This is a genomic window from Xenorhabdus cabanillasii, from assembly GCF_003386665.1.
GTDB lineage: Bacteria > Pseudomonadota > Gammaproteobacteria > Enterobacterales > Enterobacteriaceae > Xenorhabdus > Xenorhabdus cabanillasii.
The window spans coordinates 2,535,236-2,650,578 of sequence record NZ_QTUB01000001.1; the positions used below are offsets into that span (position 1 = coordinate 2,535,236).

The window sequence follows — 115,343 nt, forward strand, 5'->3', positions numbered from 1 at the left end:
GAAATGAACATCTGGATCTGTTCTGCAAATTTGGCGCATTACTGGTTGGGCATCACAATGAGGCTTACAACAGTTCGTTGATCGAATACATGAATAAAGTGACTTCCGTTGACACCTGTGATTTGGAAGTCGATGTTTGTGAAACGATGGTCAAACACATCCCTTGTGCTGAAATGGTCCGTTTTTGTCTGAGCGGAACAGAAGCGGTACAAAATGCGCTGCGTCTTGCCCGTGCTTTTACTGGCAAAAACCGTTTTATTCGTTTCCACGGTCACTATCATGGCAATGCTGACAACATTATGGGCTGGCGCAAGAAGCAGGATCTGACTTACCCGGTGCCAGAGCAGTTCAAAGGTGACTTGTTAGATACACTGGGACGCGATCCTAAAGTTATTACCGATCAGTCTTTCATGCTGCCGTGGAATGACATCGATATATTAACTGCCACGGTAGAGCGCTACCACAATGAAATTGCCGCTGTTCTGATGGAGCCGCTTTGCATTAACGGCGGGGGTATTTTCCCTGTTGAAGGCTATCTGGAGAAAACCAAAGCACTGTGTGAGAAATATAATATTGTGCTGATTTTCGACGAAATCATCACCGGTGTTCGTTTGGGGTTGGGAGGCGCACAGAAAATACTGGGTGTAACCCCTCATCTGGCAACTTTCGGTAAGGCATTGGGCGGCGGTGCTATGCCAATCTCCGCTATTGCCGGTCGCCGTGACATTATGAATCTGTACACCCGTGGGAAAGTTATCCACGCAGGGACGTTCAATGGTTATCCGCTTGGGCTGGCTGCTGTCCAGACAACGTTCAGGTTGATTGAGGAAGATCCCGGCTGTTATGAGCGTATGGGTGACGTTATGCGCCAGATTTCCAATGTCTTTGTGAAAGCCGCAGAAGCTGTTGACCTGCCACTGGTTGTACAGGGAATGCCGACCGCCTTGGTTTATCACTCTCAGAACACTCCTGTCACCTCTTCTGAAGGTTACAGCGATAAGGTTAAATTCTGCGACATCATTATTCGTGAAATATCCAAACGCTATGGTATCCAGTTCTCTCCGTTGTCCCGCATGTACCCTAACCTGTTGATGTCACAGGATGATGTACGTTTCTTCGAGGAGCGGATCTTTGATGCAATGGAAAATGCCCGCAAAGTGATTGATATCACATTTAAAGAAGGGTTGGCTGGATGAGTCGGCAAATTGCTGTTGTAACCGGTGCGGCAGGGGGATTCGGCACCACGATCACTAAGACACTGTTGGATATTGGTTATCTGGTGGCTGCAACGGATATCAGCATACAAAAACTGGCGCTCCTGAAGGAGCGCCTCGGGCACCCTGAATCCCTGACAGTCTTTGAAATGGATGTGACTGATATCGCCTCCGTCGAACAGGCGGAGCAACGGATTACGGAAACATTAGGTAAGACGATCACTGTTCTGGTGAACAATGCAGGCATTATCCACCGGGCTTTTTGCCTGTCGGGCAGAGGATTGCCGGAGGCCGCCAAAGTGATCGATGTCAATCTGGTCGGTGCTTTTAACTGTACAACGATTTTTGTCCGCCATATGGCGCAGCAGAAATATGGGCGCATCATCAATATCGCTTCCGTTGCTGGCATTTGGGGAGCGGCGGGAAGTGCTGCTTATGGCGCATCAAAAGCGGGATTAATTTCTGCTACAGAATCCTGGGGCCGTGAACTGGGACCGTTGAATATCAGTGTCACCGCTATTGCTCCGGGGATTTGTAAAACTGACATGCTGGAGCAGTTCGTCAGTTCTGGCCCGATGGAATCTGCGGCAGAAGATAAGATTGTACGTTCGATTGTGCCTGTCGGGCGTTGGGGAACGTCAGATGATGTGGCTGAAGTTGTGGGATTTTTGGCAAGTTGTAAAACCAATTATCTCAATACCGCAGTGATCGCACTGGATGGTGGAATGCGTGTTGGCACCATATAAAAGCGTATTCCGATAGGTCTCAGGGGGCAGCCAGTAAAGCTGCTACCTGAAGATGACAGGTATGAAAAAACAGCAAGTAACACATTTAATCACTAGGTGCAGGGGATAAACATGCTCAACCATACCAAAAAAGATACCAAAAACATCTTAATTACCGGCGCAACAGGTGTCATGGGGGGCAGGGTCTTACTTGAAATACTAACTACAACTGATGCCAGTGTATATTGCCTGATAAGAGCTGAAAATAATTCACAGGCACTGGCGCGTTTGGAAGATTTTTTATTCACCTACGATCAGGAAAAACGGAGCCGAGACCAGCTTCACCGTATTATTCCTGTATTGGGTGATATTACGAAAACAGATCTTGGGCTGACAGCAGAGCTTTACTCAGCATTAACCGGCAAAATTGACAGGGTGATCCATTGTGCGGCCTGGACCAGTCTGGTGGCATCTTATGGCCGGCTTGCGCCTGTTAATGTGTCGGGAACACAAAATATCATTGAATTCTGCCTGCAGGGCAATATACCGCTGCTTTATACCTCCAGCTTTAGTGTGGTGGGAGAACATTTATATCATGACGGTTTCGTTCTGCATGAAACGGATCTTGATGTGGGGCAGAGATTTGATGACATGGATTATGAACGTACCAAATTTGAATCGGAACAGGCTGTCCATCGTGCGGGGGAAAAAGGCCTTAAGTGGGTGATTGTACGTCCCGGCAATATTTGGGGTGATAGTACCGATGGCAGCTACCCATTGCGGCAAACTAAAGTCAAAGGCATTTATTATGAAATGATCAGGGCGTTGGTGGAGACGGGACTCACTTTCAATTCACAGGAAGATTTTGATATTTCTCCGGTGGATTATGTCGCGAAAGCATCATTGTATGCCATTTTAGATATCGAAAAATTTAATGGAAAAACCCTTCACCTGACGGCTCCCGATCCGATCACTTTCAACGATATTGTTTTCTTCCTGAGAGAATTCGGTTATCGCATTGAGACTGTTAACAACGATGACTACATGGAAGCGTTGGCACAAAATTGTATGTATCTCAACGGGAAACCTTACCGTTCAGTTTTTACTGACATATTGGCACTCGCTCATAGCGGCATAGAAATGAATGAAAAAGCCAAATATGCCACAGAGATGACAATGGATTTACTCAGTGGCAGCGGCATTCACTGTCCACCATCAGATAAGACACTGCTTTTCCGTTACTTCAACTACTTGATTGGATCCGATTTCATTCCGCCTCCTCAACAGCAGGGAGAAAAGGGCGAAATCCGCAAAATGTCGGCACAGAGTGGTTATATGGAACACCTGTTTGATGCTGACCTGTAATGAATGTTGATAAAAAATAAATAACAAAACATATATTGAAACGGAGTTTGCAATGATTGCTCAGAATCTTAAAGTCACGATGATTCAAACCGATTTGGTTTGGGAAAATGCAACAAAAAACCGTGAATATATCGAACGCCACATCGCGCAATTAACTGATAGTGATCTGATCATTTTGCCGGAGATGTTCACTACAGGGTTCAGTATGAAGCCACAAGCTATTGCTGAAACGATGGATGGCCCCAGTATTCAGTGGATGAAAAAGCAGGCGGCCGCGAAGGGGTGTACGATTGTCGGCAGCATGATTATCACTGAAAACCAGCATTTCTATAACCGTCTGTTGTGGGTCAATGCAGACGGCTCCATTGCCCACTATGACAAAAAACACCTCTTCTCTTTCGCCCAGGAAGATCATGAATACACAGCAGGTAATGCCCCGCTGATAGTGGACTTCAAAGGCTGGAAGATCGCCACTTTTATCTGTTATGACCTGCGTTTCCCGATTTGGTCACGCAATATCAATGGCCACTACGATGCAGCGCTTTATATCGCCAGCTGGCCTGCCAAACGCTCCCTGCACTGGTGCACTCTGTTGCAGGCACGTGCAATTGAAAACCAGAGCTATGTCATCGGGGTCAATCGTGTGGGGCAGGATGGTAATCAGCTCGACTATGCCGGTGATACCATGTTGATCGATCCGTTGGGTGAAATCTTACTGCACGAGCGGGATAACGAGGCAGTAAACACCATGACCATCTCTCTTGCTCATGTACGGGATGTCAGAGAACGCTTTCCTTTCCTGAAAGATGCAGATCCTTTTGTTTTAAAAGAGAGCATTTTGAGAGAGTAACGCTCTGAATTGAGATTTCGCAGGAAATTGCAGAAATAAGTGTTGAAAGAATGGATTTGGGGGATATGCCTTTTCTGGCATGACGCCCGGGGCTGTTTTGTCACGTATCAAAGCTATTTTGTCATGTAATCGTGTTTTATTGAAGGAAGATGGCTAATGGTGATTTCAACCAAATTTGAGCAAATCGTTGTACGTTTCCCGGAAAATATCGCGGTGACACAGGGAAACGAAAGCTTAACCTATCGTACCTTGTCAGAGCGCGTTACTGGACTTAGTCATATGCTGCATCATCAGGCTGAGAGTCAGTACGTCATGACGTTGATGGAAGAGAGTATATCTCTGATAACGGCAGCATTAGCCATCATGAAAGCCGGCAAAGTGTTTGTTCCATTATCCCCTAAGTTACCGGAACAACGCCTTGCCACATTATTGGCACAATTCCGTGGTGCAACTATTATCACTTGCCGTCAATGGTTGCCCCTGCTGGAGCATCTGTCAGAAGATTATTCGCTGGTGCTGGCTGATGAAGTGCAGAAAAACCATTCAATTCCTTCGTTATTCGTGGGAGAGCCGGAGAGTTCACTGCCTGTCAGTAACACTGCCAGTACACATAACAACAGTGACATCCATCATAACAAACCGGCATATGTCTACTTTACATCGGGTTCTACCGGGCAACCTAAAGCCATATTAGGGCGCGAAGACAGCTTATTGCATTTTATCCACTGGGAAAGTCGTGAACTGAATCTGACACCCGCTGACAAAGTCAGCCAATTGATCAACCAGATGTTCGATCCTTTCCTGCGTGATATGTTGCTGCCTTTGCTCAACGGCGCAACACTGTGCATTCCTCCTGCCCACGATATCCGTTATTCGCCGCAGGAATTGCTGAGCTGGATACGTGAACAACAGATCAGTATTACTCACCTTATTCCTTCTTTGTTTCAGGTTCTGCTGGAGTGTCCGCAATCCAGTGATGACCTGCAATCTTTGAGGTATGCCGTTCTGTCGGGCGAAATGCTCAAAGGGTCACTGGTAGAGTTGTTTTACCAGCGTCAGTTGCAACAAACCCAATTAATTAATCTGTATGGGACAACTGAAACCACACTGGCGAGAGTCTACTATCGTGTCACAGAGAAAGATATTCAGCGTGCGCTGATCCCTGCCGGTAAACCCATAGACGATACCACCATTGTTGTCGTTGATGAGCAGGGTGAAACAGTTCCGGCGGGTGCCGAAGGGGAAGTGTGGATCAGTACTCCCTTTATGAGTGCGGGTTACCTGTCAGCCGGGTCTGAAAATAACTTACGTTTTATCACCCCGGAAAAAGGGGAACTGGCTGGTCAGCCGGTTTACCGGACAGGTGATTTGGGACGTATTGATGAGCAGGGAGATCTGATCCTGCTTGGCCGTAATGATTTTCAGATCAAAATCAATGGTCAGCGCCTTGAAACGGCAGAGATAGAAAGTCTGCTTGAACAGCATCCTGCGGTACAACAAGCGATTGTACAGGCGTTTGAACAGTCGCATCAACCGTCACAAAGTGTGCGGCTGGTGGCATTTATCCGTCTGGCACCGGAAATGACAGTCACGGCAGAAACGTTAGATACCTATCTGGCCTCCAATCTGGCAGCTGCTATGCGCCCGGCTGATTATCAGTTCTTGTCACTGTTCCCGCTGTTATCCAATGGCAAAATTGACCGCAGAGCACTGCAAGCTCCGGCTATCCGCCAGACATACCAAAACAGACAGGATATTGTTATCCCACAGGGAGAACGGGAGACAAAACTGGCAGCTATCTGGCAATCGCTGTTGCATATCAGACAAATCGGGCGTGACGATAGTTTTTTTTGCACTGGGAGGGGATTCCTTACAGGCAATTCGTATGATTGCACAAGTGCGGGAAAAAATGGGGCTGAGTTTGCGTTTTGGTGAACTGTTCCAGCACCCCACGCTTGCCCAGTGTGCAGCGATATTGAGTGTTGATGAGTTGTCAGAGGGGATAGCGGAGGAAACAACGGTAATCCCGCATACTGCCAGCTATGAACAGCAGGGTATTTACCTGATCCAGCAAACCGTTTCTTCCAGCCCGATTTACAACATGGCCTATGTTGTCCAGTGGCAGGGAGCACTGGATCATCAGCGGTTACAGCAATCCCTTGACGCTTTGATCGCCCGTTATGATGTACTGAGAACCGGTTTTCTGATGCAAAAAGGGGATATCATTGCGCAGGTAGCAGAACATCTTTCTGCCAACCCGGTTACTGCGAAGGTAATCTGGCAGGATCTGAGCCAGTATGGCCCACAGGCTCAGGCGCAGGCAGAAAACATTATCAGCCAATTTGCGACTTTGCCATTTGAATTAACCGAACCGCCATTGCTACGCATGGCAGAGCTGACACTCCGGCCACATAGCCATCTGATTGTACTGGCCTTCCACCACTTAATTGTGGATGACGAGTCAGTGAAACGGCTGTGGGATGAGTTGCTGGAAAATTACAGCCTGCTGCAAGCAGGGAAAACACTTGAGAGCCGGCACGCTCGTTATGGTCAACGGGAACATGCACGCCTCCAGCATCAGAGAATCAATGGGGCTGCGGGCGTAGCAGCCCGTCAATACTGGCAGCGTCAGTTGGCAGGAACACTACCGCTGATCCAATTACCTTATGACTTTCCGACACCTGCCGTACGCAGTTATCAGGGAGGGCGTTTGCCATTCAGCCTGCCCACTGCATTCCATGAACAGATTGATACATTAGCCTATCAGTATGGTGTCACCCCTTATCTGATCTTACAGGCCGGATTTATTGCATTTCTGGCGCGCTATTCACGCCAGAACGACATTCTGTTGGGAACACCCGTTTCCAACCGTCATTACAGTGAGGAGCAACAGCCGGTTGGCCTGTTATTCAACGTATTGGTGATGCGCAATCAGGTTGATACCAGCCAGTCATTCGAACAACTGCTGGCCCAGGTTAAATCCACTTTTATTGATGCCGTTGCGCATCAGGATATGCCGTTTAGCCAATTACTACCTTTACTAAAAGGCAATTTATTACAAAACAATGGGGAAGATAATCATCATCCGGGGCTTTCTCCGCTGTTTCAGACTCTGTTTACCTACCAGAATATACCGGTCACCGCTAAACGGATGGGGGCTGTGCGGCTTTCTCCATTACGCCAGTGGGATATGCAAATCGCCAAATATGAGCTGACACTGGAGATGTGGCGTGAAGAAGGGGAATTGCAGGGAATATTTGAGTATGCCAGTGATCGTTTTCTGCCGGAGACGATTGCCCGCATGGTGGAAAACTTCTGTCATTTTCTGCCGCAATTGATCGAACAACCGCAACAGGCCATCGGACGGGTTTCTCTGCTCAGTCCTGCACAGCAACAGCAATTGGTTCAGTGGAACCGGACTGAACAACCATTCAGCGATAATATCGGCATTCACCAGCTTATCGAGCGTCAGGTACAGCACGTACCAGAAACCATTGCGGTTGAATTCGGTCAGCAATCGCTGACTTATGCTGAATTGGATCAGCGTGCCAACCAACTGGCTTATTTTCTGATCCAACAAGGGGTAGGGCCAGAAGTTTGTGTCGGATTAAGTGTCGAACGCTCACTGGAACTGGTGATCTGTTTTCTGGCTATCCTGAAAGCGGGTGGAGTTTATGTCCCGGTTGATCCTGATTATCCGCTGGATCGCAGTCGTTATGTGATTGGAGATGCCGGCTTGCATCTGCTGGTGACACAAGATCAATTTATGGCACGTTATCAGGATTGCAACCTTCCTTTATTCTCCCTTGAAACCCTGATGCCTCAACTGTCAGCATTCAGTGTTGAAAATCCACGGGTAGATGTCCGGGCAGAAAATACTGCCTATATCATCTATACCTCAGGCTCCAGCGGCAAACCGAAAGGTGTGCCTATCCGCCACCGCAGTGTGTGCAATCTGGCAGAAACAGAAGTTGAGTTTCTGGCTGTACCACCGAACAGCCGGATCCTCCAGTTCGCCTCTTTCAGTTTTGATACCTCCATCTGGGAAATCCTGATGGCGTTTTGTACCGGCAGCACATTATTAATGGCTCCTCGTCTTGCCATCATGCCTGGCCCGGATCTGCTGGAACAGCTTATTACGCGACGTGTTACCCATGTCACATTGCCTGCATCGGCACTGGCCGCACTGCCTGAAGCTGAGTTACCTGATTTGCAGGTATTGTTAGTCGCCGGGGAAGCCTGTGGCGTGGATCTGCTGCATAAGTGGGGCAAAAACCGCCGTTTTATTAACTCCTATGGCCCGACAGAAGCAACAGTAGGTACAACCAGTGCTGAGCTGACGATAGACGATGACCATATTCACATTGGCCGTCCGATCCCCAACTCTCAGGTCTGGATTTTGGATGAATATGGCGCACCATTACCGATTGGAGTCGCGGGGGAACTTTGCATTGGCGGTGTTGGCGTCGCTACAGGCTATCTGCACCGACCAGAATTGACCGAACGCAGTTTTATCCCCGATCCGTTCAGCTCCCGGCCTGATGCCCGCCTTTATCGTACCGGCGATCTGGCCCGTTATCAGGCAGACGGTAATATTGACTATCTGGGACGTATTGACCAACAAATAAAAATCCGGGGTTATCGTGTAGAACTGGGAGAAATCGAAAGCGCTCTGCGTCAGCATCCGGCTATTTCTGATGCGGTGGCGATGGTGCGGGAAGATTACCTGAATGCCAGTGCTATAGTTGCCTATATACTCACCCAATCTGATACCACGCTTGATCAGTCACAGATTGAGTCACATTTGGGGGGATCTCTGCCGGAATTTATGCGTCCTTCCTGCTACGTCTTTCTGAACGAATTCCCGCGATTGCCGAATAACAAAGTAGACAGAAAACGCTTTCCCACACCGATGCGGCAGACCGGCGAAACCATTGCTGAACCAGCCCGGAATGAAACAGAACGGGCGATTATTCAGGTCTGGCAGACATTATTGGGGCATCAGGCGATTGGCCGGAATACCTCATTTTTTGCAGCGGGTGGACACTCTCTATTAGCCGCCAAAATGGTAGCAATACTTGCCAGTCAGTTCCGGTTACATTTCAAAGTCAGCGATGTTTTTATCTGCCGAACTCCAATGCGGTTGGCTGAGAGAGTGGATTTAACAGCCAGTGTGGGTTCATTAAATCTGTCTGTGATCCACGATGCACCATTGAGCTTTGCTCAACAACGGATGTGGTTCCTTGATCAACTGTATCCTGATAGCTGTCGTTACCACATAACCAGTATCAAAACCTTTGTCAGTATAAAAACGCTTGCCGGCAAGGAGAATGACGGCAATGTGGCTGAAAATAATGCGGAGGCTGAACGGATACAGAAAAGCGTAGAGTTGTTGTTCCGCCGCTATCCATCACTCAATCTGCGTCTGCGGATGGAGGGAACCACGCCCCGGCAATATTACAGTGAGCAGTCACCGGACTGTCCGCATGAAATTATCGAAGTACAAAATGAACAGGAATGGCAGCAGCAGTTACAGCAGCGAGCTGCCGACATAATGCGGACACCGTTCCAGCTGATTGGCCGACCCTTATACCGACTGTTGCTGGTAACGGATGCACGGCAGGGAAGTGCCCTGATTTTCTGTCTGCATCATATTTTGGTAGATGAACAGGCATTGGCACAGCTTGATGCTGAATTGCTGTCGCTATACCAGTCAGAAGCGGATGGTCTTCCAGAAGAAAATAATCTGTCAGAAGAGAATATCCCGCCGGTATCCGTTCCTGATTACCTGCAATTCGCTGCATGGGAGCGCAGTCCTGAAGCGCAACAAGTCTGGCATAGCCAATTAGCGTATTGGCGTCAGGTATATCAGCAATTACCGCCAGTGGTGACATTACCTCAGCAATATCATGCACCTGTTGAAGAATCGAAAGCAGCTTACCATCGCCTGCCGCTGTCTATTGAGCAGACCAAAGCACTGCGTCGGTTGGCACAACAGCAGGATACGACACTGTTTACCCTGTTATTGGCGGCTTTCCAGATCTTGTTGCAGCGTTACAGCAGTGAAGGTGACACCGCGGGAGATATCGTTATCGGTATTCCTGTTTCTCTGCGTGACAGGCCAGAACTGCAATCGGTTATCGGGCTTCTGTTGAACACCTTAGCGGTACGTCAGAATGTCGATATCAATCGTCCGTTTACTGAATTTCTGCTTGATAGTGCACAGACACTGAATCAGGCAATGGCTAACAAAGACGTTCCGTTTGAACAGGTGGTGGATGCTGTTCTGCCGGCAGAGAAACGTTCGCTTGCTCCTCTGTTCCGGATCATGTTTGTGTTTAATGCGCACCAGCCACAGGCCAATGAACAACTTCGTACTGATGCCCGTACTTACGCTATAGACAGTCAGCCAATAGACAATCCGGAAGCCAAATTCGATTTAACCCTGTTTGTACAGGAAACAGCGGATAATCTGCTATTGTCGGTCGAATACCGTGAGGCGTGTTTTGCAGCCGAAATTGTGGCGCAACTAGTGACACATTATGCCCGTTTGCTGGATAGCCTGTGTCGTACGGCAGACCAGCCTGTCTATCAGCTGGCAATGTTGTCACCACAGGAACGGCAGCAGCAGTTGAGTGATCTCAATGCCACAGTACAACCCCTGTTGCACCCGGTAGTGCATCAATGGTTCGAACAACAGGTATGCAGAACGCCACAGGCGATTGCCCTGTGTGAGCAATATGAAACAGAGTTAGCATTGAGTTATGACCAGCTTAACCAACACGCTAATCGGCTGGCGAATGATTTACTGGCTCAGGGGATTGGTACGGGTTCACAGGTCGGGATCTGCCTGCCACGTTCAGCCATGCTCGTCGTGGCGATTCTGGCGGTATTGAAAACTGGTGCTGCATATGTACCGGTTGATAGTACCTATCCGGCAGAACGTGCCCGTTTTATGCTGGAAGATGCCCAGGTGGCACAGGTGATTACAACTGACGAACAGGCCACCAGATTAGCGTTGCCATCGCATCATATTGTACGGTTGACGCCGGAGCAATTTACCCCAGAGTCAGTGGCCTCAGAACCCGTAACAGATAATCAGGCTGCTATCCCCAATCCTGATATTACGATTTCACCGGAACAGCCTGCTTATATTCTCTATACCTCTGGTTCTACCGGCAGGCCAAAAGGGGTCATCATTCCACACCGGGGATTGGGCAACTATCTGCAACATGCCTGTGAACATTATGGTGATCTGACTAAACGAGGAAATACTCTGCATGCCTCTATTTCCTTTGATGCGACAATTACCAGCCTGTTCCTGCCGTTATTACAGGGGCAAACCCTGTTTATCCTGCCTGTAGAGGAGGATATTCCGGCACTGGTACAGGCATGGCAACAATTGCCGGATCTGGCAATGGCGAAAATCACTCCTGCTCACCTGGAGCTCTTAAGCCAGCAATTATTACCGGAACACGCAGGCCGGATACCGCTGCTGGTGATTGGCGGAGAGAGTCTTTCTGCCAGCGCATTGCGTTTCTGGCGGCAACATGCACCGCAGGTCAGGATCATCAATGAATACGGCCCGACAGAAGCCACCGTGGGCTGCTGTATTTACGACATACCGGCCGGAGACATAAAAGGGGATGGTGCACTGCCGATTGGCCGTCCGATAGCCAATACCCGGCTTTATCTGTTAGATGAGTGTCAGCAACTGGTGCCGTTCGGTTCAGTCGGTGAACTGTACATTGGTGGAGCTGGAGTAGGTCTGGGCTATTTCAATCGCCCTGATCTGACTGAAAGCCGATTTATTACCGATCCTTTCTCCTCGTCATCACAGGAAAAACTCTATCGGACAGGAGACCTGGCGCGTTACCTGCCAGACGGAAATTTACTGTTCCTCGGCCGCAAAGACCAGCAAGTTAAACTGCATGGCTACCGGATTGAACTGGAAGAGATAGAAGCTCAGCTTGCGGCTTGTCAGGGCGTTATTCAGGCAGCAGCGGGTATGCGGGACATTTATGGACGCCAGCATCTGGTGGCCTATCTGGTGATGAACCCATCTGTGGCAGATCTGGAAAATATACGGCAAGAACTGAGTCAACGACTGCCGGCACATATGTGTCCTACCCAGTGGATCTTGCAGGAAACATTACCACTCACTGCTAACGGCAAAATTGATCGTAAGGCTCTGGCACAAATCCCTTTAACTGAGCAACCCCATCACACTATTCGCCGGATGCCGGTGACGGCACTGGAAAAACAACTGACAGAAATCTGGCAACAAGTGTTGGATCAGGAAAATCTGGGGATTGATGATGATTTCTTTGTTCTGGGAGGCGATTCCATTCTCAGCCTGCAAATAGTGTTCAGGGCACGGGAGAACGGTCTGCGGATCACGCCAAAAATGCTGTTTGATTATCCTACTATTGCAGGATTAGCCGCTGTGGTGACACAGGTAAATAATATTGATGGCAACGCTGACGACAACACTCAACCCGTGCAGGGAGAATATGCTTTGCTGCCAGTTCAGCATTGGTTCTTTGCACATCATCATGCTAATCCGCACCACTATAACCAGTCTTATCTGTATGCACTGGAGGAAGGAACAGACATACCGCTTTTAGCGCGGGCATTGGCTCTGGTGGTTAATCAACATGATGGCTTGCGCTCTCGTTTCGCACTGGCAGGCGGTTATGGGCCGGATTATGGGCAGATAGGAGAACCTGTTACAGACTGGCAGATAGAACAATGTCAGATCACAGAAACCCCGGCAAGGGAAGCTCTGATACAGGCCGTTGCCGAACGTCAGGCACAATTGAATATTGAACATGGCCCGTTATTGACCGCGACCCATTTTATTACCGCAGAAGGGAATTATCTGCTGCTGGCAGTTCATCATCTGGTGATAGATGGCGTTTCATGGCGCATTTTTACGGAAGATTTAAGTTATTACTATCAGTCAATTCTTTCAGGACAGACATTACTGACAGGGGAAAACCTGCGTCTGATGGCAAAAAGTGCCTCTCTGATTGAATGGTCATCCCACCTTGCGGATTATGCTCAATCTGAACAATCACAGGATGAATATCATTTCTGGCAGCAAAAACTGAATCAAACTGTACCTCCGTTGCCCTGTGACCAGGGAGAAAAACCGTTCCCCGGTTTAGTCAAAGAGTCAGCTAAATACCGGTTAGCACTGGATCTCACCGCCACCACAAATCTGGTTCAGCACACCGGACACGCCTACCGTACCCATGTTGGTGACTTGTTACTGGCAGCGCTGGCGATAACACTGCGACGCTGGAGTGGTTCTGAATTACTGCATGTGGATATGGAAGGACATGGACGGGAAAGCCTGCATAAAAATGTGGATGTCAGCCGGACAATCGGCTGGTTTACGGCCATTTATCCTCTGTTGCTGTCACTGCCTGCATCTTGTCCGCCTGATCAACTGCTCCAGCTGGTTAAAGAAGCAGTGCGTCAGGTGCCTTATAGCGGAACAGGTTATGGCGCACTGCGCTATTCCCGCTATACCCAGACATCCACCAATAATCAGCTGCCCGTTATTCCTGCGGCAGATATCTGCTTCAACTATCTCGGACAATTTACCCGTGCTTTCCATCAGGCACCATTACAGGGCGTTGTGGATATCGGACTGGCGCATCGTCATGCGGCGGATAACGCAAGGTCATATGCACTGGAAGTGGATTGCTACATTGATGAAGGACAATTACAGATAGAGTGGACGTATAACCACCAATGTTATCAGCATGAAACCATTGATAGGTTGGCAATGGCGATGAAAGAGCAGATTATCCGGCTGACTGAACATTGTATGGCACAGACTCAGACCACTTACACACCATCTGATTTCCCGCTTGCCCGTTTGAATGCCGGAACACTGCGCCAGTTGCAGCAACGGTATGGCGTGATGGAAGATATCTACCCGCTGACTTATACCCAGGAGGGAATGCTGTTCCACTCTATGGCCGGACAAGGCAGCGGGCTGTATCACGAACAGTTGTGTTTTAGTTTATGTCATAAGAACCGGCTGGATAGTGTGGATCTTGCCCGTCTACAGCAGGCATGGCAGCAGGCGGTGGCTTACTATCCTATCCTGCGCAGTCATTTTGAAATGAGCCTTGCCGGTGAGCCATTACAAATCGTGATGCCTCAGCTGGAGCTGGATTGGCGGCAGCATGATCTGCGGCTGTATAACCCGGCTGATGCGGAACAGCATCGCCGAAACTTGCTGGCGGCAGATCTGGCGGAAGAGTTTATACCGGAACATGGCGCATTATTCCGTATTACCGTACTGCAACTCCCGGATGAACAGATACAACTTCTGTTCAGCCATCATCACGCCATTCTTGATGGATGGTCAGTCAGACTGTTATTAACAACGGTTGAGTCCTTCTACTATCGTCCGGCTGATATCTTGCCACCGGCTCCGGCATTTAAATCCTTTATTCGCTGGCAACAGCATAGCCGTAAAGCGTGTCAGGATTATTGGCAGGCGCAATTAGCTGATATTAATGCAGTAACACCACTGCCTGCGGCTCATCCGGTCAGAACAGCCAGTCAGTTGAAACAGCGACATTCATTTAGTCTGTCTACAGAACTTTCTGGTCAGTTGGCAGAAACCGGACGTCGTCACCGTTTAACGATCAGCACCCTGATTCAGGGGGCATGGGCATTACTGTTACAACGTTACAGCCAGCAGGATGAATGTCTGTTTGGCATGACAGTATCCGGCCGCCAGGCAGAATTAGCCGGTATCGATAAAATGGTGGGACTGTTAATCAGTACATTGCCTGTTCATATCACCAGTCACATGAATCAACCCGTTGCCGATTGGCTGAGCGCCATTCAACAGCAGCAGCGGGAACATGAAAAATTCAGTGATATCTCGCTGGCGGATCTGAAATCCACTTGTGGTCTGCCGACATTTGATACCTTGCTGGTGTTTGAAAATTATCCGCAATCCGCTGCGCAGGAAAACCTGTTTCAATTTACACAGGCCACAGAAAGCACAAATTACCCATTGGTATTGGTCACGGCGTTCTCTGACAGCCTGCATGGCGAGCTGGTCTATGACACGGGCCTGTATGATGCCGCTATCGTGGCTCGTCTGGCAGAGCACTTTATCCGCATTCTGACCCAGTTAATGAATAATATGGCCGGTGTGTTGACAGATATTGCATTATTGGATCAGCAGGAGAAACAGCAATTGCTGACCCAATGGCAGGGACCGGTATTGCCGGTTTTTGCGGGTAATGTGTATAGTCTGTTTGCCCGTCAGGTACAACGTTCTTTCCAACAGATTGCCGTGATTGATGGACAGAAGCAGGTCAGTTATGCGGAATTGGAGCAGCAGGTTGAACAGATCAGCCTCCGCCTGCATCACAGTCAGATTCATGCGGGTGACAGAGTTGCACTCTATTTGCCACGCAGTCTGGATTATATTGCTGCCATGCTGGCAGTCAGCAGAATGGGGGCTTGTTATGTACCCATTGATATCTCTTACCCCACAGAGCGGGTCACTTATTTATTGTCTGACAGCCAAAGTTGTCTGGTGTTGACCCATCAGGCGTTGGCTGCTTCTGTTATTCCTGAAATTGCTGTACTGGTACTGGATCAGGAACCAGAGTCGGTTCCGACATATGCTTTATCGCAACAATCGTTACCCTCCGTGGCTGATGATGAAAATGCGCTGGTATATCTGATTTACACTTCCGGCTCAACAGGAATGCCGAAAGGCGTCATGATTGAACATCGTAGTCTGATTAACTACCTGACCGATACCTGCTGGCGTTATCAGGTAACTGAGAATACCCAAAGCCTGTTCCATTCATCTGTCAGTTTTGATGCCACATTAACCAGCCTCTACCTGCCTCTGTTGCATGGCGGCACCATTACCGTGATACGGGATGATGCGGATATCGCTTCAATGGCGGAGGTATTACGGCAACCATTACCACCGTACTCATTACCACAAAAGCAGGGCGGTCATCTGTTGAAAATCACGCCTGCCCATCTTGGCATTTTGGGGGAATATCTGGATGCTGCCGCGAAATCCCATGTTCATTCATTGGTCATCGGGGGAGATGCGCTGAGTTGTGAAACAGTACAGGAATGGCTGACTGATGTAGCAGATATTGGCGTGTTCAATGAATATGGCCCCACAGAGACGGTTGTCGGATGTTGTGTTCATCAAGCAGACAAACATCAGGACTTACAGGGCACGATGCCGATTGGTCTGCCAATCGCTAATACTCGCCTGTTTGTACTTAATGAAGATTTGTCTCCAACACCATTCGGCATGGCAGGAGAGTTGTATATCGGTGGATTGGGTGTGGCAAGAGGTTATTGGAATCGCCCTGAATTAACCGCAGAAAAATTCATCACGCTGTCAATTCCACAAGGGGGTATCCCACAACAAGAAATGCCACAAGAAAAAGTGCGGATTTATCGCACAGGAGATCGAGTCTGTGCCTTGCCGGATGGTGAATTGCTCTATCTCGGTCGTTGTGACCGACAAATCAAACTGCGTGGCTATCGTATTGAACCGGGAGAGATTGAGGCTCAGCTTATGCAGCATCCGCACGTTCAGCAAAGTGCGGTGCTTTCTTCTTCAGGACTGGCTGATGCCGACAAACAGGGCGAGATACAGCTAATAGCTTGTGTGTCCCTTAAATCAGCAGCGAAAGCCAGTGCTGTCTCTTCAGAGCCATTTTCAGGACAACTGCTTGATTTTCTCAGCAGACAATTGCCCGCGCATATGCTGCCGAGCGCCATTGTACTGTTGGATGAGATGCCTCAAACCACGAATGGCAAGATTGATTATCAGGCTTTGTTGGCGCGTTTGCCGGAATATTTGTCTGAGTTGCAGCAGAAAGAATTACAGCAGAAAAAACAGGAGGGCAGCGTTTTACATACCCCACAAACCCCGCTGGAAAGCCATCTCAGGGATATCTGGAGTGAGGTACTGCAACAACAACAGATAGGATGTGACCAGAATTTCTTTGCTTTGGGAGGGCACTCATTGCATGCCTTACGCATTGCTGCCCGTATTGAACAGCAACTGGCAGTCAGGATCTCTCTGGCTGAACTTTTGCAGTGCCAGACAATTAAACAGCTTGCTCATTTACTGGCGTCACGTATGACCGGGGAAGGTAGTGTTCGTCACAACACGATCTCTCATAACACAGGCCCTAAAAACACCATAAAACGTGTCGTACGGGAACGGAAATAAAGTAACGATAACAATGAAATATGCCCGACACCTGTAAAGTGAAGGGTATTTTGCCGGAGGTTTTATGCAGGAAAATACATTTCAATTTAAGGCATCCCTAGCGCAAAAACGTTTGTGGTTGCATGAACAACTCGAACAACAATCGGCTATTTATCACATCACGACTGCGCTGGTGCTTGAGGGAAAATTGGATATACCGGCACTTCAGCAGGCTGTCAGCGATATGGTGGACAGGCACGAGTCTTTCCGTACAGATTTTGTTTACCAAGATGGCACGCTTTATCAGCGTTGCCATGAATCGGTCTCTTTACCGCTGGTAACGGTCGATTTGTCCATGCTGAGTGAAGAACAGCAAAAGCAACGTTTACAGCGGGACAGCCAGCAGCCATTTAATTTACAGCAGGCTCCTTTGTTGCGTTTTACCCTGTATCGTTGTGGCGATGAACACGGACACGGAGAAGATCGCCATTATCTGGTGATGGTGCTACACCATATTATTTCTGATGGCTGGTCTGCCGGTATTATCAGTCGTGAACTGACCGCTTGTTATAACGCACGTCGGCAGGGCAATGTACCTGAACTGCCGCAGTTACCTATTCAGTACATTGATTACTCGGAATGGCAGCACCAACAGCATGAAAATACTGAATTTGATACATCGCTGGCATGGTGGAAAGAAAAACTGTCCGGTGTTGAACCCATCGCTCTGCCTTTTGATTACTCACGTCCTAATCGTTTGAGTCTGCGTGGTAAAACTCACTGCTTCACGTTATCCCCTGCATTGACTACGGCACTGGCACAACAGGCCCAACAACAGAATAAGACGTTATTTTCCACCCTGTTAAGTGCGTTTTACCTGTTACTTTATCGTTATAGTGGTCAGACTGATCTGGTTGTGGGTTCTCCGGTCTCAGGACGTGGACAACTGGAACTGGAAGGCGTTGTCGGTTTCTTTGTCAATACGCTGGTTTACCGGATTGAACTGGAGCCCCACGCCACGTTTGCCGAATTGCAGCAGCAGGTTTTTGATACTGTACTTGATGGTCTGTCGCATCAACAGGTGAGTTTTGAACAACTGGTGGAAGCGATCAATCCCAAACGTGACCTGAGCTACTCCCCGTTATTTCAGGTGATGTTCGCTTTCGATGGTTCTGACTCTGCCGGATGGCAGTTTGATGGAATGAAAGCTACGCCATTCACTTTATTAGGGGATTACGCCAAATTCGATTTGACCTTATCAATGGAAAAAGTGTCAATGGCCGATGGCGCAGAACAATTGCAGGGTGCATTTGAATATAGCAGTGATCTGTTCGAAGAAGCGACCATCAGGCAGTTTGAGGCGAATTTCCACTTCCTGTTGCAGGAAATCGCCCGCAATGCTCAAACCGCTCTGACTGATTATCAGTGTATCAATGATGCTGAAAAACACTGGCTTCTGCATGAATGGCCGCGCCAGCTGAGTCATCATCCGGTGACACAGACTCTGCATCAGGCGTTTGAACAACAGGTATTGCGTCGTCCGCAGGCTATTGCCCTGAGTGCTGATAATGGACGGATGCTGACTTATAAACAGCTTAATCAGCGTGCCAACCAACTGGCACATTATATTCTGCAAATCAGACAACAAATAGAAGCAACCACAGAGCTTACACCACTGGTTGGTCTTTGCCTGGAGCGTGATGAGGAGATGCTGGTGGCTATTCTGGCTGTACTGAAAGCCGGACTGGCCTATTTGCCGATTGACGGCAGCCACGCGCCGGAGCGGGTTCGTTTCTACGTTGAAGATGCCAGGGTTCAGTTGGTGATTGGTATCCCCCAATACCGAACACTGTTTGACCACGAAAAAGTGGATTATCTCTGCATCGATACGGAAAAAACCTTTATCCAGACCATGTCTCTGGCTAACCCTGATGTGCCTTGCCTGCCGGATGCACTGGCTTATGTCATTTATACCTCAGGCTCTACTGGTAAACCGAAAGGAGTGGAAATACCCCATGCCAATGTCATGCGGTTGTTCAGCGCCAGTGAACGCCATTTTACATTTACAGAAAATGATGTCTGGACACTCTTCCACTCCTGTGCTTTTGACTTCTCCGTATGGGAAATATGGGGTGCATTATTGTACGGTGGTCGTCTGAGCATTGTGCCTTATTGGGTCAGCCGTACACCGGGGCACTTCTATCAATGGGTGCAACAAGAAAAAGTCACGGTGTTGAATCAGACACCTTCTGCTTTCCTGCTCTTTATTACGGCAGATGATCAATTGAGTGAAGCGAAAAAGAACGACATGGAACCTTCGTTATCACTGCGCTATGTGATTTTGGGCGGTGAAGCGCTGGAGCCGGTTAATTTACTGGGCTGGTTCAAAAAATACGGGGATGAAAAGCCTGAAATCATCAACATGTACGGCATCACCGAAACCACCGTACATGTGACTTATCGCAGAATTATGCAGGCTGATGCCTTGCAGGGCGGCAAAAGCCCGATTGGTGAAGCGCTGGATGATCTGGAAATTTTCCTGCTGGATAAACAGGGTAAATTGTCACTGTTGGGAGCGGTGGGAGAAATGTACGTTGGTGGAGCTGGTGTGGCACGGGGCTATCTGAACCGTCCTGAACTTACCGCACAACGTTTTATCGACAAACGGCAGATTTTCCCACAGGCGGAGGCCGGGCAGCGGTTATACCGGAGTGGGGATTTGGCCCGTTTACGGCGCGATGGTTCTCTGGAATACCTCGGACGGGCCGACCATCAGGTGAAGATCCGCGGATTCCGTATTGAACTGGGGGAAATTGAAACAGTCCTGAAACGCATTGACGCCATAGAACAGGCTGTCGTGATGGCTTACCAATATGAAGGTAATCAAGCTTCTCATCTGGTGGCTTATATCGTACCGGCTTCCCACTCAAGTCATATACCGTCCGCTGAAACGTTATCAGTTGAAACAATAAGAACTAAGTTAAAACGTACACTGCCGGACTATATGTTGCCATCTGCCTTTATTTTCCTTGATGACCTGCCATTGACCAGTAATGGCAAGATTGATCGCAAGGCGTTACCTGCACCACAGCAAGTACGGCCGCAGCTAGCCAGTGAATATCAGGAAGCACGCAATGAAACAGAGACAGAACTGCTGATGTTATGGCAGGAAACATTGCCCGTATCCCAGATTGGTATTCACGATAACTTTTTTGCCTTAGGGGGTGACTCTCTGCGTGGTGTGCAATTGACAGGTAAAGCACAGGATCATGGCTGGCCACTGACGCTGGTGGATCTGTTCCGGCACCAGACTATAGCAGAACTGGCAGCCCTGATTGATGAACGCGGGGCGAATGAACCTAATAAAGAACATCCACAGCTGGTACAAAGAATTGCTCCGTTCAGTCAGATTTCAGAGAAAGATCGCCAGCGTTTATGGGAAAACCGGGAAAAAATTATTGATGCCTATCCGCTCAGCCGGATGCAGGCCGGTATGTTCTATCACATGAATATGTCTCCTGATGCCAATGTGTATCACTGTACCGGAACTTCCCATCTGCGCGTGAATGGACGATTTGATGAGCAGGCATTCAGGGAAGCGACAGCCCAGACCGTGGCTGCTCATGATGTACTGCGCACTGCGTTCGATATGGAAAATTACAGCGAACCTCTTCAGTTAGTTTATAAATTTGCTGAATTGCCTATTGTTGTTGAAGACTTGCGTCATTTGTCAGAAGAAGAGCAGGATGAACGGGCAAAAGCGTTACTGGAAGCTGAACGGGTAAATCCATTTGATCTGCTGAATCCGACATTGTTGCGTTTCTTCATTCAATTACGTACGGATAACTCATTCCAGTTTACGATGACCGAATGTCACCCGGTCTTTGATGGCTGGAGTTATAACACCATGATCGTGGAAGTGTTCAATCGCTATGCCACGTTAACAGGACAAGCCAACTGGCAGGCACCGGATAAAAAATCGCTGGAATACCGTGATTTTATTGCACTGGAACAAGCCGCCATTGCTGATGAGAAACAAAAAGATTACTGGGCTCAGAAGCTGGATGATTGCACTATCCTTGAATTGCCCCGTAAACAGCATACGGACGGGATTAATGACGCCGCCGCATCTGCAACCAGTCCGAAATTGAAATCCTTTTCGCTGATACTGGATAGTACTGTCTATCAGGGATTGCGCCACCTGATGCAGCAGCTGAGCGTGCCGCTAAAAAGTATCCTGCTGACCGGACATATCAAAGTCATGAGTATTTTCAGTGGAGAGCATGACATCCTGACGGGGATCACTGCCAATGGTCGCCCGGAAGCTCAGGGCGGTGATCATCTGTATGGCCTGTTCCTTAATATCCTGCCGTTCCGCCAGATTTTAACCCCCGTTTCCTGGCATGAACTGATCCGACAAGTCTTTGCCAACGAAATTGAAGCGATCCCTTATCGTCGTTACCCGTTAGCGGAAATTCAGCGTCAATTTGGTCAGCAGCCGTTGTTGGATGAAGTCCTGTTTAACTACATTGATTTCCATATTTACGACCAGATGGTGCCGGAAGTCGGGTTGGAGGTTGTGGACAGGCTGCATACTCAGGATGTTTATGAGGGCACTCACTTTACATTAGATGTACATTTTCAGCATCTGACGCTCTCGTCTGCCCTGGCGAGTGATCAAATCTCTGTCCAGCTTGATTATGACGAAAATAAAATCAGCCGTGGATTAGCAGCGAACATGGCTGAATGCTATTCCGCTGTATTTGCTGCTATGGTGGCAGATCCGCAGGCATTGCACTGTGCCAGCCACTTCCTGCCGATAATCCAACAACGGAAGATTGAAAGTTTCAATCAGGGAGCACCGGGCTATCAGGGGCAAGAAACACTGGCAGCGTTGTTTGCTGAACAGGCTGTTCGTACTCCTTCAGCACGCGCGGTTGAATACGGAGAGCGACAACTCAGTTATCTGGAGTTACACCAGCAATCCAACCAACTGGCCCATTTACTGGCACAAAAAGGGGTAAAACAGGGGCAGTATGTTGCTCTGTTATTGGGACGCAGTATTGAGTTGGTTATCTCGATGCTGGCGCTGGTAAAACTCGGCGCGGTTTATCTGCCACTTAATACCGAAGATCCGGATATCCGCCTGATTGAGCAGATCGAAGATACACAATGTGATCTGCTGATTATTGACAGGCGGATAACAGACAGGTTGCTGCCTTCGGTTGCACCTCATCTTCCCCCCATTTTATGGCTGGATGAAGAACAGTCCGCACTGGCACAGATGCCGGTCATCGATCTGCCGGACATTCTCAGCCATCACGCCGAAAACCAAGCCAATTTGCCAGCCTGTGTCATGTATACCTCAGGTTCTACCGGTAAACCTAAAGGGGCATTGATCGGGCAGAAAGGCATTATTCGTCTGGTCAAAGATGTCAGTTATATTGACTTCCAAACCTTTGGTCGTTGCCTGCAACTGGCATCTGTCAGTTTTGATGCCTCAACGTGGGAAATCTGGGGCCCGTTGCTGAATGGCGGCTCTATAGTGATCTACCCGCAGGCTGCCATTTCTGTACTCCTGTTGGAAAAAATCATTAAGGAGTCGGGAGTGGAAAGTCTGTTCCTGACATCTTCATTGTTTAATCTGATTGTTGATGAGCGGCCACAAACACTGCAAACAGTAAAACAGCTTATTTCCGGCGGGGAGGTGATGTCATCATGGCATGCAGCCCGTATTAAGGAGCGCTACCCTGAACTGCTTCTGATCAATGGCTACGGCCCGACAGAAAATACGACTTTCACCACCAGCCATTGTTACCGTACTACAGAAGGTAACAGTGTACCAATTGGCAAACCGAATGAAGGCAATCTGGTCTATATCCTTGATACCTTCCATCAGCCAGTACCTATCGGCACAGCGGGTGAGTTGTACATTGGTGGTGATGGTCTGGCAATGACATATCTGCATCAGGAAAGCCTTTATCAGGATCTGTTTATTGAAAATCCATTTGATAAATCTCTTTCCGCCCGGCTGTATAAAACCGGAGACCGTGGGCGTTATCTTCCTAATGGCGATATTGAATATCTGGGACGCATTGATAACCAGAACAAGATCAGAGGCTATCGGGTAGAGACCGGGGAAATTGAAGCCGTGCTGTGTAAACATCCTGATGTTGAACGCGCTGTTGTTCGTGTGATCGAAGAAAACCGGGGCAAACGGATCGCTGCTTATATTGTTCTTAGTGCCGGACAAATCCTGAATACGATGGAATTGCGCAGTTATCTGGCGGAAAGATTACCACGCTACATGATCCCGGCCTATTTCAGAGCGTTGTCTTCTCTGCCACTGAATGCCAACGGCAAGATCGATATTGCGCGGCTGCCGCACCATGATGTCTCGAATAATGGGGGAACTCCGCTCACTGCGACAACTACAACTATTTCTGCTACCGCTATTGCTACTACAGATATAGCTACTACAAATGCCACGACTACAGAAGCTGTTGCTACGGAGGCTGTGGAAGAAGAAAGCATACAATGGGAATTATCATCCGATCCGACTGTACAGGCCATTCAACAAGTCTGGGCTGAAGTTCTGGATATGGAATTCCCTGATTGTGATGAAAACTTTTTCGATCTGGGGGGAGATTCACTGCTACTGGCTCGTGTCCATCTGAAACTGCATGCGTTGGGTTATAACCGCCTGTCCATTATCGATTTGCTGAATTACTCCACGATTCACCAGCTTGCTCAGTTTATCAACGGCGGGCGTGAACAGGGTGAGCACGGCATATCATCATCAGCCATCAACACAGGACAGAAAAATAACGAGGTGAGTCAGAGCAATATCGCTGATGGTCGTCAACGTCTGGCTGAAATGCAGAAAAAAATGCAGCAGAAACAGGCAAAGGAATAGCGGGCAAACGATAAGAGGAATAGCGGATTATGAATAACACCGATGTTAATAAAGTTCAGATGGATCACTCTCAGATGGCACCATCAATGGAAGCGATGCATGGCTTTGAAATTGCCATTATTGGTATGGCCGGGCAATTTGCCGGCACGAATGATATTGAACAATTCTGGCAGAATATCGCTGCCGGCGTTGAATCCATCAGGCCGCTGAGCGATGCTGAACTAGATGCAGAAGGAGTATCAATGGAGGCTCGTTCGCGAGCCGACTTTATTCGCAATGCTTCAGTATTAGACCATCCGGAAGATTTTGATGCGGAATTTTTTGGTTATTCGCCACGGGAAGCGCAGACCATTGATCCACAGCAGCGTCTGTTTCTGGAAACTTCATGGCTGGCATTGGAAAATGCCGGCTATACACCGGAGAAATTCCCCGGAGTAATTGGTGTATATGCCAGCAGTTCCGGCAGCAGCTATTTACTGCACTATTTGTTGAATTACCCCACTGTAATGCGGCGCTTTTTGTCGGACATGTTGTTATTTGGTAATAATAACGACCTGCTTTCGACACGGGTGTCTTATAAGCTCAACCTGCGGGGGCCGAGTTTTACTATCGGCTCTGCCTGTTCAAGTTCAATGGTAGCCTTGCACTATGCCTGTCAGTCTTTGCTGGCGGGAGAATGTGACATCGCGTTAGGTGGTGGTGTTCATATCGGTTTTCCATCCCACAGCGGCTATCACTTTGATGGTAGTGGCATTCTGTCCCATGACGGGCATTGCCGTACTTTCGATGCTGAAGCGTCCGGTACATTGGGGGGGGATGGTGTCGGTGTTCTGGTGCTTAAACGGTTACAGGATGCGCTGGACAGCGGCGATCATATTTATGCGATTATCAAAGGTTCTGCGGTAAATAACAATGGGGCAGAGAAGATCGGTTTTACTGCGCCTTCAGTGGCAGGCCAGACTGCGGTACTTCAGCGCGCATTATTGGCGGCAGATGTTCCGGCAGAGAGTATCAGTTACATAGAAGCCCATGGCACAGCCACTTATCTTGGTGATCCTATGGAGATGAAAGCTCTGCTTAATGCTTATGATCCGCAGGCTGTCAGGATTCAGGAACGATTATCTCAGGAGCAACTATCTCAGGAACAACTATCTCAGGAACAATTAGCCGGGGAACCGTTAACCGGCCGGATACGTTGTGCAGTTGCTTCGGTAAAGGCCAATCTGGGGCATGTAGATTCTGCTGCGGGTGTAACGGGAGTCATGAAGGTTGCACAGATGCTGACACATCGTTATCTGCCACCAGCGGTCAATTTTACCCGCTTGAATCCGGAAATTAATCTGACTGGCTCAAGATTTTATATCCCGACAGAAGGAGAGGAATGGCAGAGTCAGAGCGTTCGTCGCGCAGGGGTCAGTGCCTTTGGCATCGGAGGAACCAATGCCCACATGATTTTACAGGAAGCGCCCTCTGTTCCCTCATCAGGCCCTGCTCATTCGCAGCAGCTACTCTGTTTCTCAGCCAAAACTCCGGCAGCATTACGGGCAAATATGCTGAAATTTCGTCAGTGGCTGGAAAAATCGCCTCAACTGCCGTTGGCTGATATCGCGTACACCCTGCATATCGGTCGTCATGAAATGGATTACCGACATAGTCTGGTATGCCATGATCACAAAAGCGCCATTACAGCGCTGGACAATTATTTATCCCAGACAGCACAGGAAAATACAGTACGTACAGTTTCCTCATCAGTCGTCTTTATGTTCAGCGGGCAGGGGGCTCAGTACTCCGGCATGATGAAGGGATACTATGAGCAGGAGCCGCAATTTAAAACAACCGTTGATAAATGCGCGGTGATCCTGCTTCCCTTACTGGGACGAGATATCCGTACGCTGATCTTCGACTCCACCAAGCGTGATGAAACATCGGCTCTGTATCAAACTCGCTATACCCAACCCGCTCTGTTCGTTGTTGAATATGCTTTGAGCCAGTTGCTGATGGAATGGGGTCTCCGCCCTACAGCCTGCATCGGTCATAGTATAGGTGAATATGTAGCAGCTTGCCTTGCTGGCGTATTTACCTTAGAGGATGCATTGAAGATTGTGGTCAGGCGGGCAGGATTAATGAATCAGATGCCTGCCGGTAAAATGTTGGCGGTGGGGCTTGATGCAAAAACATTACAGGGCTATCTCAGTGAAGGTGTAACACTATCAGCTTATAATGCCCCTGAGCTTTGTGTCGTATCCGGCGAAACAGACGCCATATTAGCGCTGGAAGCCCGTCTCGCGGAAGAAACCGAAAATAGCATCGAAGTAAAAGCGCTGCATACTTCCCATGCTTTCCACAGTGCCATGATGGATGGTTGTCTGGAACCGTTCAGGCAGTCATTTGATGGCATATCGTTATCAGCACCCAGGTTGCCATTTATCTCTTGTGTAACAGGAACATGGATCACGGCTGAACAGGCAACATCGCCGGATTATTGGGTTCGTCAGTTACGTGAGCCGATCTCATTCAGTCAAGGTATTGCGTGCTTGTTGTCCCAACAAACGGTGTCTGCAAAAGTTCAGTCTCAAAAAGCCTCATCGCCAAAAACACCGGTCTTATTAGAAGTCGGGCCGGGCAGCACTTTGGCCGGGCTGGCAAAAATACAGAGTACGGGGATATCGGCATATCAACGAGTGCTCAGCAGTACACGTGGGATCAAACAGGATATTCAGGATCGGCAGCATTTGCTGAATATATTGGGGCAGTTGTGGCAGCAGGGGATATCTGTAGATTGGGCTGCGTTTTATCGGCAACAGAAGCGTCATCGCCTCCCTCTGCCCGGATACGTATTCCAGCATCAGCGTTACAGTCTGGATACATTGGTTGGTGATGATTCATATCGCAATCATCCTCATTCCAGCCAATCTGTACCGGATAATGGACGATTACCACTGGAACAGTGGAGCCATCAGGTTCGCTGGAAACAGATGACCGTACCAATGCTGGATCATGTCGGTTTGAACGGTCAGGTTTTCCTGATTTTTATGGATCGGGCCGGGATAGGAAAACGGTTAACGACTGCACTAACACAATTGGGTGGCGAAGTCTGGCGGGTGATACAGGGCAAGCATTTCCATGCTGATACAACTTCCCGTCAGGTAACGATTAATCCGCAGCACAGTGAAGACTATCAGGCTCTGGCAGATTTGCTTAAGCAGCAGAAAGTGCGGGTGAATAACATTATTCATGCCTGGTCGATAACTCGTTCGCCCTCCATTGCATTGCAAACCGCTTTCACAAATTATGAATCCTTACTGCATATTGCCCGGCAATTTGCGGTGGATAGCGTTTCACCGGACAACTTCTCAACCGATGGAATGGAAACAAAGAATGGACTGCTGGCAGATATATTAAAAATAAACATTCTCTCTAACCGGCTGCACGCCATTACTGAACATGATTGTAACGATCCGGCCAAAGCGTTGCTCATCGGCCCTTGTCGTGTGATCCCAAAAGAGTTTGAGCAGGTACAGTGTAAGAGTATTGACATTGCACTGCCCGCGACCCGATGGTCACTGCCTTTACTCAACCCTGTTCCATCCAACGTGATAATGTCAACATTACTGGCGGAGATCCTTGGGCAACCGGCAGAGCAGAATACAGAGCGACAGAACGAACAAAACAATATCGTAGCACTCCGTGGCAGACACCGTTATGTCCCGTTGATTGAAACCGCCACACTGCCGGTTGCATCACCATCATTATTCAGGCAGAGAGGCAACTACCTGATCACTGGGGGATTTGGTGGCATTGGCACCACGATAGCTATGCATCTGGCGAGCCGTTATCAGCCTCATTTAATTTTCATTAGTCGCAGTGAATTGCCACCCCAAAATGAGTGGTCAGACTGGCTGGAAAATCATGATGCCGACAACAAACGGTCACGTCATATTCGTTTATTGCAACAGTTACAACAGATGGGAGCTTCTGTTTCTGTCATTGCAGCCGATTTGGCGGATGCGGCCAGAGTCGGTAAGGCATTGACAGATGTTGTTCTCCAGCATGGCCAGATCCACGGCATTTTCCACTGTGCCGGTATTGCGGACGGCGGATTGATTCAGAACCGCAGATTCGAAGACTCGCTTCAGGTTTTCCAGTCAAAAGTGGTGGGAACACAAGTATTGGATAACTGGTTTAAACGTCAACCGTTGGATTTTTTCGTTCTGTGCTCATCGTTGGCATCTACTGTAGGCTCAATGGGACAAGTCGCGTATTGTGCAGCCAATGCTTTTGAAGATGCTTATGCCTTGTCACGTCATCAACAACACTGTTCAGGCAGGAAATACTCAGGTAAGAAAAACCGTACCCGTTACCTTGCCATTGGCTGGGATTCATGGTGTGAAGTTGGAATGGCGGTGGATAGCTTGCGCCAGTGGTATCAGGATGATGAGGAACAGGAAAGCATTAAACACGGTATTTTGCCGGAAGAGGGTTGCCAATTACTGGAGTCATTATTGGCACATAGTGACAGTGTTTATGCCATTTCTACCCGTGGCTTACCGCTGCCGGATACTGACCAAGGATCAGAAGAAAATACTGCGGCAGGGCAAGATCCAAATGTGGTGATGACAAGTTCATGGCAAAGTGAAGGGGCTTCCATACAGAAGTCTTCTACCCAGAAAACAGATGAACAGAAATTGTATCCCCGACCTGTATTGAATGTTGATTATCAACCGCCCCGTAACCAGACAGAAGAGATTATTGCTGATATCTGGCAGGAAAAAATGGGTATTGGCCCATTGGGCGTATTTGATGATTTCTTTGAACTCAATGGTCACTCGCTCATGGCTGTGCAGATCATCGCAAAAATTAAACAACGGCTGCAAGTCACGTTTCCCGTGGGTTTTATTTATGAACATTCCACCATTGAGCAATTAGCTGAACAGGTCAATCTGCGCAGCCGGCAGAAAACAGAAAATCTGGCAGATAACCCGGAGGGAAGGAAATGATCGCCCGTACTCAGAAGCGCGAGACAGATCTGACTAAGCATCATTCCGGAAAAAATAAAGGGAAGGGAAATTGGTTCCCGTTGGGGTATGCTCAGCTCTGTTTCTGGTTTGTCTCCACTGCACTTGGGGATACCGCCAACAATCAGGCAAGTATTTTGATTGAAGGGGACTTGCGGACAAACTTGCTGGAACAAGCCATCAATAACCTGATTCAGTCGCATATCTCCCTGCATACGGAAATTCTGGACTATGCACCGATACAGCGGGCTTGTCATGTCCGGGAGTTCGACTTACCCCTACAGGATCTGTCAGGGTATGATGCCGATGAGCAGGAGCAGTTCATTATCAAAAATGTCCGACAATTCCTGAAGACACCATTTGACCTGAAATCGCCACCTCATCTACGGGCGCAGCTTTTCCGGCTGGAGGAATCAAAGCATCTGCTGTTTTTATGTTTTCCTCACATTGTGGCAGATGGAGGAGCCATGCACCTGTTTGAACAACAGCTATGGCGGTTTTATGCACAAGGGTGTCAGGGCAAGAAAAATCCGTTAAGCATAGCTAAGATCATGGCAGATCAGATGCAGATTAATGAATGGGTACGCTATGAGCGGGAGATCTATCAGCGTCAGGGACAGCAGGATCTGGCTTTCTGGCGGCGTCATTTGATGGGATATTCCTATGCGCGTTTTCCCGCCAGTGACCTCAATCAGGAGAACTTTATCGATCATGAGTGCTACCTGCCATTTCCCGATGATAGCTACGCATTACTGGACGTTCTGGCGAAACAGCACAAAGCAACGTTACAGATGGCCTTTCTGACATTGATTGCTGAGGTTGTTCATGAAATGACAGGGCAGTCACGTTTCTCACTCAATTCGGTACTGGAAGGCCGGGACCAGCCCGGAAGTGAGACGCTGATGGCACCCATGTTGCGTGTCATGCCGGTGCCTGTCAACATGGACAAGATCACAGCTAAAACAGCAGAACAGGGGGCGGCAACAGCCGCCTTGCTGAAACAGATCCGGGAAAATATTTTGTGTGCCTATGATCATATGGAATGCCCGTGGAGCCTGCCTGTTGGTATTATGGCTAAGCAGCGTTGGCACAACAGTCCCTGGCTGTATTCTCTGGCAATCCGAACAGGTAGCTGGCTCTATAGCAAAATATTCCGGCGTGCTCAACTTTACCCAAGTTTTCTGGCTGATTTTCTGTTTATGGAGCCGAGACCGCCACAGTCCATTATCCGTCGAAACAAACGCAGTGTGGAAATTTCGCAACCAACGATTAACATCAATATATTGCAGGATGCATTCAAATCTACGGTAGCTGATAACAAACCGGGTGGATTGCGCCTGAGTGGTTATTGGAAAAGTGAACATCGGGAACAACAAACCTTATCCAGTCAATCAATATCCACCCGATGGGAAAATGACTCCATCAATATTTACGTCACACTCTCTGAAGATGGGAAACCAATCATGCAAATCAATTGCTGCTGTTTCAATCAAGACGGGATCACCCGTTTTACCGGGTTGCTGAAAGCGAAACTATCCTCCCTTTCCCAATTTATCACCATATGAGATACAGAGAATGGGTATTCAGAATCAAGAAGAGAAAGTGATTGAGTTTAAACAAGTCAAGAAACACTTCAAAGATTATCAGGCACTGAAAGGTATTTCTCTGGATGTGTATCGTGGGGAGTTTATTGGCCTGCTTGGCCCGAATGGTGCGGGGAAAACGACACTGGTTGAGATACTGGAAGGCCTGAAAAAACCGGATTCAGGCTCTGTACGTGTGTTGGGAAAAACATGGCAACATGATGCACATTACCTGCGTCAACGTCTCAGTGGTGTCTTACAGGAAACATTGTTTATCAATAAACTCAAAGTGGAAGAAGTTCTGACCCTGTTCGGTAGTTTCTATGGCTGTTCACGTAAACGGGTACAAGATGTTATGGAGTTGGTTGAGTTGACGGAAAAACACAAAACCTATGTGGAGGGTTTATCGGGGGGACAGCGTCAGCGACTGGCACTGGGCGTTGCCATTATGAATGAGCCGGAAATCCTGATACTGGATGAGCCTACGACCGGGCTTGATCCGCGTTTCCGCCATGATACCTGGGATATTCTGCGTAAACTTAACCGGGAAAAACAATCAACAATGCTGCTGACAACCCATTATATGGAAGAGGCTGAATACTTATGTGACCGCATTTGTATCATGAACAAGGGGGAAATCATTGCACAGGGCAGCATGGATGAATTGTTGAAAAAACACTGTCACGGCGACCTGATTGAACTGAGCACCCAATTTCCTGAACGTTTGCAGGTACTGAGTCAACACGGCCAGGTACTGAGTTATGAGTACGATGAGAAAAAACACAAGGTTCGTATGATGATTAACGATTCCGCCAGTTTTGTAGCCTATCTTTTTGAGTTTGCTAAAAAAGTCAATGCAGATATCAATGAATTTATGGTCAGGAAAAAAACATTGGATGATTTGTTCATGATTCTGGCAGGGAGAAGATTCCATGAATAGTGCACTGATCAATCTGATGAAAACCCAATTCCGGCAATATCTCCGTGAACCGGAAATACTGTTCTGGTCATTTGGTTTTCCGCTGTTGCTGGTTTGGTTGTTAGGCGTTTCGTTCTCATCTCAGGATATCCCGGAAAGGGATATCGGTATCGTCCTGCCTACAGAAATTGCGGAACAGCAGAAGATCAAACAATGGGGAGAGCAGCTTGCAGCACATGAGCACATTATCTCCGGCATTATCAATCAGGATGGAATCAAACGTGATAAATTGGTGAAGGTCAAATATCGCATTAAATATTATCCTGATCACGATGCTGTGGTTCTGGGGTTGAAACGTGGTGATATCCAGATGTTTATTGAACAGAATGCAGAAGGTAAGCGGGTTCACTACCTTGATCCGCAGGACAGTAATGCACTGTTGACTTATTACCTGCTCAATCAACAGGAGGGAAAACAGGCAGACGAAAACCTCTTCATACTGGAAACACCGGGATTACGTTATCTGGATTTCCTGGTGCCGGGATTGCTGGCGATGGCAATTATGGAAACCTGCCTGATCGCGGTCGGTTGGGCACTGGCAGAGAAACGCATTGCACGGGTAACACGCCAGATGTGCATCACACCGATGCGTAAATCCACATTTCTGATGGCACACATTCTGGCCTGTCTGATCATCAACTTCGCTGAAATATTGATTATTTACCTGTTTGCCGAAATTTACTTCGACATAGAAATACAGGGATCGTTTTACGCCTTTTTGCTTTTGTTGTTCACGGGAAATATCTGTTTCTCCGGTGTAGCGGTTTTGGTGGCATCCCGTGCCCGCAAAGCTCAGACGGCGAATGGATTGCTGGAAGTTTCGATTCTGGTACAGGTTCTGGTATCAGGGATCTTTTTCAGTTACAAACACTTTCCACAATGGATGGTGAGTATCGTTGAATACCTGCCGTTAACCATTCTGGCAGATAATATGCGCAAGGTATTTATTGAAGGTGGGGATTTATTACAAGTTGTGCCCGCTTCAATTGCATTAGTTGTGATTGGGGTTATCGCCTTTATATTAGGAATGCGGATTTTTCGCTGGTATTAATTGGATGGTATCAGGTTGTAGGTATGACTTAAAAATAAGTGGCTGCTTTGGCAGCCGCTTGTACAGTCAGTGAGATGTCCAAAGGTATTGCTGATGGTGGTTGCTTTCATGGCGGTTTCTACGGTTATCATTGACAGAAAACCGATTGTAAATCATAACCCGCCATCAACGTCCCTGTTTATGTCCTGAAAGCCCCCACGCCCCACTGATGATCCGCGTCTATTCCGTTAATTAGCACCCCAAGGTTGCTCCACCATCAACAACAATATCCTGCAAGGTAATATGACTGGCGAGATCTGAGGCAAGAAAAAAAACCGTATCTGTAATTTCTTCCGGCAGGGCAATTTTTTTCAAAGGAATACCTAACTTAAATTTGTCAGGAAAACCATCAATGATATTTTGCCTGGTTGTAGTGCCTTGCCAGATATTTTGTAGCATAGGCGTATCCGTTGAACCAGGAGAAACCAGATTACAACGCACACCGTAGGGAGCCAATTCAAGCCCAACACTTTGGCACAGGCTGCGCATTGCAGCTTTAGAAGCGCAATAAGCTGACATTTCAACTCTTGGGACATGAGCAGCGTTAGAGCAGATAGAGACGATGTTTCCGCTGCGTTGCCGTAGAAATTGTGGAATTACGGCTTGAAAGAGGTTAAAAGCGCCACCAGCATTGACATTGAAACATTGTTGCCAATCTTCCCAACTCAGGCTTTCTGTTCGTCCTGTTCGCAGGATGCCAGCACTATTAATCAGTATATCCAGGTTAGGTTCTGCTGCGAGTAATTCACGGCAAAGCTGACTTACGGCGATATGGTTACTGATATCTAACTTATAAGTAGTAAAAGGAAGTTCTGAATCGGGAAATGCCAGATCGAATCCGATGACTTTCGCGCCAGCCTGACTAAATCGGCTGGCAATGTGATAACCAATACCACTTCCCGCTCCTGTCACCCAAACATGTTTATTGCTGAAATCAAAAGCTATGTTCATAGTTTGGTTCCTGAGCTAGCAGTCAGCAAACTGAGCCAGTTTGCCAACGTTGGGGTTTTCATTAGTGAGATAAAATCAACATTATGGTTTTCATCGCGCCAGTGTGCTGCCAGTGACATGATTTTTACTGAATCGAGACCATAATCCAGCATGTTTTCATGATCATCAATATCACCACAGTCATCATCCAACAGAGGTAAAATTTCAGCTCGAAGACGTTCGCGAGTCCATTCAGGTTGCGGAGATATTTCATTGATTAGTGTTTCTGCTGTTAGTACGCGGCCGCAGCGGCCGGCAATATAATGTAATGCCCTGATATGTTCGTCATGGCTGAAATCTGCCAGTGCATCGGCGACAAAAAAAGGTTGGATATCACGCATAAAGGCATCTGTAGCCGTTATCATGCAACCAATATGAGCATAAACACCGCAGATAATTAATTGATCCCGCCCCATGCTTTTCAATTGTTGTTCTAAATCTGAACGCTGAAAGGCACTGTAACGCCATTTTGTTAATACGGTGTCATCGCTTTCAGGCGTCAGTGCGCTAGTGATGCTTTGCTGCTCAGGATACAGATTTATCCCCGCGCCCCACATATCATTCAGCAAACCGCGGTCTGTATCGTCCTGATGTTTAGGTTGGGCGGTGTAAAAAACCGGTATTCCTTGCTTTTTGCACATTGTTTTTAGGTGCACGATATTATCGATAACCTGCTTCACTAGCAGACTGTCAGCTTGCCAGAAATTGAGGAAATAATTTTGCATGTCATGGATGAGTAGTGCGGCACGCTCGCTATCAAGTGGCCAATTCACTTTATTGGTTGGTAACTCTTGAGAAGTGGGAAGAAGGTAATCACTCAGTGTTGGAATACTCATTTTGTATGTACCTCGGTGATGCGTTAAGGTGCAGCATGGACTAACGTGCTGTATGCAATGTGACGTAATTTCTGTTTATCGATTTTTCCGACAGGGGTCATGGGAAGGGATGGAACGTTTTCAAAGCGGTCGGGAAGTTTGTAATCAGCGATACCTTGCTCGCGTAAAAAGCGACGTAATATGACTGATTTTACCTCTTCGCGGGTAACGACATAGGCGCAACTCTTTTCTCCCATGATTGAATCAGGGATAGCAATCAAGGCTGCATGGATGACTAGTGGATGACGTAACAGTAAATTCTCTATTTCCTCTGCCGCAATCTTTTCGCCACCACGGTTAATTTGATCTTTTTCCCTGCCCACAACTTTTAGATAACCTTTCTCTGTTTGAATAACTAAATCACCCGAACAGTAAAAACCATTTTCATCAAATACTTGATTGTTATATTGAGGGCTTTGGTAGTACCCACGGAACGTATAAGGCCCACGTGTCATCAGCAAACCGGGAACACCGTGAGGTAGCGGATTGCCTAGGCTGTCGGAGATCCACACTTCATCATCATCACTCATCGGGCGACCTTGAGTGGTGAAAATGGTTTGTTCGTCATCATCCAAACGTGTGTAGTTAACTAACCCTTCGGCCATGCCAAATACCTGTTGTAGTTGACAACCTAATTCTGAAGGGATCCTCTGTGCCAGCGATTCACTCAGGCGGGCACCACCTACTTGCAATAACTCCAGACTTTCCAGTGGTGATTTATCCCCTGTCAGTGCAATAGCTTCCAGCCACAGGCTTACCACAGGAGGAACTAAAGCAGCAACGTTAATCCGATGTTGTTCAATTAACGGGAAACAGCTTGATGCACTGGGATCATTGGCCATAATCACCTGGCCTCCAGCATAAAAAATCCCTAATGCGCCTGGTGAACTCATTGGATAATTATGTGCGGCAGGAAGGGCACATAAATAGTGTGTTTGAGGATTGAAATGGCAGATATCAACACTGGCTCGAATACTGTAGTAGTAATCATTGTGAGTTCGGGGGATCAGTTTGGGGATACCGGTACTACCTCCCGATAGTTGGAAAAAAGCCACTTCATCTGCTGGAGTGGGCGTAGCGATAAAATTGTTTTCTTTTTCATTAATCAATGTTGTTAAATCTATCAGACTGTCGTTATCTCCCCGCAGAAATATGAGTGTCAATGAAGAGTAATGTGTATGCAGTTCGTCGATAAATGCATTGTCAGAAAATAGTAAATGGCTCCGGTCTGCGATCAATAGTGATGGTTTTATTTGCCTGGCATAAGCTAATAGCTCACTACGCTGGTGGCTGAACAGCGCATTGACGGGAACGACTCCTAAACGCAGCAGGGCAAAAAAGGTGATATAAAATTCCGCAATATTGCCTAATTGTACCAATGCGGTTTGCCCATGCTGAACACCACGGCGTTTGAGAGATGCGGCCAGATTATCCACTAACTGATTGAGTTGGCGATAAGTATATTGTTGGTGCGAGCAAATCAGAGCAATATTTTCGTTGTCAGCATGACGTCTGAGTATGTCGCAAAGGGGAAGGTCAAGCCAATAGCCGCGCTGACGATAGCGCTGTGATAATGTTTCAGGCCAGCGATTAAACTCAATATTCATAACACATGTTCCTTACTGTCAGATAATCCTAGAGCTTGTAGCATGGTGCCAAGTTTCACTCCTGTTTCTTGCCATTCAGCATGGGGTTGTGAGTCAGCAACGATGCCTGCTCCTGCAAAGAGTCGGATATGGTTTTCGGATAATTCACCACAGCGAATGGCAACAACCCATTCACCATTGCCTTTGGCATCACACCAACCGACCATACCGCCAAAATAGTTACGCTCGAAGGGTTCGAGCTGAGCGATGAGTTCGTATGCCCGTTCTCTTGGTGTTCCACAAAGTGCCGGAGTCGGATGGAGTAAGCTGGCAACAGAGAGGACGTTAGTGTGTTTATTGCGCAATTCGCTGCGTATTTCTGTCGCGAGGTGCCAAAGTAAAGGGGTACTGAATATTGAAGGAGAGTCAGGGATCATCAATTCCGTACAATGTTCAGTGAGTGCGGTTCGGATAGCATCAATCACTAATTGATGTTCATGGTGATCTTTAGCTGAATGTAGCAGTGATTGGCGTAACGCATTGTCTTCCAGAGTATTGTGACTTCTGCGTGATGAACCTGCCAGTGGTTGAGAAATAAGGGTATTGCCCTGTTTACGTAGCAGAAGTTCTGGGCTGGCACCAATTAACGTGCTGTTTTCTAGCGGAATATGGAAGTTGTAGCTATAAGGGTTTTGGGTATTAAGCTGCGTCAAAAGCTGGATAGAGTCAGGCTTCCGATCAAATTCAATATCCAGTAGACGCGAAAGGACGACCTTATCAAGCAAACCATGATGTATGGCGTCAACAGCTTGAAAGACCATCTGGCAAAATTCTTCTTTTCCAGGCCATAAATGCCATTGCTGTATTTGTAACGATGGCATAGAGGATCGAGTGGAAAAATGTACAGTTTCCCGTTCCAGCCAACGGTAGTCATAAGGTATGTAGAGGGCGGAAGGTTGGCGTTTATCAAAAGGGATTGCCCCTACTGCAATAGGATTTTTAATTCCAGCTTGTTCCGCTTGAAGGAGTAATTGAGATAAATGGTCACTCAATAGATTATCAATATCATCATGATGATTGGCGGGAGTGGTTACTTTGGCAAAATGTCCTCGTGCATGCAGGCTCTTATTTGAAGATAGGAACACAAAATCATCACAACTAAAATCCAATAATTCGGATGTGTGATATTCAGTCGTTAACTTAAGCACGATATTTCCCTGTTACTATTTAATAAAAGATTGGTTGAAAATAGAACAATTATTATTCAGTTTTGTTTTATGTTTCGTTACGCTTGGGACATAAAAGTCATTTAATATGTATTAACGTTGATAAACACAACTCACAGTGGCAAAAAGCTTGTGCCTTATGCCACTGAGGTAACTGAGTTTTGCTTTACCAGTTATATTCCACTGTGGCAACGATGCTGCGCCCGCTGCCATAGAAGCAAGCTTCTACATTCGAGCACGAAGCGACATAACGTTTATTGGTCAGGTTATTCACATTCAGTTGTACACTGGCACCTTTTAATTGCGGGGAGGCTTCGCCAAGATCGTATTTCGCCATCAAGTCATAGAGGGCATAGGGCTTGACGTGGAATGTTTCTTCATAATCACCGGAAGTAGATCCGATATAGCGTACACCTGTTCCCAGGGTAAATCCTTTCAGTGTAGTTTGCGTGAAGCTATAACTCCCCCAGGCAGATGCTGCATGTTCAGGCACTGAAGGGACTCTTTTGCTAATACGTGAGGTATTGCTATCGTCTTTAGTTTTAGTATCTGTGTAGGTATAGCTCGCTGTTAGGTTAATTTCTGGTGTGATTTGGGAATGAATTTCGGCTTCTGCTCCTTTTGAACCAATTTTGCCAATTTGCTCGCTAAAGCGGGTGACTGGGTTACGGGTGGTTACGTTTTTTTGGGTGATATCGAACAGGGAAAGTGTTAACAGGGTATCGTGATCTTTTGGTTGGAATTTAATACCGATTTCAGTTTGTTCACCTGTTGTGGGTTTGAATGCTGCTGTGCCAGGTGCTCCTTGCGCCAGGTTAGGTTCAAAGGAAGTGCTGTAACTGATATAAGGCGAAATGCCGTTATCAAAGGCATACAATAAACCGGCACGTCCTGTAAAAGCTCGGTCTTTCTGTGTTGTTAAGCTGCCTTTGAGAATGTTTTGTTGCCTGGTTTCAGTCCAGTCATAACGCCCGGACAGAACTAAATTCCAGTTTTCCCAGCTGAGTTGATCTTGTACGTAAGCACCTAACTGGTAAAGTTTCTTTTTATCATTTAAAGAAAGAGGTAACTCATTTTCATTGACGGGAATACCCCAGGTTGGATTTGACCAGTCAAAGCTGTATTGACTTCCATTTTTAAGCCATCTTTTGTTATGACTATCCGCCCATTTGTAATCGATTCCGCTGATAACGTTATGATCAATGTTACTGGTTGAGAATTGTGCTTTAAGCTGATTATCCATATTAAATGACTGCGTTTTGCTATATTCCCTCTGTGGGCGGCGCTGGATACTGGTTGGTAGGCCTTTTACATCCGATGTATAAACGAAAAGCTTAAAGCGCTCATTTGCTCTTGAATAACGCAGGTTTTGCTGAAAAGAGAAGACATCATTAATGTCATGTTCAAGGATGTAACCGATAGAGGATTGTTCCCTTCTGGCCTGATTAAAAGAAGGATCACTGAGATTCATCTTGTAGGGAATATAGCCTACATTGGGAACAGATGTTACGGTGCCCTTTTTAGGGTAGAAATTACGGAATCCCGCTTTGGGATCGTACTGATAACTGGTCAATAATGTAAACGTCGTATTATTGTTGGGGATCCATGTCAGCGCAGGAGCGATGGCAATCCGCTCTTTTTTATAGTCTTTAACGAACTGCTTTTGGGTGCTGAGTACACCATTTAAACGATAAAGAACGGGAATGTCATCCCCAAAATCACCACCAAAATCAAAAGCCAATTCACCAAGGCTTCGATTACCCCCTTTCATCTGTACCTTGTGGACAGGCTGGTCAGTTGGCCTTTTGCTGGTCATATTAATCAAGCCACCAGGGCTGACCTGACCATATAGCACAGATGCCGGTCCATGTACTAACTCCACACGTTCCAATAACCAAGGATCGAGCTGATTACTATAACTCAACCCATCAAGGAATTTAGGCGCGTAACGAAAACCACGGGTAATCACTTCGTCGTTACGATTTGAAGAGCCGCGGTAGTTAGTCACAACGCCACTTGAATAATTCAGGGCGTCGGCAACGCTTGTTGCGCCTTGTGCTTCCATTTGTGCGCGATTGATGACGCTGATTGACTGGGGAGTTTTGATTAGCGGAGTGAGGCTTTTGGTGCCTGCGGTACTATCTGATTCTACAAAGTTTTTTTCAGAATACCCTTTCATCCTGCCTGTGACGATTAAGGTATCTTCACTGTTATTGGCAGTCCCATTATTGGCTGAGGCATAGGGAGATAACAGTAAGACAGAAGTAAGTGATAAGAATAATTTATTATAGTTATAGTTTTTAATTGTTTTTTTTACGGTTTTCAATGTTTCATTCTTGATAGGTAGTACCATGGATTTCATCTCTCAATATAGATACTTTTAAAATAAATTTTTAAAAATCAAATTGATAATTAAGGCGACACCATTATGGCTAAGCTGAATAGTGAAGGCCTCCTGCCACGTTACTCCTGATAATTCTCCATTAATTCTGTTAGCCAGTGGGTAAGATTAATAAAATAAATTTGATGATGTTGCAAACAAAAATCATTATCAATATCATTGGATAATGATAATCGTTTTTATTTTCTGTGTCCGTTGCTGATGTGGTGTATCAAATGGATATGTCATTGATGAGCGGATGTTTGTTAAGGGGATAAAGGGATGAAGTTAGTATTTCAGCTATCAGGCACAGTAGATAATTTATTATCTGCTCCTAATGTTGGTAGTGAATTATGGTGGAAAAATATTGCTATTTTGGGAACGCCCATTATAGAAATTTGCAAGAATCATCAAGTTAAAACAACCTTCCTTTGGCGAGATCCTCATGGGGACGAACAAAACTCACCTTTTCGCCAAGTCTATATTGATATCAATGGCATCACTGATCATCACCTTCCGCAACCACAGAGCCTGCAACGATTGCCTGGAACGGATATCTGGTATTGGTCAGTGAACCTTGAAGATAGCTGGAGAGGAAGTTATCGATTTATACCTGTTACTGACGCACATTTGCCCCCCAAATTTTCCGACGAAACCAAACAGCGTAATCAACAACAACGTGAATGGTGGATTTCACTCTTTCCGTTATCCATTCCAGATCCTTTTAATTTACAGGGACCTCATTGTAATGGGCTTGGTTTGCTTTTATCGGCAATTCATATGCCCCATGCTCCTGAACAGGTTGCATGGTCATTAATTGATGGAACCCGCCCAAATCATACTGCGCAGCCAGATAAACGAGAGCCTTTGCTTTTGCACTGGCACAGTGAGCGGCTTAACAATCAAAGGCGTGTTTGGCTTTATTCCACAGGGAAAGAAAGTACGCACCCTCGCCCTCTCATCATTCTGTTGGATGGGTTGACTTGGGCGGAGAGAATGCCGGTTTTTCCGGTGATTGATGTAGCGACTGAAAAACGGCAGATGCCAGAGGCGGTTTTGCTGTTGATTGATGTTATTGATATGTCGCATCGAGAGCGGGAACTTCCCTGCAACCCAGATTTTTGGCAAGCGATTCAGAATGAATTGTTGCCGCTTGTTGCACAGTATGCGGCTTTTAGCGATAAACCTGAACAAACGGTTATAGCAGGGCAGAGTTACGGTGGGCTGGCGGCATTGTATGCCGCACTCCATTGGCCACAACGTTTTGGCTGTGTTCTCACACAATCGGGATCTTTCTGGTGGCCTGATAGCAAAATTGTTCGACAGTTTATGTCATCTTCTGAGCATAAACCCGGTTGGCTGACACAGCAGGTTCTTGGGCAAAAAGTTATTCCTTCGTCATTAAAAATCTTTCAGGAAGCGGGTTCCCGTGAAGCTGATATCCATTTTGTAAATGATCAAATGCATGTTGCGTTGCAAGGGGCAGGGCACAACGTGAATTATCGCGTGTTTAATGGGGGGCATGATGTGTTGTGTTGGCGCGGTGGGTTAATTGATGGCCTTAGTTGGTTGCTGGCTAAAAAATGATACGACAAACCGATTATTGAAATCTAAGAATTGATGAGAATTAAAAAATGAATTTGGAACAAAAGAATCCTTTTGATGATGACGAAGCCACTTTTTATGTACTGATAAACAATCAACAACAACATAGCCTTTGGCCCGCCTTTGCGGCACAACCCGCAGGTTGGGAACGGGTTATTGGCCCAAGTTCACGGGCCGCTTGTATCGCATACATTGAAGAGCACTGGGTGGATATGCGCCCGGCCAGTCTGCGCAATCGCGATCCACATAAACCATCTGCGCGAACCACGGATAAATCAAATTGATAATGCTGGTGGTTTAACCTATCGATAAGAAAGGAAATCAAACGTGCCCAATGTATTGCAATTTTCTGAAATTAAATCCACCGATCTAATGTTGCCGCTAGTAGCTGCTCAGCCTGGAATTTGGGTGGCTGACCAACTTGCTAACCATCGTAATGTGTTTACCATTGCGCATTATATTGAAATTAATGGAGCACTGGATTGCTCCCTATTTGATGCAGCTATCCGCCAGGGTTTGGTTGAGGCTGATACCATTCACGCGCGATATTTTATTAATGAAGAGGGAGAACCTGTGCAGCAAATTCCGGTTTTCCGTAATGCGCAACAGGTGGTTGCTCCTGAGTGGTTTGATTTCTCTCATGGGCAGAGTCAGAGCGAAAAGGGAGAAAGTCGATCACAGGAATTAATGCAGACAGATCTGGCTGCTGAGTTACCCGCCGATGGAGAACGTCCTCTATATCGACAAGTGATCATGAAGGTTGATGCCCAGCCAGAACGCTGGTTCTGGTATCAGCGCTTTCACCATCTTATGTTGGATGGCTTCAGTTTTGATGCCCTGACCCGACGCATTATTGATATCTATAATGCGTTAAGTTCAGGCCGCCAGCCAACTGAGAATCCTTTCTGTTCCTTTGAATTAGTCGTCAAAGAGTATCAGAGTTGGGAACAATCCTCTGCGAAAGCAGAGTCAGCCATATTTTGGCAAAAGCATACCCATGAACGAGGTGTTGCCGTTTCGCTTTCTGTTGAAGATATTATTAATAATAACAATACATTACCTCTGAATTGTCATTGCCATTTTCCACTTACTCAGTTTGTTTCATTAAGGGAAGATGATTTACTGCGGCAATTCCAGCCGGCTGAAATTGTAATGGCTGCACTCTGCATCTATTTCTATCGCATGAGTGGAGAAAAACATCTGTCTATTGGTTTTCCTTTTATGCGGCGTCTGGGATCTCAAGCACTTTGTGCGATGGGACCAGTAGTCAATCTCTTGCCATTGCAAATAAAATTGCAAGACAGGATGTCCCTGGCAGAAGTCGCAAAAGCGTTTGTGGATGAAATGAAGCAAGTTCGTCGTTACCAGCGATATGAAGCCGAACAACTGCGTTGTGATCTGGGATTATCCGGTAGCAACAATGCGCTTTATGGACCCGTTTTTAATTACAAAATCTATCATGAAACGTTGAAATTAGATAATAAACCTACCAAGACACATACACTCGCGATGGGGCCGGTGGATGATTTAGATTTTGAATTGTGTTGTTATGATGATCAGCTTCATCTGACACTTATCGCGAATCGAAAAAAGTATAGTGAGCAAACATTACAGTGGCATGCTGAGCGGATCAGCTATTTGTTGAATCAATTGCTCATGCAGCCGCAGCAATCTATTGCGTTCATCCCACTCATTCCACCACAAGAACAACAACGGCTTGATAGCTGGTCATGTGGGCCGAAAACTCAACTGCCTGTAGATCGTGTTTCTGTACTGGATCTCTTTTTGCAACAGGTCGAACGGCAGCCTGATGCTATCGCTATACGTTGTCACAATGAACAGCTTACTTACTATCAATTGATGGCAAAAGTGATGCAGCTTGCACGTTTCTTGGTATTACAGGAAATGGGTGCTGAGGATGTGGTTGCTATTGGCATTCCTCGTTCAGTGGATTCAATTATTGCTATTTTGGGTGTATTGGCCAGCGGTGCAGCTTACATCCCTCTTGATCTCGATTATCCACAGGAACGTTTACAGTTAATGTGTGATGATGTTCAGTCAGCCTTGCTGATTACCCACTTGAATACACTGGAACAGATGCCTGAAACTCCTAAAGTCATCTGTCTGGATGATCCACAGATAACGACGCAGTGTTCCCGTTTATCCCCATTACCCGTCACTGACGAAGAACGACGGGAAAAATTGCGTGGTGAACACTTGGCTTATATGATCTACACCTCAGGATCTACAGGCAAACCAAAAGGTGTGATGAGCACACATAGCGGGTTGCTGAATTTATTAACCTCCCATGCGACGCATTTATTTGGGCCTGCCATCAAGAATTTTTATCGGCGACATGGCCGACGAGCACGAGCGGGACATACTGCATCTTTCTCCTTTGATTCCTCTTGGGAGCCTCTGTTTTGTATGATCTTAGGCAGTGAACTCTATATTTTTGATGAGGAACTGAGGCGGGATGCGTGGGGAGTGGTACAGCAGATGAATCTGCTACCGATTGATATCATGGATATTACGCCTTCCTTCTTGATTCAGCTTATCGATAGTGGGTTGTTGGAAAAAGGTAATCACCAACCTGCGTTCATTATGATCGGTGGTGAAGCTGCTACACCACGGTTATGGGAATTACTCAAACAGCAGCCGCAAATTGATATCCACAACTATTATGGTCCTTCCGAATATACTATTGATACGCTGGGGAGCAGTATTCGGATGGCCGATCAGCCCGTAATTGGGCGCCCTGTTGCTAATACCGATATTTGGCTTTTAGACCGTTACTTACAACCCGTGCCAATTGGTGCAGCGGGAGAGCTGTATCTCTCCGGGGCGGGTATCGCCCGTGGTTATTTGCGCCGCCCAGGGATGACGGCAACACGCTTTGTCGCCAATCCATTCCGTCACGGCAAAGTGATGTATCGCAGTGGTGATCTTATGTGTTGGCGTCCTGATGGGTTGCTTGAATTTATTGGCCGAGTGGATCATCAGGTTAAAGTGCGAGGTTTTCGCGTTGAATTAGGTGAAGTAGAAAATGCTCTGGTTGATTTGCCAGAGGTGAGTTCTGCGGTAGTAATTGCTGAACCTATCGGTGCAACATATCGATTGGTGGGGTATTGCGCTGTACCTGATGAGCAACAACGTGCTTTACCTAATATCGCTGCTCTTTTGCTGGCTGCACTGGCAAAAAAACTGCCTGATTATATGGTTCCTTCCTTCTTAATGGTATTGGAAACCCTACCTATTTCGGTTAATGGCAAAATAGACCGTAATTCATTACCCAAACCACAGCAACTTCAATTGTCAGTAGGCAGAAAAGCGGAAAGTGAGCAGGAAAAATCCATTTGTGACACACTCTCCAGCTTATTAGGCGTGCAAGAAGTCAGTACAGATGATGACTTTTTTGTGTTGGGGGGAGACAGTATTTCTGCGATGGCGCTAGGAACGCAATTACGTCGCCTTGGTTGGCAGTTACGTCCGCGGGATATTTTCAATGAACGTACACCTGCGCGCATGGCGTTGAAGATGACGCCTATTGCCATGGTTAAGCCTGCTCCTGCACGCATTCAGAAAGGGGCGATTGATAGCCTGCCTATTTTACATTGGTTTGCTGATTTTCATGGCATTAACGCCCGTTTTGTCCACGGTGTATTTATACATGTTCCCGCAGAATTGCGGCCGCAACACTTATCACAAGCATTGGTTGCCTTAGAACAAGCGCATCCTGTACTACGCGCATTTACTCGTGATGATCGGCTGGTTTTAGGTGAGTCGATTTCGTTATCCGAAACAACTTATTACAGCATATGGCAAGATTGCGCAGATATTGAAGCCTGTGCAGAGCAAGCTTTCCATGATGCGGTTGTGCGTTTGGAACCTGCAAGCGGCCGGTTATTCCATGCTTGTTTATTGCAACATAGGGGGGTATCTAAAGGATTAGTGCTTGTTATTCACCATCTGGCAACAGATGGCGTTTCATGGCGAATATTATTGGATGAATTGCGTCAGGGAGTAGAAGCAGCAATCGCGGGTAAGCCCATAGTCTTACCCGCAGAAGAGTACACTCTGTACGATTGGAATGATTATCTACGCCAAAATCTGCCACAACGTGTAGCTGAACTGCCTTTTTGGCAACAAATGCTAAATGAAAAAACACCCCTTTTAGGACAGCGCCCGCTGGACGTTCAGCGGGATCGCCAAATAACCTCCTGTAAGGAGCGAACATTATTGAGCGGCGAGCAAACAGTTGCGTTATTAGGAATATTGCCAAAGCAATACCACGCTAATATTGAAGAAATCTTATTAACAATAGTGGCAATGGCTTGTTATCGCCATTTTAACGTCAATAAGTTACGTTTCCAGTTAGAATCTCATGGTCGCATTGAATTAGATCAAACAGGCGATTTAGCTCGCACAGTTGGCTGGTTAACCGCTGAGTACCCTATAGTGGTAAGTTTGCCACTAACAGGAGAACACCAACCCACTGAGATCGTGACTTCTGATATAGCTATTTCTGAAATAGTCAGGGCGGTGAAAAGCGTTTTGCGGGCAGTCCCCGATCGTGGAGTAGGTTATGGCTTGCTGCGCTATCTTGATCAAACAGGGCGGGAAATACTGGCAACGCAAGAGACACCAGAGATCTTATTTAATTATCTGGGGCGCTTTGTTGAGACAGATCACTTATGGACACCACGACAAACTAAGAATCTTTTCCAGGATACTTTTGCGGTTTATCAAGATCCTGAAATGTCCTTAAGCCACAGCTTAGAAATCAATTTGTTTGTGGATGAGCAGGGCAACACGCCACAGCTGGTGATTAATTGGCAATGGGTTGATGGTATTTTCAGCCATCAAGATATTGCGGAATTACATGGTGGTATGGTATGGGCGGCTGATTGCTTAATCCAGTTCGCCAGACAGCAGTCCTTACAGGCTATGGCAACTCTAGTCGCAGCAGAAACTGGGCTATCAGATATTGAAGAGAATGATCTCACTCAGTTGACCGAGCGTTATGGCCCACTATCAGCCGTATTACCGTTACTACCACTGCAACAAGGGTTATTATTCCATGCACAGACAGCGACCGAGCATGGTAGCTACAACTCATTGACACGCCTTTCTCTATTCGGGTCATTATCTGTTACTGAGTTACGTCGGGTGCTGTCAGTTTTAGTTCGGTATCATCCTCAGATTGCCGCGAAATTTGATACTGAACAATACATCTCTCCACTGCAATTAATACCCATCATTTCTGATGACAAAGATTATTGGACACTTGATTTTCATCAATTGCCTGAGTTGACGACGGAAGAGGAGGAGAGAGCGTTACGAGAACTGGAAAAAGCAGAACTCACGCGGAACCTTTTTCAACAGCCAGCAGCGATGTTACATGCATTGCTGGTGCACCACGGTAAAAGCTTACGTCATACACTATTGCTAAATGTTCATCATCTGATCGTTGATGGCTGGTCAACACCTATTCTGATACGAGACCTTTTGACATTGTTGAATCAAGGCGAGCAAGCCCTGCATAAACCAGAGATACATACACCTGAAATACGTTATCAAGACGTAGTTCAGCAATTATTGGCGCGTGAAACGGAGCCTTCTCGTCAATGTTGGCAACAGGTATTGAAAGGTGTTCAACCAACATGTTTATTTGGTGAACAACTCCATACTGGTGAGGTTAAAGAGCTTGAAATATTATTCGTACCAGAGATGGAACAGGCATTGACTGACTTGTGTCAGCAACGTGGTTTAACGCTCAATACATTGATGCAAGGGATTTGGGCGCTGCTATTGAGTATACAAAGTGGCTCATCTGATGTTGTTTTCGGCTCTCCTGTATCGGGACGGTTTGGGCAGATTGACGGGGTGGATCAACATGTCGGGCTGTTTAGTAACACCTTACCAGTTCGCGTGATTCTGGATATGGAGCAACCTCTATTACCTCAACTAGAACAGCTACAAGCACAGCAGATCCAATTGATTGAACATGACAATATTGGTCTGGGTGAAATTCAGCAAATTGCAGGTACTGGTACGCTTTTTGATACTTTATTGGTGATTGAAAATTATCCTGATGTGGAACAGGACAAAGGAAATAAAGAAAATATTGAAAGCATAATCTGCCAGGGAATCAATAACCGTGGTTATACCCACTATCCTTTGACGTTACTGGTATTGCCGGGTGAGCGTCTGCGTTTATTAATGGAATATCGTGAAAGCGTTAAACAGCCTGAGCATTTGGCGCAACGTATACTGTTTTTGTTCCAACAATTAATCGAACGGCCTGAGATTGCTCTGCGGGAGTGGAGCTTACAATCCGCCGATGAAGCCGCGTTAATTGAGAAAGTTAATAACACTGATCATGATATTCCTTCCAAAACACTTCATCAGACTGTGATTGAGCAGGCAAGCAAAACGCCTGACGATTTGGCGTTGTTGGATTGTCATCATCGTCTGACCTACCAGCAAATGCGCCTGCAAACCCGGCTATTAGTTGATCGTCTAATTGAAGCGGGTGTACAGGCAGGGGATATTGTTGGGGTTGCATTATCACGTTCGGTTCGGCTAAGTCTGGCGTTACAGGCGATTCTGGAAGCAGGGGCGGCATGGTTGCCTCTTGATATCGGTTATCCTGATGAACGCTTAATCATTATGCTGAAAGATGCTCAACCTCGATTAGTGATTACCGAAAGTGAATATCAGGCACGTCTTGCTAATCAGGCACCTTTGTTGTTGCTGGATACATTGGCAGATGAAACACAACAGCCTGTCCATCCTGCCGCCAATGTGACGCCTGAACATGCTGCGTACATTATCTATACATCAGGCTCTACAGGGCGACCAAAAGGTGTAGTGGTGAACCACCAAGCCATTGTTAACCGTTTATTGTGGATGCAGGACGCTTACTCATTGACTACAGATGATGTGGTATTGCAGAAAACACCATGTAGTTTTGATGTTTCTGTATGGGAGTTTTTCTGGCCGTTGATGACAGGTGCTCAGTTAATGATGGCACCACCAGAAGCACATCGCGATCCCATAATCCTTCGGCAACTGATTGATGATTATCATGTCACGACATTGCATTTTGTGCCATCAATGCTGGCAACTTTCATGGATTCTTTAGCGTTACAAAAACCAGAAGCGCCTTTCTGCCGTGGCTTGAGACGTGTTTTCTGTAGTGGAGAAGCCTTGTCATGTGAACTGGCGTATCGCTATCAAATGCTGATAACTGCACCTTTACATAATCTTTATGGGCCAACAGAGGCGGCGGTGGATGTGACATGGCAACCAGCATTTGGTGAGGCATTGCAGCGTTGCAGTAGCCCCGGTGTCCCAATCGGCCAGCCGGTATGGAATACGCAATTGCGTATTTTAGATCCTTGGTTGCGCCCTGTTCCCATTGGAGTAGCAGGTGATCTTTATCTCAGTGGTATTCAGTTAGCCACAAACTACCTGAACCGGGCTGATTTGACTGCCAGTCGTTTTGTGGCTGATCCGTTTGCATCGGGTAAGCGGATGTACCGAACGGGGGATATTGCATGTTGGTCAGAAAACGGTGAGGTTGAATATCTTGGACGCAGTGACGATCAATTGAAAATACGTGGTCAGCGTATTGAACTGGGTGAAATTGAACAAGTTTTACTAGAACAGCCAGAAGTGGCTCAGGCTGCGGTTGCTGCACGCGAGTTAGGTAAGTCAAGTCAGACAATGGATAATGTTGATGCGCGTCAGCTAATTGCTTGGGTGATCCCGCAATCAGGTGTGACATTGGATATTGAAGCATTGCAACAAATGATGATGAAACGATTGCCTGCTTATATGCTGCCGGTCAGCTATGTAATACAGGAAAAATTTCCATTGAGTGCCAATGGAAAATTGAATCGCAAAGCACTCCCGATGCCAGAGAAATTAACGACAGGCAGGTTACCACAGGTGGGTTTGGAAAGTCAGCTGGCTAGGTTGTTCGCGAAAATTTTAGAGTGCGAGATTGTTTGGGCTGATGATGATTTCTTTGCTTTGGGAGGACATTCGTTGCTGGCAATGCGTTTGGCAGCCGAAATACATCGACACCTTAACCTCCGTGTTTCAGTCGGTCATATTATGGTCGCGCGAAGTGTAGAAAAATTGAGTGCACTGCTGGTTGATGAACAGAAGAAAAATTTGGCCGAAAACTGTGGAATAGGAGAAGTCTTACCGTTGAGGGAAGGAGACGGGCCAGCACTGTTCTGTGTGCATCCAGCGTCAGGTTTTGCCTGGCAATATAGTGGGTTGCTGCGTTATCTGGAGGGGGACTGGCCGATTATCGGATTACAATCCCCTCGTCCTCACGGTGTAATTGCTGACTGCGATAGTCTTGACGCAATGTGCACGCGTCATTTGGCAACCTTACGAAATATCCAACCTCATGGGCCTTATTACTTGTTGGGTTATTCTCTGGGAGGAATGTTGGCTCAGGGAATGGCAATTCGTTTACAGCAAGAAGGTGAGAAAGTTGCTTTCTTAGGCTTATTGGATGCTTATCCTCCAGAAGGCCAGGATTGGGGAGGATTAAGCGAAGAAGAAGCCAGACAGGAAATTGCCCGTGAACAGGCAGAGTTTATGGCAGCTACAGAAGATGAGCATGATCCGCCACTGCGTAAGGAAAGGCAGGCAATGTTTGAAGATATCGTGGCTAACTATCGAGACGCTGTCCGCGGTTTATTATCCGCTGTTAATCAGCAATATGATGGCGAAGCTACGTTGTTTGTGGCTACCCGAACATTGCCGCCTGAATTGGATGTTGAGGAGACATGGGCACCTTGGATTCGTCATTTAAGGGTTTATCGGCAAGATTGTGAACATGCAGATATCCTTTCTCCAGGTTCATTGGCGCAGTGGGGCCCATTGTTGAATAGCTTGCTGAAACGGCGCCGTAATTAAGCTACCGCAATTAACTTTATCGTATTTAACGCACCGTATAGAACATTATGGCTACTTCATCAATTTTTTTGGATTTTAGTTTACTTAAAAATAATGCCCATTTCCGCGCTATCTTTATTGCCCGTATGTTATCTGTCTTTGCATTAGGAATGCTGACGGTTGGTGTTCCTGTCCAAATGCAGTTTCTGACAGGATCTACCTTACAGGTGGGAATTGTGGTTGCACTGGACGGAGTCGGTATGTTCATCGGGTTAATTTTAGGGGGAATACTGGCTGATCGTTATGATAGACGTAAACTCATTTTGTTTGCCCGAGGCACTTGTGGCCTCGGTTTTGTCGCACTGAGCTTTAACGCATTTTTAGACTCTCCGTCCCTGTATATGCTCTATTTTCTTTCTATTTGGGATGGTTTTTTTGGTGCGTTGGGTATGACGGCATTAATGGCAGCAATCCCAAATTTAGTCGGGCGGGAGAACTTGGCTGCGGCAGGTGCCTTGAGCATGATTACTGTGCGCATAGGCGCCATTATTTCACCGGCATTGGCAGGCATTATTATTGTTGCTGGTGGGCCAGGATGGAACTTTGCCGTTGCAGCAATCGGTACATTAGCCACATTGTTACCCCTGATGAGACTCCCTGAAATGAAGCCTCAGCCAAGTAAACAAGAACATCCAATCAGTGCACTGGTAAGCGGAGTGAAATTTGTTTGTCAGCATAAAATTGTGGGCAGTGTCATATTGGTGGGGATGATGATCAGTATCGCAGGAGCAGTGCGTATTCTATTTCCTGCCTTATCTCAGGAAGTATACCACCAAGGGCCGTCAGCAACGGGGTTGATGTATTCCGCTGTCCCTCTGGGAGCCATGCTCGGAGCCTTTACCAGCGGCTGGATAGGACGAAGTGCCCGACCTGGTATTCTGCTTGTTATATGTGCTCTGTGCGCCTTTATCACGTTATCCATGCTAGGGATCGTCACAAATATCGTTTTGGCATTACTTGTGTTGGTTTGTTATGGATATTTGAATGCATTTGCATCCTTACTGCAATTTACCCTGGTTCAGAGTCATACACCGGATCATTTATTGGGGCGAGTGAACAGTTTTGTCACTGCTCAAGATGTTACTGGTGATTCTTTAGGAGCATTGGGATTAGGTTTTATGGGACGTTTGCTATCTCCGGTAATAACCGTCTTTTCGTTTGGAATTTTTGCTGCACTTGCCTGCTTGTTGCTTGCAGCGGTAGTAAAACCTTTACGTCATTCTACACTGCGTGACAGCATACCATTATCAGAAACAAGTACCTTAGAACATGAGTCTCAGCAAAGTGATAATTAATTGAAACCATAGTTAACGGAAATAAAGAACTCTTCCAATGTTTCAAAATAACACCATAACATGGATTGTTATGATGTTATTAAGTTTTATTAAAATAAGGTTAGTTACCAATATCGCCAGGCAAAAAGCATCATGTTGATTTTAGATAACTATGGCAACTCTTGAAATGCGTTGAAGTGTTTATGAACTCATTTTCATCGGGGGCAACAAACGGGAATGGAAAAAATACGTATGTTACTATGATGAAAGTTTATTTACTGTAACACCAGTATAATTCTCGCCTTTCTTCCGCTTATCATCACAGCCATAATGATGTTTGTAATCACGAGAATACCACCATTTAAGAAGTTTAAGTTTTTTCTCCAAAATTAATTATTTCTTACTTTAAGAAGAATAAATATTCCCTTATTTAAAATAGATATCTTAGTTATGCCTTAATAAAAAGTTTTACCTTCTCTCAGTGTTCACCTGCCTGTTATATCTTCTGAATAACAAATCAAATATCAGCATGTAATTTAGGAACTATATAATTTGTTTTATTTCTCCCTCCGTAATAATTAAAAAACACCCTGTATTAAATAAAAAATAATGTGGACTTGAATCTAAATGACAATCAAAATTATGCAGATAAATAACTGTGCCGATTTAATATCGAGTAATAAATCATGGTTATAATTAAAATAAGATATGAAAGGTGTAAATAGTTATTCAGAGTAACTGAAATATAAAGTAACTTATATCAGTAATGGAGAGCATTAACCATTAATACTGATAAATATCAACTATTTTTGTATGAAGGAGAATGCTGAAAGATTGCGAGAATCTCTGTAGTGATGCAACGATAGATAATAACGAGACTTACCAGATTAAATAGTAATATAAGCCGGGAAAGGTGAAAAAGCGTTAGATTTCGAATAGTGGATTACATGAATACCAAAGCATGAATTGATTTAGGTTGGGTATAGAGCTGCAATCTACTCGTTTGTGTCATAGAGTGCAAGTGACTTGCGAACGGAATGCATTCGTATAATTTATTATGAGAATACCTGAAAGTGCGTTGAATTCGAATTTATATAATCTTCATCCTTCTCAGGAGGATGTATTTTACGAACAGGCACTTTATGAAAATAGTCCAATACACAATCTCGGTTGGTATACTTTTATAGAAAAAGAGATTGATATAGCCCTTTTGCAAAAAGTATGGAATGTGCTGCATCAACATATTGATATGTTGCGTTTGCGTATATCGGTTAATGCAGATAATGAAGCGATACAATATCTTGAAGAACAGAGTAAACCGGAAACAATTATATTTCATGATGTTGCCATGCAGGCTGAACCTGAAAAAGAAGCAAAACTCTGGATGCGGCAACAAATTGAAATTCCGATAGATTATTTAAAGGAAACCCCATACCAGATTTTCTTGATCCGTCTGGCTGATGAAAAGTATTACTTTTTCTCTAAAATCCACCATATTATGATTGATGGTGTCGGTATTTACCGGCTCCATGAGTATGTCCATAAATTATATAAATGTCTTAAGGATGGAACATCAATAGCATGGTTATCAGACATTCCACAATATTTGGCTGTAATTGCCAAGGCAAGAGAATATCTAAATAAACCTCACTATGAAAAAGATAAAAATTATTGGCTTAATTTTCTAAAAGAAAATGAAATACATCAATTAACGCCTTGTTACTCAAATACAGGAAGTAATTATGGAACGTTAATATTACCTCTTTCAATTAAAGAGGATTTGCGTTTTTTTTGTAAAAGATATCAGACTAATCTGCTTGCTATTTTTTCAGGCCTGGTCGTTATGATGATGTCTGAACTTACCGGGCAACAAGAGTTAACTTTTAACACGATCACTCATGGAAGAAAGAAAAAATCAGAAAAATATATTGTTGGCATGAGTGCAAATATATATCCAGTGCATTGTCACATTTCTAATACAGCAAGTGTGATTGAACAGATTAGATTGATAGAGTCCGAACTGAAAAGTGGTTACTATCACTGTAAATTCCCTCAATCTCATCTTATCCGATTAGCTAATCAACACAGGCTTTCCTTACCTAATATATCTATTTTTTATGAACGCTTTTCTGAGTCAGCCTCTGAAGTTTCTGAAAATCAGTATTATCACGTAGATGGAGTATTTAATATTTATCCTATCGTCTTTCGATTGAAAGATTATGGATATGATCAGGAATTAAAAATAACGATCGATTATCGGCAGGAATATTTTAGTGAACTGGATATCAGCCGGATACTTGAACGATTACAAAACCTATTCGTTGCCTTAATCAACAATCCTGCATTGTTAGTCAGTGAGTTACCTATTTTATTAGAGCAGGAACGCCAAACATTACTGCATACCTGGAACCAGCCCGATATACCGTATCCGCAAACCTGTACTCTCCAGCAGCAATTTGAGGTGCAGGCCGCAGCCAGACCGGACAGCGTGGCGCTGGTGTTTGAAGGGGAAACACTGACTTACCGCCAGTTAAATGAACGGGCGAACCAGTTGGCCGCGGTAATCCGGGCACACTATCAGCAGCAGCACAATGTCCCTATGCCTGCTGATACGCTGGTGGCTTTGTATCTGGATCGCAGTCTGGAAATGGTGATCAGCATACTGGCGGTGCTGAAAGCCGGCGGGGCTTATGTGCCGATATCTCCGCAATATCCGCCTGAGCGGATCCGGTTTATTTTGCAAGATACGGCATCACCTTGTGTAGTGACCCAACAGCAGTATCTGGCAACACTGGGGAAATATACCCAGACGCGGGTTAAGCCGCCGGCATTGATAGCTGCGGATGATCAGGCCGTGACAGAAAACCCGCCGCCAGAAAATCCGGCTTCTGTGAATACAGCTGCGGATCTGGCTTACGTCATCTATACATCGGGTACGACCGGGCAACCGAAAGGCGTGTTGCAGACCCATCATAATGTTGTCCGTTTATTCGCGGCCACTCAGGGAGATTATCAGTTTGACCAGAATGATACCTGGGTGCTTTACCATGCTTACACCTTTGATTTCAGTGTCTGGGAATTATGGGGTGCCTTGCTCTATGGCGGGCGTCTGATTATCCCGACAACAGAATACACGAAGGATTTCGGCAGATTCAGCCGCCTCTGCTCTGATCAGAAAGTTACCGTATTAAATCAGACGCCGGGGGCATTTTACGCCTTTATTGAGGCGTCATTGAATATGGATGCTGCATTTCCCCACCTTCGTTACGTGATTTTCGGCGGCGATAAACTGAACCCGGTTCAATTAAAACCCTGGTGGAACCGTTACGGCGATCAATCCCCGGCCCTGATTAATATGTATGGGATCACGGAAACAACCGTACATGTTACCTACAGGAAATTAACCCGGGACGACGCGATAACAGCATCCAATATTGGCCGGCCGTTAAATGACCTGTCTGCCTATGTATTGAATCATACCGGGCAGCCTGTACCGATTGGTGCGCCCGGAGAGTTATACATCGGTGGGGCCGGGCTGGCGCGCGGGTATTTAAACCGGCCTGAACTGACCGCCGGGCGGTTTGTGGCAAATCCGTTTGCCACGGATAAGGACAAAGAGCGCGGTTACACCCGCCTGTATAAAACCGGCGATTTGGTACGCTGGTTATCGGATGGCAATCTGGAATATCTGGGGCGTAATGATTTTCAGGTAAAAATTCGTGGTTATCGTATTGAACCGGGGGAGATTGAAAGCGCACTGGCTTTGCACCCACAGATCAGGCAGGCGGTGGTGATTGATTGTGAACATGAGGGTAATAAAGCCCTGGTGGCCTATTTGGTTGCGGAAAATACGGCTGTGGAAGGCGAACTTTCAGACGATAAGCTGATCAGATACTTATCTGACCGCTTGCCGGAATATATGGTGCCGGCCAGTTTTACCCGTCTTGAGTCTGTACCACTGACCCTGAACGGTAAAGTGGATCGCCGGGCATTACCAGAGCCGGTCTGGGTAAATAGAGACAGTTATGTGGCGCCGCGCAATGCACTGGAAACCCGGCTCTGTGCCATCTGGCAGGAAATATTGGGGCTGGAACGGGTTGGCATTGAGGATAACTTCTTCCGTATCGGGGGCAACTCCCTGACAGCGATTAAGCTGGCTGCGGCCATTCGCCGGACGTTGGCAATGGATGTTTCTCTGGCACAGGTGTTTGAGTTGAAAACGGTTGCCGGATTGGCAGCCCAAATGGGGCAGCAGGTCTCTATTGTCATTCCTCATATTGAGCTTGCCCGTTATCCCTTGTCCTTTGCTCAGGAGCGGATGCTGTTTATTGAGCAGTTTGAACAGGGTACTTATGCCTACCATATTCCTTATTTAATGCTGTTGGATGAAGGAGTTCGCTTATCAGTACTGGAAAGTGCAATCAATCAGGTGGCTGAGCGTCATTCCGTTCTGAAAATGGTCTACCGCAGTGGCGGTGATCAAGCTTATCAACAACCGATTACAGAGCCGCTGGCTTTCAAAACACAGTTTCTTGAGAGTGTTGAGATACTTTGGCAAATATTGCGTACTGAATTAGCTACACCATTCAATTTGACGACAGAGCCGGGTTTGCGCCTGCGCCATTACCAGATTGGTCACAGCCACTATCTTTTGTTCATGTGGCATCATATCGCCATTGATGGCTGGTCGGTGGATATCTTTATGCATGAGCTGGCAGAGGCTTACCATGCCCGGCTCGAAAAGCGGGACAGCCGTCTGCCCGTATTGGAAATCACTTATGGTGACTACGCCCACTGGCAGCGAGAATATTTGCGGGGAGAAGTAGGAGAACGTCAACGGGCATACTGGCAGCAGGCACTGGCGGGGTATGAGCCGTTACTTTTGCCGACCGATCATCCCCGTCCGGTACAGGTAGATTATCAGGGACGAAATTTCGGCTTTACGTTAGGAAGTAAACTTACCGGCCAACTAAAGGCATTGGCAAAACAGCAGGAAACCACCCTATACACTGTTTTATTGAGTGGTTTTTATCTCATGCTGGCGAGGTTATCCGGGCAAAGCGATATTGTACTGGGGACACCGACCGATAACCGCCACCATGCCCAGACTCAATCCCTGATCGGGATGTTTGTTAATTCACTGGTTCTGCGGGCACAGGTGGAACAGACCGGCAGTGTGGAACGTCTGATTGAACACGTTCACGGTGTGATTACTCAGGCCAAAGCCCATCAGGATATGCCGTTTGAACAGTTGGTTGATGCTCTTCAGGTTGAGCGGGATGCGTCCCGTCATCCTGTTTTTCAGGTGCTGTTCGGGCTGCAAGACGCCGGGAAAACACTACAAACAGCCACAGATTTGCCGTTTAGCCCAGTGCAGTTGGATGATTCTCTGTATAGTCCGGCTAAGTTTGATCTGAGCCTGTTTATTGCTGAGGATGCTTCCTGCCTGACAGGGGCGATCAATTACGCTGTCAGCCTGTTTGATGAAATGACCATCGCCCGGATGGCGGCAGGTTATCAGCAGGTATTGACAGCTTTTGTGGCAGATCCACAGCAACCCTTGAGCCGCCTTGACGTGTTGTCGGCGCAGGAGCGTCATACCCTGTTGTCTGGCTGGAACCAGACGGACAGGCCCTGCCTGTCAGAGAATACCCTGTCACAACAATTTGAGGCGCAGGCAGCGGCCACACCGGATAATGCCGCCCTGGAATTTACCGGAGAAACCCTGACCTACCGCCAGCTTAACGAACGGGCCAATCAGTTAGCTGCCGTGATCCGGGCACAGTATCAGCAACAGTGCCAGACCCCGATGCCGGCAGATACGCCGGTGGCGTTATATCTGGATCGCAGTCTGGCGATGATTATCGCTATTCTGGCGGTGTTAAAAGCCGGCGGGGCTTATGTCCCGCTTTCACCGGAATACCCGCCGGAGCGTACCCGCTTTATTCTGGCTGACACACAGACCCCGTGTGTGGTGACTCAGCACCACCATCTGCCCGCCCTGACCGCCTGCACACAGGCACTGACGGTGGCCCCCGTTCTGATTGCCGCCGACGATCCGGCGGTAACCGCCGGTTATCCTGCCGGCAATCTCCCGCCGGTCAGCAGGGCCACCGATTTGGCCTATATCATTTACACGTCAGGCACCACCGGGCAGCCGAAAGGGGTGGCACTGACTCACCGCAGTGTGATGAACCGTCTGGGCTGGATGTTGTCGCGCTACCCTTTCCGGCCCGCCGATAAAATACTGCAAAAAACCCCGTACACCTTTGATGTGTCAGTGTGGGAATTGCTGGCGGCGAACTGGACAGGGGCATGTATTGTGATTGCTCCGCCGGAGGCACATAAACAGCCGGTGGAGTTGCAGCAACTGATCCGGCAAAGTGGCGTGACTGTATTGCATTTTATCCCGTCCATGTTAGGGGCATTCTGCCAGACCCTGGAGGCAATGCATCAGCAGTTACCGGCCGGAGTACGTTATGTTTTCTGTAGCGGGGAAGCGCTGACGGCGTCGCAGGTCAGGGCATTTAACCGGATCCAGACGGGCAACAGTGCCCTTATCAACCTCTATGGGCCGACAGAAGCGGCGATTGAAGTCACCTGTTATGAGACGGACACGGCGTGTCACGGTAATGTGCCGATTGGGCGGGCGATTGATAATGTGCGGCTCTATGTGCTGGACAAATACGGTAATCCTTCCCCGACAGGGGCACCGGGTGAGCTGTACATTGGTGGTGTTTGTCTGGCGCGCGGTTACTGGAACCAGCCGGCCCTGACGGCAGAGAGTTTTGTGCCGAACCCGTTTGCGACAGCGGAAGATGTCGCATTGGGCTATACCCGGCTGTATAAAACCGGGGATTTGGTGCGCTGGCGGCCGGACGGTAATCTGGATTATCTGGGACGCAATGATTTTCAGGTGAAGATTCGTGGTTACCGGATTGAACCGGGGGAGGTTGAAAGTGCGCTGGCGACTCACCCGCAGGTGAAACAGGCGGTGGTGATCGACCGGGAACACGAGGGGGAGCGCGTGCTGGTGGCCTATCTGGTCACGGAGAGCCGGGAGGGGGATGATACCGTGTCGGATGACAGCCTGATCGGGCATCTGTCAGCCCGCCTGCCGGAGTATATGGTGCCGGCCAGTTTTACCCGCATTGAGTCCGTGCCGCTGACGCTGAATGGCAAACTGGATCGCCGGGCTTTACCGGCGCCGGTCTGGGTGAGCCGTGAACAGTATGTGGCGCCGCGTACGGCACTGGAAACCCGGTTATGTATGATCTGGCAGTCGGTATTGGGGCTGACGCGGGTGGGGATTGAAGATAACTTTTTCCGTATCGGGGGGAATTCCCTGCTGGCGATTAAACTGGCAGCCGCTATTCGTCATGCTCTGGCGGTGGATGTACCATTGGTTCAGATCTTTGAGTTAAAAACGATTGCCGGACTGGCAGCCCATATGGGGCAGCAGGTTTGCACGGTGATCCCTCATGTTGAAATGGCGGATTATCCTTTGTCTTTTGTTCAGGAACGGATGCTGTTTATCGAACGTTTTGAGCAAGGAACCCATGTATATCATGTTCCTTATCTTGTTCAGCTAAATGATGGAGATAGTTTGCCGCTACTGGAAATGGCAATTAATCAAGTTGTTGACCGTCATCCGGTGATGAAAACCGTGTACCGTAATGATGATGAGGGACAAGTTTATCAGCAGGTACTTGAAGAACGACTCGCTTTCAAATCACAGTCTTGTCGGAGTGCTGATGATTTTTGGCAAACGGTGCGTACTGAACTGGCAACACCATTTGATCTGACGGCAGAGCCGAGTCTGCGTCTGTGTCACTACATGGTGGCTGAAATGGTGGCTGAAAATCATTACCTGTTATTCATGTGGCACCATATCGCCGTTGATGGCTGGTCGATTGGCATCTTTATGAATGAGCTGGAGGAGTGTTACCACGCTCTGCTGGGATCCCGTAACAGTCAACTGCCTGCTTTGGAGATCAGCTATGGTGATTATGCCAGATGGCAACGCGAGTATCTGCAAGGTGACGTGAGGGAACAGCAGTTAGCATATTGGCAGCAGGTATTGGCGGATTATGAACCTCTGGCTCTGCCAACCGACAGACCGCGACCGGCACAGGTGAATTATGAAGGTCAGAACTTTATTTTTGCGTTGGAATACGGGCTATCGGAACAACTGAGGGCCTTGGCGAGGCAGCAGGAAACGACTTTATATACTGTGTTGCTCAGTGGTTTTTATATCACGTTGGCGAGGCTGTCCGGTCAAAATGACATTGTACTGGGGATGCCTACTGACAACCGGCATCATGTCCAGACTCAGCCATTAATCGGCATGTTTGTTAACTCGCTGGTATTGCGGATGCAGCTCAAACAGACTGGCAGTGTGGAAAATCTGATTAAGCAGACGCACAGCGTAGTTGCACAGGCTAAAGCTCATCAGGATATACCATTTGAACAGCTACTGGATGCACTGGCGATTGAGCGTGATACTGCCCGTCATCCTATTTTCCAGGTCATGTTCGGGTTGCAGAATTTCTATGAAGACTGGTCAGCCGGTGCCAATCTGCCATTTAGTGCCGTTAAATTAGAAGAGTTCCTGCATAGTCCGGCCAAATTTGATCTCAGTCTGTTTATATCTGATGACCAGCCTTGCCTGACTGGTTGCATCAACTATGCGGTGAATCTGTTTGAGCAGGCAACAATAACCAGAATGGCAGATCTCTACCGGCGTGTCCTGACCACTTTTGTGGTGGATCAGAAGCAATCTCTCGCCACGATTAATGTACTGTCAGAGCAGGAACGTCATACTCTGCTCTATAGCTGGAACCAGACGGATACTCCATACCCGCAAGATTGCACACTCCAGCAGCAGTTTGAGGCACAGGTTGTAGCCACACCTGATCATATTGCGCTGGTATTCGAAGGGGAAAGCCTGACTTACTGCCAGCTCAATGAACGGGCAAATCAGTTAGCTTCTGCTATTCGTGGACATTATCAGCAGCAACACCATGAACCAATGCCCGTTGATACCCCCGTGGCTTTGTATCTGGATCGCAGTCTGGAAATGGTGATCAGTATGCTGGCGGCACTGAAAGCGGGCGGTGCTTATGTGCCGATCTCTCCAGAATATCCCGCTGAGCGTGTCCGCTTTATTCTGGCCGATACTCAGGCTCCGTGTGTGGTGACCCAACAGCGGCATTTGTCAGCATTAGAGGCACACAGGCAGATACTGCCTGTCCAGCCTGCTTTGATAGCAGCGGATGATCAGACCGTGACGGCGGGGCAACTGGCAGAAAATCCGGTCTTAATCAACCAGCCGACCGATCTGGCTTATATCATCTACACGTCAGGCACCACTGGTCAGCCAAAAGGCGTAATGGCAGAACATACCTGTGTCCTTAACCTGATCCAGTTTTTCGTCAGAACGCACTTACTGGCACCGCAGGTGAAGACGCTGTTTTTCTCCAATTATGTGTTTGATGCCTCTGTTGCAGAGGTTTTCCCGGCCCTGATAGCGGGTGCCACATTATATATCATACCTGCGACTGTAACCGGAGACAGTGAGCAACTGCTGGCGTTTATCAATCAGCATAAGATCACCAGGGCATTTATTCCTACCGCCTTAATGAATATAAGCCACTTTTCTGCGGAGTTATTCCGTTCAACCTTGCAGGTGATCCACACCGGTGGAGAGGCTCTTAATGCTCTGTCTGTCCCGCCGCATATCACGCTGTTTAACCAGTATGGCCCGACGGAAATCACCGTGTGTGCCAGCCAGAACTTAGTGCTGCACGGCGATCGGGCTATTGGTCAGGGGATTGATAACACCCGTCTGTATGTGCTGGATGAAAATGGTAACGTGGCCCCGATTGGCGCACCGGGGGAACTGTATATCGGTGGTGCGGGTGTAGCACGCGGGTATTTAAACCAGCCTGAGCTGACTGCTGAGCGGTTTGTGGCAAATCCGTTTGCCACCATTGAAGACAAGGCTAAAGGTTACACCCGCCTGTATAAAACCGGGGATCTGGTGCGCTGGCGGCCGGATGGCAAGCTGGACTATCTGGGGCGCAATGATTTTCAGGTCAAAATCCGTGGTTACCGCATTGAACTGGGGGAAATTGAGAGTGCACTGGCGAGCCATCCACAGGTAAAACAGGCGATAGTGATTGACCGGGAGCATGAGGGGCATAAGGCACTGGCCGCTTATCTGATTACTGACGGGAGCATAGAAGATCAGAGCCTGATTGAACATATATCAGCCCGCCTGCCTGAATATATGATCCCCGCCAGTTTTACCCGCATTGAGTCAGTGCCGTTGACCCTGAATGGTAAGTTAGATCGCCGGGCATTACCGGAACCAACGTGGGGGAACAAGGGGGGATATGTTGCGCCACGTACAGAACTGGAAACCCAACTTTGTGCTATCTGGCGGAAGGTTTTAGGAGTGGAACGAGTTGGCATTGAGGACAACTTTTTCCGCATTGGTGGTAATTCAATTATGGCCACCAAGCTGGCAGCCGCTATTCGTCGTACCTTGTCAGTGGATCTCCCGTTGATACAGTTGTTTGAGTTGAAAACGGTTGCTCAGTTATCTGCTCACATGATGGGGCCGCAAAGCTGCACGGTGATCCCACATGTCGAATTGACCCGTTATCCTTTGTCATTTGCTCAGGAGCGGTTGCTGTTTATTGAACAATTTGAACAGGGTTCTCATGTTTATCATGTTCCTTATCTGGTGTTACTGGATGAAGGTGCTGACCTGTCTCTGCTGGAAACAGCGATTAATCAGATTGTTGATCGCCATCCGGTGATGAAAACCGTCTACCGTAATGATGATAAGGGGTTGGCTTATCAGCAAGTGCTGGATGGGCATATTCTGCTCAGGTCACAGCTTTGTGAAGGAACTCACTCACTGTTACAGACGGTACGTACTGAGCTTGTTATTCCGTTTGATCTGGCATCTGAACCAAGCCTGCGTCTGCGTCACTACCAAGTAGCGGAACAACATTACCTGCTGATGATATGGCACCATATTGCTATTGATGGCTGGTCTGTCGATATCTTTATGGATGAACTGGCAAAAATTTATCAGGCGCTGTCAGCGAACCGTGACAGTCAACTGCCGCCGCTTGATATCACCTATGGCGACTACGCCAAGTGGCAACGCGAATACTTGCAGGGGGAAGTACGTGAACGTCATTTAGCGTACTGGCAGCAGGCTCTGGCGGGCTATGAACCTTTGTCACTACCAACCGACCGATCACGACCGGCACAAATCGATTATCAGGGGCGGGATTTCCATTTTGTGTTGGAAAGAGAACTTTCTGATCAACTGAGGGCGCTGGCAAAACAGCAGGAAACGACGCTGTTTACCGTATTACTCAGTGGCTTTTATCTCATGCTGGCGAAACTGTCCGGGCAGAATGACATCGTACTGGGAACGCCGACTGATAACCGGCACCATGTCCAGACTCAGCCACTGATTGGTATGTTTGTAAACTCATTAGTATTACGGGCGCAACTTGAGCAGGGCAACAGTGTGGCTCATCTGATAAAACAGACACACACTGTTATTGCTCAGGCCAAATCCCATCAGGATATGCCGTTTGAACAGCTGATTGATGCACTGAAAGTTGAACGTGATGCGACTCGTCACCCGATTTTCCAAATTATGTTTGGATTGCAGAATTTTGCTGAAGGGCAACAGGTAGCGTCAGGTCTGCCATTCAGCACCGTGGATCTGGATGACACGTTATACAGCCCTGCCAAGTTTGATCTGAGTCTGTTTATGTCCGACGGCAAAGACAGTATCGCGGGTGGTATCAATTACGCTATCAGCTTGTTTGATGAGTCAACAATAGCCCGGATGGCAGATCTCTATCAGCGTGTCCTGATTGCTTTTGTGATGGATCAGAAGCAAACGCTGGCGGAGATTGATGTGGTGTCAGAACAGGAACGTCATACTCTGCTCAATAGCTGGAACCAGACAGATGTTCTGTATCCGCAAGATTACACACTCCAGCAGCAGTTTGAAGTACAGGTTGCAGCCACACCGGATAACATTGCGCTGGTATTCGAAGAGGAAAGTCTGACCTACCGTCAGTTAAATGAACGGGCAAACCAGCTGGCCTGTGCGATTCGCCAACATTATCAGCAGCAACATCATGCGCCGATGCCCGTTGATACCCCCGTGGCTCTGTATCTGGATCGCAATCTGGAAATGGTGATCAGTATGCTGGCGGTGCTGAAAGCCGGTGGTGCTTATGTTCCTGTCTCTCCCTCTTATCCGGTAGAGCGGGTTCAGTTTATTTTAGAAGACACCCGCTCACCCTGCATAGTGACTCAGCAACAGTACCTGGCCCCATTGGCAGAATACACGCACTTGTTGGGGGAACAGCCCGCTCTGATAGCGGCAGATGATCAGGCCGTGACCGCTGGTCAGCCAGCCGAAAATCCGGTCTTAATCAACCAGCCGACCGATCTGGCTTATATCATCTACACGTCAGGCACCACCGGTCAGCCAAAAGGGGTGATGGTGGAGCATAGCAGTGTTCAGAATCTGATTCAGTTTATTGCCAGAACACATTTACTGGCACCGCGGGTGAAAGCGCTGTTTTTCTCCAATTACGTGTTTGATGCTTCTGTTTTTGAAGTTTTCCCGGTGCTGATGTCCGGTGCCGCCTTGTATATTGCTCCCGCTGCGGTAACCGGAGACAGTGAGAAACTGCTGGCGTTTATTAATCAACATAAGATCACCAAAGCCTTTATTCCCACTGTCTTAATGAACCATTTTTCTGCCGAGTTATTCCGCTCAACCTTGCAGGTGATCCACACCGGTGGAGAGGCTCTTAATGCTCTGTCTGTCCCGCCGCATATCACGCTGTTTAACCAGTATGGTCCGACGGAAATTACCGTGTGTGCCAGCCAGAACCTGTTGCAGCACGGCGATCGGGCCATTGGGCAGGGGATCGATAACACCCGTCTGTATGTGCTGGATGAACAGGGTAATCTGTCCCCGATCGGTGCGCCGGGGGAACTGTATGTCGGTGGTGCCGGGGTGGCACGCGGGTATTTAAACCAGCCTGAACTCACCGCTGAGCGGTTTGTGGTCAACCCGTTTGCCACCGACGAAGACAGGGCACGGGGTTATACCCGGCTGTACAAAACCGGCGATCTGGTACGCTGGCGGCCGGATGGCAAGCTGGACTATCTGGGACGCAATGATTATCAGGTCAAAATCCGGGGCTACCGTATTGAATTGGGAGAAATTGAAAGCGCGCTGGCGGCACATCCGCAGGTAAAACAGGCGGTAGTGATTGATTGGGAGCAGGAAGGTCACAAAGTGCTGGCGGCTTATCTGGTGAGCGAGGGGAATATATCTGATGACGCTCTGACTGAACATCTCTCCGGTCGTCTGCCGGAGTATATGATACCGGCCCGCTTTATCCGCATTGAGTCAGTGCCGTTGACCCTGAATGGTAAGTTAGATCGCCGGGCATTACCGGAACCGGTCTGGGGCAACCGGGACAGTTATGTAGCACCGCGCAATGCACTGGAAACCCGGCTTTGTACTCTCTGGCAGGAGATATTAGGGCTGACACAGGTAGGCATTGAAGATAATTTCTTTCGTATCGGCGGCGATTCGATTGTCAGTATTCAACTGGTCTCTAAACTCCGGCAGTCTGGCTTTGCTGTGCAGGTTAAATCGATTTTTGAAGCGCCAACGGTGGCCCGTCTGGCACAGATACTGGCACAGGAGCAGCAGACAGTCAGTGTGGTGGCCGAACAGGGCAAATTAAGCGGGGAATTTGGCTTATTGCCTGTCCAGCAGGATTTCTTCAACCGCCAGTTACCGCAGCCACACCACTGGAACCAGGCCTTTATGATCCGCCTGCCCGGTACAATCAAGCACGGCGATATCGAAAAGGCGCTGAATCAACTGGCTGAACGACACGATATGTTGCGTGTCCACTTTGTTGAAACGGCAGCGGGTTACCGTCAGTGTTATCAGGCCGGTATGCCTTCATGGTTGCCTGCATTACGGCATTGTGATGTCAATCAGTGGGATGACGCGACATTACATCAGCAACTGACCGAATGGCAGAGCCGCTTTGATTATTGTCACGGGCCTCTGTGGCAGGCAGCGCATCTGACCGGATATGCAGACGGGAGTGCCCGCTTATTCTTTGCGTTTCACCATCTGATCATTGATGCCGTGTCCTGGCGGATCATTGCAGAAGATATGCGTTTATTGCTACAGAGTGACGCACTACAGGGTAATACCTTGCCGGCAAAAACCAGCAGTTACCGGCAGTGGGTCAGCGCTGTGCATCGCTATGCCGAATGCCATCAGGATGAAATATCCTACTGGCAACCGGTCATGGCGGAGAGCAGGGCTTATCCTGTAGCGGGGGAACTCAGTCAGCATAAGGTGGCTATCTCTGAGGCACTGACCGAGACTTTATTGCGTGAGGCGAATGCCGGTTATCACACCGAAATTAATGACTTATTGTTGAGTGCCCTCACGCTGGCCTTGCAGGCGTGTTTTTCACGGCCGGACAACCTTATCTTGCTGGAAGGTCACGGGCGGGAACATATCGATAATACATTGGATGTTTCTGAAACCGTAGGCTGGTTTACAACCCTGTATCCTGTCCGGCTGGCAATGCAGGCCGATGTGACTGAAACCATTATCCATACCAAAGAGATGCTCAGGGCCGTGCCGAATAAAGGGCTGGGTTATGGTGCTCTGCATCAGGCCGGGTATTTAGCGGGTAATCTGCCGATGATCAGTTTCAACTACCTCGGTCAGTTAGGGGGAGAGGCGGGAGAACAGGACTGGTCAATCACCAGCGACGATTGCGGAACCATGATAGCTGACAGCAATAAGAGCCATTTGTTACTGGATATTAACGGTGCAGTGCAGGAAGGCAGATTGCAGTTCAGTGTGAATTCCCGTTTACCACAACACCAGACACAGGCACTTATTACCGCGTTTGAACAGGCCCTGATGACTATTATCAAAACCGCTCAGCAACAGGCTCAGGCGGGAGGCGTGAAGACTCCGAGTGATTACGGCATTAAAGGAGTTTCAATCGAGCAGTTAAATCAACTGACTCAGCGTCTTGGTCATGCGAGTAATGAAAATTCGCACCTCCATTCAGAAAAGAAAACCATTTTGGATGTGTAACGATATGTTGAAGCTATTAGAAGAACTCAATAAAAATCACATGTCAGTGTGGGCTTGTGAAAACAAATTAAAATTAGCCTTTTCAGGGGAAACTCCGCCTGTTCAATTGGTCGATAAAGTAAAAGCAAAAAGGGAAACTATTTTAAATTTCTTAAATGCAAAATGTATTTTCTCTGAAAAAGATTTTCAAAGTCTTATTCTGAGTGAAAATCACGCTAATTTTAATAACGCCAGTAAAAATAGTAACAATGAAATTGAAGTGATATTTCCCGCTACCAGTTTGCAGCAGGGGTTTATTTATCATTATCTGGCTCAGCCGCAGGATAACGCCTACCGGGTCCAGTTATTGCTGGATTATCACACAAATGTAGACCTTGCCGCCTATCAGCAGGCCTGGTCACTGGCTTCCCTGCGTTTCCCTATTCTGCGAACCGCTTTTGACTGGGAAGGAGAACTCTTGCAGGTGGTGACCGCAGGCGCGAGTATTGGTGCAGCCAATTTTACTGTTCGGGATCTCAGCCGATTACCCGCAGGAGAGCGGGATGCAGCGATTGATGCCATTCAGCAGCATGACCGGACACAACCATTTGATTTAAGCCAGCCGGGATTAATTCGTTTCACTATTATCAGGCAACATGACCAACTGGTGACGGTAATGATTACCCAACATCACTGTATTGCCGATGGCTGGAGTAACCCGGTTTTATTGCAGACTGTGCATGACTATTACAACCAACTGATACAAGGGCAGACACCCCGGATAGAGGCGGATAAAGCGTATCTGGCAACTCAGCAATATCACCTTGATCACAAACAAGCCTCTGAAGCGTATTGGGCTGAGCGTAAAACCCAATTCCACAGTGCGAATGACCTTTCGGCGCTGTTAAGCCATGACGTTGATTTGAACCGGATAAAAGCGGTAGAAAAACCTGCCGGGCAGGTGCTCACGATACAGGGGAATACCTATAAACAGCTTAAGGCAATGTGCCGGGACCAAGGCGTGACACTGAATGTGGTGTTGCAGTTTGCCTGGCATAAATTACTGCACAGCTACAGCGGGGATGAACAGACCATTGTGGGAACAACCGTATCAGGGCGGGATGTGCCGGTCGATGGTATCGAAGCCAGCGTTGGTCTGTATATCAATACGTTGCCATTGATGGTGCAGTGGGAAAACACACAGACAGTAGCCGATGTTTTACAGGCAATCCAGCATGACATTGCCGCACTCAACAGCCACAGTGCGGTGTCACTTGCCAGCCTGCAACCGGATGGCGCACGTTTATTCCACAGCCTGCTGGTTTTTGAAAACTATCCGGCACCTGTGGTGAGTGAAATCAGAGACGGAATTGAAAAAACACTGACATTCCGCAAAGCGATTGAAAAAACAGATTATCCGGTATTACTGATGGCTTATGAACATGGTGATAGTCTGATAGTGAAACTGAGTTACGGTGAAGACTGGCTGACGGACGAACAGGCACAGCGTTTACTCCGTCAGGTTAAGTGTATTTTATCCACGGTAGCGCGGGAACCCCACCAGCCCATCTCATCGGTAACGTTCCTCAGTGACACAGAACGCCATACTCTGCTGTATAGCTGGAACCAGACAGATATCCCGTACCCGCAAGACCGCACACTCCAGCAGCAGTTTGAAGCACAGGTTGTGGCGACACCGGATAATATTGCGCTGGTATTTGAGGGAGAAACCCTGACTTACCGTCAGCTCAACGAACGGGCAAACCAGCTGGCCTGTGCGATTCGCCAACATTATCAGCAGCAACATCATACGCCGATGCCCGTTGATACCCCCGTGGCTCTGTATCTGGATCGCAGTCTGGAAATGGTGATCAGTATGCTGGCGGTACTGAAAGCCGGCGGCGCTTATGTTCCTGTCTCTCCCTCTTATCCGGTAGAGCGGGTTCAGTTTATTTTAGAAGACACCCGTTCACCCTGCATAGTGACTCAGCAACAGTACCTGGCCCCATTGGCAGAATACACGCACGTGTTGGGGGAACAGCCCGCTCTGATAGCGGCAGATGATAAGGCCGTGACCGCTGGTCAGCCAGCAGAAAATCCGGCCTTAATCAACCAGCCGACCGATCTGGCTTATATCATCTACACGTCAGGCACCACCGGTCAGCCAAAAGGGGTGATGGTGGAACATAGCAGTGTTCAGAATCTGACTCAGTTTATTGCCAGAACACATTTACTGGCACCGCAGGTGAAAGCGCTGTTTTTCTCCAATTACGTGTTTGATGCTTCTGTTTTTGAAGTTTTCCCGGTGCTGATGTCCGGTGCCGCCTTGTATATTGCTCCCGCTGCGGTAACCGGAGACAGTGAGCAACTGCTGGCGTTTATTAATCAACATAAGATCACCAAAGCCTTTATTCCCACTGTCTTAATGAACCATTTTTCTGCCGAGTTATTCCGCTCAACCTTGCAGGTGATCCACACCGGTGGAGAGGCTCTTAATACTCTGGAGATCCCGCCGCATATCACGCTGTTTAACCAGTATGGTCCGACGGAAATTACCGTGTGTGCCAGCCAGAACCTGTTGCAGCACGGCGATCGGGCCATTGGGCAGGGGATCGATAACACCCGTCTGTATGTGCTGGATGAACAGGGCAATCTGTCCCCGATGGGTGCGCCGGGGGAACTGTATGTCGGTGGTGCCGGGGTGGCACGCGGGTATTTAAATCAGCCTGAACTCACCGCTGAGCGGTTTGTGGTCAACCCGTTTGCCACCGACGAAGACAGGGCACGGGGTTATACCCGGCTGTACAAAACCGGCGATCTGGTACGCTGGCGGCCGGATGGCAAACTGGACTATCTGGGACGCAATGATTATCAGGTCAAAATCCGGGGCTACCGTATTGAATTGGGAGAAATTGAAAGTGCGCTGGCGGCTCATCCGCGGGTAAAACAGGCGGTAGTGATTGATTGGGAGCAGGAAGGTCACAAAGTGCTGGCGGCCTATCTGGTGAGCGAGGGGAATATATCTGATGACGCTCTGACTGAACATCTCTCCGGTCGTCTGCCGGAGTACATGATACCGGCCCGCTTTATCCGCATTGAGTCAGTGCCGTTGACCCTGAATGGTAAGTTAGATCGCCGGGCATTACCGGAACCGGTCTGGGGCAACCGGGACAGTTACGTAGCACCGCGCAATGCACTGGAAACTCAGCTTTGTACTCTCTGGCAGGAGGTATTGGGACTGGCTAAGGTAGGCATTGAAGATAATTTCTTCCGTATCGGCGGCGACTCGATTGTCAGTATCAGGCTGGTTTCCCGATTGCGGAAAGCGGGTTTTACCGTTCAGGTCAAGTCGGTTTTTGAAGCGCCAACGGTGGCCCGTCTGGCACAGATATTGACACAGGAGCAACAGACAGTCAGCGTGGTGGCTGAACAGGGCAAATTAAGCGGGGAATTTGGCTTATTGCCTGTCCAGCAGGATTTCTTCAACCGCCAGTTACCGCAGCCACACCACTGGAACCAGGCGTTTATGATCCGCCTGCCCGGTACGATCAAGCACGGTGATATCGAAAAAGCGCTGAATCAACTGGCTGAACGACACGATATGTTGCGTGTCCACTTTGTTGAAACGGCAGCGGGTTACCGCCAGTGTTATCAGGCCGGTATGCCTTCATGGTTGCCTGCATTACGGCATTGTGATGTCAGTCAATGGGATGAAACGGCATTACATCAGCAACTGACTGAATGGCAGAGCCGCTTTGATTATTGTCACGGGCCTCTGTGGCAGGCAGCGCATCTGACCGGATATGCAGACGGGAGCGCCCGCTTATTCTTTGCGTTTCACCATCTGATCATTGATGCGGTGTCCTGGCGGATCATTGCAGAAGATATGCGTTTATTGCTACAGAGTGACGCACTACAGAGTAATACCTTGCCGGCAAAAACCAGCAGTTACCGGCAGTGGGTCAGCGCTGTGCATCGCTATGCCGAATGCCATCAGGATGAAATATCCTACTGGCAACAGGTCATGGCGGAGAGCAGGGCTTATCCTGTAGCGGGGGAACTCAGTCAGCATGAGGTGGCTATCTCTGAGGCACTGACCGAGACTTTATTGCGTGAGGCCAATGCCGGTTATCACACCGAAATTAATGACTTATTGTTGAGTGCCCTCACGCTGGCCTTGCAGGCGTGTTTTTCACGGCCGGACAACCTTATCTTGCTGGAAGGGCACGGGCGGGAACATATCGATAATACATTGGATGTTTCTGAAACCGTGGGCTGGTTTACAACCCTGTACCCTGTCCGGCTGGCAATGCAGGCCGATATTATCAAAACTATTATCCATACCAAAGAGATGCTCAGGGCTGTGCCGAATAAAGGGCTGGGTTACGGTGCTCTGCATCAGGCCGGGTATTTAGCGGGTAATCTGCCGGCGATCAGTTTTAACTACCTCGGTCAGTTAGGGGAAGAGGCGGGAGAACAGGACTGGTCACTCACCAGCGATGATTGTGGTGCTATGGCCGGCAGTCAGAATAGTAGTGATCTGTTGCTGAATATTAATGGCATGGTTCAGAGCGGGCGACTGCAATTCAGTGTGATATCGGGTTTACCACAACCTCAGACACAGACGTTTATCGCTGCGTTTGAACAGGCACTGCTGACGGTGATTAAAACCGCTCAGCAACAGGCACGAGCGGGGGGCATGAAGACCCTCAGCGATTACGGTATTAAAGGCGTTTCGATAGAGCGTTTACTCCATTTTCAGCAGAAATACCGGGTTGAGGCACTGTATCCTGCCACCAGTCTACAGCAGGGGTTTATTTATCATTATCTGGCTCAGCCGCAGGATGACGCCTACCGGGTCCAGTTATTGCTGGATTATCACACAAATGTAGACCTTGCCGCCTATCAGCAGGCCTGGTCACTGGCTTCCCTGCGTTTCCCTATTCTGCGAACCGCTTTTGACTGGGAAGGAGAACTCTTGCAGGTGGTGACCGCAGGCGCGAGTATTGGTGCAGCCAATTTTACTGTTCAGGATCTCAGCCGATTACCCGCAGAAGAGCGGGATGCAGCGATTGACGCTATTCAGCAGCATGACCGGACACAGCCGTTTGATTTAAGCCAGCCGGGGTTAATTCGTTTCACTATTATCAGGCAACATGACCAACTGGTGACGGTAATGATTACCCAACATCACTGTATTGCCGATGGCTGGAGTAACCCGGTTTTATTGCAGACTGTGCATGACTATTACAACCAACTGATACAAGGGCAGACACCCCGGATAGAGGCGGATAAGGCGTATCTGGCGACTCAGCAATATCACCTTGATCATCAACAAACCTCTGAGATGTATTGGGCTGAGCGCAAGGCTCAATTCCACAGGGCAAATGATCTTTCGGCACTGCTAGGCCGTAACGTAGATCTGAACCGGATAAAAGCGGTAGAGAAACCTGCCGAACAGGTACTCACGATACAGGGAAGTTCCTATAAACAGCTTACGACAATGTGCCGGGAACAAGGCGTGACGTTGAATGTGGTGTTGCAGTTTGCCTGGCATAAATTGCTGCACAGCTACAGCGGGGATGAACAGACCATTGTGGGAACAACCGTATCAGGGCGGGATGTGCCGGTCGATGGTATCGAAGCCAGCGTTGGTCTGTATATCAATACGTTGCCATTGATGGTGCAGTGGGAATCCACACACACAGTAGCCGATGTTTTACAGGCAATCCAGCATGACATTGCGGCGCTTAACAGCCACAGTGCGGTGTCACTTGCCAGTCTGCAACCGGATGGGGCACGTTTGTTCCACAGTTTGCTGATTTTTGAAAACTATCCGACACTTGTGGTGAGTGAAACCAGAGACGGAATTGAAAAAACACTGACATTCCGCAAAGCGATTGAAAAAACAGATTATCCGGTATTACTGATGGCTTATGAACACGGTGATAGTCTGATAGTGAAACTGAGTTACGGTGAAGACTGGCTGACGGACGAACAGGCACAGCGTTTGCTCCGTCAGGTTAAGTGTATTTTATCCACGGTAGCGCGGAAACCCCACCAGCCCATCTCATCGGTAACGTTCCTCAGTGACACAGAACGCCATACCCTGCTGTATAGCTGGAACCAGACAGATATCCCGTACCCGCAAGACCGCATACTCCAGCAGCAGTTTGAAGCACAGGTTGCAGCCACACCGGATAACATTGCGCTGGTATTTGAGGGAGAAACCCTGACTTACCGTCAGCTCAACGAACGGACAAACCAGCTGGCCTGTGCGATTCGCCAACATTACCAGCAGCAACATCATACGCCGGTGCCCGTTGATACCCCCGTGGCTCTGTATCTGGATCGCAGTCTGGAAATGGTGATCAGTATGCTGGCGGTGCTGAAAGCCGGCGGTGCTTATGTCCCTGTCTCTCCGCAATATCCTGCCGGGCGTGTCCGCTTTATTCTGACCGATACTCAGGCTCCGTGTGTAGTGACCCAACAGCGGCATTTGCCGGTATTAGAGACATACTGCGAGATAATGCCTGTTCAGCCCGCTCTGATAGCGGCAGATGATCAGGCTGTGACCGCTGGTCAGCCAGCAGAAAATCCGGTCTTAATCAGCCAGCCGACCGATCTGGCTTATATCATCTACACGTCAGGCACCACCGGTCAGCCAAAAGGGGTGATGGTGGAACACAGCAGTGTTCTGAATCTGACTCAGTTTATCGCCAGAACGCATTTACTGGCACCACAGGTGAAAGCGCTGTTTTTCTCCAATTACGTGTTTGATGCTTCTGTTTTTGAAGTTTTCCCGGTGCTGATGTCCGGTGCCACCCTGTATATTGCTCCTGCTGCGGTAACCGGAGACAGTGAACAACTGCTGGCATTTATTAATCAGCATAAAATCACTAAGGCTTTTATTCCCACTGCGCTGATGAACCATTTTTCTGAAGATCTGTTCCGCTCAACTTTACAGGTGATCCATACCGGTGGGGAGACTCTTAATATTCTGGAGATCCCGCCGCATATCACGTTGTTTAACCAGTATGGCCCGACGGAAATTACCGTGTGTGCCAGTCAGAATTTATTGCAGGGGGATGATTTGGCCATTGGCCGGGGAATTGATAACACCCGTCTGTATGTGCTGGATGAATGGGGCAATCTGTCGCCGATGGGTGCGCCGGGAGAATTGTATATCGGTGGTGCGGGTGTAGCACGCGGGTATTTAAACCAGCCTGAGCTGACTGCCGAGCGATTTGTGGAAAATCCATTTGCCACAGCCGAAGACAAGGTTCGGGGTTATACCCGGCTGTATAAAACCGGTGATTTGGTGCGCTGGCGGCCGGATGGCAAGCTGGACTATCTGGGACGCAATGATTATCAGGTCAAAATCCGGGGCTACCGTATTGAATTAGGGGAAATTGAAGCTGCATTGGCTGCGCATCCACAAGTAAAACAGGCGGTAGTGATTGACCGGGAGCAGGAAGGTCATAAAGTGCTGGCGGCCTATCTGGTTGCAGAGGAGGGACTCTCGGACGATAAACTGATCAGTCACTTATCTGGCTGCCTGCCGGAGTATATGGTGCCTGTCAGCTTTACTCGTATGGACTCTATTCCGTTAACCCTGAATAGTAAATTAGATCGTCGGGCACTACCGGAACCGGTCTGGAACAACCAACACAGTTATGTGGCACCACGCAATGCACTGGAAACCGAGCTTTGTGCCATCTGGCAGGAAGTTTTGGGGCTGGCGCAGGTGGGTATTAAAGATAATTTCTTCCGTATTGGTGGGGATTCTATCAGAGCGATTAAACTGACGGCGGCTATTCGCCACACGTTGGCAATGGATGTTTCACTGGCACAATTGTTTGAATTGAAAACGATTGCAGAATTATCCACACAGATTGGTCAGCAGACATACACAGTCATCCCTCATATCGAACTTGCCCGTTATCCCTTGTCCTTTGCCCAGGAGCGGATGCTGTTTATTGAACAGTTTGAACAGGGCGCTTATGCCTACCATATTCCTTATCTGGTGCAGTTGCATGAAGGAGTCAAATTGTCTCTGCTGGAAAGCGCAATTAACCGGGTGATTGAGCGTCATAATGTGTTGAAAACGGTATACCGCAGCGATGATGAGGGATATGGATATCAGCAAGTACTGGAAGATGATCTTCTGATTGAGTCACACTTCTGTACGAGTGTTGAGGCATTGTTGCATACAGTACATGCTGAATTGAGCACATCATTTAATCTGATGGCAGAACCGGGTTTGCGTCTGCGCCATTACCAGGTTGGTCACAGCCACTATCTTTTGTTCATGTGGCATCACATTGCCATTGATGGCTGGTCGGTAGATATCTTTATGCATGAGCTGGCAGAGGCTTACCATGCCCGGCTCGAAAACCGTGACAGCCGTCTGCCCGTATTGGAAATCACTTATGGTGATTACGCCCACTGGCAGCGAGAATATTTGCGGGGAGAAGTAGGAGAACGTCAACGGGCATACTGGCAGCAGGCACTGGCGGGGTATGAGCCGTTACTTTTGCCGACCGATCATCCCCGTCCGGTACAGGTAGATTATCAGGGACGAAATTTCGGCTTTACGTTAGGAAGTAAACTTACCGGCCAACTAAAGGCATTGGCAAAACAGCAGGAAACCACCCTATACACTGTTTTATTGAGTGGTTTTTATCTCATGCTGGCGAGGTTATCCGGGCAAAGCGATATTGTACTGGGGACACCGACCGATAACCGCCACCATGCCCAGACTCAATCCCTGATCGGGATGTTTGTTAATTCACTGGTTCTGCGGGCACAGGTGGAACAGACCGGCAGTGTGGAACGTCTGATTGAACACGTTCACGATGTGATTGCTCAGGCTAAGGCCCATCAGGATATACCATTCGAGCAGTTGGTTGATGCTCTTCAGGTTGAGCGGGATGCGTCCCGTCATCCTGTTTTTCAGGTGCTGTTCGGGCTGCAAGACGCCGGGAAAACACTACAAACAGCCACAGATTTGCCGTTTAGCCCAGTGCAGTTGGATGATTCTCTGTATAGTCCGGCTAAGTTTGATCTGAGCCTGTTTATTGCTGAGGATGCCTCCTGCCTGACAGGGGCGTTCAATTACGCTGTCAGCCTGTTTGATGAAACGACCATCGCCCGGATGGCGGCCGGTTATCAGCAGGTATTGACTGCTTTTGTGGCAGATCCACAGCAACCCTTGAGCCGCCTTGACGTGTTGTCGGCGCAGGAGCGTCATACCCTGTTGTCTGGCTGGAACCAGACGGACAGGCCCTGCCCGTCAGAGAATACCCTGTCACAACAATTTGAGGCGCAGGCAGCTGCCACACCGGATAATGCCGCCCTGGAATTTGCCGGAGAAACCCTGACCTACCGCCAGCTTAACGAACGGGCCAATCAGTTAGCTGCCGTGATCCGGGCACAGTATCAGCAACAGTGCCAGACCCCGATGCCGGCAGATACGCCGGTGGCGTTATATCTGGATCGCAGTCTGGCGATGATTATCGCTATTCTGGCGGTGTTAAAAGCCGGCGGGGCTTATGTCCCGCTTTCACCGGAATACCCGCCGGAGCGTACCCGCTTTATTCTGACTGACACACAGACTCCGTGTGTGGTGACTCAGCGCCACCATCTGCCCGCCCTGACCGCCTGCACACAGGCACTGACGGCGGCCCCCGTTCTGATTGCCGCCGACGATCCGGCAGTAACCGCCGGTTATCCTGCCGGCAATCTCCCGCCGGTCAGCAGGGCCACCGATTTGGCCTATATCATTTACACGTCAGGCACCACCGGGCAGCCGAAAGGGGTGGCACTGACTCACCGCAGTGTGATGAACCGTCTGGGCTGGATGTTGTCGCGCTACCCTTTCCGGCCCGCCGATAAAATACTGCAAAAAAACCCCGTACACCTTTGATGTGTCAGTGTGGGAATTGCTGGCGGCGAACTGGACAGGGGCATGTATTGTGATTGCTCCGCCGGAGGTACATAAACAGCCGGTGGAGTTGCAGCAACTGATCCGGCAAAGTGGCGTGACTGTGTTGCATTTTATCCCGTCCATGTTAGGGGCATTCTGCCAGACCCTGGAGGCAATGCATCAGCAGTTACCGGCCGGAGTACGTTATGTTTTCTGTAGCGGGGAAGCGCTGACGGCGTCGCAGGTCAGGGCATTTAACCGGATCCAGACGGGCAACAGTGCCCTTATCAACCTCTATGGGCCGACAGAAGCGGCGATTGAAGTCGCCTGTTATGAGACGGACACGGCGTGTCACGGTAATGTGCCGATTGGGCGGGCGATTGATAATGTGCGGCTCTATGTGCTGGACAAATACGGTAATCCTTCCCCGACAGGGGCACCGGGTGAGCTGTACATTGGCGGTGTTTGTCTGGCGCGCGGTTACTGGAACCAGCCGGCCCTGACGGCAGAGAGTTTTGTGCCGAACCCGTTTGCGACAGCGGAAGATGTCGCATTGGGCTATACCCGGCTGTATAAAACCGGGGATTTGGTGCGCTGGCGGCCGGACGGTAATCTGGATTATCTGGGACGCAATGATTTTCAGGTGAAAATTCGTGGTTACCGGATTGAACCGGGGGAGGTTGAAAGTGCGCTGGCGACTCACCCGCAGGTGAAACAGGCGGTGGTGATCGACCGGGAACACGAGGGGGAGCGCGTGCTGGTGGCCTATCTGGTCACGGAGGGCGGGGAGGGGGATGATACCGTGTCGGATGACAGCCTGATTGGGCATCTGTCAGCTCGCCTGCCGGAGTATATGGTGCCGGCCAGTTTTACCCGCATTGAGTCCGTGCCGCTGACGCTGAATGGCAAACTGGATCGCCGGGCTTTACCGGCGCCGGTCTGGGTGAGCCGTGAACAGTATGTGGCGCCGCGTACGGCACTGGAAACCCGGTTATGTATGATCTGGCAGTCGGTATTGGGGCTGACGCGGGTGGGGATTGAAGATAACTTTTTCCGTATCGGGGGGAATTCCCTGCTGGCGATTAAGCTGGCCGCCGCTGTTCATCGTGAAATGGAGATTGAGATCCCATTGCATATATTGTTCAGCTACCGGTCTGTGTCTTTGTTAGCAGGATGGCTGGAGGATGGGCATGCTAAATGTGAACTTCTGCATCAGTTAACGCCAAAATCGACAGCAACAGATAAATTGTTTATGGTTCATGCAGCTAATTGTAGTAGTGAGGTATATACTTCGCTGGCTAATGAATTAGCTGATGTATATAACTGTATAGGCATCAATAATTATAATTTGCTTACGGAATATCACATTAGTTCATTAGAAAAAATAGCCCAAATCTATTTAGAATTGATTTTAACTGAAACTTCTATTGATAAGCCTGTCAGGATATTAGGCTGGTCATTAGGAGGACAATTAGCGATGGAAATTGCATTTCAACTTGAACAGAGTGGAGCAAAAGATATCGAGGTATTTTTGTTAGATACAATAATAAATACTGATGAGTTAAAAAGATTAAAAAATCAAATGGATATGTCATATGTTGTTAAGGGTGTTACAAAAAAACTACAGCAAATGGGTGCCGAAGATTCTTATATAAATAAAGTATTGGAAGCCATTCCTTTTGAAAATAAAATTATTAATTGTGACTTAAGTGGTAAATTAACCTATACAAAAATCATTTTATTTAAAGCAGGAAAAACGGATCAAAGTTACAAAGGAGAAATTGGGGTACTGGTAAATCAGTTAGTAGCCAAGATGCCGGATAATAATATTTCTGCCTGGGTTACTGAACCTTTAATGATTAAATTAATTGAACATTGTTCTCACTCGGATATCATTGAAGCTACTTCGATTATTAAAGATGAAATCATTAATAAAAATTCAGTTAAGGAAGGTGTATCAATATTTACTGAATAAGTTTCAACTAACTGTGTAACTACAAATATTAAATGATCCTCCGGAAGCAACGGTAATCTGCTTCTGGGGGAATAATTTTTTAATACACCTGATCAAAAAACATCATCTCAATAACTGAATAATTATCGAGCAAAAAAAGCTGTCTTTTCGTCCGTGCTAAATTTATACCTCTTTTTATTTAGTTTTTATGCATAAACATTGCATAAATTGAAGAAAAAATCGTTTTTATAAATTGTGAAAAACATCATAAAGTAAATTTGTTGTGATTTTATTGTGTTGACTTTGTTAAAAAATCAGGGTAATGATTCGATCAATTGTTAACCAAAAGAGGCAATGAAAGGTATTGGAAGATTAATTTGAAAATTAAATGAAAGATTGATCGAATGAATGAATTTAATTGGAAATCAATAGAAATAATTAATAGAAAATATGATTTTATCTATTAATTTGAAGAAATATTCTATTAAATATGGATTCATTATCGTCTTTCTTGTTCATTTTTTCGAGGTAAAACAAATGTCGAAAACGATTCAGAGAAGTTGGTTTGATCAGTATATGATTCCTTGTTTCTCACCGGCTCCCTTTATTCCGGTCAGAGCTGAAGGTTCCAGAGTGTGGGATCAGGATGGAAAAGGATACATTGATTTTGCCGGAGGGATTGCTGTTAACGTATTGGGACATGCCAATAATGAATTAAAAGAAGCGTTAAGTGTTCAAATGGAAAACCTCTGGCATATTGGTAATGGATATACAAATGAACCTGTTCTAAAGCTGGCACAAGAGCTGGTTGAAAGTACCTTTGCTGATAAGGTTTTTTTCTGTAACTCTGGTGCTGAAGCGAATGAGGCAGCACTGAAAATTGCCAGAAAATATGCCTTGGATAAATATGGCAGCCATAAAAACGAAATTATCTCATTTGAAAACTCTTTTCACGGCAGAACATTATTTACAGTGACAGTCGGGGGGCAACCCAAATACTCACAAGATTTCGCTCCGCTTCCACAACAAATTACCCACCTCCCTTATAACGATATTGAAACGATCAAAGCACATATTTCTGAAAAAACCTGTGCGGTTATTGTTGAACCCATTATTGGTGAAGGGGGAATTATCCCCGCTGATCAGGCATTTCTGAAGGCTTTAAGGGAACTGTGTGATCAACATCAGGCCCTGCTGATTTTTGACGAAATACAGACAGGGATTGGTCGCACGGGCTATCTGTATGCTTACGAAGAAACAGGTGTTGAGCCAGATATATTAACCAGTGCAAAAGGGCTGGGAGGTGGTTTCCCTATCGGGGCTATGCTGGTTAAACAACATATTGCAGAGGTTTTCCAGCCGGGTTCACACGGTACAACATTCGGGGGTAATCCGCTGGCAGCCGCAGTTGCTCATAAGGTATTGAGCATCGTCAATCAGCGGGAATTTCTGGCAGGTGTACAGGCGCGCCACCATGAATTTATCCGGCAGATGTCCACTTTGAACCAACGTTACCCGTTGTTCAGTGAAATCCGTGGCAAGGGGTTACTACTGGGGGCAGAGCTGGAGAAAAAATATCAGGGCAAGGCTAAGACTCTGATCAATATCGCGGCGGAAGAAGGGTTAATTGCCCTGATTGCCGGGCCAGATGTGCTGCGTTTTGCTCCGGCATTGAATATTGAACAACAGGATATCAACGAAGGCTTTGCCCGACTTGAAAACGTCCTCAAGCGATTTGTTCAGGAATAAAAGCAGTTTTGAGGTGATACCATGATGCTATTCAGATCCGTTCAACATAAGGATTTGGGGGATATTCTCAATCTCTCATCTTGTGCTGGAGTTGGTTTAACATCGTTGCCAAACAATCAGGAATACTTGGCGTCCCGGATTTCACGCAGTATTGATTCATTTAATGATGCCCGCGGACGCTCACAGCAGGGATTCTTGTTTACTCTGGAAGACACGGAAAAGCATCGTGTTATTGGGGTGAGTGCACTGGAAGTTGCTGTTGGGTTAGAGGAGCCTTTCTATAATTACCGGGTACAGAAATCTGTGCGCTCATCCCGTGAATTAGGTGTTTACAACTCTTTTGAAACACTGATTGTTGGTCAGGATTATACCGGGTGCAGTGAATTGTGTACCTTGTTCCTTGATCCTGCTTATCATGGGGGACGCAATGGTGTTTTCCTTTCCAGAAGCCGGTTCTTATTTATTTCGGCCTTTCGTCATCTTTTCCCGAAATCTATTTTCGCGGAAATGCGCGGAGTGGTAAATAAACAGGGAGAATCGCCATTCTGGAATGCGCTTGGACAACACTTTTTCAACGTCCCTTTTGCACAGGCGGATTATTTAACAGGCATTGGTGCGAAAACATTTATTGCTGAATTAATGCCGTTCCATCCGATTTATGTCCCTCTGTTGCCCGAAGAGGCACAACGGGCTATCGGGCAGGTACATGAGAATACTGTGCCAGCCCGTATCATTTTAGAGAAAGAAGGTTTTACCTATCACGATTTGGTCGATATTTTTGACGCCGGTGCCATCTTACAGGCTGATATTGATGGTGTACGGGCGGTAAAAGCAAGCCGGCTTGTGTCTGTACAAAGATGTGAAAATGTTTCCAGGCAGTGCAACGGCAGACTATATATTGTTTCTAACCTACATTTTCAGGATTTTAAAGCATTGCTACTGAATATCCCTGATCCGGCTGACATTTATGGACTAAATAGTAATGAACTGAGGTTGACTTCCGCAGAAATGGATGCACTTCAGGTAGAGGAAGGGGAGTCAGTACGCTGTGTTGCACTTTTTTCTGAGGAAACTTCACAATGAATTATCAGGCAAATTACATTGATGGTAATTGGGTTGCAGGGCAAGGGGTATTGATTGTCAAACATTCACCCGTTGATCAGAAAGTTTTATGGCAAGCACATAGTGCTTCTGTTAATCAAGTGGATGAAGCTTGCCAGGCAGCCCGCAGAGTGTTTCCGGCATGGGCAAAACTGGCAGTTGAAAAGCGTATTGCTATTGTTCAGACGTTTGCTGATTTATTAGCACAGGAAAAAGAAACAATTGCCCGTGTGATCAGTGAAGAAACCAGCAAACCGTTGTGGGAAACCCGGACAGAAGTTCAATCCATGATGGGTAAAGTTGCTATTTCCATTGAAGCATGGCAGCAACGGACAGGTTATTCTGAAACCATTATGCCGGATGGCAAAGCCATATTGCAGCATCGTCCTCATGGTGTAATGGCTGTTTTCGGCCCTTATAATTTTCCGGGACATTTACCGAACGGCCATATCGTTCCTGCATTAATTGCCGGTAACACATTAGTATTTAAACCAAGTGAACTGACCCCCATAACAGCCGAAAAGACCATGGCCTTATGGATCAGGGCGGGTTTGCCTGCGGGAGTGCTGAATCTCGTTCAGGGAGGTAAAGATACTGGCGGTGCCTTACTGGATAACCGCGAGATTGATGGTGTGTTATTTACGGGCAGTGCAACAACCGGTTTTCATTTCCACCGTTTACTGGCCGGACAACCGGAAAAAATGCTGGCGTTGGAGATGGGGGGCAACAATGCCTTGATCGTAGATGATTATGAGGATCTGGATGCAGCAGTGTATACCATCATTCAATCCGCATTTATTTCCGCTGGGCAACGCTGTACCTGTGCCCGCAGATTGCTGGTAAGACGCGGAGAGAAGGGAGATGCATTGATCCAGCGGTTGGTCGAAGCAACGCGTCAGATAGTTCCATCCCGTTGGGATGCCGATCCTCAACCTTTCATGGGTGGAGTGATCTCTTTGACTGCGGCAGAAAGCTTACTGGATGCTCAATCCCGATTATTAGCATTAGGAGGCAACGCGCTGCTCACGTTAACACAGCCCGATCCTCACTCTACATTTATGACCCCTGGTATTATTGAGTTGACGGGTGTCGGTCAGGTTCCGGATGAAGAATATTTCGGCCCTCTGTTGACTCTGCAACGCTACGGCGATTTTGATGAAGCTATCTCTATTGCTAATGACACCCGGTTTGGTCTGGCATCGGGACTGATATCACCTGATGAGAGTCTTTTTCAGCGTTTGTCAGAGGAAGCAAGAGCCGGAATTGTGAACTGGAATAAACCATTGACCGGCGCCTCCAGCAAAGCACCTTTTGGCGGGATTGGCGCATCAGGTAATCATCGCCCCAGCGCTTACTATGCCGCAGATTATTGTGCCTGGCCAATGGCAACTCTGGCGACAGACAAATTAACTTTGCCTGATACCCCTGTACCGGGGCTTGATTTTTTCCGCTCTTAATTTTTCTGATCAACATTATTTTCAATAAACAGCAGGAAGAACCGAGGTCATTATGTCGGGAATTGAAGCAAACTTTGATGGTTTGGTGGGCATGACGCATCATTATGCCGGGTTGTCGATGGGTAATGAAGCCTCAATGAATCATCGTGGACAAGAATCTAACCCCCGTAGAGCGGCACTTCAGGGGTTACTAAAAATGAAAGCATTGTCTGATATGGGATTGGTACAGGGGGTTTTGCCCCCGCAACAACGTCCTAATCTCCCCGCTCTGCGGCAACTTGGATTTACTGGTAGTGATGAGCAGGTGCTGAGCAAAGCTGTACGTTATTCACCGTTACTGTTGTCCAATCTCAGCTCAGCTTCTGCCATGTGGACAGCTAATGCAGCAACAGTTTCACCTTCTGCTGATAGTAGGGATCGGCGGGTTCACTTTACGGTAGCAAATTTAAATAACAAGCTGCACCGCTCACTGGAAAGTGTCACAACATCCCTGGCATTAAAAGCGGTCTTTTCTGATCAGCGCTATTTTGTTCATCATGATCCGTTACCCCAACATGCTGATTGGGGAGATGAAGGTGCAGCAAATCATAATCGTTTTTGTGGTGAATATGATGAAGCGGGAGTGCAGCTATTTGTTTATGGGCGTAGTGCCTTTCAGAATGGGATAACACCAGAACATTATCCTGCGCGGCAGACATTGGAAGCAAGTCAGGCCATCGCACGATTACACCAGCTTGAGGAGACACAAACTGTCTTTGCTCAGCAGAATCCCATTGCCATTGACAGCGGAGTCTTCCATAACGATGTGATTGCTGTCAGTAACCGGAATGTTTTTTTCTACCATGAACAGGCATTTTTAAATCAGCAGTCTGTATTGGCTGAACTTGAGGAAAAACTGGCACATCTGGGGCAAAAGTTGATCACAATTGAAGTACCGGCATTGCAAGTGACCATTCAGGATGCGGTAAGATCTTATCTTTTCAACAGTCAGCTCTTGAGCCAGCCTGATGGCAGTATGATGCTGATTTTGCCGGAAGAGTGCCGGCAAAATGCTAATGTCTCAGCGTATCTACAGTCTCTGGTTGCGTCAGGGAATTCACCCATCAGTAAACTCCATTTTTTTGATTTGCGCGAAAGTATGCGTAACGGTGGCGGGCCGGCTTGTCTGCGGCTTCGGGTTGCCATGAAAGAGAAAGAGCTGGCAGCAGTCAATCCGGCTGTACTGATGACCCCAGAGCTGTACCTGCGTTTAACGGACTGGGTTGGACGCCATTATCGTGATTCTTTGTATGCCGATGATCTGGCCGATCCACAATTGTTAACAGAAGTCTATTTTGCTCTGGATGAATTAACTCAGATCCTTGATATCGGCTCTGTCTATGAATTTCAGCGTTAATCAGGAGATCAAATGGATTTACTTTCTCTATTGCTTGAAAAGAAGCTGCGTGAAAAAAATCTTAAGAACACGCTCAGATTCCCGCCCTCATTAACAGCTACATGGTTGGCAGAAGGTGTATTACAGCTAATTCCACAAGAGAAGAAAAACGATACATTGATTATTTCCGCAGGGATACATGGTAATGAAACGGTTCCTGTGGAGATTCTGCTCCAATTATTATCACAACTGGCGCAGGGAACTTTATCATTGCAGCATAACCTATTGCTGATTTTTGGTAATGTGCCCGCCATGCGTGAAAATAAGCGTTATATCCACAATGATCTCAATCGCATGTTTGGTGGACGGTATCAGAATTTCTCTGCCGGGATTGAATCAGAGCGGGCGGCAGAACTGGAATCTGTGATACAGCGATTCTTTCAGGAGCCGGTGGTTATGGCATCAGCACGAGGCTGGCACCTTGATCTGCATACCGCTATTCGTGGCTCCTGTCATGAACAATTTGCTTTATTACCTTTCCAACAGCGTGAGTATGCGGCTGATTTATTACAATGGCTGGAGGGAAGCGATATTGATGCACTGGTTTTCCATAAAAGTGAAGGTGGTACATTCAGTCAATTTACCAGCCAATATTTCAACATGGATAGTTGTACGATGGAAATTGGCAAAGTGTATCCCTTCGGACAGAATGATTTGACTAAATTCAGAAATATCACGATGGCATTACATGATCTGGTAGCGGGCTCGTTCTCTGTTAAACGGGAAAAACCGACAATCAAACGTTACCGCGTTATCGATTCAATTATCAAACAAGACAGTAGCTTTCAGCTTCATATTTCAGAAGATACAAAAAACTTCACTGCACTGCCGGATGGTTTTGAAATCGCCAGCCAGGAAAATCAATCCTGGAAAATTATTTCCCCGGCAAACTTTATTTTATTCCCCAACGCCAATGTTGCCATTGGTCTGAGAGCAGGTCTGTTATTGGAGCAAATAACGTAATTGATTTATGTAAATTCATAATAAAAAGAAAACCGTGGAGGTTATTGATGACGAATACGGTAAAAACACCTGTAGAGCAACCCACAGGCGCACAGAAGCTTCACCGTGGATTAGAAAAACGTCATGTCCAGTTAATTGCCATTGGTGGAGCTATCGGGACAGGGCTATTCATGGGAACAGGGAAAACTATAGCTGTATCAGGCAATTCTATTATTCTGACTTACCTGTTGATCGGTTTTTTTGCCTTTATGGTTATGCGAGCAATGGGAGAACTATTGCTCACTAAGCTGGATTACCGCACGTTCGCTGATTTTGTTGCTGATTATTTAGGGGAAAAAGCCAGTTATTTTCTGGGATGGACATATTGGATGAGTTGGGTAGTGAGTTGTATTGCTGATGTTGTGGTATCTGTTCGTCACCTGACTGAGCCAGAAGTATTCTTGCTCAATGGTGTAATCGGGTTTCTGGCTGGTTTTCAAATTGCTATCTTCTCTTTTACTGGCCCGTAAGAAACGGCCTGATTTACATCAGGTTTCTGCATATAAAATGCCAATGGGTATTCCGATGACGTGGTGTACCCTGATATTTTTTGCTTTCACAGTAGTGATTATGATCTTTGATTATGATACGCGTATAGCATTGTATGGCACACCTGTCTGGTTTGTGATATTGGAAGTTTTATGGCGTATGCGGAAAAAACAGCAGCAGAAAATGAGTATAAAGATGATTAATTAACAGAATTTGAATATTAGAAAATAAATAACTGTCAGTTAATTTTCAATCTATTACTGTTATTAAAAATTATTCCTGATGATTAATAAAATATTAATTTTATTGGATTAAAATAAATATTTTATAAATGCCATTATAGGTAGGTGACAGAGAAATATTAATCATTAGTTAGTCGTGGTTTCACATAATAAGTTCTGGAACTTTTCATAAATACAATATTTTCATGAATATAATCAAAGTGATTAGTATTCAATCCCGGCTTTTAGCCGGGATTGTAGAAGACAAGCTCACGCAAAAATTATGCGTTTTCTTGCTGAGTTGCCTGAATAGCAGTCAGTGCAACGGTATAAACGATGTCATCAACCAGTGCGCCACGGGACAGGTCGTTAACAGGTTTACGCATACCTTGCAACATTGGCCCGATAGAAACCAGATCCGCAGAGCGCTGTACCGCTTTATAAGTGGTGTTACCGGTGTTCAGATCCGGGAAGATGAACACGGTAGCCTGACCAGCAACCGGAGAGTTTGGTGCTTTGGATTTTGCTACGTCTGCCATGATAGCTGCATCATACTGCAATGGGCCGTCGATGATCAGATCCGGGCGTTTTTCTTGTGCCAGGCGGGTTGCTTCGCGAACTTTCTCTACATCGCTGCCGGCACCAGAATTGCCAGTGGAGTAGGAGATCATGGCAACACGAGGCTCGATACCAAATGCTTTTGCAGAATCTGCGGACTGAATCGCGATTTCAGACAGTTGCTCAGCGGTTGGATCTGGGTTGATTGCACAGTCACCGTAAACCAGCACTTGTTCTGGCAACAACATGAAGAATACAGAAGAGACCAGAGAGCTGTTTGGTGCAGTTTTAATTAATTGCAATGGTGGACGGATAGTGTTTGCCGTTGTGTGAACAGCCCCGGAAACCAGACCATCAACTTCGCCTTGTTCCAGCATCATTGTGCCCAGAACAACGTTGTCTTCCAGTTGTTCACGGGCAACAACTTCGGTCATGCCTTTGTTTTTACGTAGTTCAACCAGACGTGGAACATAGCGTTCACGTGCAGAAGCCGGATTAATGATTTCAATGCCGGCACCCAGTTCAATACCCTGAGCAGCTGCCACACGGCGGATTTCTTCTGGATCACCGAGCAGGATACATTCAGCGATACCGCGCTCAGCACAAATAGACGCCGCTTTAACAGTACGTGGTTCATCACCTTCCGGCAGAACGATACGTTTGCCAGCCTGACGTGCCAGTTCGGTCAACTGGTAACGGAATGCTGGTGGCGACAGGCGATTCGGACGCTCAGAAGCGGCTGCCAGGGAATCAATCCACTCGTTGCTGATGTGCTGTGCAACGTAGTTTTGCAGTTTTTCGATACGCTCGTGGTCATCCGCAGGAACTTCCAGACTGAAACTTTGCAGGTTCAGGGAAGTCTGCCAGGTATTGGTTTTCACGGTGAATACAGGCAGACCGGTGCTGAATGCACGTTCACACAGTTCACGGATGGAGTCATCAATCTTATAACCACCAGTCAGCAGAACCGCACCAACTTCAACGCCGTTCATGGCTGCCAGACAAGCAGTGATCAGAACATCAGGACGGTCTGCTGATGTCACCAGCAGAGAGCCAGGACGGAAGTATTCCAGCATATTTGGAATGCTGCGGGCACAGAAAGTCACAGATTTGATACGACGGGTCTGGATAGCACCTTCATTGATAATGTCTGCTTTCAGGTGTTTTGCCATGTCAATCGCACGGGTAGCGATCAGATCAAAATTCCATGGAATGCAGCCGAGAATTGGCAATGGGCTGTTTTTGAATACAGTTTTCGGATCAATATTAGCAACAGTGGCTTTTGTTGCTTCATCGAAGATTTCGGACAGGTCAGGACGAGTACGGCCTTGCTCATCAACCGGGGCATTCAGTTTGTTGACAATGACACCGATAATATTCTTGTTCTTGCTTCCACCGTATTCTGCACGGCTCAGTTCAATCTGTTCTTTTAATTGTTCCGGGGAGTGAGTACCCAGAGCAGTAACGAATACAATTTCAGCATTCAGTGTCTTGGCGATTTCATAGTTCAGAGACTGCGCAAATGGATGCTTACGAGTCGGAACCAAACCTTCGATCAGAACCACTTCTGCGTCTTTCGTGTTAGCGTGGTAACGAGCCACGATCTCTTCCATCAGCACATCTTTTTTATTGGTGGTCAGAAGAGATTCCACATAAGCCATTTCCAATGGCTCAGCAGCGTGAATGCTGGAGTGAGAACGGATAATTGTTGTGGTTCTGTCTTGGGAACTGCTGCTGCGTTGTTGCGCGATAGGTTTAAAAACATTCAGGCGAACGCCTTTCTGCTCCATGGAGCGGATTACACCCAGGCTGACACTGCTTAAACCAACACTGGTGCCAGTAGGGATCAACATAATTGTACGGGACACGGAAACCTCTTTAACGGTTGCTCGTTAGTCAATTAACATGATTTAAATGCGATAAACAACCGCCAGCAATGTCGGCGGTTATAAGAAGTCATATTACTTATGCAGTCAGGCGCGCTGAATCCTGAGCGATCACTAATTCTTCATTGGTTGGGATCACCAGAGCAGGACGGCTGTTGTCAGTTGTGATCACGCCATCTTTACCGAAACGAGCAGCAAGGTTACGCTCGTGATCGTATTCAAAACCTAGCAGAGCAACTTTTTTCAGAGTCAGCTCACGAACCAGAGCAGAGTTTTCACCGATGCCGCCAGTGAAGATGACTGCATCCAGACGACCTTCCATCAATGCACTGTAAGCGCCGATATATTTCGCCAGACGGTGGCAGTAAACATCCATTGCACGTTTTGCATCTGCTTTGGTTTCGTAGTTATCTTCTACATAACGGCAGTCGCTCGTCACTTCAGTCAGCCCCAGGAAACCGGATTCTTTGGTCAGCAGAGTATTGATCTGGTCAATGCTCATGCCCATTGCATCATGCAGGTGGAATACGATAGCTGGGTCGATGTCACCGCTGCGAGTACCCATAACCAGACCTTCCAGTGGAGTCAGGCCCATAGAAGTATCAACACATTTACCATTGACTATAGCAGAAACAGAGCCACCATTACCCAAGTGGCAGGTGATAACGTTCAGTTCTTCAACTGACTTGTTCAGTATCTTAGCTGCTTCACGGGAAACATAGAAATGGCTAGTACCGTGTGCACCGTAACGGCGGATGCCCTGCTCTTTGTACAGATTATATGGCAGTGCATACAGATACGCTTCTTCAGGCATAGACTGGTGGAATGCGGTATCAAATACAGCAATGTTTTTCTCAACCAGATGAGGGAAGGCTTTTTTCGCTTCTGCGATACCGATCAGGTGTGCAGGGTTGTGCAGTGGTGCGAATGGGATCGCCGCTTCAATACCTTTGATAACTTCGTCAGTAATAATCACAGAAGAAGTGAATTTTTCACCGCCGTGAACGATACGGTGACCGATGGCTGAAATTTGCTCAGAAAGTTCTGGCTTTTCAGACAAAATCGTATTAACAATGAAGTTCAGAGCTTCACTGTGTGCTGCGCCGGCACCTAAAGCAGCTTCGTGTTTCGCGCCATCTATTTTCCATTTAATACGAGCTTCTGGCAGACCGAAACATTCAGCCAAACCAGAGAGATATTCTTCACCATTGGCAGGATCGATGATAGCGAATTTCAGAGAGGAGCTACCGCAATTAAGAACCAGTACCAGCTTACTTGACATGGAATTACCTATTATCTTGTTGTGATCTAATCTTAAAGAAGAAAAGTGTTAAAAAAATGAAGCAATTTATTAACAAACGAACCAAAATGTTGCGAAAACAGGCGGTCTTTCTGTTTTGTTGCTGCAACAACACAAAAGTCTGTGTAGGATACCGTTTGCCAGCAATAAAGACAAAATATACTTAATACTACAAAAAAGATTTTATCTTTTGTAGGGATTTTTTAAAAACTATGCTTTTAATTGATTGAGGTCATGATGAATATGACGCCACCTGTCAACCAGGGTTGGTTTAAAAGAGTCCAATTAGGGCAACAATATCTGAAAATATGGCCACTGGAAAAACAGCTTGCTCCTGTGTTTCCGGAAAACCGCGTTATTAAAGCGACTCGCTTTGGCATTCGCTTTATGCCGCCATTGGCGATCTTTACCTTAACCTGGCAAATCGCCTTGGGTGGGCAGTTAGGGCCATCTGTTGCGACAGCACTGTTTGCCTGTAGTCTGCCGTTGCAGGGGTTATGGTGGCTGGGAAAACGGGCAGCAACACCTTTGCCTGAAAGTCTGCTGAAATGGTTTTACGAAATTCGTGAGAAATTTGCTGAAGCCGGGATCGCAATGATGCCAGTAGAGAACATGCCAACTTACTTATCACTGGCTGAATTGCTGAAACGGGCGTTCAAACAGTTGGATAACTCTTTCCTTGATGATATTTAAACCGTCAGAGTCCATTCTGACGGTTTTTAAATCAGTTGACTGATAAATTCCCCATTCAGAACTTTTTACGTTATCTTGCCTATGTAGATTTTCATTCAGGTTCTTTGCTTTTGCTTAATATCACCTGAATATTGTTGAAATATACCAGATGATTAACAGATGACTGCATTTGAAGGAGTTGGACTTTGGTGCTGAAATGTAGAGGTTTTTTATTTGATTTGGATGGTACGCTGATTGATTCATTGCCTGCGGTTGAGCGGGCATGGATTAAGTTCGCTGATAAAATGGGTATCAACCGTGATGAAGTTCTGAACTATGTTCACGGTACTCCGGCGATATTATCATTACGCCATTTTATGCCTGGTGCCACGGAAGAAGAGATTGACAGTACTTTCAAGTGGATTGAAAAACTCGAAACGGAAGATACGGAAGGTATTGCCGCTTTACCCGGTGCCATTGCCCTGATTGATAAACTGAATGCACTGGATATTCCGTGGGCAATTGTGACATCGGGGACTGTCCCTCTTGCTTCTGCCCGCCATAAAGTGGCGGAGTTACCAGAACCGGCTCATTGGGTAACGGCTGAATCTGTCGAGAACGGCAAACCAAATCCTGAACCTTATTTGTTGGGCGCGCAAAAATTGGGATTGTTGCCGGAAGAGTGTGTGGTTTTTGAAGATGCAGCGGTGGGAGTTCATGCCGGGCTGGATGCAGGTTGTCAGGTCGTTGTCGTCCATGACTCACCGGATATTCCACGCAGAGATGAGATTCAGATGACTATCACGAATCTGGAAGATATCGAAATTGTTAAATCTGGTGGCGATGTAACGATTTATGCTATGAATCAGGACGTTTGTTGATCCACACCGAAGATTTTTTCTGACAAAACTGGTCTACTTACTCTATTCATACCTATGGCAATAGGTTTTTGTTGATAATACCCGGCCTGCCTGTTGGCAGGCCGGCTTTTCTGATAGAGGCCGTATTGAATAGCGAACTGTTGTGGGTATTGACCCTGTTATTGATAGCCATTGTTCTTTTCACGACTAATAAAGTCAGAATGGATGTAGTGGCTTTACTGGTGATTATTGCTTTTGTCCTGAGTGGTACGCTCTCTTTAAATGAAGCTACAATCGGTTTCAGCGATCCCAATGTCTTGTTAATTGCAGCGCTGTTTGTTATCGGCGAAGGGCTGGTGAGGACAGGTGTTGCTTATCAGATGGGAGATTGGCTGGTCCGGGTCGCAGGTAACAGCGAAACCAGAATGCTGGCTTTGTTGATGTTGTCAGTTGCCGGACTAGGAGCTTTTATGAGCTCCACAGGGGTTGTTGCTATTTTCATCCCTGTCGTTTTGAGTGTGGCGGCCAGAATGCAGATTTCACCGGGGCGGTTAATGATGCCACTAGGGTTCGCCGGCCTGATCAGTGGCATGATGACACTGGTTGCGACTCCTCCCAATATGGTGGTGAATAGTGAGTTAGTACGTGAAGGGTTACACAGCTTTGGTTTTTTCTCCATTACACCTATCGGTATTTTGGTTTTGCTGGCGGGGATCGTATACATGCTGATTGTCCGCCGTTGGTTAGGAAGCAAAACTCCCCAGAAAACTGATGAGCGTTACCATCGCTCATTTCGTGATCTCATCCGTGACTATAAATTATCCGGGCGTGCCCGTCGTCTTGCTATCCGGCAACATTCGCCATTGATTGGTCATTCTCTGGATGAGCTGGGATTGCGTGCGCGTTATGGGGCTAATGTTATCGGTATTGAGCGTTGGCGGAAATTCCGTCGTGTGATGGTTGCTGCAACCGGAGAAACGGAATTTCGGCAACAGGATGTTCTGCTAGTGGATATGTCCGACAGTGATGTGGATTTGCGGCAATTCTGTAGCGAACAACAGTTAGAACCTATGATATTACGCGGGGAATATTTCTCTGATCAATCCCGTGATGTCGGCATGGCAGAAATATCTGTGATCCCTGAATCGGATTTGTTGGGACAATCGTTGCGCAGTATGAAATTCCGTACGCGCTACGGGCTTAACGTAGTAGGCATCCGACGCAGTGGTAAGGCATTGGTCGGTAAGTTGGTTGATGAACCTCTGCTGCCTGGTGATACGTTGCTGGTCATCGGTGACTGGAAGTTAGTGCGGGAACTAAAAACCAAAGCGCCTGATTTTATTGTGCTGAACTTGCCCGTTGAAGTGGAAAGCGCGGCACCGGCAGCATCTCAGGCACCTCATGCGTTGTTTTGCCTTGTTTTAATGGTGGCAATGATGTTGACCAATGAAATTCCCAATTTTATTGCCGCCTTGATTGCCTGCCTGTTAATGGGAAAATTTCGTTGCATTGATATGGAAAGTGCTTATCGTGCCATCCATTGGCCAAGTCTCATTCTGATTGTTGGTATGATGCCATTTGCATTGGCATTACAAAAAACCGGTGGAATTGATTTGATTGTTCGTGGATTAATGGATATCGCCGGTAATATGGGGCCACGGGCCATGTTGATATGCCTGTTTGTGCTTTGTGCCATTATTGGATTATTTATTTCCAACACCGCAACAGCCGTGTTGATGGTACCTGTTGCCATTGCTGCCGCGAAAGAGATGTCGGTATCTCCTCTGCCTTTTGCGATGATAATTGGAGTAGCGGCTTCAGCGGCGTTCATGACTCCGGTTTCTTCTCCCGTCAATACACTGATATTAGGGCCGGGAGGATATCGATTTGCTGATTTCCTGAAACTGGGTGTGCCTTTTACATTCATTGTACTGGGGATCAGTGTGGCAATTATTCCCGTTCTCTTTCCGTTCTGAATGCAGTATCTGGCAGCTTCGCGAAAACGTGAAGCTGCCCGGTCATTTTTACAGGCTAATTTCATCAAGAGAAAGGCTAAAACTTGGAACGAATACGGTTATAAAATAATCCATTTCCTGACTGTGACGTTTTTCTAATGTTTTCTCTAACCTGATTTTTGCTTGATTGAATTCAGAATTTCCAGCCGATAATTCTTCCAAACATTTTAAATAAGCACATAACGCATCAGCTTGTTTAATAATATTAGTTTCTTCTTCAGTATGATATTGATCGTCTAAAATAGGGCGAAAATCATTTTGTAATTCAATTGGTAACATATCTAATAATTTATGTTGGGCGATCTTTTCTATTTTTTTATATTCCTGGGCAATTTGAGGATTGTAGTATTTTATTGGTGTTGGTAAATCACCAGTAATAACCTCACTGGCATCATGATACATTGCTAATATTGCGATCCGTTCAGCATTAATATGACCATCAAATTTACGGTTTTTTATTATCGCCAGTGCATGTGCGACAAATGCAACCTGTAAACTGTGTTCTGAAACATTTTCCGTACGTACGTTTCGCATAAGAGGCCAACGATTAATCAATTTCATGCGGGATAATTGGGCGAAAAAATGACTCATAATCTTCTCTTGCTATGGAAAACATGATTAGATTGTGGATGCTGGCTGGACGGAAGTAAACCGTTTGCGGCTGAAAAAGACAGCATCATACGTTTCATGCTTCAAGTTGCAGCTTTGTCAGCTGCATCTTGAAGTTGACTAATATCTTGATGCTTATTTAATCGAATAGCGTTTAGTTATTTTTTTGATGTTTATTGGTGATATTTACCGATAAAACGGGCAAATTTCTCAATAGCCATTTGCAGATCCGCGATATGTGGCAGGGTAACAATGCGGAAATGATCTGGTTCTGGCCAGTTAAATGCAGTTCCCTGAACCAGTAACACTTTTTCTTGTAGTAAAAGATCCAAGACCATTTTCTGGTCATCATAAATATTGAAACGCTTGGTATCAATTTTAGGGAACATATATAAAGCACCCATGGGTTTCACACAGGAAACTCCGGGGATCTGATTAATCAGTTCCCAGGCGTGATTGCGCTGTTCATAGAGGCGTCCTCCCGGAAAAATGAACTCACTGATGCTTTGATAGCCACCTAATGCGGTTTGAATTGCATGTTGCATCGGGACGTTGGCGCAAAGACGCATAGATGCCAACATTTCCAACCCTTCAATATAGCCTTTTGCCTGTTTTTTCGGGCCATTCAGTACCATCCAACCCTGACGGAATCCCGCAATACGATAGGTTTTTGACAAACCGTTAAAGGTGACGGTAAAAAGATCTGGCGCCAGGGCGGCGATGGAATGATGTTGAGCATCATCGTATAGGATCTTGTCGTAAATTTCGTCAGCGAAAATAATCAGATTATGCTGGCGGGCAATTTCCACAATTTCCAGCAGGATTTCTTTACTGTATACCGCCCCCGTCGGGTTGTTCGGGTTAATAATGACAATACCGCGGGTACGTGGTGTGATTTTACGGCGGATATCATCTAAATCAGGGAACCAGCCTTGTTGTTCATCACATAAATAGTGGACAGATTTGCCGCTGGAGAGAGAAACGGCGGCTGTCCAGAGTGGATAATCAGGAGCCGGAACCAGCATTTCATCACCGGTATTGAGCAAGGCCTGCATCGACTGAACAATAAGTTCAGAAACACCGTTACCAATAAAGATATCTTCAACGGTAATATCCAGCATATTTCGGGCTTGATAGTGTTGCATGATTGCCTTACGCGCAGAGTACAGACCTTTTGAGTCAGAATAACCCTGGGCTGTTGGCAGATTGCGGATGACATCAACTAAAATTTCATCAGGTGCTTCGAAACCAAATGGTGCCGGATTACCAATGTTTAATTTCAGTACCTTATTCCCTTCTTCTTCAAGCCGTTTGGCTTCTTTGAGTGTATTGCCTCGGATGTCATAGCAGACATTATCTAATTTGCTGGATTTATTAATGGAAAACATACGGTGTCTTAACCTTTCTCTGGGCAAAAAGTGGATCTTATCCGGCCTACAAAATGTGATGTTCAATGTACTCCTCTCTGTCAATCTTTTGAAGAGCCTCTGATATCTTTGGTGAAAATGGTTGTTTTAAAGTCTAATGCATAAGTTTGCTATCTAAAAACATTAGTTTAATTGGATTATTGTTTCAATTCTTTTTTTTATGTTGGAATTTAACTCTGAATAATGAGCTGTTTTTAGTTTGTTGACTGAGATGAGAGAGTATCTGGTACTGATTCTTTAACCTAAAAACAGAAATGCAAGCTGAATTGTCAATAAAAGTAAGATAATTTGTATAATGTATTCTTATAATTTATCTTTGCCGACATAAAATTAATTAAGGGTTTTATCATAGATACTTTGACAATGTTTTTGAATTTTTACCCGTAACATTTTCATGACTTTTCGATAAGAATATTAATTCATTAAAAATACTAATATTGCTTGGTTTAGTTAAGTTTTCCGAATTGAAGTTATGTTATTCTTTGAGGCAAGTCAGAAAAAGACTATTTGTACTGGAAATTGGTGGTTATGTGAGGTAAATAGGTTTTTGTTTGTGTATTAATTTAGAGATTGCATAAATTTTGTTAAGAAAGGAGAAAATAAAACCCATGAAGATATAAATAGTAAAAAAATGCAGTAAACCTTTGCCCTCTTTAATAGAGTAGAGTAATGTCAGAATCGGTATTATTTTATTTGATACTGCTGAAGTAAAAACACCAGGTTAGTTAGTAATTAAAATCAAAAAAAAGTGATGAATAAACAATGATAAATGCAAATCGTCAGATAATAAACCTCGATCTCGATCTGCTAAGAACTTTCGTTGCCGTTGCTGACTTAAATACTTTTGCAGCAGCAGCAGCAGCAGTTTGTAGAACGCAGTCGGCTGTCAGTCAGCAAATGCAACGTTTGGAGCACCTTGTGGGGAGAGAATTATTTGCTCGCCACGGTCGTAATAAGCTTCTTACCGAGCACGGGCTTCAACTTCTTGGTTATGCGCGCCAAATCCTGCGTGCTAATGACGATGCTACCGCATCATTAACATACAATGATGCAGACGGTGAACTCAGGATAGGAGCATCTGATGACACAGTTGATACTCTCCTGCCTTTCCTGTTGAACCGCATTGCTTCTGTCTATCCGCGTATAGCTGTCGATGTGCGTATTAAACGTAGTCAGTTTATTGAGAGTATGCTGGATAACCATGAAATTGACTTAGCATTAACTACAGCAAAAATTAATCACCATCCTAGCACTGTATTACGTTCTTCGCCTGTACTGTGGCACTGCGCACCAGATTTCCAGTTACAGATGAATGAGCCTGTACCTTTAGTCGTAATGGACGAAACCAACACATTCCGTCAGATTGCTCTTGAAACACTTGATATGAGTGGTATTCCGTGGCGTATTGCTTATGAAGCTGCGTCTTTATCTGCTGTTCGTTCTGCTGTCAACGCAGAGGTTGGCATTACTGCTCGTCCTTTGGAAATGCAGAACGCAGATTTAAGAATTTTGGGAGAAAGTGAAGGGCTACCACGTTTACCTGAAATACAATTCTTTTTGTATCGCAACAGTAACGAACAAAATGAATCTGTCCTGACTGTTTTTGATGCTATAGAAAATAAGAAAACACCTTATACCGTGTCCTCAGTTGAATCCGATGAAGCAGACGATATTGATGAGTCTGTTGAATCTACTGAAGAATCTTCGGTCGAAAATATAATCGAGTAATATTACATGTGTTTTATAGGCTAATATTTCCATTTTATTTGTGGAAATATTAGCCTGTTTCTAAGTTGCTATTAATAATTCTTTCACGTTTTCATTCCCATTTCTGATATTTACCACCAGAAATATCCCCTATTAATTTTCTTATCCCTTTCGAATTTTAGTTAAAACAATGTTGTTTTGTTAACAACTTTCGTTTTTTAAATTGATAAGATAAATCTATTTTCAGAAATAGTTGTGTTATTGAACTTCAATCGTTTCTTTTTGAAACAGTTTATTAAGAGTTGAATAAAATACGTTCTGTTGTTTAATGTTTTTCAATGAAACTGTGCACTTGATCATAAAAATACCCCAACCGATACAGTGGAAAGACAGGTTTTTCCTGAGATAATAGTGTAGTAAAGTCGAGTTATCGGTTAAACTAGTTATAATGTGTTGATAGTTTTTTATTTTACTGACACGTTTTAGCGATATGTAAGCATAAACTGTTAATCAAAGTTTTATGCTTTGTAAATAAATAAGCAGGCGCTTTTGTCATGACAGATAAAAGTGTTGAGAGGAATAAAAACCAAGACGATCCATGCCGTCAAAAAAATTGATTAGCACTGTTTCAGATTTGGTTGTTATCCCTTCCCATGAATCGATGTGGTGCAATACTGCCGGCAAAAAGAGCAGACCCTTGACACCACTTTTGATGAGTAAGCAACGAGTATGTCAACATCTACTGGAGTTTTATCTACTGGAGTTTTGGCCCATCACTGGGCGTTTGCGATTTTCCTGATAGGTGCTCTTGGTTTGTGTGCACTTATGTTACTGGGTGCGTACTTTCTTGGGGGCAGAGCGAAAGCCAGAGCAAAACATATCCCTTATGAATCGGGTATCGATTCTGTCGGCAGTGCCCGTCTCCGTCTGTCGGCAAAGTTTTATCTGGTTGCCATGTTCTTTGTCATCTTCGACGTTGAAGCCCTTTACTTATATGCATGGTCAGTCTCTATCAAAGAGAGTGGCTGGTTGGGCTTTGCCGAAGCAAGCATTTTCATTTTGGTGTTATTGGCAGGCTTGGTTTATCTGGCACGTATCGGGGCATTGAATTGGACACCCGCACGTTCAAGGCGTCAGGTCAGTAAACCCAGTGTTGATGCTCATACCGCTAATGTTAATACCAACAACAGTCACATGCAGTAATAGCGAGGCATAAAGATGGATTATACGCTCACCCGCATAGATCCGAACGGTGAGAATGACCGTTATCCCCTGCAAAAACAGGAGCTTGTCAGCGATCCCCTCGAGCAGCACGTCCACCGTAGTGTCTATATGGGTAAATTAGAACATGCTCTGCATGACATGGTGAATTGGGGAAGGAAGAATTCATTATGGCCTTATAACTTTGGCCTTTCCTGTTGTTATGTAGAAATGGTGACGTCTTTTACCGCCGTTCATGACGTAGCCCGTTTCGGTGCAGAAGTACTGCGGGCATCTCCCCGTCAAGCTGATTTCATGGTGATCTCAGGCACTTGTTTCGTCAAAATGGCCCCAGTGATCCAGCGTTTATATGACCAAATGCTGGAACCGAAGTGGGTCATTTCGATGGGAGCCTGTGCAAACTCCGGTGGTATGTATGATATTTACTCTGTCGTGCAGGGAGTTGATAAGTTTATTCCTGTTGATGTCTATATTCCGGGCTGTCCACCCCGCCCTGAAGCCTATATGCAGGCACTGTTGTTATTGCAGGAATCTATTGGTAAAGAACGTCGCCCACTGTCTTGGGTAGTTGGTGATCAGGGGGTTTACCGTGCAAATATGCAATCAGAAAGAGAACGGAAGCATGGTGAACGTATTGCAGTGACAAACCTGCGTACCCCAGATGAAATTTAAGGCTTTTAGCCATTAAGAATAACCAGAGCAATGTCGTAACTCAAAAATGTGTTGCGATCACATTAAACCCTGATCAAGCGTTGTGGTGAAGAATGATGACAGATCAGATAGCGCAAGAAAGCGTACGGCCTGCTTGGGAAACAAGGGATCACACGGATGATCCGGTCGTAGGCGAGCTTAATCGCCAATTTGGCCCTGATGCGTTTACCGTCCAGCCTACCCGAACTGGTATACCGGTTGTCTGGGTAAAGCGGAAACAATTGCTGGAAATAATCACGTTCCTGAAGAAGTTACCCAAACCTTATGTCATGCTGTTTGACTTGCATGGTATTGATGAGCGTCAGCGTTCTTACCGACAAGGTCTGCCAGCGGCGGACTTTTCGGTGTTTTATCACTTGATTTCCATTGAGCGTAATCGTGACATCATGCTGAAAGTTGCGCTCAATGAAAAAGACCTGAATATCCCGACCATTACATCAATTTTCCCGAATTCCAATTGGTATGAACGTGAAACGTGGGAAATGTTTGGCATCACATTTAATGGTCATCCGAATTTACGTCGTATCCTGATGCCACCAACTTGGGAAGGTCATCCGCTGCGTAAGGAATATTCTGCGCGTGCTACAGAATTTGATCCTTTCATGTTGACCAAGCAGAAAGAAGATCTGGAAATGGAAGCGCTGACTTTCAAACCAGAAGAATGGGGGATGAAACGCGGCACGGAAAATGAGGACTTTATGTTCCTTAACCTTGGGCCGAATCACCCCTCGGCTCACGGTGCATTCCGCATCATTCTTCAGCTTGATGGCGAAGAGATTGTTGATTGTGTTCCCGATATTGGTTATCACCACCGCGGTGCGGAAAAAATGGGGGAACGTCAGTCATGGCACAGTTATATCCCTTATACCGACCGGATCGAATATCTGGGGGGATGTGTCAACGAAATGCCTTATGTACTTGCCGTTGAGAAACTGGCTGGTATTGAGGTGCCTGAGCGGGTGAAAGCTATCCGCGTCATGTTGTCTGAACTGTTCCGCATCAATAGCCACTTGCTCTACATCAGTACCTTTATTCAGGACGTTGGTGCAATGACACCAGTATTCTTCGCCTTTACTGACCGCCAGAAAGTTTACGATGTTGTTGAAGCCATTACCGGTTTCCGTATGCATCCGGCCTGGTTCCGTATCGGTGGTGTTGCCCATGACCTGCCGCGAGGCTGGGATAAACTTCTGCGTGAGTTGCTGGACTGGCTGCCGAAACGTTTGAATTCCTATGTCAAAGCGGCATTGAAAAATAGTGTCCTGAAAGGACGCTCTGTCGGAGTGGCTGCTTACAATGCTAAACAAGCACTGGATTGGGGCGTAACGGGAGCTGGTTTGCGCGCAACAGGCATTGGCTTTGATGTACGTAAATGGCGTCCTTATTCCGGTTATGAAAACTTCGATTTTGAAGTACCGACTGGCTATAACGGCGACTGTTATGACCGTGTGATGCTGAAAGTGGAAGAAATCCGTCAGAGTATGCGCATCCTTGAACAGTGCCTCAAACACATGCCGGAAGGCCCGTTCAAGGCTGATCATCCACTGACCACGCCACCCCCCAGAGAGCGTACCCTGCAACATATCGAAACCATGATTAACCACTTCCTTCAGGTGTCATGGGGGCCGGTCATGCCTGCCAATGAATCATTCCAGATGATCGAAGCGACTAAAGGGATCAACAGTTATTACCTGACCAGTGATGGTAGCACCATGAGTTACCGCACCCGTATCCGCACACCGAGTTTTGCTCATCTACAGCAGATCCCATCGGTGATCCGCGGCAGTCTGGTTTCTGATCTGATCGTTTATCTGGGTAGTATCGATTTTGTTATGTCTGATGTGGATCGCTAACGATGCAAAGTGAATTTAACGCAAACAAGCAGGCACGCCTTGATGTGGTTAACGTAACGGGCGCTCAGACACTGAATGAGTTTGTACTGAGTGCCGGAGAACGTGATGCCATTGAGCAGGAAAAACACCACTACGAAGATCCGCGTGCAGCGTCAATTGAAGCACTGAAAATTGTGCAAAAACAACGTGGTTGGGTGCCGGATGGTGCGATCTCAGCCATTGCTGAGGTTTTAGGTATTCCTGCCAGTGATGTGGAAGGTGTGGCGACATTTTACAGTCAGATTTACCGTCAGCCAGTAGGGCGTCACATTATTCGTTATTGTGACAGTGTTGTTTGTCACATCACGGGCTATCAGGGGGTTCAGGCAGCAATAGAAAAACACCTGAACATTCGTCCGGGTCAAACTACAGCAGATGGGCGTTTCACTCTATTACCAACCTGCTGTCTGGGTAACTGTGATAAAGGGCCAACTATGATGATTGATGATGATACCCACAGTTATGTGAAACCCGAAGAAATTGAAAAATTGCTGGAGCAGTATCAATGACAACGCATTCAGGAGTGAAAGAAATTATCCGCACGGCGGAAACTCATCCCCTGACATGGCGGTTGCGTGATGACCAACAACCTGTCTGGCTGGATGAATACCGTAGCAAGAATGGTTACAAGGGAGCCGAAAGAGCACTGAAAGGCATGGCGCCTGATGAAGTCACCACATTAGTAAAAGATGCCGGTTTGAAAGGGCGCGGTGGCGCAGGTTTCTCCACAGGGTTGAAGTGGAGCCTGATGCCAAAAGATGAAAGCATGAATATCCGCTACCTGTTGTGTAATGCTGACGAAATGGAACCGGGCACTTATAAAGACCGCTTGTTGATGGAGCAACTACCGCACTTGCTGGTGGAAGGAATGCTGATCAGTGCTTTTGCCCTGAAAGCATACCGTGGTTATATTTTCCTGCGTGGTGAATATGTTGAATCTGCGGTTCACCTGCGTAAAGCAATCGAAGAAGCGAAAGCAGCAGGGTTGCTTGGCAAAAATATTCTGGGCAGCGGTTTTGATTTTGAGCTGTTTGTTCATACCGGCGCGGGACGTTATATCTGTGGTGAAGAAACTGCACTGATTAACTCCCTTGAAGGGCGTCGTGCGAACCCTCGTTCTAAACCTCCATTCCCGGCAACCGCTGGTGTCTGGGGAAAACCGACCTGTGTCAATAATGTTGAAACGCTGTGTAACGTTCCGGCCATCCTCGAATATGGTAAAGAGTGGTACATCGGCCTAAGTGAAGGCAAAAGTAAAGATGCCGGCACTAAACTGATGGGGTTCTCTGGCCGGGTCAAAAATCCTGGCCTTTGGGAACTGCCTTTTGGCACTACAGCCCGTGAAATTCTTGAAGATTATGCTGGTGGTATGCGTAATGGGCTGAAATTCAAAGCTTGGCAGCCAGGGGGGGCGGGGACCGATTTCCTGACGGAAGATCACCTTGATTTACCGATGGATTTCGAAAATATCGCCAAAGCTGGCAGTCGTTTGGGAACGGCTCTTGCAATGGCAGTTGACCATGAAATTAATATGGTTTCCCTGACCCGCAACCTTGAAGAGTTCTTCGCCCGTGAATCCTGTGGCTGGTGCACACCATGCCGTGATGGTCTGCCCTGGAGTGTGAAAATTCTCCGCGCCATTGAAGAGAGGAAAGGCCAGCCTGGTGATATCGAAACTTTAGAACAACTCTGTCGTTTTCTTGGCCCCGGTAAAACTTTCTGTGCTCATGCCCCTGGTGCCGTAGAACCTTTGCAGAGTGCGATCAAATACTTCCGCGAAGAATTTGAAGCGGGGATTGTCACCAAAGATTACGGAAATACCAGCCTGATTGCGGGCATTCAGCCGAACCTGCTTAAGCAGCGTTGGTAAGGCGGGTTTGCAGGAATAACCTGTAAGAATGGCTCGTAAGAACGGTTTGTTAAAGCAGAATTTTTGATTAACGCCTGCCACGGCAGGCCATTGGGAAGCATGCTGACTATGGCTACGATACATGTAGACGGCAAAGATTATGATGTAAACGGGGCTGATAACCTGTTACAAGCCTGCCTCTCATTGGGGCTTGATATACCTTATTTTTGCTGGCATCCAGCGCTGGGAAGCGTTGGCGCTTGCCGCCAGTGTGCGGTTAAGCAATATCAAAACGCAGAAGATACACGTGGTCGTCTGGTAATGTCTTGTATGACACCGGCTTCAGATGGCACATATATCTCCATTGATGATGAAGAAGCAAAACAGTTCCGTGCAAGTGTCGTGGAATGGTTGATGACTAACCATCCCCATGACTGCCCTGTTTGTGAAGAAGGCGGAAACTGCCATTTGCAGGATATGACAGTGATGACGGGACACTCGTTCCGTAAGTATCGTTTTACCAAACGTACTCACAGAAATCAGGAACTGGGGCCATTCATTGCTCATGAAATGAACCGTTGTATCGCTTGTTACCGTTGTGTCCGCTACTACAAAGATTATGCGGATGGAACGGATTTGGGCGTTTACGGCGCTCATGACAACGTCTATTTTGGTCGTCCTGAAGATGGCACGCTGGAAAGTGAATTTTCCGGTAACCTGGTTGAAATCTGCCCGACAGGTGTTTTCACTGATAAAACGCACTCAGAGCGTTATAACCGTAAATGGGACATGCAGTTTGCACCGAGTATCTGTCAACAGTGCAGTATCGGTTGTAACACCAGTCCGGGGGAACGTTACGGAGAATTGCGCCGGATCGAGAACCGTTATAACGGTACGGTTAACCACTATTTCATGTGTGACCGTGGTCGCTTTGGTTATGGGTATGTCAACCGTAAAGATCGTCCTCGCCAACCACAACAGCTTCGCGGCGATCAATGGATTTCGCTGAATGCTGAGCAGGTTATGCAGGGTGGGGCGGATATTCTGCGTCAGGCGAAAAACGCTATTGGTATCGGTTCACCACGTGCCAGTATCGAAAGTAATTTTGCACTGCGTGAATTGGTCGGTGCAGAGAATTTTTACAGTGGCATTTCAGCGGAAGAGCAATATCGTCTTGATATGATGCTGGAAATTCTGCAACAAGGTGGTGTTTATACTCCGTCTCTGCGTGAAATTGAAGATTATGACGCAGTGTTGGTTCTGGGTGAAGATCTGACCCAAACAGCAGCCCGTATGGCATTGTCAGTACGTCAGGCAGTCAAGGGCAAAGCTCGTGAGATGGCGGCAGCTCAGAAAGTAGCAGACTGGCAAATTGCGGCTGTAATGAATATCGGCCAACATGCCAAGTATCCTCTGTTCTTAACCAGCGTCGATAGCACCCGTCTGGATGACGTTGCGGCATGGAATTACCATGCGCCGGTTGATGATCAGGCCCGCTTCGGTTTTGCTGTGGCACATGCCCTGAACAGGATAGCTCCTGCCGTCAATGATTTGCCGGATGAGCTGAAAGCGAAAGTAGAACTCGTTGCTCAAGCCTTGCGTGAAGCGAAAAAGCCATTGATTATCAGTGGCAGCAATGCAGGCAGTGATACCCTGATTCAGGCAGCCGCTAATATTGCATGGGCGCTGAAAGATAACGGCGCTAATGTCGGTCTTTCTTATGTTGCAGCGTATGCGAATAGTCTTGGTTTGGCGATGATGGAAGCACAATCGCTGGATGTAGCCCTACAGCGCATTGCCAAAGGGGACTCAGATACTGCTATTGTGATGGAAAATGATCTCTACCGTCATGCTCCGGCCGATAAAATTGATAGCGCTCTGGATAGCCTGAAAAACCTGATTGTTGTTGATCATCAACGCACTGCCATCATGGATAAGGCACATTTGATCCTGTCAGCTGCTAGTTTTGCTGAAAGCGACGGTACTCTGGTTAATCAGGAAGGTCGGGCTCAGCGTTACTTCCAGGTGTATAAGCCTGCATTCTATGACAAATCGGTTGTCATGCTGGAAAGCTGGCGCTGGATGCACTCTTTGTATACAACCTATACACAACGCCAGACGGACTGGACTCAGCTCGACCATGTGATTGAAGCGTGTGTCAAAGAGATGCCGCAATTTAAAGGCATCGTTAATGCAGCACCAGATGCCACATTTCGTATCCGTGGTCAGAAACTGGCTCGTTCACCTCATCGTTACAGTGGCCGTACTGCGATGCTTGCCAATATCAGTGTTCATGAACAGCGTCAGCCACAGGATATCGACACCGCATTTGCTTTCTCAATGGAAGGTAACAACAACCCATTTGCTGAACGTCAGCAAATTCCATTTGCATGGGCACCGGGTTGGAACTCACCACAGGCATGGAACAAATTCCAGGCAGAAGTGGGGGGTAAACTGCGTTTCGGTGATCCTGGAGTACGTCTGATTGAGACGGTCGATGGAGGCTTGAACTACTTTGACAGTATTCCGGCCACTTTTACTGCACAGAAGAATGAATGGTACATCGCGCCTTATTTCCACTTGTTCGGTAGTGAGGAATTGTCTCAGCGTGCAGATGTCATTCAGGAACGTATGCCTGAGCCATATGTGATGATCAATCGTCAGGATGCTGAAAAGCTGAATGTAAAGGAAGGTTCCATGATGGCATTTGATTGTGCGGGGCAGCAATTACGCTTAGCTGTGCGTTTAAGCGGCAATCTTGCTCAGGGGCAGATTGGCCTGCCGTTGGGAATGCCGGGCATTCCACCCGTTCTGGCAGGTAAATCAGTTAATAACTTACGGGAGGTTGCATAATGAATTGGATTACTCCCGAATTAATTGAGATTTTGATTTCTGTTCTGAAAGCGGTTGTCATTTTGCTGGTCGTGGTTGCCTGTGGGGCGTTTATGAGTTTTGGTGAACGTCGTTTACTTGGGCTGTTCCAGAACCGCTACGGGCCAAACCGCGTAGGGTGGGGGGGGTCATTGCAGCTTGTTGCTGACATGATCAAAATGTTTTTCAAAGAGGACTGGGTTCCACGTTTCTCTGATCGGATGATCTTTACTTTGGCGCCTGTCATCGGGTTCTGTTCCCTGTTACTGGCCTTTGCCATTGTACCGGTAAGTCCGACGTGGATGGCAGCAGATCTGAACATCGGTATCTTGTTTTTCATGATGATGGCGGGCCTGGCTGTTTATGCCGTGTTATTTGCTGGCTGGTCAAGTAACAACAAATATTCCTTGTTGGGAGCTATGCGTGCGTCAGCACAGACACTGAGCTATGAAGTGTTCATCGGGCTATCCATGATGGGAGTAGTGGCACAGGCTGGCTCTTTCAACATGGTGGACATCGTTAATTCACAGCAACATTTGTGGAATATCATTCCCCAGTTCTTTGGTTTCTTGACCTTTGCTATCGCCGGTGTTGCGGTGTGTCACCGTCATCCCTTTGACCAACCGGAGGCAGAGCAAGAGTTGGCAGATGGTTATCATATCGAATATTCCGGCATGAAGTTCGGTATGTTTTTTGTCGGGGAATATATCGGTATTGTGACGGTATCCGCTTTAATCGTCACAATGTTTTTTGGTGGCTGGCATGGGCCTTTTCTGCCTCCATTCGTCTGGTTTGCGCTGAAAACAGCATTTTTTATGATGATGTTCATCCTGATCCGTGCTTCGTTACCGCGCCCGCGTTATGACCAGGTGGTGTCATTCGGCTGGAAAATCTGTCTGCCGTTAACTTTATTCAACCTGCTGGCGACTGCCGCAGTGATTTTATACAACGCTCAATAAAGGGGTGATTGAACCATGACATTAAAAGAGTTATTGGTTGGTTTTGCCACCCAGGTACGCAGTATTTGGATGATAGGGCTTCATGCCTTCCATAAACGCGAAACAAAAATGTATCCGGAAGAACCGGTTTATGTGCCACCCCGTTACCGTGGGCGCATCGTTCTGACGCGTGATCCTGACGGTGAAGAGCGTTGTGTTGCCTGTAACCTGTGTGCGGCAGTGTGTCCGGTGGGATGTATCTCCCTGCAAAAAGCCGAAAATAAAGATGGCCGCTGGTATCCTGAGTTTTTCCGCGTCAATTTCTCGCGTTGCATCTTCTGTGGATTGTGTGAAGAAGCCTGCCCGACTACCGCTATCCAATTGACACCGGATTTTGAGTTGGGTGAATTTAAACGTCAGGATCTGGTGTATGAGAAAGAAGACCTGATGATTTCCGGGCCGGGTAAATACCCTGATTATAACTTTTACCGTAAGACAGGTATGGCGATTGATGGCAAAGATAAAGGTGAAGCCGACAATGAAGCCAAACCTATCGACGTTAAAAGCCTGTTGCCATAAGGAACGATATTCATGGAATTCACATTTTATATCGCAGGGCTGGTTGCCATCCTCGCAACACTCAGGGTAATAACGCACACCAATCCAGTGCATGCGTTGCTGTATCTGGTTATCTCCCTGCTGGCCCTTTCAGTTGTGTTCTTTTCACTGGGGGCTTACTTTGCTGGTGCATTGGAAATCATCGTTTATGCAGGGGCGATCATGGTGCTGTTCGTCTTTGTCGTGATGATGCTGAACCTTGGTAAATCTGTTGTTGAACAAGAAAGGGAATGGTTGAAACCGAGAGTCTGGATTGGCCCGGCTATTCTTTCAACCATTTTATTGATTGTCTTGATCTTTGCCATTAACAGTCTGCCGGAGGCTGAAATTAGTGGTGAAGTAGTCAGTGCCAAAGAAGTGGGCATCAGCCTGTTCGGGCCTTATGTACTGGCAGTAGAACTGGCTTCCCTGCTATTACTGGCCGGGCTTGTGGTGGCTTACCACGTTGGTCGTGAAAGCCGTCAGGGTGAAGTGATCAGCAATCGTGTGGAGGACCAACAATGATACCTTTGGAACATGGTCTGATTCTGGCGGCTATTCTATTTGCATTGGGTTTCACTTGCCTGATTATCCGCCGCAATCTGCTGTTTATGCTGATAGGTCTGGAAATCATGATCAATGCTTCAGCGCTGGCATTTGTCGTTGCTGGTAGTTATTGGCTCCAGCCTGATGGTCAGGTGATGTACATTCTGGCCATTACTTTGGCAGCAGCTGAGGCGAGTATCGGTCTGGCACTGTTACTACAGTTGTACCGTCGTCGCCAGAACCTGAATATTGATATAGTCAGTGAGATGCGCGGATGAACTTACTCTATTTAACAATTCTATTGCCACTATTGGGATTTTTACTGTTGGCATTCTCCCGTGGCCGCTGGTCTGAAAATCTATCAGCAACCATTGGAATTGGTTCTGTCGGGCTGGCAGCACTAGTCACACTTTGGGTCGGGATGGACTTTTTCTCCCAGAACAGTATGGCTCAAAATGAAGCAGGTGGGTTTGTTTACAGCCAGACATTGTGGAACTGGATGAGCGTAGATAGTTTCAGTATTCCAGTCAATCTGGTGTTGGATGGGCTGTCATTAACCATGCTGAGTGTAGTAACCGGTGTTGGTTTCCTGATCCACATTTATGCTTCATGGTATATGCGTGGTGAAGAAGGTTACTCTCGTTTCTTCGCCTATACCAACCTGTTTATCGCCAGCATGGTGGTCTTGGTTCTGGCAGATAACATGTTGCTGATGTACCTCGGTTGGGAAGGGGTGGGGTTGTGTAGTTACCTGTTGATCGGTTTTTACTATAAAACACCTGCCAATGGTGCTGCGGCGATGAAAGCCTTTATCGTGACACGAGTGGGTGACGTCTTCCTCGCAATTGGAATGTTTATCCTCTACGACCAGCTCGGTACGTTAAGTTTCCGCGAACTGGCGGTACTGGCACCACAACATATCGAAGCGGGTTCTACTGCAATCACATGGGTAACTTTGATGATTCTGGGCGGTGCGGTAGGTAAATCGGCTCAGTTACCACTGCAAACATGGTTGGCAGATGCGATGGCAGGCCCAACACCGGTTTCTGCTTTGATCCATGCGGCGACCATGGTTACCGCAGGTGTCTATCTGATTGCTCGCAGTCATGTTCTGTTCTTAATGGCACCTGATATTTTGTATCTGGTTGGCATTATTGGTGCGGTTACTTTGCTGTTGGCAGGCTTTGCAGCACTGGTTCAGACTGATATCAAACGTGTACTTGCCTATTCCACTATGAGCCAGATTGGTTATATGTTTCTGGCATTAGGCGTACAGGCATGGGATGCGGCTATCTTCCATCTGATGACCCACGCGTTCTTCAAGGCACTGCTGTTCCTTGCCTCTGGCTCGGTGATTCTGGCTTGTCACCATGAGCAGAACATTTTCAAAATGGGGGGATTGAGTAAACGTATTCCATTTGTGTATCTCTGCTTCCTGGTGGGGGGCTCGGCGTTATCCGCTCTGCCTTTGCTGACAGCAGGTTTCTACAGTAAAGATGAAATTCTGTGGGGCGCACTGGCAAATGGTCATATGAATCTGATGCTTGCAGGGCTGATTGGTGCACTAATGACCTCACTGTATACCTTCCGTATGATCTTTATCGTGTTTCATGGAGAAGAAAATACCAAAGCGCATTCAGTTAAAGGAATTACTCATACCTTGCCACTGTCAGTGCTGTTAGTGCTGTCTACTTTTGTGGGAGCGCAGATTGTACCACCTTTGGTGGGTGTTCTGCCGCCGGAAAACAGTACCGCAGGACATGATGGCAAAATGACACTGGAAATTGTTTCCGGTGTGGTTGCCGTACTTGGCATTTTGCTGGCCGCAGCCTTGTATCTTGGCAAACGTGGTTTGGTTAATGCGACAGCAAACAGTGCTCCGGGGCGTTTCTTCTCCACATGGTGGTTCCACGCCTGGGGATTTGATGCTCTGTATGACTGGATATTTGTAAAACCATTCAAAGGTATTACACAATTGTTGCGGGATGATCCTCTGAACTCATTGATGAATATCCCTGCCGTATTGTCACGTTGGGGCAATAAAGGGCTTGGTTTAAGTGAGAACGGACAAATCCGTTGGTACGCTACCTCTATGGGGTTGGGTGCAGTGCTGGTTTTAGCTCTGCTGCTTTTGATTTAATTAAGGGACACATTGCGCCATGCTACTACCTTGGCTAATTCTTCTGCCCTTCATCGGAGGCCTGCTGTGTTGGCAGGCAGAGCGCTTCGGCACCCGTATGCCGCGTTGGATAGCGTTTCTGACGATGGGACTGACTCTGCTGCTTTCTCTGTACCTCTGGTTGCAGGGAGGCTATACGCTGACCAACCCACAAGGTATTCCACAGTGGCAATCAGAGTTTCTGCTGCCGTGGATACCACGTTTTGGCATCTCCATCCATTTGGCTCTGGATGGCCTGTCACTGTTGATGGTGGTCTTGACTGCACTATTGGGTTTAATGGCAATCCTTTGTTCGTGGAATGAGAACCAGCCATACCAGGGTTTCTTCCATCTAAACCTATTGTGGATCCTTGGTGGTGTGATGGGCGTATTCCTTGCCATCGACCTGTTCCTGTTCTTCTTCTTCTGGGAAGTGATGCTGGTGCCGATGTATTTCCTGATCGCACTATGGGGTCACAGAGGTTCACAGGGCAAAACCCGTATTACAGCCGCGACGAAATTCTTCATTTATACTCAGGCCAGTGGTCTGGTGATGTTGATTTCGATTCTGGCACTGGCTTTCATCTACCATGATGCAACCGGAGAATGGTCATTCAGCTATGAAAAACTGCTGGATACCCCGATGTCGCATACCGTCCAATATCTGTTGATGTTGGGATTCTTCATCGCATTTGCCGTGAAAATGCCGGTTGTGCCTTTGCACGGGTGGTTGCCGGATGCCCATAGTCAGGCACCAACTGCCGGCTCTGTTGACCTCGCGGGGATCTTGCTGAAAACAGCGGCATATGGTCTGCTGCGTTTCAGTCTGCCTTTGTTTCCACAAGCCTCTGCGGAATTTGCACCGATTGCGATGTGGCTGGGTGTTGTCGGCATATTCTATGGAGCATGGATGGCCTTCAGTCAGACCGATATCAAACGCCTGATTGCTTATACCAGTGTTTCACACATGGGCTTTGTCCTGATCGCTATTTATACTGGCAGCCAATTGGCTTATCAGGGCGCGGTGATCCAGATGATTGCACATGGTTTGTCCGCCGCGGGGCTATTCATCCTGTGTGGTCAGTTATATGAGCGTCTGCACACTCGTGATATGCGTCAGATGGGGGGCCTGTGGGCAAGAATTCAATTGTTGCCAGCGATATCTCTGTTCTTCGCTGTGGCAACATTGGGTATGCCGGGAACCGGTAACTTTGTTGGTGAATTTATGATCCTGTTCGGCAGCTTCAGTAAATTCACTTTAGTTACTACGGTATCCGTGTTTGGTTTAGTTTTTGCCTCCGTGTACGCCTTATACCTGATGCAGAAGGCTTATTACGGAACGCCGAAATCAGATGAACCATTACCACGGATGGATGCGCGAGAAATTTCTATTTTGCTGTTGCTGGTTGTTTTGCTGGTTATTCTTGGTGTTTACCCGCAACCCATCCTTGATACCTCGGCTGCGGCGATGAGCAACATCCAGAACTGGTATTCAGCTTCACTTTTAACTACAGGGCCGTAATTCGCCATGACAATAACTTCTGAACAATTGATCGCACTGTTGCCGCTATTGATCGTCGGATTGACGGTGGTGGTGGTGATGCTGTCCATTGCATGGCGACGCGATCATTTCACCAATGTTACCTTGACAGTGATCGGTTTAAACCTAGCCCTGCTTTCTCTCTATTTTGTTGGATTGCAGGAGCCGATGGATGTTACTCCACTGATCCATGTGGATCGTTTTGCAATGTTCTATACTGCTCTGGTGCTGATTGCGAGCCTTGCGACGACGACATTCGCCTACTCATGGTTGGAAAATTATCCCGATAACAAAGAAGAGTTTTATCTGCTGGTGTTGATTGCAGCTGCCGGAGGAGTTCTGCTTTCTTCTGCCAACCACATGGCATCACTGTTTATCGGTATTGAGCTGATTACTCTGCCACTGTTTGGCTTGATCGGTTACGCATTCCGCCAAAGACGTTCACTGGAAGCGAGTATCAAGTATATGCTGCTGTCTGCGGCGGCATCCTCATTCCTGTTATTCGGTATTGCACTGCTGTATGCTGAATCAGGTGATCTGTCCTTTGCATCACTGGGCAGAAGCCTGAGTGACAGTAAACTTTATGAACCGCTGGTTCTGGCTGGATTGGGAATGATGATTGTGGGTCTGGGTTTCAAGCTTTCCCTCGTTCCTTTCCAGCTTTGGACACCTGACGTTTATCAGGGCGCGCCGGCACCAGTATCGACCTTTCTGGCGACGGCAAGTAAAGTAGCTATCTTTGCCGTAGTAATGCGTCTGTTTATTGAAGCACCAGTGACCGACAGCGAGACTTTGCGCATAGTGTTAACTGTCATTGCAATCGCCTCTATCCTGTTTGGTAACTTATTGGCACTGACGCAGAGCAATATCAAACGACTGCTCGGTTACTCATCCATTGCCCATTTGGGTTATTTGCTGGTGGTATTAATCGCCATTAAAGATCATACTCTGGCAGAAGAGACCGCGGGTCTTTATCTGGCGGGCTATCTGCTTGCCAGCATTGGTGCATTTGGTGTAGTCAGCCTGATGTCCAGCCCGTACAGAGGCCCTGACGCTGAATCACTATTCTCCTACCGTGGCCTGTTCTGGCATAAACCAATCCTGTCGGCTGTTATGACGATTATGATGTTGTCACTGGCGGGAATACCGTTGACATTCGGTTTCATCGGTAAATTCTATGTTATTGCAACAGGTGTTGAGGCCAGATTGTGGTGGCTGACCGGAGCAGTGGTAGTGGGAAGTGCGATAGGTCTTTATTACTACCTGCGTGTGATGGTGAGTTTATACCTGCCAGCACCGAAAGCACTAAATCGCGATACACCAAGAAACTGGGCGTTAACCTCCGGCGGTATTGTTGTGCTGCTTACCGCATTACTGGTGTTGTTCCTCGGTGTTTGGCCACAGCCATTGATTGATATTGTCCAACAGGCGAAAAGTGTTATGTAGAACTATGTAAGGTATAGTGTTAATCGACATTACTAAGGCCCTGGCTATGATTGGCTAGGGCTTTTTTGAGTTGATTATTTATTTGTTCATAATGATTTGAATGAGAAAATAACCTGCCGGGGTTGCTATATGTTAAAACACATCCCGGTGCACGTGGAATAAAGCCGCAAACCGGGAAAGATCTTACTAGTCAACAGATTTTTTAATAAATGAATTTCGAATAATATCAGAAAGCCTTTTTTTCATATCCAGTGAAATGAAACTTGCCGTGATGGCAGAGAGATTACAGTCAATAAAGTCTTTATGACCCCATCCAAACGTGTTATGTAATAAAATATATTCCTTATTCAGAGTGGTATTGACAACAGTTCTTGCATCAGTATTTATGCTCAGATTGACTCCTGATTTTTTTAGTTTGTTGACAGGGTGTTCCTCTATCCTTTTAAAAACATTGCAGATAATATTACACGTTGGACAAATTTCCAGATGAATATTATTCGCTTTTAACTGGTCAATGGTATGGTTGTTTTCTATACAGCGAACGCCATGTCCTATCCTGGTAACTTTTAGTTTTTCCAAGGTTTCTGTCACACTTTCATGACTTTTCGCTTCTCCGGCATGAGCAATACAGTTCCCTCCCATGGAATACATATATTCAAATGCTGCAATATGGTTATCAAGAGGATAACGAGCTTCATCAGCTGAAAGATCGAGTGCGACGACCCCTTGATTCAGATACTTTGCGGCGAGCCGTGCTGTTTGCATGCTTTCGCTTGCTGTGAAATGGCGTAATGTACACAGAATCAATCTGGCCTCAATGCCGTATTTATGTGTAGCCTGATGCATCGCTATTAAGACCGTCTCTGTCACGATCTCCGGTGATAATCCATGATTCTGATGGAGTAAAGGTGCAAACCTGATTTCTGCATAAATAACATTATCGGCATGAAGCTGATCGAATAAATCATCTACAGCAAAGCTGATCGCCTGTATTGTTTGTAACAAGCTGAGTTGTGGGGTGATTTTACTTAAAAATTCACCGAGATCTTGACATTGATGGAATGTGATAAACTCATCCTGATATTTTTTAAGAGTGAGATCGGGGCACAGCATTTTGACATAGTGATAACTCAGACAAGTATCAAGATGCACATGCAGTTCAACTTTTTCAAGGAAACGAGGGTCAAATGTCACAGAAATTTACTTCTATTTAAATGGAGCCAATCAGGAGAGTAATTCAAATAGTTTTCTTTTGAACATACCGTTTTTGATTTTGGTTACAACACGTGCATTTGGAGCTTTACCGGTCAATTTTGTCGAGTCAATAACATAATGCCCGTAGGACGTTTCACTTTTATATTCTACCCATGTATATGCATCTAAATACTCATCTATAATATCTGGATATAATGCCACAGCCATTGTGGTGGGATCTGGCAAATCAAATCCAACACGGCTTGTTCTGCCTGCATTGAATTCCATCAGGACTTTATTACACCTTACAGTAAACCTGCCTAAGTTACTGAGTTCATTTAGGCGCATGATATCATCTTGATTAATGAACGCTTCTCCCATGCCAATTTCCCAACCCGTGACTGTTAGTGGAAGTCCAGATTGTATGACTATATTGGCAGCTTCAGCATCTACATAAAAATTGAATTCTGACAATGGGGTAATATTTCCGGGAGTGAGTCCTGATCCCCCCATTACATAAACATGTTTTACTTTTTTGGCAAAAGACGGATCTTTCAGAACAGCCATCGCAATGTTTGTCAGTGGGCCTAACGTGACAATTTCTAGCTCTCCCGGCAGACGGTCAGTATGGCTGAGTAATGCATCAACGGCATGAAGATTCTCTGGACTCAGGGAGCTTTCCGCTAGATTCATATCACCCATTCCATCTTTTCCGTGAATATGGTGAGATGTGTAATGGGGCTTAAATAGGGGTCTGGACATACCTGCATAAACAGGAGGGTAGTATGTGCCGGCTTTTTCTAAACATATCAAAGCATTACGTACACATTGTTCGAGAGCACAGTTACCCGATACAGTGGTGATTGCTTCCACGTGTACAGAGGGTTCCCTCAGGGCCATTAAAAGTGCGACAGCATCATCTGAAGCAGTATCT

At 47.0% G+C, this 115,343-nt stretch carries 52 protein-coding genes and 1 pseudogene (2 of these 53 running past the window's edge); 42 read left to right on the plus strand and 11 right to left on the minus strand.

The annotated features are described in order from the left end of the window. The 11 genes from BDD26_RS12210 to BDD26_RS12255 form a co-directional block, all read left to right on the plus strand. On the plus strand, positions 1-1,196 hold the 3' portion of the coding sequence (locus tag BDD26_RS12210) for a PfaD family polyunsaturated fatty acid/polyketide biosynthesis protein (RefSeq protein WP_038264834.1). Its footprint begins 1,840 nt before the window's first position; 1,196 of the gene's 3,036 nt are visible here — the last part of the coding sequence; its start codon lies off the left edge, out of view; it ends in the stop codon at positions 1,194-1,196. Continuing rightward, a complete protein-coding gene (locus tag BDD26_RS12215; protein WP_038264832.1) occupies positions 1,193-1,960 on the plus strand; it encodes an SDR family NAD(P)-dependent oxidoreductase in 768 nt (255 codons plus the stop codon). The genes BDD26_RS12210 and BDD26_RS12215 overlap by 4 nt, the downstream gene beginning before the upstream one ends. A 111-nt stretch (positions 1,961-2,071) precedes the next feature. Next, positions 2,072-3,304: an SDR family oxidoreductase gene (locus BDD26_RS12220; protein WP_115826673.1), complete on the plus strand. Its 1,233-nt coding sequence runs from the start codon at positions 2,072-2,074 to the stop codon at positions 3,302-3,304. Positions 3,305-3,356: 52 nt separating this feature from the next. Then, a complete protein-coding gene (locus BDD26_RS12225; RefSeq protein ID WP_115826674.1) occupies positions 3,357-4,154 on the plus strand; it encodes an amidohydrolase in 798 nt (265 codons plus the stop codon). Positions 4,155-4,310: 156 nt separating this feature from the next. After that, positions 4,311-6,089, plus strand: coding sequence for an amino acid adenylation domain-containing protein (locus BDD26_RS20200; protein ID WP_244922724.1), 1,779 nt, complete (start codon positions 4,311-4,313; stop codon positions 6,087-6,089). Beyond that, positions 5,989-17,412: a non-ribosomal peptide synthetase gene (locus BDD26_RS12230; protein ID WP_244922725.1), complete on the plus strand. Its 11,424-nt coding sequence runs from the start codon at positions 5,989-5,991 to the stop codon at positions 17,410-17,412. Before BDD26_RS20200 ends, BDD26_RS12230 begins: the two co-directional genes overlap by 101 nt. 64 nt (positions 17,413-17,476) lie before the next feature. After that, on the plus strand, positions 17,477-24,307 hold the full coding sequence (locus BDD26_RS12235; RefSeq protein ID WP_170140402.1) for a non-ribosomal peptide synthetase: 6,831 nt from the start codon (positions 17,477-17,479) through the stop codon (positions 24,305-24,307). Positions 24,308-24,336: 29 nt separating this feature from the next. Then, the gene (locus tag BDD26_RS12240) at positions 24,337-29,304 is read left to right on the plus strand and encodes a type I polyketide synthase (RefSeq protein ID WP_244922726.1); all 4,968 of its coding nucleotides are present in this window, start codon (positions 24,337-24,339) and stop codon (positions 29,302-29,304) included. Then, entirely contained in the window at positions 29,301-30,887 is a 1,587-nt protein-coding gene (locus tag BDD26_RS12245) for a condensation domain-containing protein (RefSeq protein WP_115826675.1), read from the plus strand. The genes BDD26_RS12240 and BDD26_RS12245 overlap by 4 nt, the downstream gene beginning before the upstream one ends. 10 nt (positions 30,888-30,897) lie before the next feature. After that, entirely contained in the window at positions 30,898-31,845 is a 948-nt protein-coding gene (locus BDD26_RS12250) for an ABC transporter ATP-binding protein (protein ID WP_038264820.1), read from the plus strand. Next, positions 31,838-32,935 (plus strand): ABC transporter permease, encoded by a 1,098-nt coding sequence (locus tag BDD26_RS12255; protein WP_038264817.1) that lies wholly within the window; start codon positions 31,838-31,840, stop codon positions 32,933-32,935. Before BDD26_RS12250 ends, BDD26_RS12255 begins: the two co-directional genes overlap by 8 nt. A 231-nt stretch (positions 32,936-33,166) precedes the next feature. Here the strand turns inward: BDD26_RS12255 and dhbA are convergent, their stop codons facing one another. The 5 genes from dhbA to BDD26_RS12280 all read right to left on the minus strand — a co-directional run bounded on the left by dhbA (position 33,167) and on the right by BDD26_RS12280 (position 40,004). After that, positions 33,167-33,925: a 2,3-dihydro-2,3-dihydroxybenzoate dehydrogenase gene (gene dhbA / locus BDD26_RS12260; RefSeq protein ID WP_115826676.1), complete on the minus strand. Its 759-nt coding sequence runs from the start codon at positions 33,923-33,925 to the stop codon at positions 33,167-33,169. Continuing rightward, a complete protein-coding gene (locus BDD26_RS12265; RefSeq protein ID WP_115826677.1) occupies positions 33,922-34,800 on the minus strand; it encodes an isochorismatase family protein in 879 nt (292 codons plus the stop codon). Before BDD26_RS12265 ends, dhbA begins: the two co-directional genes overlap by 4 nt. A gap of 23 nt (positions 34,801-34,823) precedes the next feature. After that, a complete protein-coding gene (locus BDD26_RS12270; RefSeq protein ID WP_115826678.1) occupies positions 34,824-36,446 on the minus strand; it encodes a (2,3-dihydroxybenzoyl)adenylate synthase in 1,623 nt (540 codons plus the stop codon). Next, entirely contained in the window at positions 36,443-37,633 is a 1,191-nt protein-coding gene (locus BDD26_RS12275; RefSeq protein WP_038264805.1) for an isochorismate synthase, read from the minus strand. The genes BDD26_RS12270 and BDD26_RS12275 overlap by 4 nt, the downstream gene beginning before the upstream one ends. 184 nt (positions 37,634-37,817) lie before the next feature. Then, the gene (locus BDD26_RS12280) at positions 37,818-40,004 is read right to left on the minus strand and encodes a TonB-dependent siderophore receptor (RefSeq protein WP_051502377.1); all 2,187 of its coding nucleotides are present in this window, start codon (positions 40,002-40,004) and stop codon (positions 37,818-37,820) included. A 309-nt stretch (positions 40,005-40,313) separates the two neighbouring features. Here BDD26_RS12280 and fes point away from each other — a divergent pair, with 309 nt between their 5' ends. The 14 genes and pseudogenes from fes to BDD26_RS20215 all read left to right on the plus strand — a co-directional run bounded on the left by fes (position 40,314) and on the right by BDD26_RS20215 (position 86,398). After that, a complete protein-coding gene (gene fes, locus BDD26_RS12285) occupies positions 40,314-41,618 on the plus strand; it encodes an enterochelin esterase (protein ID WP_115826679.1) in 1,305 nt (434 codons plus the stop codon). 47 nt (positions 41,619-41,665) lie between these two features. After that, positions 41,666-41,920, plus strand: a complete 255-nt coding sequence (locus BDD26_RS12290; protein ID WP_051502373.1) for an MbtH family protein — start codon at positions 41,666-41,668, stop codon at positions 41,918-41,920. 88 nt (positions 41,921-42,008) lie between these two features. Continuing rightward, positions 42,009-50,579: an amino acid adenylation domain-containing protein gene (locus BDD26_RS12295; RefSeq protein WP_115827554.1), complete on the plus strand. Its 8,571-nt coding sequence runs from the start codon at positions 42,009-42,011 to the stop codon at positions 50,577-50,579. Between the two features lie 47 nt (positions 50,580-50,626). Then, positions 50,627-51,913: an enterobactin transporter EntS gene (entS, locus tag BDD26_RS12300; RefSeq protein WP_051502371.1), complete on the plus strand. Its 1,287-nt coding sequence runs from the start codon at positions 50,627-50,629 to the stop codon at positions 51,911-51,913. 1,057 nt (positions 51,914-52,970) lie between these two features. Further along, the gene (locus tag BDD26_RS12305) at positions 52,971-67,097 is read left to right on the plus strand and encodes a non-ribosomal peptide synthetase (protein WP_244922727.1); all 14,127 of its coding nucleotides are present in this window, start codon (positions 52,971-52,973) and stop codon (positions 67,095-67,097) included. Between the two features lie 4 nt (positions 67,098-67,101). After that, complete coding sequence (locus BDD26_RS19570) at positions 67,102-77,004, plus strand: non-ribosomal peptide synthetase (protein WP_280524518.1); 9,903 nt, start codon at positions 67,102-67,104, stop codon at positions 77,002-77,004. A gap of 7 nt (positions 77,005-77,011) precedes the next feature. Continuing rightward, positions 77,012-78,979 (plus strand): AMP-binding protein, encoded by a 1,968-nt coding sequence (locus BDD26_RS20520; protein ID WP_147299017.1) that lies wholly within the window; start codon positions 77,012-77,014, stop codon positions 78,977-78,979. Positions 78,980-79,495: 516 nt separating this feature from the next. After that, a complete protein-coding gene (locus BDD26_RS12320) occupies positions 79,496-80,707 on the plus strand; it encodes an aspartate aminotransferase family protein (RefSeq protein ID WP_115826682.1) in 1,212 nt (403 codons plus the stop codon). Between the two features lie 21 nt (positions 80,708-80,728). Continuing rightward, positions 80,729-81,790: an arginine N-succinyltransferase gene (astA, locus tag BDD26_RS12325; protein WP_038268236.1), complete on the plus strand. Its 1,062-nt coding sequence runs from the start codon at positions 80,729-80,731 to the stop codon at positions 81,788-81,790. Next, positions 81,787-83,265, plus strand: coding sequence for a succinylglutamate-semialdehyde dehydrogenase (astD, locus tag BDD26_RS12330; protein WP_115826683.1), 1,479 nt, complete (start codon positions 81,787-81,789; stop codon positions 83,263-83,265). The genes astA and astD overlap by 4 nt, the downstream gene beginning before the upstream one ends. A gap of 52 nt (positions 83,266-83,317) precedes the next feature. Then, on the plus strand, positions 83,318-84,661 hold the full coding sequence (gene astB / locus BDD26_RS12335; RefSeq protein ID WP_115826684.1) for an N-succinylarginine dihydrolase: 1,344 nt from the start codon (positions 83,318-83,320) through the stop codon (positions 84,659-84,661). Between the two features lie 12 nt (positions 84,662-84,673). Further along, complete coding sequence (gene astE, locus BDD26_RS12340; RefSeq protein ID WP_115826685.1) at positions 84,674-85,663, plus strand: succinylglutamate desuccinylase; 990 nt, start codon at positions 84,674-84,676, stop codon at positions 85,661-85,663. A gap of 47 nt (positions 85,664-85,710) precedes the next feature. Next, positions 85,711-86,166 (plus strand): annotated as a pseudogene (locus BDD26_RS20210) (amino acid transporter); the annotation flags it as partial. Next, complete coding sequence (locus BDD26_RS20215) at positions 86,144-86,398, plus strand: hypothetical protein (RefSeq protein ID WP_244922728.1); 255 nt, start codon at positions 86,144-86,146, stop codon at positions 86,396-86,398. The pseudogene BDD26_RS20210 and the gene BDD26_RS20215, both read left to right, overlap by 23 nt. Positions 86,399-86,693: 295 nt before the next feature. On the opposite strand, the gene pta is transcribed toward BDD26_RS20215, so the two are convergent. Next, positions 86,694-88,838 carry a phosphate acetyltransferase gene (gene pta, locus BDD26_RS12350; protein ID WP_115826686.1) on the minus strand — a complete coding sequence of 715 codons (2,145 nt, stop codon included), beginning with the start codon at positions 88,836-88,838 and terminating at the stop codon, positions 86,694-86,696. Positions 88,839-88,935: 97 nt separating this feature from the next. Continuing rightward, positions 88,936-90,138 carry an acetate kinase gene (gene ackA / locus BDD26_RS12355; protein ID WP_115826687.1) on the minus strand — a complete coding sequence of 401 codons (1,203 nt, stop codon included), beginning with the start codon at positions 90,136-90,138 and terminating at the stop codon, positions 88,936-88,938. Between the two features lie 255 nt (positions 90,139-90,393). On the opposite strand from ackA, the gene yfbV reads away from it, so the two are divergent. The 3 genes from yfbV to BDD26_RS12370 all read left to right on the plus strand — a co-directional run bounded on the left by yfbV (position 90,394) and on the right by BDD26_RS12370 (position 93,664). Beyond that, on the plus strand, positions 90,394-90,849 hold the full coding sequence (gene yfbV, locus BDD26_RS12360) for a terminus macrodomain insulation protein YfbV (protein WP_115826688.1): 456 nt from the start codon (positions 90,394-90,396) through the stop codon (positions 90,847-90,849). Positions 90,850-91,034: 185 nt separating this feature from the next. Further along, positions 91,035-91,709 carry a sugar phosphatase gene (locus BDD26_RS12365; RefSeq protein ID WP_115826689.1) on the plus strand — a complete coding sequence of 225 codons (675 nt, stop codon included), beginning with the start codon at positions 91,035-91,037 and terminating at the stop codon, positions 91,707-91,709. Between the two features lie 125 nt (positions 91,710-91,834). Next, entirely contained in the window at positions 91,835-93,664 is a 1,830-nt protein-coding gene (locus BDD26_RS12370) for an SLC13 family permease (protein ID WP_115827556.1), read from the plus strand. Positions 93,665-93,712: 48 nt separating this feature from the next. Here BDD26_RS12370 and yfbR read toward each other — a convergent pair whose 3' ends face one another. After that, positions 93,713-94,294 carry a 5'-deoxynucleotidase gene (gene yfbR / locus BDD26_RS12375; protein WP_115826690.1) on the minus strand — a complete coding sequence of 194 codons (582 nt, stop codon included), beginning with the start codon at positions 94,292-94,294 and terminating at the stop codon, positions 93,713-93,715. Positions 94,295-94,485: 191 nt separating this feature from the next. Beyond that, positions 94,486-95,700: a pyridoxal phosphate-dependent aminotransferase gene (locus BDD26_RS12380; RefSeq protein WP_038268203.1), complete on the minus strand. Its 1,215-nt coding sequence runs from the start codon at positions 95,698-95,700 to the stop codon at positions 94,486-94,488. 801 nt (positions 95,701-96,501) lie between these two features. Here BDD26_RS12380 and hexA point away from each other — a divergent pair. The 14 genes from hexA (at position 96,502) to nuoN (ending at position 113,215) form a co-directional block, all read left to right on the plus strand. Beyond that, positions 96,502-97,467: a transcriptional regulator HexA gene (hexA, locus tag BDD26_RS12385; protein ID WP_115826691.1), complete on the plus strand. Its 966-nt coding sequence runs from the start codon at positions 96,502-96,504 to the stop codon at positions 97,465-97,467. A 708-nt stretch (positions 97,468-98,175) separates the two neighbouring features. After that, on the plus strand, positions 98,176-98,649 hold the full coding sequence (locus BDD26_RS12390; protein ID WP_099135749.1) for an NADH-quinone oxidoreductase subunit A: 474 nt from the start codon (positions 98,176-98,178) through the stop codon (positions 98,647-98,649). Positions 98,650-98,664: 15 nt separating this feature from the next. After that, complete coding sequence (locus BDD26_RS12395; protein ID WP_038268194.1) at positions 98,665-99,339, plus strand: NuoB/complex I 20 kDa subunit family protein; 675 nt, start codon at positions 98,665-98,667, stop codon at positions 99,337-99,339. Positions 99,340-99,431: 92 nt separating this feature from the next. After that, on the plus strand, positions 99,432-101,231 hold the full coding sequence (gene nuoC, locus BDD26_RS12400; protein ID WP_211305473.1) for an NADH-quinone oxidoreductase subunit C/D: 1,800 nt from the start codon (positions 99,432-99,434) through the stop codon (positions 101,229-101,231). Positions 101,232-101,233: 2 nt separating this feature from the next. Then, positions 101,234-101,779 (plus strand): NADH-quinone oxidoreductase subunit NuoE, encoded by a 546-nt coding sequence (gene nuoE / locus BDD26_RS12405; RefSeq protein ID WP_170140404.1) that lies wholly within the window; start codon positions 101,234-101,236, stop codon positions 101,777-101,779. After that, on the plus strand, positions 101,776-103,140 hold the full coding sequence (gene nuoF, locus BDD26_RS12410; RefSeq protein WP_115826693.1) for an NADH-quinone oxidoreductase subunit NuoF: 1,365 nt from the start codon (positions 101,776-101,778) through the stop codon (positions 103,138-103,140). The genes nuoE and nuoF overlap by 4 nt, the downstream gene beginning before the upstream one ends. 108 nt (positions 103,141-103,248) lie before the next feature. After that, positions 103,249-105,972, plus strand: coding sequence for an NADH-quinone oxidoreductase subunit NuoG (gene nuoG / locus BDD26_RS12415; protein WP_115827558.1), 2,724 nt, complete (start codon positions 103,249-103,251; stop codon positions 105,970-105,972). Further along, on the plus strand, positions 105,972-106,949 hold the full coding sequence (nuoH, locus tag BDD26_RS12420; protein ID WP_038268179.1) for an NADH-quinone oxidoreductase subunit NuoH: 978 nt from the start codon (positions 105,972-105,974) through the stop codon (positions 106,947-106,949). Before nuoG ends, nuoH begins: the two co-directional genes overlap by 1 nt. Positions 106,950-106,964: 15 nt before the next feature. Continuing rightward, entirely contained in the window at positions 106,965-107,507 is a 543-nt protein-coding gene (gene nuoI / locus BDD26_RS12425) for an NADH-quinone oxidoreductase subunit NuoI (protein WP_038268176.1), read from the plus strand. A gap of 12 nt (positions 107,508-107,519) precedes the next feature. Beyond that, on the plus strand, positions 107,520-108,050 hold the full coding sequence (gene nuoJ / locus BDD26_RS12430) for an NADH-quinone oxidoreductase subunit J (RefSeq protein ID WP_038268173.1): 531 nt from the start codon (positions 107,520-107,522) through the stop codon (positions 108,048-108,050). Further along, complete coding sequence (nuoK, locus tag BDD26_RS12435; protein WP_038268170.1) at positions 108,047-108,349, plus strand: NADH-quinone oxidoreductase subunit NuoK; 303 nt, start codon at positions 108,047-108,049, stop codon at positions 108,347-108,349. Before nuoJ ends, nuoK begins: the two co-directional genes overlap by 4 nt. Next, entirely contained in the window at positions 108,346-110,211 is a 1,866-nt protein-coding gene (nuoL, locus tag BDD26_RS12440) for an NADH-quinone oxidoreductase subunit L (RefSeq protein ID WP_115826694.1), read from the plus strand. The genes nuoK and nuoL overlap by 4 nt, the downstream gene beginning before the upstream one ends. A gap of 19 nt (positions 110,212-110,230) precedes the next feature. Further along, positions 110,231-111,751 carry an NADH-quinone oxidoreductase subunit M gene (gene nuoM, locus BDD26_RS12445; protein WP_115826695.1) on the plus strand — a complete coding sequence of 507 codons (1,521 nt, stop codon included), beginning with the start codon at positions 110,231-110,233 and terminating at the stop codon, positions 111,749-111,751. A gap of 6 nt (positions 111,752-111,757) precedes the next feature. Beyond that, complete coding sequence (gene nuoN / locus BDD26_RS12450; RefSeq protein ID WP_038268162.1) at positions 111,758-113,215, plus strand: NADH-quinone oxidoreductase subunit NuoN; 1,458 nt, start codon at positions 111,758-111,760, stop codon at positions 113,213-113,215. A 186-nt stretch (positions 113,216-113,401) separates the two neighbouring features. On the opposite strand, the gene add is transcribed toward nuoN, so the two are convergent. Together add and BDD26_RS12460 are read right to left on the minus strand one after the other, a co-directional pair. Further along, positions 113,402-114,409 (minus strand): adenosine deaminase, encoded by a 1,008-nt coding sequence (add, locus tag BDD26_RS12455; protein WP_115826696.1) that lies wholly within the window; start codon positions 114,407-114,409, stop codon positions 113,402-113,404. A gap of 30 nt (positions 114,410-114,439) precedes the next feature. Then, positions 114,440-115,343: the 3' portion of a nucleoside hydrolase gene (locus BDD26_RS12460; RefSeq protein WP_115826697.1), read on the minus strand. Its footprint extends 23 nt past the window's final position; 904 of the gene's 927 nt are visible here — the last part of the coding sequence; its start codon lies off the right edge, out of view; the stop codon is at positions 114,440-114,442.

What these genes read in the sequence shown, in the direction of transcription:
- astB (WP_115826684.1), top strand. Translation starts at nt 83,318, where the DNA reads ATGTCGGGAATTGAAGCAAACTTTGATGGTTTGGTGGGCATGACGCAT.
- dhbA (WP_115826676.1), bottom strand. Translation starts at nt 33,925, where the DNA reads ATGAACATAGCTTTTGATTTCAGCAATAAACATGTTTGGGTGACAGGA.
- BDD26_RS12235 (WP_170140402.1), top strand. Translation starts at nt 17,477, where the DNA reads ATGCAGGAAAATACATTTCAATTTAAGGCATCCCTAGCGCAAAAACGT.
- yfbR (WP_115826690.1), bottom strand. Translation starts at nt 94,294, where the DNA reads ATGAGTCATTTTTTCGCCCAATTATCCCGCATGAAATTGATTAATCGT.
- nuoF (WP_115826693.1), top strand. Translation starts at nt 101,776, where the DNA reads ATGACAACGCATTCAGGAGTGAAAGAAATTATCCGCACGGCGGAAACT.
- BDD26_RS12265 (WP_115826677.1), bottom strand. Translation starts at nt 34,800, where the DNA reads ATGAGTATTCCAACACTGAGTGATTACCTTCTTCCCACTTCTCAAGAG.
- fes (WP_115826679.1), top strand. Translation starts at nt 40,314, where the DNA reads ATGAAGTTAGTATTTCAGCTATCAGGCACAGTAGATAATTTATTATCT.
- entS (WP_051502371.1), top strand. Translation starts at nt 50,627, where the DNA reads ATGGCTACTTCATCAATTTTTTTGGATTTTAGTTTACTTAAAAATAAT.
- BDD26_RS12390 (WP_099135749.1), top strand. Translation starts at nt 98,176, where the DNA reads ATGTCAACATCTACTGGAGTTTTATCTACTGGAGTTTTGGCCCATCAC.
- nuoK (WP_038268170.1), top strand. Translation starts at nt 108,047, where the DNA reads ATGATACCTTTGGAACATGGTCTGATTCTGGCGGCTATTCTATTTGCA.
- BDD26_RS12380 (WP_038268203.1), bottom strand. Translation starts at nt 95,700, where the DNA reads ATGTTTTCCATTAATAAATCCAGCAAATTAGATAATGTCTGCTATGAC.
- astA (WP_038268236.1), top strand. Translation starts at nt 80,729, where the DNA reads ATGATGCTATTCAGATCCGTTCAACATAAGGATTTGGGGGATATTCTC.
- BDD26_RS12215 (WP_038264832.1), top strand. Translation starts at nt 1,193, where the DNA reads ATGAGTCGGCAAATTGCTGTTGTAACCGGTGCGGCAGGGGGATTCGGC.
- BDD26_RS12295 (WP_115827554.1), top strand. Translation starts at nt 42,009, where the DNA reads ATGTTGCCGCTAGTAGCTGCTCAGCCTGGAATTTGGGTGGCTGACCAA.
- BDD26_RS12395 (WP_038268194.1), top strand. Translation starts at nt 98,665, where the DNA reads ATGGATTATACGCTCACCCGCATAGATCCGAACGGTGAGAATGACCGT.
- nuoN (WP_038268162.1), top strand. Translation starts at nt 111,758, where the DNA reads ATGACAATAACTTCTGAACAATTGATCGCACTGTTGCCGCTATTGATC.
- nuoH (WP_038268179.1), top strand. Translation starts at nt 105,972, where the DNA reads ATGAATTGGATTACTCCCGAATTAATTGAGATTTTGATTTCTGTTCTG.
- BDD26_RS12220 (WP_115826673.1), top strand. Translation starts at nt 2,072, where the DNA reads ATGCTCAACCATACCAAAAAAGATACCAAAAACATCTTAATTACCGGC.
- nuoC (WP_211305473.1), top strand. Translation starts at nt 99,432, where the DNA reads ATGATGACAGATCAGATAGCGCAAGAAAGCGTACGGCCTGCTTGGGAA.
- BDD26_RS12255 (WP_038264817.1), top strand. Translation starts at nt 31,838, where the DNA reads ATGAATAGTGCACTGATCAATCTGATGAAAACCCAATTCCGGCAATAT.
- nuoJ (WP_038268173.1), top strand. Translation starts at nt 107,520, where the DNA reads ATGGAATTCACATTTTATATCGCAGGGCTGGTTGCCATCCTCGCAACA.
- nuoG (WP_115827558.1), top strand. Translation starts at nt 103,249, where the DNA reads ATGGCTACGATACATGTAGACGGCAAAGATTATGATGTAAACGGGGCT.
- nuoL (WP_115826694.1), top strand. Translation starts at nt 108,346, where the DNA reads ATGAACTTACTCTATTTAACAATTCTATTGCCACTATTGGGATTTTTA.
- nuoE (WP_170140404.1), top strand. Translation starts at nt 101,234, where the DNA reads ATGCAAAGTGAATTTAACGCAAACAAGCAGGCACGCCTTGATGTGGTT.
- BDD26_RS12280 (WP_051502377.1), bottom strand. Translation starts at nt 40,004, where the DNA reads ATGGTACTACCTATCAAGAATGAAACATTGAAAACCGTAAAAAAAACA.
- BDD26_RS19570 (WP_280524518.1), top strand. Translation starts at nt 67,102, where the DNA reads ATGTTGAAGCTATTAGAAGAACTCAATAAAAATCACATGTCAGTGTGG.
- yfbV (WP_115826688.1), top strand. Translation starts at nt 90,394, where the DNA reads ATGAATATGACGCCACCTGTCAACCAGGGTTGGTTTAAAAGAGTCCAA.
- BDD26_RS12250 (WP_038264820.1), top strand. Translation starts at nt 30,898, where the DNA reads ATGGGTATTCAGAATCAAGAAGAGAAAGTGATTGAGTTTAAACAAGTC.
- BDD26_RS12240 (WP_244922726.1), top strand. Translation starts at nt 24,337, where the DNA reads ATGAATAACACCGATGTTAATAAAGTTCAGATGGATCACTCTCAGATG.
- astD (WP_115826683.1), top strand. Translation starts at nt 81,787, where the DNA reads ATGAATTATCAGGCAAATTACATTGATGGTAATTGGGTTGCAGGGCAA.
- hexA (WP_115826691.1), top strand. Translation starts at nt 96,502, where the DNA reads ATGATAAATGCAAATCGTCAGATAATAAACCTCGATCTCGATCTGCTA.
- BDD26_RS12245 (WP_115826675.1), top strand. Translation starts at nt 29,301, where the DNA reads ATGATCGCCCGTACTCAGAAGCGCGAGACAGATCTGACTAAGCATCAT.
- nuoM (WP_115826695.1), top strand. Translation starts at nt 110,231, where the DNA reads ATGCTACTACCTTGGCTAATTCTTCTGCCCTTCATCGGAGGCCTGCTG.
- BDD26_RS12320 (WP_115826682.1), top strand. Translation starts at nt 79,496, where the DNA reads ATGTCGAAAACGATTCAGAGAAGTTGGTTTGATCAGTATATGATTCCT.
- astE (WP_115826685.1), top strand. Translation starts at nt 84,674, where the DNA reads ATGGATTTACTTTCTCTATTGCTTGAAAAGAAGCTGCGTGAAAAAAAT.
- BDD26_RS12290 (WP_051502373.1), top strand. Translation starts at nt 41,666, where the DNA reads ATGAATTTGGAACAAAAGAATCCTTTTGATGATGACGAAGCCACTTTT.
- BDD26_RS12225 (WP_115826674.1), top strand. Translation starts at nt 3,357, where the DNA reads ATGATTGCTCAGAATCTTAAAGTCACGATGATTCAAACCGATTTGGTT.
- ackA (WP_115826687.1), bottom strand. Translation starts at nt 90,138, where the DNA reads ATGTCAAGTAAGCTGGTACTGGTTCTTAATTGCGGTAGCTCCTCTCTG.
- BDD26_RS12270 (WP_115826678.1), bottom strand. Translation starts at nt 36,446, where the DNA reads ATGAATATTGAGTTTAATCGCTGGCCTGAAACATTATCACAGCGCTAT.
- nuoI (WP_038268176.1), top strand. Translation starts at nt 106,965, where the DNA reads ATGACATTAAAAGAGTTATTGGTTGGTTTTGCCACCCAGGTACGCAGT.
- BDD26_RS20200 (WP_244922724.1), top strand. Translation starts at nt 4,311, where the DNA reads ATGGTGATTTCAACCAAATTTGAGCAAATCGTTGTACGTTTCCCGGAA.